This window comes from Chitinispirillales bacterium ANBcel5, from assembly GCA_029688955.1.
Taxonomy (GTDB): Bacteria; Fibrobacterota; Chitinivibrionia; order Chitinivibrionales; family Chitinispirillaceae; genus Cellulosispirillum; species Cellulosispirillum alkaliphilum.
Window position 1 is genome coordinate 1 of the sequence record JARUKZ010000012.1, and the last position, 115,343, is coordinate 115,343.

94 protein-coding genes (1 of these 94 running past the window's edge) are annotated in these 115,343 nt (G+C 41.8%); 27 read left to right on the top strand and 67 right to left on the bottom strand.

The genetic code is table 11. From position 1 onward, the window contains the following. Positions 1 to 1,001 precede the first annotated feature (1,001 nt). On the top strand, positions 1,002 to 1,808 hold the full coding sequence (locus QA601_08320; GenBank protein MDG5815079.1) for a hypothetical protein: 807 nt from the start codon (positions 1,002 to 1,004) through the stop codon (positions 1,806 to 1,808). 17 nt (positions 1,809 to 1,825) lie between these two features. Then, a complete protein-coding gene (locus tag QA601_08325) occupies positions 1,826 to 2,182 on the top strand; it encodes a flagellar protein FliS (protein MDG5815080.1) in 357 nt (118 codons plus the stop codon). Here the strand turns inward: QA601_08325 and QA601_08330 are convergent. From QA601_08330 to QA601_08350, 5 genes are all read right to left on the bottom strand, one after another. After that, positions 2,150 to 3,550, bottom strand: a complete 1,401-nt coding sequence (locus QA601_08330; protein MDG5815081.1) for a hypothetical protein — start codon at positions 3,548 to 3,550, stop codon at positions 2,150 to 2,152. The two genes, QA601_08325 and QA601_08330, sit on opposite strands and share 33 nt — an antisense overlap. A gap of 42 nt (positions 3,551 to 3,592) precedes the next feature. Next, positions 3,593 to 4,348, bottom strand: coding sequence for a DNA repair protein RadC (gene radC, locus QA601_08335; GenBank protein ID MDG5815082.1), 756 nt, complete (start codon positions 4,346 to 4,348; stop codon positions 3,593 to 3,595). Between the two features lie 47 nt (positions 4,349 to 4,395). Next, complete coding sequence (locus QA601_08340) at positions 4,396 to 5,715, bottom strand: beta-ketoacyl-ACP synthase 3 (protein ID MDG5815083.1); 1,320 nt, start codon at positions 5,713 to 5,715, stop codon at positions 4,396 to 4,398. A gap of 4 nt (positions 5,716 to 5,719) precedes the next feature. Then, complete coding sequence (locus QA601_08345) at positions 5,720 to 7,774, bottom strand: thiamine pyrophosphate-dependent enzyme (protein ID MDG5815084.1); 2,055 nt, start codon at positions 7,772 to 7,774, stop codon at positions 5,720 to 5,722. Positions 7,775 to 7,932: 158 nt separating this feature from the next. Next, positions 7,933 to 9,114 carry a carbohydrate kinase family protein gene (locus QA601_08350; GenBank protein MDG5815085.1) on the bottom strand — a complete coding sequence of 394 codons (1,182 nt, stop codon included), beginning with the start codon at positions 9,112 to 9,114 and terminating at the stop codon, positions 7,933 to 7,935. A gap of 195 nt (positions 9,115 to 9,309) precedes the next feature. Between QA601_08350 and QA601_08355 the strand changes: the two genes are divergently transcribed. Next, the gene (locus QA601_08355) at positions 9,310 to 10,359 is read left to right on the top strand and encodes a 2-hydroxyacid dehydrogenase (GenBank protein MDG5815086.1); all 1,050 of its coding nucleotides are present in this window, start codon (positions 9,310 to 9,312) and stop codon (positions 10,357 to 10,359) included. A gap of 18 nt (positions 10,360 to 10,377) precedes the next feature. Here QA601_08355 and QA601_08360 read toward each other — a convergent pair whose 3' ends face one another. From QA601_08360 to QA601_08375, 4 genes are all read right to left on the bottom strand, one after another. Continuing rightward, the gene (locus QA601_08360) at positions 10,378 to 11,511 is read right to left on the bottom strand and encodes a cysteine desulfurase family protein (protein ID MDG5815087.1); all 1,134 of its coding nucleotides are present in this window, start codon (positions 11,509 to 11,511) and stop codon (positions 10,378 to 10,380) included. Between the two features lie 87 nt (positions 11,512 to 11,598). Then, positions 11,599 to 12,483, bottom strand: coding sequence for a UV DNA damage repair endonuclease UvsE (gene uvsE, locus QA601_08365; protein MDG5815088.1), 885 nt, complete (start codon positions 12,481 to 12,483; stop codon positions 11,599 to 11,601). Then, on the bottom strand, positions 12,480 to 13,541 hold the full coding sequence (locus tag QA601_08370; protein ID MDG5815089.1) for a radical SAM protein: 1,062 nt from the start codon (positions 13,539 to 13,541) through the stop codon (positions 12,480 to 12,482). Before QA601_08370 ends, uvsE begins: the two co-directional genes overlap by 4 nt. A gap of 106 nt (positions 13,542 to 13,647) precedes the next feature. Continuing rightward, positions 13,648 to 14,607, bottom strand: coding sequence for a TraB/GumN family protein (locus QA601_08375; protein MDG5815090.1), 960 nt, complete (start codon positions 14,605 to 14,607; stop codon positions 13,648 to 13,650). A gap of 105 nt (positions 14,608 to 14,712) precedes the next feature. On the opposite strand from QA601_08375, the gene queF reads away from it, so the two are divergent. Next, positions 14,713 to 15,174, top strand: a complete 462-nt coding sequence (gene queF / locus QA601_08380; protein ID MDG5815091.1) for a preQ(1) synthase — start codon at positions 14,713 to 14,715, stop codon at positions 15,172 to 15,174. 35 nt (positions 15,175 to 15,209) lie between these two features. Here queF and QA601_08385 read toward each other — a convergent pair whose 3' ends face one another. The 3 genes from QA601_08385 to QA601_08395 are packed head-to-tail and all read right to left on the bottom strand — an operon-like array spanning position 15,210 to position 18,040. Further along, positions 15,210 to 16,391 (bottom strand): aminotransferase class I/II-fold pyridoxal phosphate-dependent enzyme, encoded by a 1,182-nt coding sequence (locus QA601_08385; protein MDG5815092.1) that lies wholly within the window; start codon positions 16,389 to 16,391, stop codon positions 15,210 to 15,212. Positions 16,392 to 16,407: 16 nt separating this feature from the next. After that, complete coding sequence (locus QA601_08390; protein MDG5815093.1) at positions 16,408 to 17,772, bottom strand: AMP-binding protein; 1,365 nt, start codon at positions 17,770 to 17,772, stop codon at positions 16,408 to 16,410. A 37-nt stretch (positions 17,773 to 17,809) separates the two neighbouring features. Beyond that, a complete protein-coding gene (locus tag QA601_08395; protein ID MDG5815094.1) occupies positions 17,810 to 18,040 on the bottom strand; it encodes a phosphopantetheine-binding protein in 231 nt (76 codons plus the stop codon). Positions 18,041 to 18,292: 252 nt separating this feature from the next. On the opposite strand from QA601_08395, the gene QA601_08400 reads away from it, so the two are divergent. Then, positions 18,293 to 18,955: a response regulator gene (locus QA601_08400; GenBank protein MDG5815095.1), complete on the top strand. Its 663-nt coding sequence runs from the start codon at positions 18,293 to 18,295 to the stop codon at positions 18,953 to 18,955. Positions 18,956 to 18,959: 4 nt separating this feature from the next. On the opposite strand, the gene QA601_08405 is transcribed toward QA601_08400, so the two are convergent. Both QA601_08405 and QA601_08410 read right to left on the bottom strand, forming a co-directional pair. Continuing rightward, positions 18,960 to 20,693: an ATP-binding protein gene (locus tag QA601_08405; protein MDG5815096.1), complete on the bottom strand. Its 1,734-nt coding sequence runs from the start codon at positions 20,691 to 20,693 to the stop codon at positions 18,960 to 18,962. Positions 20,694 to 20,711: 18 nt separating this feature from the next. Then, positions 20,712 to 22,913, bottom strand: a complete 2,202-nt coding sequence (locus QA601_08410; protein ID MDG5815097.1) for an ATP-binding protein — start codon at positions 22,911 to 22,913, stop codon at positions 20,712 to 20,714. A 169-nt stretch (positions 22,914 to 23,082) separates the two neighbouring features. Here QA601_08410 and QA601_08415 point away from each other — a divergent pair, with 169 nt between their 5' ends. Then, the gene (locus tag QA601_08415; GenBank protein MDG5815098.1) at positions 23,083 to 24,123 is read left to right on the top strand and encodes a PQQ-dependent sugar dehydrogenase; all 1,041 of its coding nucleotides are present in this window, start codon (positions 23,083 to 23,085) and stop codon (positions 24,121 to 24,123) included. A gap of 34 nt (positions 24,124 to 24,157) precedes the next feature. After that, on the top strand, positions 24,158 to 24,574 hold the full coding sequence (locus tag QA601_08420) for a plastocyanin/azurin family copper-binding protein (GenBank protein MDG5815099.1): 417 nt from the start codon (positions 24,158 to 24,160) through the stop codon (positions 24,572 to 24,574). Positions 24,575 to 24,615: 41 nt separating this feature from the next. On the opposite strand, the gene QA601_08425 is transcribed toward QA601_08420, so the two are convergent. From QA601_08425 to QA601_08435, 3 genes are all read right to left on the bottom strand, one after another. Then, entirely contained in the window at positions 24,616 to 25,500 is an 885-nt protein-coding gene (locus QA601_08425; protein MDG5815100.1) for a hypothetical protein, read from the bottom strand. A gap of 281 nt (positions 25,501 to 25,781) precedes the next feature. Continuing rightward, a complete protein-coding gene (locus QA601_08430; GenBank protein ID MDG5815101.1) occupies positions 25,782 to 28,283 on the bottom strand; it encodes a PAS domain S-box protein in 2,502 nt (833 codons plus the stop codon). After that, positions 28,276 to 29,754, bottom strand: a complete 1,479-nt coding sequence (locus tag QA601_08435; protein ID MDG5815102.1) for a DUF4070 domain-containing protein — start codon at positions 29,752 to 29,754, stop codon at positions 28,276 to 28,278. Before QA601_08435 ends, QA601_08430 begins: the two co-directional genes overlap by 8 nt. Positions 29,755 to 30,074: 320 nt before the next feature. On the opposite strand from QA601_08435, the gene QA601_08440 reads away from it, so the two are divergent. After that, complete coding sequence (locus QA601_08440) at positions 30,075 to 30,872, top strand: M48 family metallopeptidase (protein MDG5815103.1); 798 nt, start codon at positions 30,075 to 30,077, stop codon at positions 30,870 to 30,872. 99 nt (positions 30,873 to 30,971) lie between these two features. On the opposite strand, the gene QA601_08445 is transcribed toward QA601_08440, so the two are convergent. The 5 genes from QA601_08445 to QA601_08465 form a co-directional block, all read right to left on the bottom strand. Then, positions 30,972 to 32,792 carry a peptidylprolyl isomerase gene (locus QA601_08445; GenBank protein ID MDG5815104.1) on the bottom strand — a complete coding sequence of 607 codons (1,821 nt, stop codon included), beginning with the start codon at positions 32,790 to 32,792 and terminating at the stop codon, positions 30,972 to 30,974. 193 nt (positions 32,793 to 32,985) lie between these two features. Beyond that, positions 32,986 to 34,749, bottom strand: coding sequence for a S41 family peptidase (locus QA601_08450; protein ID MDG5815105.1), 1,764 nt, complete (start codon positions 34,747 to 34,749; stop codon positions 32,986 to 32,988). 149 nt (positions 34,750 to 34,898) lie between these two features. Next, positions 34,899 to 35,525, bottom strand: coding sequence for a dTMP kinase (tmk, locus tag QA601_08455; GenBank protein ID MDG5815106.1), 627 nt, complete (start codon positions 35,523 to 35,525; stop codon positions 34,899 to 34,901). Further along, the gene (gene secA, locus QA601_08460; GenBank protein ID MDG5815107.1) at positions 35,522 to 38,611 is read right to left on the bottom strand and encodes a preprotein translocase subunit SecA; all 3,090 of its coding nucleotides are present in this window, start codon (positions 38,609 to 38,611) and stop codon (positions 35,522 to 35,524) included. The genes tmk and secA overlap by 4 nt, the downstream gene beginning before the upstream one ends. Before the next feature lie 13 nt (positions 38,612 to 38,624). Continuing rightward, positions 38,625 to 39,149, bottom strand: coding sequence for a hypothetical protein (locus QA601_08465; GenBank protein MDG5815108.1), 525 nt, complete (start codon positions 39,147 to 39,149; stop codon positions 38,625 to 38,627). Positions 39,150 to 39,401: 252 nt separating this feature from the next. Here QA601_08465 and QA601_08470 point away from each other — a divergent pair, with 252 nt between their 5' ends. The 3 genes from QA601_08470 to QA601_08480 all read left to right on the top strand — a co-directional run bounded on the left by QA601_08470 (position 39,402) and on the right by QA601_08480 (position 43,613). Beyond that, the gene (locus QA601_08470) at positions 39,402 to 40,019 is read left to right on the top strand and encodes an SIS domain-containing protein (GenBank protein MDG5815109.1); all 618 of its coding nucleotides are present in this window, start codon (positions 39,402 to 39,404) and stop codon (positions 40,017 to 40,019) included. 19 nt (positions 40,020 to 40,038) lie between these two features. Continuing rightward, on the top strand, positions 40,039 to 41,649 hold the full coding sequence (gene nadB, locus QA601_08475) for an L-aspartate oxidase (GenBank protein ID MDG5815110.1): 1,611 nt from the start codon (positions 40,039 to 40,041) through the stop codon (positions 41,647 to 41,649). Between the two features lie 248 nt (positions 41,650 to 41,897). Next, on the top strand, positions 41,898 to 43,613 hold the full coding sequence (locus QA601_08480) for a hypothetical protein (protein ID MDG5815111.1): 1,716 nt from the start codon (positions 41,898 to 41,900) through the stop codon (positions 43,611 to 43,613). A 1-nt stretch (position 43,614) separates the two neighbouring features. Here QA601_08480 and QA601_08485 read toward each other — a convergent pair whose 3' ends face one another. The 11 genes from QA601_08485 to QA601_08535 form a co-directional block, all read right to left on the bottom strand. After that, complete coding sequence (locus QA601_08485; GenBank protein ID MDG5815112.1) at positions 43,615 to 44,982, bottom strand: sigma-54 dependent transcriptional regulator; 1,368 nt, start codon at positions 44,980 to 44,982, stop codon at positions 43,615 to 43,617. Between the two features lie 9 nt (positions 44,983 to 44,991). Then, positions 44,992 to 46,518: a response regulator gene (locus QA601_08490; protein ID MDG5815113.1), complete on the bottom strand. Its 1,527-nt coding sequence runs from the start codon at positions 46,516 to 46,518 to the stop codon at positions 44,992 to 44,994. Continuing rightward, positions 46,496 to 47,101: an RdgB/HAM1 family non-canonical purine NTP pyrophosphatase gene (gene rdgB / locus QA601_08495; protein ID MDG5815114.1), complete on the bottom strand. Its 606-nt coding sequence runs from the start codon at positions 47,099 to 47,101 to the stop codon at positions 46,496 to 46,498. The genes QA601_08490 and rdgB overlap by 23 nt, the downstream gene beginning before the upstream one ends. Before the next feature lie 12 nt (positions 47,102 to 47,113). Then, a complete protein-coding gene (leuS, locus tag QA601_08500) occupies positions 47,114 to 49,627 on the bottom strand; it encodes a leucine--tRNA ligase (protein ID MDG5815115.1) in 2,514 nt (837 codons plus the stop codon). A 30-nt stretch (positions 49,628 to 49,657) separates the two neighbouring features. Beyond that, positions 49,658 to 50,596, bottom strand: coding sequence for an SDR family oxidoreductase (locus QA601_08505; protein ID MDG5815116.1), 939 nt, complete (start codon positions 50,594 to 50,596; stop codon positions 49,658 to 49,660). Between the two features lie 13 nt (positions 50,597 to 50,609). Beyond that, the gene (locus QA601_08510) at positions 50,610 to 51,539 is read right to left on the bottom strand and encodes a hexose kinase (protein ID MDG5815117.1); all 930 of its coding nucleotides are present in this window, start codon (positions 51,537 to 51,539) and stop codon (positions 50,610 to 50,612) included. After that, a complete protein-coding gene (locus tag QA601_08515; protein MDG5815118.1) occupies positions 51,536 to 51,667 on the bottom strand; it encodes a hypothetical protein in 132 nt (43 codons plus the stop codon). The genes QA601_08510 and QA601_08515 overlap by 4 nt, the downstream gene beginning before the upstream one ends. Before the next feature lie 269 nt (positions 51,668 to 51,936). Beyond that, the gene (locus tag QA601_08520) at positions 51,937 to 52,497 is read right to left on the bottom strand and encodes a hypothetical protein (GenBank protein ID MDG5815119.1); all 561 of its coding nucleotides are present in this window, start codon (positions 52,495 to 52,497) and stop codon (positions 51,937 to 51,939) included. Continuing rightward, positions 52,484 to 53,050, bottom strand: a complete 567-nt coding sequence (locus QA601_08525; protein MDG5815120.1) for a sigma-70 family RNA polymerase sigma factor — start codon at positions 53,048 to 53,050, stop codon at positions 52,484 to 52,486. Before QA601_08525 ends, QA601_08520 begins: the two co-directional genes overlap by 14 nt. 213 nt (positions 53,051 to 53,263) lie before the next feature. Continuing rightward, positions 53,264 to 56,956: a tetratricopeptide repeat protein gene (locus tag QA601_08530; protein MDG5815121.1), complete on the bottom strand. Its 3,693-nt coding sequence runs from the start codon at positions 56,954 to 56,956 to the stop codon at positions 53,264 to 53,266. A gap of 231 nt (positions 56,957 to 57,187) precedes the next feature. Beyond that, entirely contained in the window at positions 57,188 to 57,781 is a 594-nt protein-coding gene (locus tag QA601_08535; protein MDG5815122.1) for an N-acetylmuramoyl-L-alanine amidase, read from the bottom strand. Positions 57,782 to 57,833: 52 nt separating this feature from the next. Between QA601_08535 and QA601_08540 the strand changes: the two genes are divergently transcribed. Continuing rightward, entirely contained in the window at positions 57,834 to 58,541 is a 708-nt protein-coding gene (locus QA601_08540; GenBank protein MDG5815123.1) for an SDR family oxidoreductase, read from the top strand. On the opposite strand, the gene QA601_08545 is transcribed toward QA601_08540, so the two are convergent. Next, on the bottom strand, positions 58,531 to 59,022 hold the full coding sequence (locus QA601_08545) for a low molecular weight protein arginine phosphatase (protein ID MDG5815124.1): 492 nt from the start codon (positions 59,020 to 59,022) through the stop codon (positions 58,531 to 58,533). The genes QA601_08540 and QA601_08545 overlap by 11 nt on opposite strands. 91 nt (positions 59,023 to 59,113) lie before the next feature. On the opposite strand from QA601_08545, the gene QA601_08550 reads away from it, so the two are divergent. Then, entirely contained in the window at positions 59,114 to 59,443 is a 330-nt protein-coding gene (locus tag QA601_08550; GenBank protein ID MDG5815125.1) for a hypothetical protein, read from the top strand. 12 nt (positions 59,444 to 59,455) lie between these two features. On the opposite strand, the gene tyrS is transcribed toward QA601_08550, so the two are convergent. Continuing rightward, positions 59,456 to 60,736: a tyrosine--tRNA ligase gene (tyrS, locus tag QA601_08555; GenBank protein ID MDG5815126.1), complete on the bottom strand. Its 1,281-nt coding sequence runs from the start codon at positions 60,734 to 60,736 to the stop codon at positions 59,456 to 59,458. A 258-nt stretch (positions 60,737 to 60,994) separates the two neighbouring features. Between tyrS and QA601_08560 the strand changes: the two genes are divergently transcribed. After that, positions 60,995 to 61,975, top strand: coding sequence for a calcium/sodium antiporter (locus QA601_08560; protein ID MDG5815127.1), 981 nt, complete (start codon positions 60,995 to 60,997; stop codon positions 61,973 to 61,975). A 2-nt stretch (positions 61,976 to 61,977) separates the two neighbouring features. Here QA601_08560 and QA601_08565 read toward each other — a convergent pair whose 3' ends face one another. Genes QA601_08565 through QA601_08585 form a run of 5 tightly spaced genes read right to left on the bottom strand, consistent with a single transcriptional unit; the run spans position 61,978 to position 66,490 of the window. Then, a complete protein-coding gene (locus QA601_08565) occupies positions 61,978 to 62,325 on the bottom strand; it encodes a YraN family protein (GenBank protein ID MDG5815128.1) in 348 nt (115 codons plus the stop codon). Positions 62,326 to 62,364: 39 nt separating this feature from the next. Then, the gene (locus QA601_08570) at positions 62,365 to 63,453 is read right to left on the bottom strand and encodes a protein kinase (GenBank protein MDG5815129.1); all 1,089 of its coding nucleotides are present in this window, start codon (positions 63,451 to 63,453) and stop codon (positions 62,365 to 62,367) included. A 26-nt stretch (positions 63,454 to 63,479) separates the two neighbouring features. Then, the gene (locus QA601_08575) at positions 63,480 to 65,660 is read right to left on the bottom strand and encodes an FHA domain-containing protein (GenBank protein ID MDG5815130.1); all 2,181 of its coding nucleotides are present in this window, start codon (positions 65,658 to 65,660) and stop codon (positions 63,480 to 63,482) included. After that, entirely contained in the window at positions 65,653 to 66,234 is a 582-nt protein-coding gene (gene gmk / locus QA601_08580) for a guanylate kinase (GenBank protein ID MDG5815131.1), read from the bottom strand. The genes QA601_08575 and gmk overlap by 8 nt, the downstream gene beginning before the upstream one ends. Positions 66,235 to 66,271: 37 nt before the next feature. Beyond that, positions 66,272 to 66,490, bottom strand: coding sequence for a hypothetical protein (locus tag QA601_08585; protein ID MDG5815132.1), 219 nt, complete (start codon positions 66,488 to 66,490; stop codon positions 66,272 to 66,274). Between the two features lie 400 nt (positions 66,491 to 66,890). Between QA601_08585 and gap the strand changes: the two genes are divergently transcribed. The 7 genes from gap (at position 66,891) to QA601_08620 (ending at position 77,106) form a co-directional block, all read left to right on the top strand. Then, complete coding sequence (gap, locus tag QA601_08590; GenBank protein MDG5815133.1) at positions 66,891 to 67,892, top strand: type I glyceraldehyde-3-phosphate dehydrogenase; 1,002 nt, start codon at positions 66,891 to 66,893, stop codon at positions 67,890 to 67,892. Positions 67,893 to 67,976: 84 nt separating this feature from the next. Further along, a complete protein-coding gene (otsB, locus tag QA601_08595; GenBank protein MDG5815134.1) occupies positions 67,977 to 69,524 on the top strand; it encodes a trehalose-phosphatase in 1,548 nt (515 codons plus the stop codon). A gap of 23 nt (positions 69,525 to 69,547) precedes the next feature. Continuing rightward, positions 69,548 to 70,939 (top strand): hypothetical protein, encoded by a 1,392-nt coding sequence (locus QA601_08600; GenBank protein ID MDG5815135.1) that lies wholly within the window; start codon positions 69,548 to 69,550, stop codon positions 70,937 to 70,939. A 112-nt stretch (positions 70,940 to 71,051) separates the two neighbouring features. Continuing rightward, the gene (gene ppsA / locus QA601_08605) at positions 71,052 to 73,433 is read left to right on the top strand and encodes a phosphoenolpyruvate synthase (GenBank protein MDG5815136.1); all 2,382 of its coding nucleotides are present in this window, start codon (positions 71,052 to 71,054) and stop codon (positions 73,431 to 73,433) included. Positions 73,434 to 73,720: 287 nt separating this feature from the next. After that, positions 73,721 to 74,080: a hypothetical protein gene (locus tag QA601_08610; GenBank protein ID MDG5815137.1), complete on the top strand. Its 360-nt coding sequence runs from the start codon at positions 73,721 to 73,723 to the stop codon at positions 74,078 to 74,080. Further along, the gene (locus QA601_08615; GenBank protein ID MDG5815138.1) at positions 74,080 to 75,576 is read left to right on the top strand and encodes a rhomboid family intramembrane serine protease; all 1,497 of its coding nucleotides are present in this window, start codon (positions 74,080 to 74,082) and stop codon (positions 75,574 to 75,576) included. Before QA601_08610 ends, QA601_08615 begins: the two co-directional genes overlap by 1 nt. A 1,383-nt stretch (positions 75,577 to 76,959) precedes the next feature. Next, positions 76,960 to 77,106 (top strand): hypothetical protein, encoded by a 147-nt coding sequence (locus tag QA601_08620; protein ID MDG5815139.1) that lies wholly within the window; start codon positions 76,960 to 76,962, stop codon positions 77,104 to 77,106. Between the two features lie 241 nt (positions 77,107 to 77,347). Here QA601_08620 and QA601_08625 read toward each other — a convergent pair whose 3' ends face one another. Then, a complete protein-coding gene (locus tag QA601_08625; protein ID MDG5815140.1) occupies positions 77,348 to 78,142 on the bottom strand; it encodes a hypothetical protein in 795 nt (264 codons plus the stop codon). A gap of 793 nt (positions 78,143 to 78,935) precedes the next feature. Between QA601_08625 and sfsA the strand changes: the two genes are divergently transcribed. Next, positions 78,936 to 79,652 (top strand): DNA/RNA nuclease SfsA, encoded by a 717-nt coding sequence (sfsA, locus tag QA601_08630; GenBank protein MDG5815141.1) that lies wholly within the window; start codon positions 78,936 to 78,938, stop codon positions 79,650 to 79,652. Between the two features lie 4 nt (positions 79,653 to 79,656). On the opposite strand, the gene QA601_08635 is transcribed toward sfsA, so the two are convergent. Further along, positions 79,657 to 80,694, bottom strand: a complete 1,038-nt coding sequence (locus tag QA601_08635; GenBank protein ID MDG5815142.1) for a hypothetical protein — start codon at positions 80,692 to 80,694, stop codon at positions 79,657 to 79,659. A gap of 261 nt (positions 80,695 to 80,955) precedes the next feature. Between QA601_08635 and QA601_08640 the strand changes: the two genes are divergently transcribed. Then, a complete protein-coding gene (locus QA601_08640; protein MDG5815143.1) occupies positions 80,956 to 81,837 on the top strand; it encodes a nucleoside hydrolase in 882 nt (293 codons plus the stop codon). 100 nt (positions 81,838 to 81,937) lie between these two features. Here the strand turns inward: QA601_08640 and QA601_08645 are convergent, their stop codons facing one another. The 7 genes from QA601_08645 to QA601_08675 form a co-directional block, all read right to left on the bottom strand. Continuing rightward, positions 81,938 to 82,396 carry a hemerythrin domain-containing protein gene (locus tag QA601_08645; protein MDG5815144.1) on the bottom strand — a complete coding sequence of 153 codons (459 nt, stop codon included), beginning with the start codon at positions 82,394 to 82,396 and terminating at the stop codon, positions 81,938 to 81,940. Between the two features lie 189 nt (positions 82,397 to 82,585). Next, a complete protein-coding gene (locus QA601_08650; GenBank protein MDG5815145.1) occupies positions 82,586 to 85,084 on the bottom strand; it encodes an ATP-binding protein in 2,499 nt (832 codons plus the stop codon). Beyond that, positions 85,084 to 85,515: an Hsp20/alpha crystallin family protein gene (locus QA601_08655; protein ID MDG5815146.1), complete on the bottom strand. Its 432-nt coding sequence runs from the start codon at positions 85,513 to 85,515 to the stop codon at positions 85,084 to 85,086. The genes QA601_08650 and QA601_08655 overlap by 1 nt, the downstream gene beginning before the upstream one ends. Positions 85,516 to 85,672: 157 nt before the next feature. Beyond that, positions 85,673 to 86,311, bottom strand: a complete 639-nt coding sequence (locus QA601_08660) for a dienelactone hydrolase family protein (protein MDG5815147.1) — start codon at positions 86,309 to 86,311, stop codon at positions 85,673 to 85,675. A gap of 34 nt (positions 86,312 to 86,345) precedes the next feature. Continuing rightward, positions 86,346 to 87,008, bottom strand: coding sequence for a BON domain-containing protein (locus tag QA601_08665; protein MDG5815148.1), 663 nt, complete (start codon positions 87,006 to 87,008; stop codon positions 86,346 to 86,348). 43 nt (positions 87,009 to 87,051) lie between these two features. Next, complete coding sequence (locus tag QA601_08670) at positions 87,052 to 88,188, bottom strand: site-2 protease family protein (GenBank protein MDG5815149.1); 1,137 nt, start codon at positions 88,186 to 88,188, stop codon at positions 87,052 to 87,054. Between the two features lie 228 nt (positions 88,189 to 88,416). After that, complete coding sequence (locus tag QA601_08675) at positions 88,417 to 90,381, bottom strand: ATP-binding protein (GenBank protein MDG5815150.1); 1,965 nt, start codon at positions 90,379 to 90,381, stop codon at positions 88,417 to 88,419. A 614-nt stretch (positions 90,382 to 90,995) separates the two neighbouring features. On the opposite strand from QA601_08675, the gene QA601_08680 reads away from it, so the two are divergent. Continuing rightward, positions 90,996 to 91,850: a hypothetical protein gene (locus tag QA601_08680; GenBank protein MDG5815151.1), complete on the top strand. Its 855-nt coding sequence runs from the start codon at positions 90,996 to 90,998 to the stop codon at positions 91,848 to 91,850. Positions 91,851 to 91,882: 32 nt separating this feature from the next. Here QA601_08680 and QA601_08685 read toward each other — a convergent pair whose 3' ends face one another. Next, a complete protein-coding gene (locus QA601_08685; protein ID MDG5815152.1) occupies positions 91,883 to 92,332 on the bottom strand; it encodes a GyrI-like domain-containing protein in 450 nt (149 codons plus the stop codon). A gap of 256 nt (positions 92,333 to 92,588) precedes the next feature. Between QA601_08685 and QA601_08690 the strand changes: the two genes are divergently transcribed. Beyond that, on the top strand, positions 92,589 to 93,029 hold the full coding sequence (locus QA601_08690) for a hypothetical protein (GenBank protein ID MDG5815153.1): 441 nt from the start codon (positions 92,589 to 92,591) through the stop codon (positions 93,027 to 93,029). 60 nt (positions 93,030 to 93,089) lie between these two features. On the opposite strand, the gene QA601_08695 is transcribed toward QA601_08690, so the two are convergent. Beyond that, entirely contained in the window at positions 93,090 to 93,905 is an 816-nt protein-coding gene (locus QA601_08695) for a CheR family methyltransferase (protein MDG5815154.1), read from the bottom strand. Positions 93,906 to 94,015: 110 nt separating this feature from the next. On the opposite strand from QA601_08695, the gene QA601_08700 reads away from it, so the two are divergent. Continuing rightward, entirely contained in the window at positions 94,016 to 94,765 is a 750-nt protein-coding gene (locus QA601_08700) for a (S)-benzoin forming benzil reductase (protein ID MDG5815155.1), read from the top strand. 117 nt (positions 94,766 to 94,882) lie between these two features. Here QA601_08700 and tsaA read toward each other — a convergent pair whose 3' ends face one another. Then, entirely contained in the window at positions 94,883 to 95,377 is a 495-nt protein-coding gene (gene tsaA, locus QA601_08705) for a tRNA (N6-threonylcarbamoyladenosine(37)-N6)-methyltransferase TrmO (protein ID MDG5815156.1), read from the bottom strand. Between the two features lie 208 nt (positions 95,378 to 95,585). Here tsaA and QA601_08710 point away from each other — a divergent pair, with 208 nt between their 5' ends. Continuing rightward, on the top strand, positions 95,586 to 95,939 hold the full coding sequence (locus QA601_08710; GenBank protein MDG5815157.1) for a hypothetical protein: 354 nt from the start codon (positions 95,586 to 95,588) through the stop codon (positions 95,937 to 95,939). A 161-nt stretch (positions 95,940 to 96,100) separates the two neighbouring features. Here QA601_08710 and QA601_08715 read toward each other — a convergent pair whose 3' ends face one another. The 15 genes from QA601_08715 to QA601_08785 form a co-directional block, all read right to left on the bottom strand. Then, on the bottom strand, positions 96,101 to 97,564 hold the full coding sequence (locus tag QA601_08715; protein MDG5815158.1) for an OmpA family protein: 1,464 nt from the start codon (positions 97,562 to 97,564) through the stop codon (positions 96,101 to 96,103). A gap of 569 nt (positions 97,565 to 98,133) precedes the next feature. Then, on the bottom strand, positions 98,134 to 99,105 hold the full coding sequence (locus QA601_08720; protein MDG5815159.1) for an AsnC family transcriptional regulator: 972 nt from the start codon (positions 99,103 to 99,105) through the stop codon (positions 98,134 to 98,136). Positions 99,106 to 99,121: 16 nt separating this feature from the next. Further along, positions 99,122 to 100,432, bottom strand: a complete 1,311-nt coding sequence (gene hemL, locus QA601_08725) for a glutamate-1-semialdehyde 2,1-aminomutase (GenBank protein MDG5815160.1) — start codon at positions 100,430 to 100,432, stop codon at positions 99,122 to 99,124. Further along, positions 100,425 to 101,528: a radical SAM protein gene (locus QA601_08730; protein MDG5815161.1), complete on the bottom strand. Its 1,104-nt coding sequence runs from the start codon at positions 101,526 to 101,528 to the stop codon at positions 100,425 to 100,427. The genes hemL and QA601_08730 overlap by 8 nt, the downstream gene beginning before the upstream one ends. Positions 101,529 to 101,742: 214 nt before the next feature. After that, positions 101,743 to 102,717, bottom strand: coding sequence for a porphobilinogen synthase (hemB, locus tag QA601_08735; GenBank protein MDG5815162.1), 975 nt, complete (start codon positions 102,715 to 102,717; stop codon positions 101,743 to 101,745). 46 nt (positions 102,718 to 102,763) lie between these two features. Beyond that, positions 102,764 to 103,954: a 12,18-didecarboxysiroheme deacetylase gene (ahbC, locus tag QA601_08740; GenBank protein ID MDG5815163.1), complete on the bottom strand. Its 1,191-nt coding sequence runs from the start codon at positions 103,952 to 103,954 to the stop codon at positions 102,764 to 102,766. After that, positions 103,951 to 105,489 (bottom strand): uroporphyrinogen-III C-methyltransferase, encoded by a 1,539-nt coding sequence (cobA, locus tag QA601_08745; GenBank protein ID MDG5815164.1) that lies wholly within the window; start codon positions 105,487 to 105,489, stop codon positions 103,951 to 103,953. Before cobA ends, ahbC begins: the two co-directional genes overlap by 4 nt. Continuing rightward, the gene (gene hemC / locus QA601_08750) at positions 105,486 to 106,400 is read right to left on the bottom strand and encodes a hydroxymethylbilane synthase (protein ID MDG5815165.1); all 915 of its coding nucleotides are present in this window, start codon (positions 106,398 to 106,400) and stop codon (positions 105,486 to 105,488) included. The genes cobA and hemC overlap by 4 nt, the downstream gene beginning before the upstream one ends. Continuing rightward, positions 106,401 to 107,057 carry a bifunctional precorrin-2 dehydrogenase/sirohydrochlorin ferrochelatase gene (locus tag QA601_08755; protein ID MDG5815166.1) on the bottom strand — a complete coding sequence of 219 codons (657 nt, stop codon included), beginning with the start codon at positions 107,055 to 107,057 and terminating at the stop codon, positions 106,401 to 106,403. Positions 107,058 to 107,084: 27 nt separating this feature from the next. After that, the gene (gene hemA / locus QA601_08760) at positions 107,085 to 108,323 is read right to left on the bottom strand and encodes a glutamyl-tRNA reductase (protein ID MDG5815167.1); all 1,239 of its coding nucleotides are present in this window, start codon (positions 108,321 to 108,323) and stop codon (positions 107,085 to 107,087) included. Between the two features lie 307 nt (positions 108,324 to 108,630). Beyond that, positions 108,631 to 110,619 carry an Ig-like domain-containing protein gene (locus QA601_08765; GenBank protein MDG5815168.1) on the bottom strand — a complete coding sequence of 663 codons (1,989 nt, stop codon included), beginning with the start codon at positions 110,617 to 110,619 and terminating at the stop codon, positions 108,631 to 108,633. 487 nt (positions 110,620 to 111,106) lie between these two features. After that, a complete protein-coding gene (locus QA601_08770) occupies positions 111,107 to 112,879 on the bottom strand; it encodes a GTP-binding protein (protein MDG5815169.1) in 1,773 nt (590 codons plus the stop codon). Positions 112,880 to 112,953: 74 nt separating this feature from the next. Then, on the bottom strand, positions 112,954 to 113,835 hold the full coding sequence (gene cysD, locus QA601_08775; protein MDG5815170.1) for a sulfate adenylyltransferase subunit 2: 882 nt from the start codon (positions 113,833 to 113,835) through the stop codon (positions 112,954 to 112,956). A gap of 41 nt (positions 113,836 to 113,876) precedes the next feature. Continuing rightward, positions 113,877 to 114,839: a cysteine synthase A gene (gene cysK / locus QA601_08780; protein ID MDG5815171.1), complete on the bottom strand. Its 963-nt coding sequence runs from the start codon at positions 114,837 to 114,839 to the stop codon at positions 113,877 to 113,879. Between the two features lie 17 nt (positions 114,840 to 114,856). Continuing rightward, a protein-coding gene (locus QA601_08785) for an inorganic phosphate transporter (protein ID MDG5815172.1) crosses the window boundary here: on the bottom strand, positions 114,857 to 115,343 show its 3' portion. It continues 479 nt past the right edge of the window; only the last 487 of its 966 coding nucleotides appear in the window; its start codon lies off the right edge, out of view — the gene reads right to left on this strand; it ends in the stop codon at positions 114,857 to 114,859.

Here is a 115,343-nt window from a genome sequence, read left to right on the forward strand (position 1 = left end):
CAGAGGTGATTAGTCCCATTTTAAATTAAAATGAAGCTAATGCAGAGGTGATTAGTCCCATTTTAAATTAAAATGAAGCTAATGCAGAGGTGATTAGTCCCATTTCAATTTAAAATGAAGCTACTCAGCAGGTGATCAGTCTCATTTCAATTTAAAATGAAGCTACTCAGTAGGTGATCAGTCTCATTTCAATTTAAAATGAAGCTACTCAGCAGGTGATCAGTCTCATTTCAATTTAAAATGAAGCTACTCAGTAGGTGATCAGTCTCATTTCAATTTAAAATGGAGCTACTCAGTAGGTGATTAGTCTCATTTCAATTTAAAATGAAGCTACTCAGTAGGTGATCAGTCTCATTTCAATTTGAAATGGAGCTACTCCATAGGTGATCTGTCTCATTTCAATTTAAAATAGAGCTACTCCATAGGTGATCTGTCTCATTTCAATTTGAAATGGAGCTACTCCACAGGTGATCTGTCTCATTTCAATTTAAAATGAAGCTACTCCACAGGTGATCAGTCTCATTTCAATTTGAAGAGTGGAACGGATAGTAAACGATTTAGAGAATTATATAAACGCAGAGGGCGCGGAGAACGCAGAGAGGAAAAAAGGAAAGGCGATCGTTCCCATCCTGAAGAGTAACTCCGGTAAAAACCAAATGCCGTGTTCACCAATAATGCTCGGGTAAAACGCGCCAGGGGGGACGGAAGGTGGCACTTTCTTAAGTGCCAGTGCCCTCAAAAAGCGGAGTCCTCGTAGCGCTATAACCGAGGCACCGAGGAGGTACGACGAGCCTGGAGGACATAGTGCCCGAATGGGTACAACCGGTGCCGTCCGCGGCAGGCGCCCGAGATACTCTAGTTCTTATTTGATCCTTATGAGCTGTGTGCGATGAGGTGAAATAAAAACTAAAGTTATACTGAAAAGTGCCGATATAATAATAGGGGAAGTTATGTAGGGTCCTATTCTTTATAGGGGACCAGTTTTGCAAGGGAGGTGCTCTATGCTTTGGAAGACAAGCCACGCCAAAAGTGCGCCATACACCGAAACCGATGCGCTTAGGAGCACCTCACGTGAATTGAGAAAAATTCTGAAACGACTCTCGGATGGAAAAAAGGGAGATCTAAAGCAGAAAGATATCGCGGATCTTGAATACCCCAAAGCCTTTGAACACAGAATAGAAGGTTTCAAAGTAGCAGAAAATAGCTCTGGGCCCCTTTTTGAGCACCACTCTGCAGCTTCAGAAATCCCTACGTTGATACAGAAGTTAAAAAAGCTGGCGACAGTCGCTCTCTCCACCTCTTTAAACGACAGCGAACGTAACGCGTTAAGTCTGGAATTCATAGCTACCAGGGAGAGACTGTATCATACTTTTTCTGCCGGAGTTTCTGAGCGCATATCTATACAGAGAGAAAGGCTTATTCATATTTCTGATTCTGAACAGAAAAGAGGCTCAGAAGAAGTTACCGAAAACAAAGATTCTGAATTAACCACACTCATAGAGCACCTCCAAACGCTGTCGATTAAAACCGGAAATGAAGCTCAGTCTGCGCGTAAAGAGATAGAAAAAATGGCAGATCAGATTACAGATACAAAAAATAGGTCTCATTCGTACAGTGACCTTAAATCTATAAACAACAGCCTAAAGGAGGGCTTAAAAGTTACCGAATCAGATCCTGCTACATTTGAACAGGAAATAGCTCTGGTAACGGTTGGTATAGTAAATAAAAAGCTACAGGATGAGGGTACAACCAAAGCATTTGGTCGCTTCAATGACATTAACCGAAACCAGATTATAGGAATAATCTGAGCAGAATAGCAAAAACAATGAAATCTCAAAACAGAGTAATCCGACAGTATGAGATCATGCAGATAACTACCCCGGGAGCGGCAAGGCTCATCTGTTTGCTTCACGAGAAGGCAGTGTACTTCATTAAAAAAGGCATGATTATAAACAGCACTCAGATGATATCAAAAGCTCAAAACCTCATTGCGGTATTGGATATGTCCCTGCGGGATGTTGATGAAGTCTCATCTCTTCTTCACAATTTGTATAGCTACAGTTATCATCTGCTGGATAAAAAAGACAGAGCTTCTCTTAAAAATGCCTGCCTAATAATGAACCACCTTAAGGTAACCTTCTGTACACTTTCAAGACATACTGCGGGAAGCGACAGACTTTAGAGCAGATTTTCTCAAATCAATAACTTTAGCGTTTTTCTTATACTGGTTCCTGAAATGCCGTATTGTGTTGGTGTTTGATATAAGCACAGGAAAATACACCCCGGAAGCAGCTTTTATGGAATGCGCGATCTTCTCCAACACAGTGGCAGGCGCAGCGACATGAATAGAAACCCTGTCATTGCGGGATGATTCAGGCTCAATGAGTATAACGTAATCATCTACCTCCTCCACACTATCAAGTGCCCCGGTAACCGAGAGGGGGTAAATACAAGAGCCTCCGACGTTAATTCTATGCGACTTACGACCAAGGATGGGTCCGATCCTAAGGGAGTTTCTTCCACAGGAGCACGCTTTTTCATCAATAAAGGTAATATCACCGGTTCTGAACCGTAAAAGAGGTACCCCCTCAACTCCAAGGGGAGTTGTTACAAGCTCTCCCGCAGTGCCATGCGGAACAGGCCTTCCCTGTTCATCCACCACTTCAGCATACACCAGCTCAGGAATACAGTGCGCACCGTTTCTGGAAGTGCATTCACAAAACGAAACCGAACTTTCGGGTGAATAGTAAAGAGAAAAAAGCTCAGCGCCCCACAATCTTTCGACTTCAAGAGCACCGGCATTGTAACTCATGTCAGGATTTCTGATACTCTCTCCGGTGCAAATTATTTTTTTTACAGTACTGAATAGATCACCACTTTTATTGATTTCTGTTCCAATCGCTTTTAACATACTCAGATCGCCTGTTATCACATCAGGAGACAGTATATTCATCAGGCGTTTCTGTTGCTGAGCCATAATCTGAGCACTTCGCGCCACATTACACCCAAGCAAAGACAACCCTCTGTATATAGCCATCCCCGCGGAATACAATGAATTGAGACTTTGGAAAATCTGTACAACATCTTTCCCGCCCACAGAACATCCATTAAAGGAGAGAGCCAGACTGTAGGCGATTCTGTCAAGATCATTTTTTGTATAATGGAAAACAGCCGGTTCTGAATAGTTATGACTCATCGTACTTTCGACAATTTCATCGGGTGACACTGCTACAAATGAGTCCATGAAACTGCTCACGGTTTCCCGGTCGGTACACGGAATGCAGGAAAAATCATCCATACTTTTAACGGAAAGCGGGTCAATGTCGACTAATTTATTTTTATACCAGGGTGAAGCATTTTTTAAGTGTGCTATGTGGTTGCGCAGTGCTCGTAATGTTTTTTGTGCTATTTGATCACTTGAAAGAAATTCCCATGAATAGTCAGGATTAAATATCAAGTACTCGCCTCCAGATGGCTGAAAATTGTGTACTGAAGCAATATTTGCTTTAACTGTTCCCCTAAAATAGTTAATTAGCTGTATGGTCTTCAAACATACAGCTTTTTTTATTCAAAAGCTAAGCATCTATAGCTCTTACCGGGGCCACCTGCTGCATTCTCTGAGACTAACCACTTTAGTTTTAGATATAATGATATGATCGAGAAGAGGAATTTCAAGAAGTTTTCCTATAGTGAAAAGTCGTTCTGTAATAACCCAATCAGCTTCTGAAGGGTTAAGTCCGCCTGCAGGATGATTGTGAGCCAGAATAAAGGATGCAGCCCCGCATCGCATGGCTTTTTCGATTACGACCCTGGGATAAACTGCACACTGATTAACTGTACCTTCAGATAGTATATCGGTTTGAAGGATATGGTTTGCACTGTCTAAAAAGAGGGCCCCGACATATTCATCGCGCTTATGACCAAAGTTAAACCGGAAATACTCCTCAACATCCCGTCTGTGCGATATGACCGGTTTTTGATCATATTTCTCTTTAAGACAAAGAGCCATGATCTCCTTAACAAAAGGAAACAGTGCGGCAGACCTGGTACCTAAGCCCTTGGTTTCGAGCAGTTCATCATAGGGAGCATTAAAGATCGCGCTCAAAGATCCGTATCGGTTCCAGAGCTCACGGGCGATAGGTTTGGTATCCTTACGCGGGATGGCAAAACTTAGAAGGAATTCGATAATTTCATAGTTGTGAAATCCTGCGGTTCCACTTTTTAAAAAACGCTCAAGCAGCCTGCCCCGATGCCCCTGAGCAGTTTTTCCCTGTTGCGAAACAGTACTTTCACTGTTATGTGCGACACCAGCAGAGCCTGGTTTGTCGCTCAAAGTGTGAATATCCATAAGTCACTCTCATTGCTAAAACCATGGCCCTACAACAGAAATTCAGACTACCACTGCAAAGATAATCCTGCAGCTGTAATACCCGCGCCCACTGTACAGAATATCACTTTGTCGTTTTTCTGTAATCCATTCTCTATTTCCTGCAGGGCGATAGGTATACTTGCACTCGAAGTGTTTCCAACCCTGTCTATGTTGAGATAGAACTTCTCAAACGGAACACCACTTTTCTTTGCGGCGGCTTTAATGATACGTCCGTTTGCCTGGTGTGGAACAACCCAACGCACATCCTGGGCTTGCCATTGGCTTTTTATAATAAGCTCACGCACCAGAGAAGAGAAACTTTCGGTGGCAAACTTAAACAACGCTCTTCCATCCAGACGTACCCATGGGTCAAAGTCGTTAGATTCATTGGGGATATCATAACCCGGCATATGACGTCGGGCCATCGTTAGCCCGCCACTATCAGCAGTTAAGATCTCCTGTTTTATCAGATGCCCCGAATCTGAAGCAGAAACAACAGTTGCCCCTGCACCATCCCCAAAGAGGAAATATGTATTACGATCGCTTTTATCCAGGACCCTTGACTGCATATCCACAGCGGTTACCAGTACATTTTTTGCTACACCGGAACAAATCAATCCCTTTGCGACAGAGATACCGTACAGCCAACCGGAACAGGCAGCATTAAGGTCAAAGGCAGGAACACCCCGAATCCCCAGCTTACCCTGCAAGATACATGCAGTTGATGGCATTACCACATCCGGAGTAGTAGTAGAAACCACTATTGCATCAATATCTTTACTATTAAGCCCAGATTGCTCTATAGCTTTAACAGAAGCCTCGTATGCCATATCAGAAGGTTTTTCATCAGCAGCCCAACGCCGCTCTTTAATTCCTGTTACCCCAAAGATATATTCTTCAGTGATATCAGGATACTCAGCGAGAAGTTCTTTTGTTTTAACTATTCGACTGGGCAAATAGGTTCCAATCCCAAGCATCGATACCGTTTTAACGGGCTCTTCACTCTTTTTCTCAAGAATTTCCATTTTGGGCAGTTCACTTACCGGTTCCGGCTCATCTTCAGATACAGCAGTTGCAGGCTGCGAAGCCATGGAAGAATCAGCTGTAGTGACAATCATTACCGGCTCTTCAAAAGGAACCGAATCACCCTCATTACAGAGAATAGTTTCAACTACACAATCACAAGGAGCTTCAAATTCGAAGGTAGATTTTGCGCTCTCCACCTCTGCAAGATACTGTCCTTTTTTGATAGATTCGCCTTTTGCCACAAGCCATTTAATGATAGTTGCTTCTGTTTCGGCAGCAGCCTGAGCGGGAAGAAATAATTCAGTCTTGAACGGGGTCATAACTTTACTTAGCCTCTCCAATCATCTTTTCTATAACAGCCTTTATTCTGTCATCATCCGGCAGATATTTACTTTCCAATTCTTTAGCAAAGGGAACCGGGGTATCAGGTGCGGAGACCGAAACCGGAGCGCATTTAAGAGAACTAAAACACTCCCGTGTCACCAAAGAGATAAAACGATCGGCAAGTCCAGCCGTTTCACCACTTTCCTGCACAACCAATAACCGTCCCGTTGCTCGTACGGATTCCAGTATAGGTTCAAACTTCAATGGGTTTAATATAAAAGGATTCCATACAGAAGCAGAATAGTTATATTTATTAATTACAGTAAGCACTCTCTCGATCATCGCTCCAAGAGCCACAACGGTTACCTTATCTCCCTGTGTGTACTGACGTGGCCTGTACACCTTACTCAGATCACCATCAAAGTCTATATCACCCGCTTTGCCCCAATAAAGAAGCTTATGCTCAAAAACCACGCTTGGGTTAGAATCATAGAAGGCAGCCATCAATGCTTCATAGGTTTCCTGAGGGGTAAAAGGGTACAATAATTTAAGCCCGGGGAAACGGGACCAGAGCCCATCATACTCTCCGGAGTGAAATGCACCCAGTGTTATTCCCCCACCACAGGGCAATCTAAACACAAGTGGCGCATTCATACCTGCGCGGTAATACCACGTTCCGGCATTTAAACCAAGCTGGGTAACTGCTTCTGTGGAAAAATCAGCAAACTGAAATTCCATGATCGGGCGGGAGCCTGTTTGTGAAGCACCTAAACAAAAGCCGGTTGTTGCCGATTCACATATTGGCATATCGATAACTCGATCGGAGCCATGTTTATCCATCAGTCCTTTACAGGTCTTAAACGGTGAACCATATTTACCGACATCCTGGCCACACAAAAACGCACCCTGGTCCTGTGAAAGCATATGGTCAAGCGCGGTGTTTATAGCCTGCAGGTTTTTGACTTTTTTTGCGCTGTAGGGCTCAATAGTTTTATGCTCTGTTTTGCAGTACACGTCACAGTTATTTGACAAAACAGCCTTAGGCCTTGGACGTGTAAGCGCGGCATCTGCTACCGTTTTCACCTCTTCAGTTATTTCCTGCTCCATTTCAAGGATTTGCTGTTCACTAAAGCCGCTTATTTCCTTTAGATCTTTTCTTGCTTTTACCAAAGGATCGTGCTTCAGCCATTCCTCTTTTTCCTCAGCACTCACATACTCAGCATTATCATAGGCAGCATGCCCCTCAAGACGCAGTGTCATACACTCAAGTAAAACGGGCTTAGGATTCTGTGCCATTGTTTTTAAATACTGAGAAATAGTACTGTATACATCCCATGCATCGGTGCCGTCTATAGTGCATCCCTCAATACCGTAGCCCACAGCACGATCAGAAAGCTTTTCACAGCAAAACTGATTTGCAACAGGAGTTGAGAACGCGTATTTATTGTTCTCGATTAAAAAGACTACAGGTACGTTTTGCACTGCAGCCAGGTTCAGCGATTCATGAAACTCACCAGTACTTGAAGCGCCATCCCCCGATATAGCTAAGCCAAAAACCTTCTCCCCATTCTTTCTTGCGGCCCATACTCCACCAACGGTTGGTGCGAGCATGTTGCCAAGATGGCTAATCATGGGAAAGCGACGCATCTTAGCGTCACCATAATGAACATTTCCCTCTCTGGCATGCGTTGGGCTATCGACATTAGCCATATGCTGGCAGAATAGTGTATAAGGAGAACAACCACATATCATATGAGCAGCATTATCCCTGTGTAGAAGCCCCAAAACATCCTGACCGGGCCGGAATGGTATGGCCATTCCCACAGAAGTAGCTTCATTACCCTTACTGATTATCACTGTCCCCTTAACCGCCCCCCGGCGAAAAAGCTCTTTAAGCTTTTCATCGATTACACGGGTATAATACATTAAAGGGTAGGCTTTAGGGTAAAACTGTTCCCGGGTTAAAGAATCCGGAAAACGGGGTAATTCTTTCACCAGGTTTTCAAATACTGCACTCTTGGCATCAATTACCGCTGCGATATTCCCTCCCATCATATAAATTCAGCATCCAGGACCTGTATTGTGCCTGAGCACCGGAGATAATATGTCAAAATAATAAAGGTAGAGGCTAATGTGAGCTAAAATATTTGTTCTAAGCACTAAGTTCTTTTTCTGCTTAGCGCTATGGCTAACAAATTATCCTAAGCTAAGCCTTAGCGTATGGTCCAGATCCTGTTTATCTTATCATAGCTCCAGCTCCCTCCGGCACAAAAGGTATCCTGAGTCGAAGTTTTTTCTGCATATGCTTCCACCTGCTCAAAGCTGCCAAGACTACTAAAACTATCTACGCTTCCAAGGCTTTTTGCTCCGGTTGAAGCTGCTATTTTCAGCGCCTTTTCAATGCTCCTTCCATTTAGTAGTGCGGCAATAAATCCTGCAATACAGCTGTCTCCGGCCCCTGTTGCACAAACAAACTCCTGAACCCTGTAACTTTCACAAAACAGCTCTCTTGAACCCCAGTTTGGAGAATGAAACAGTTCAAACGGAGTATTTTTTAAACGGGCCAAATCAGCAGTCTTTATATACAGCCCCTTTATTCCACACTTGATCAGGGCAACGGCTGAACCGTATTTGATTATTTTATTGCCCAAGTCTCTTAAAACAGAAATATCCAGGTTTTCCAAAGGATCACTTTTAAATTGGGCAGCTCTAAATTTGCTGTACGCTGTTTTATTCAACATAAAGAGAATCTCTTCAAAACTGGGGGTGAATATATCCACCAACGGAAGTGTTTTTTGAAGAAAGCCATCCCAGTCAAAAGTACCTGATTCACTCTGTGGCTCAGGGAGTGTCAGATCCATGGAGACCGGTATTTGGTATTCTCTGATCTTTTTAAACACCCTCCGCACTTCCTCTCCCTCATTGTGGCGCATTTTGCGCATAAGGGTAGGATAGCCAAAATGAAACAGTGCGCTTTTTTTAACTGTTGAATAATCGATGTCATCGCTGCCAAAGGTATCATTAGCCCCGCAATTGTGTATCAATATCCTGTCCGCTCCGGGAACGGACAGGGCTATGGTAAATGAACTTTTTGCTTCATCGGTGATTTTTATATGGTTATCTGTGCCCTGCTGTTCAAAAAAACTTTTTGTTACTGCTCCAAACTGATCATTACCCACTTTGCACTGGATATTTGTATCAATACCTAAGGCGTTTAGAGCAAGACCGGTGTTGCCAACTACACCACCGGCAGTCACTGATGCATCATCTACGGAAATAAGTTTTCCTGGTGATAAGATATCACTCACCGCGCCGTGATTAGTGATCTTGGGGGTGATATCCAGGCACACATGACCTGCGACACTAACTTTAGCTGTTTTTTCCATACTGATCATTTTTAGTCACTTTTAGAGATATAAGACACTTTTGTTTAGAAAATAAGTGAAAAAAAACACTGATCACAAATCCGTTTTCTAATATATTCAGTTTTAGAGCAATCCTCATGGGTGAATCACTGCGGCATGTTTTTTGCAGCATTCTCCTATAACGGTACCTGTAACGTAAAAAGAGAGAGAAAGGGCAAGGAGTATATGGGAACTATCAAAGTAGCCTTTTACGATGCCAAACCTTACGATCAAAAATCTTTTAACAAGGTAAATGAGCGCTACGGATTCGACATTCACTACTTCCCCACCCACCTGAATGAAGAGTCTGTTGCCCTTGCTGCCGGATTTGACACCGTGTGCGTGTTTGTGAATGATACAGTTAATGCAAAAGTTATCGATAAATTAAAAGAAAATGGCACCAAACTCATTGCACTACGTTCTGCAGGCTACAATAACATCGACCTTCATCACACGTATGGGAAAATGCATGTAGTTCGGGTTCCTGCGTATTCACCCCATGCAGTGGCTGAACATGCTGTTGCACTGATGCTATCATTAAACAGAAAAACCCACAAAGCTTATTTCAGAACAAGAGACAACAACTTTGCAATAAACGGCCTGCTGGGTTTTGATATGCATGAGAAAACAGCCGGGATAATCGGAACCGGAAAAATCGGTAAAGTTGCCGCCCAGATATTAAGAGGCTTTGGAATGAATGTTTTAGCGTTTGATGTGTACCCGGATAAACAATTTGCTTCAGAAAATCAGGTCGAATATACCGATCTTGATGATCTCTATAAACGAAGTGATATTATATCCCTGCACTGCCCCCTGACGCCCGAAAACGTCTATATGATAAATGATGACAGCATTAGAAAAATGAAAGATAATGTGATGATCATTAACACCGGGCGGGGCAAACTTATAAACACTCAGGATCTCATTAAGGGTTTGAAATCTAAAAAAATCGGCTCAGCAGGTCTCGATGTCTATGAAGAGGAAAGTGAGTACTTCTTTGAGGATTTCTCCGGAGAGGCAATAAGCGACGATGTTCTGGCAAGGCTTTTAACCTTCCCTAATGTGTTGATTACTTCACACCAGGCATTCTTTACCAAAGAAGCTCTTGAGAGTATCGCGGTCACTACACTCAATAATATAAGACGCTACCACCAGGAGCACCAATTACCCAATGAAATCTGTTACCAATGCAATGAAGGCAAGTGTACCCGTAAAGAAAGCGGCCGCTGCTTCTGATAAACGCTGAGTGAGGGGCTAATTTAAACCCCTCACCCTTTTTACAATTTTTACCACAGCTTCTACACAGTAATCAACTTCTTCTCTGGTATTTAGACTGCTCAAAGAAAAACGAACAGAACATGCCGCCTCCTGATAACGCCTTCCCATTGCCAGCAAAACTTTTGAAGGATCGATTGCTCCGGACTGGCACGCTGAACCACCAGAAATACACACCCCCTCCTGATCCAAGGCGGCAATCATAACCTGAGCATCAATGTTTTTGAAGGTTACATTCAATGTTCCCGGCAACCTCTTCTCTGCATCACCGTTGCGCAATACCCCTTCAATCTGATCGCTGAGCTTATTGAATAAGTACTCAGTGAGTTCAAAAAGATACTCTGAGTTTCGCTCCATCCTCCCACAACTCAACTCAGCAGCTCTTACAAAACCAAGGATTAGTGGCAGGTTCTCAGTTCCGGGCCGTATTTCTCTTTCCTGGTGCCCTCCAAAAAACCTGGGGACCAACCTAACACCTTTACGAACATACAACGCACCAACCCCTTTGGGGCCATTTAGTTTATGAGAGGATAAAGACATCAAATCCAATGGAATAGTATTTACATCCAGAGCAATCTTTCCAAACGCCTGTACTGCATCGCTATGAACAAGGATGTCGCTGTCAGCAAACATTTCAGCTATTTCCTTAACGGGCTGTAAGGTACCGATTTCATTATTTGCGGCCATTACCGAAACAAGTGATGGTTGAGAAGCCTTTTTGGCTAACAACTCTTCTGTAACAATCACACCCCTACTATCAACCGAAACAGAATGGCATTGCCTGCCCTGTTTCTTTAACTGAGTTGCAATGCTTATAACTGATGGATGCTCGATTTGTGAATGAACAAAACACCCCTGGCTATTGTGGTCCATACTCCCTAGCACTGCAAGATTATTGGATTCGGTACCACCCGAGGTAAAAACAATCTCCTCAGCAGAAGCATTTATTATAGCGGCCAACCGCTCCCGTGCCCTTTCAAGCTCACCAAAAGCAGCACGTCCACAGCTGTGCAGTGAAGAAGGGTTGCCCCAAAAACGCTGATTGGCTTCATTTATTACCTCTCCTACTTCCGGATCCAGAGGTGTTGTTGAATTATGGTCAAAGTAGATCATACATTTTCCAAACTCTTTTGTTTTTCAAGATTTTTAGAAAAATACCTTCCAATTACCGGGGAATATAAAACAGTGCAGGCGTGACATTTACCTTAACTCCGGCAATGATTCTCTCAAGCTGGCTACCGACTTCTCCTTATCCTTGGTTTCAAGCATGACATCAAAATCCAGATCCTTGATCTCAGAATAGAACCTTTTGAACTCGTTAACATCTATGCCTACCGAGTGCGCCCCCCTGCTTTTATCCGGGTCCTGATTTGAATAATGTATCTTTTGCCTGCCATCTCCGGTCCAGGTTTCGGCGAATTGCAAAATAATATCCCGCAGAGAGTCATCGGTTTTTTCGGGAAATATTTGGTGATGGAAAACATCAAATACTCCGCGCAATTCAACGCGATTACAGACTTCAAGAATTTCCCCTGCACTGTAGTTTCGTTCATCATTTTCAAGCACCAGGCGCGAGCGAATCTCAGCCGGAAGGTCAACAATCCTTTCAATCAAAAGGGCTTTGGACTTTTCCTTATCCCCATATACCCCTCCGCCATGAAGAACCAGGACATGGTTACAGTCAAGCCCCATACATTCCAGTACCGAAGTATGATACTGAAGATCAAGGAGGGTATTTTTATAGGTAGTCTCATTTGGGGTATTTAGAACAGTATATTGCCCCGGATGCATCGAAACACGCATACCGTTTTCTTTCACAAATGTACCAATATCCTCCAGCTCCTTTTTTAAAACAGCTTTCCAGGCACCTGAATTAACAGGGTGCGAACCCAGGGGTATAAGCCCCGAAGAGATACGAAACACCATTATCCCTCTTTTCAAATTCCACTGAAGAATGTTCATCAGGGCAGAGATATTTTTACCCGATACTTCAATCATACGCTCTTCGGTGTAATTTGCGAGCCTGAAGCTCCTGCTTGAAGTAGGAAGTGAAGTGTTAATGCATGCGTAGCCAAGTCTGATCATACAAATTTCTTTTCTTCGTGTTTAAGTATCTTATCACATTGCGGGTCATCACCATAGACTGTACCACTATGGGATAATGCCTGAGCCCTGCACCCCATACAATCCAGTAGTGCACAATCGCCACACCCGCCCTTAGTGAGCTTTGGCATAAGCCTCAAAGGTGAATATTTGCTCAAATCTTTTAACACCTTTGGAAACGAGTCAGAGGGAAGTACACCAACCGGAATGGGAAGACGCCTGCAGGGATAGACTGTGCCATCGGGCATAAGTGCCATGCTCTGAGGACCAAGGTTACATAAAGCTGCACCAATTTCACCACCAATATTTTCTGTTTCCTGTGTATCTATGAAAAAGGCTCTGTAGGGTAGCAGTTCTTCAGGAGAGATACCTAAATCGTTTTCAGATATAATGGTCTTCCTGATCTCCAACCAATGATTAGCATTCAGAATCCCATCGGCTATATGTAAGCCATTACCAAGAGGTACAAATCTTTCGAATATTACCCCTTTTACTCCCTTTTGGCGTGCCAGTTGCAATAAACCGGACACAGAATTCCAGTTCCAGGCTCCCAGGGTAACCATAAGAACTACTTGTAACCCAGCACTTTGAAGCAGTTCTATAGAATTAAGAACTGCTTCAAAGTGCCCCTTACCTCTGATTGAATCATTAATCGATGAGTCATGAGATTCAAGAGATATTTTAATTGCGGATAGTGCACCATTCTTTTTTAACTCTCTTAAAATCGCCTCATCTATCTCTAAAGCATTGGTGATCAGGTTGAGTTCTTTAAGATTATTATAAGTGGCAAGATGGCGGAGCAGGGGGAAAAGGTCTCTATGAAGCAAAGGCTCTCCCCCGGTAACATTAACCGTTACCGGAATGTTACGTAAGGACAAAAATATCCGGTCTGCGATTCTTTTTAAGTGATGGAGTTCAAAGTCACTGCTATTACTAAACTTATCCTGATAACAATGTCTGCAACGCTGATTACAACTGTTTGTAATATGCCACTGAAATCCAAACTCTTCTATATCCGGCATTACAATTTCTGAACCCATACCTACTTAAATATCCTGATCACGATTAGTTTCTGGTTCACTTAATTACGATAAGCAGAAAAAAGTATTGGTTACTGGGTTAAGAAGTTGTAATCGCAACTACTTTTTAAAGGCTTTTCACAACCCAGCCGTTTTCAGCAAGGATAGAGATGATACTATCTTCACCCAAAAAATGTCCCGCACCCACAACTACGAAATAAACCCCTTTATTCTGAGCCAGTTCAGAGATTCTCCTGGCCATGGCATGATTTCTTTTTTTAAACATCTCCTCATATATTTGTTCATACCCTGGTATATGTTCAGAGTAATCTTTAAGGACAATGCTTGCAAGTGAAACGCTGTCACCACAAGCCCAGGCAGTGGAGAGAGCCTGCATCTGCTGCTTAGCCGATTCACCTGAGAGTATGGTATAGGATAGGAAATCTTCCCCATCAAGCATACTCAAAAGTTTCATCTGATATTCTGCACTTTCCAGCTCAAGGATCTCTTTGTCATCACTTTTTCTAAAGAAGTAGCTTTCAACTCCCATTTCAGGACTATAACCAAGAGACTGTATCTGAAGAACACTTAGTGTCACAGCCATCATCCAGGGCCTGAAGTGCAGAAACGGGGCAATCGGAACTCCCATCGCGCTAAGGGTTTCTTCGAGTTGGTTATATACTTCTGGTGATAGTTTTTGTTCAAGAGTTTCTCCCTCACTCAGATAACCAGCCTTCATAAGCTCAGCCATCTCAGAGCCAATCCCCTCCTTTTGGGAGTTAATCTCTACTACAAGGTACTGCGATTTTTCAAAAGCCTGGTTGATTTCATCAGAAAAAGGATAAAAAGCAGGAATCCCAAAGTGGATAGAACCAAACATATAAACAGTGGAACTATCCCCATCTATTCTCCAGAGTTTCTGCCTGGCCCCCTCTTCACATAAACTTCCCTTAGCAGGTGAAGGTGTTATATCTTCCTGAGCAGTGCTGTCTTTAGTTTTCGTATCAATTGAAGAAGGATCTGTTTTAAGAACCGGACTACAAGAAAGCAAAAAGAGTGTTACAATTAAAATCAAAGATATATTCACTGTTTACCCCATTTGGTTGTTTTATGGATATCTATAAAAAATTACTACCTGGCTGTGTGCCTGATGGTATTTTTTTAACTCATTTTTACAGGAGAATCAGAAAAAATGTTTTTTAAAGATGTAATTCAATTAGAACAGGCGCTTGAAAAAGATCTTCTACCACCAATCGAAACATTTCCCTGCCCCTACGATTCATCAGCTACAAAAAGTGGTGTGATAAGAATCGTTTTTCCGGAATTCACCTGTGTATGTCCCAAAACCGGTTATCCTGACTTTGCTGCTATCACACTATACTATTTACCAGACAAGCTCTGTCTTGAGCTCAAAGCCTGGAAACTTTATCTTAATTCATTCAGGATGGTTGGTACATTTCACGAAACAGTTACACACCATCTGTTTGAAACGCTCAAAACAACGCTTTTACCCAAATGGTTACTGGTCACAGGTGATTTTTTGCCACGGGGCAATGTAGATACAACTGTTGTATTTGAAACATTGGGAGAAAGGCCCGCTGGTGCGGACCTTATTATCAAACCTTTAAGTCCACACTGCAGGGAGATGAACTGACCTTTCAGAGAATAAACTCTGTAAGGGAGTAAGGATCAGAAGAATTGTGTTTCTGTAACACCCATGTCTCTGAGACATTTAAGGGTTGATTCTGCAACAGTTTCAATCTCTTCTTTTGTAATTTCCGAAAATATGGAAAAGCGTGCAAGAGAAGTATCTTTTGGCGTTGCAGGGTAGAGAAATACTGAAAACAGTACCCCCATCTCCTTTAGTCTTCCGTAGAGATCTATGGCAGGGTCTTCCCCTTTAAACATCAAAGAGACTATCTGACAAGCACTTGGTCCGGTACTTATGCCGTTATTATTGAACAACTCTCTTAAGTAAGCGGCCATTCTTTGGGTATGGGCAGCTCTTTGAGGTTCTCTCATGAGAATATCGAGAGCTTTCCAGTTCCCGGCAGAAGTAGGTGGCGCAACATTAGTACTAAATATTACCGATCGGGCTCTATACATAAGGTATTCGGCTGTGTGGGGATCAGTGACTACAAATCCACCATTACCGCCCAAAGCTTTAGCAATGGAAACAGTTCGTAGATGCACTCTATCCTGTACATCTTCATCAACCGCGCATCCCCCACCATTTTCCCCAATCATTCCAAATGAGTGAGCTTCATCCACCACAAGCAAACACTTGAATTCTTCTGCGATATCTGCATAGGCGCTTACGTTTGCAACTGCGCCATGAGTACTGTAATAGCCGTCGATTACAATGACCCCCGGCCCAAAGACTTTAACCATTTTGCGCATGGACTGAGCACAATTATGCTTTACAGGAATAAGCTTACCACCAGAAAAGCGAGCACCATCCCAAAGGGAAGCATGAGCATTGACGTCAAGATACACAGGGGTTTCGGGCCTGACAATAGCCTCCATCATTCCCACATTTGCCGTCCAGCCACATGTAGTCAGCAAAACACACTCAGGCCCCTGAACTTTACTGGCTTTTGCGATTGCCTCTTTCAGTTTCAGGTGGTATCCATGCTCACCACCATATACCACCGATGCCATTACCCCATAGCCAACATCAGTTGTGGCCTTAACTCTCTCCTCAATGACTTCAGGATGTTGCGAGAGTCTCAGGTAATCGTTATGATGACAGGAGATATAGCCGGTCGTATCTGAAGGCTGATCGAAAGGATGCAACCGCCATGATTTAATTCTATCAAGCAAAGGTTTTTTATGTTCTTCAAACCAGGTAGGAGTAACTGTTTTTTGCATGCAAATTTCCTTATTTTTAATCTACGAAATTAAACTGTTTAGGAATTTTAAAAGCAGCGTAGTTTTTATTACACCAGTTTCGTATCTCTTCTTCAGGATTATCCAATTTATCGTTAAGTGAAATATCAGCAGTCACTGTATCACCCATTATTCTGGACTCACCACTGTAGACTTTCGCATTTTCAACGAAAGGACACATCTTCAAAAAACGCTCAACTTCAGCAGGATACACATTTTTCCCACCAACATTAAGCATTCTCTTTTTTAAACCAGTCAGGGTCAGAAAACCATCAGCATCCTGTATTCCCAAATCACCAGTATGGAGCCAACCGTCTCTTAAAGTAGTACGGGTCTGCTCAGGGTGTTTGTAATAGCCTTTCATTACGTTTTTCCCTTTTACACAAACCTCTCCTTCAGTCCCGACAGGAACTTTATTACCTTGCTCATCGAGAATGGCTATCTCACAGTGCAGTGATGGCCTCCCTACTCTCCCAATCTTTATTTCATCTCCCAAACGCATGGCAGAACAGACTGGTGCAGCTTCAGTTAAACCATATCCTTCATGTAGTGGTATACCGGTCTTTTTCAGAAAAGAGTTAAAGATAGCCTCAGGAAGCTTTGCCCCCCCGGAGACACAAAACTTTATACTTTTTAAATAATCAGCACTTTTGGGTACTGCGCTAAAGAGATAATAAAGAACCGGAATTGAATAAAGATGTGTTACATTACATTCCTTAATTATTTCAAGATAGCCTTTTACACGTCTAAGATCTGAGATATCCACCACCACAATAGAGGCTCCACTTACAATTGGCGCTAATAAGCCTGTTTGAAGAGCAAAGAGATGGTGATACGGTAAAAGAACGCAGCTTATACTCGAAGGGCTAAAAGATGAAGCTTCAGCTGATGCAAGTGCATTATAGTAGAGGTTTTCAGCGGTAAGCATTACCCCTTTTGCATACCCATCTTCAGCAGCGGTATAAACTACCGTACAGACGTCTTTTAATTGTTCACGCTGACTATCTTCTATGGAAAGATCCGTAAACTCAACCTCGGTATCGGTATTGAATTCAGAAGTCGATGAGTCAATTCTAATAATTATTCCAGGTGCAGTATCTTCTTTCAGTTCAGCTATTTCAATTGTTCTTAAAGCCGGATCGAGTAGAACGGCTACTCTGCCCGAACGAATAACAGCCAAATAAGCAATGAGGGTCTTTATATTATTTTCGGCAAACAAATAGACAAAAGGAGTTTTGTTTGAGGATCTGTTATCCAGAATTCGCTGAAAATCCTCTACCTGTCTACGTACCTCTTCCGGTTCGTACCAACGTTCATTGAAAAAGATACGCGGATATAGCTTATCATTGAAAATAGAGTTCAAGAAAAAAGCTCCTTGTGATCAAAATTTAGTAGCTGGTTTATTTAGGCGCTTTTTCAATCATTGAAAACATTTGATCAAGAGTATCCGCAGTGAGAATATCAGGAGGGATTTCAATCTGCAGGTCATCAACAAGAGCAGCATACAGTTCAACAAACTTCATTGAATCAATATCTACCTGTTCGCGGAAGGATTTTTCGGGATCAATACTACTTAAATCAACCCCAATTTCCTTTTTAACAATTCCAACAACCTTTTCCCTAAGGTCCATAAGTCATTATCTCCCAGAACTTTAACTTATTTAAAACAGTAAATCCATTATATATACTTTTTTTAAAATCATAAGTACAATATAATTGATTATATTTTATAAGAAATTATTTTGTTACAACAACGTTTTATTTTACAGGTTTAATTTTTTTAACCTAATGATTTTAGACTAACTTAAATTATACACTTTAAGTGAAAAAAAGTATATAATTAAATTTTTGGAAATTATCCTCAAAAAAATTTTGGAGTATTTATGCAAACAGAACAGATTCTCGAAATATTAAAATCTTCGGTCAGCCAGGTCAAAGAAAGTAATGAGGAGATAAAGGGATTTGATGAGCACACAGATTTAAATACCTCTCTTACCGATTTTGGATTTGACATAGTGTCGCTGGCTGAATTGCAAAGGGATCTTGAAATACGCCTGGACGGTCGTAAACTGCATATGGAAAGTCTTCTTGTTCCAGAAACTTTTAACACACTATCTCTTATAGACATACTTAATCACCTCAAAACACAACTGGCCACTCCTGTTAAAAATCCTATTGTGGTATACGTAGATGATGAAGAGGAAAACTTATTCATTTTTAAACGTAAATTCAACAAAGATCTAAACCTAAAGCTCTTTAATGATCCTAAGGAAGCATTGCAGTTCGTCTCCTCTAATCCAGATGTAGCCGTGGTTATTACCGATGAAGTAATGCCTGGAATGACCGGAAACCAGCTCTGCGATGCCATAAAAAAAATAAAGCCCTATATGAAATTTCTGCTTATTACAGGGAACCCTGAAAATGATAACAACCTGATGTATAAATCACTAAGAGGTAATCGCTTTTATGATTTTATTCAGAAACCCGTTGATTTTGACAAAAATCGGGATAAGTACTTAAATATTATTCGTAACCTTATGGAATAAAATTTTAAGCACCAATCTTTTCTGGTAAGAGTTCTTCTGAGAACTTTATCACAAAATGTGATCCTATACCCTTTTTTGAGGTAACGGATATGGCACCACCAAACTGACGAACAATCTCAGCAGAGATGGCAAGGCCAAGCCCTGTACTTTTTCCTGCAGGCTTGGTGGTAAAAAAGGGATCAAAGATTTTTTTCTGTATCTCTTCTGGTATGCCAGGTCCGTTATCTTTAAAATGGAGCGTAAGACCATTAGGCGAGTGTCTTTCCCCAAATATTTCTATTTTTCCTTCTCCATTCATCGCGTCAATTGCGTTGTTTATTAAATTAATAAAGACCTGGTCCATTCTGTTGGGGTTGATGTTCCACCTCAATTTGCAGGACTGGTCTAACGTAATCTCCACCCCTGCTTTGTTTTTTTGGGGAATCATGCTTATTACATTATCTAAAAGGGAATAGAAATCAGCCTCGAGTATCTCATCTGAATTTGAAGCGCTGGTAAATACCCCAAGGCTATTTGCAATCGATAAACTTTTACCAAGCGCCTTTTCTATTCGGGAGAAAATAAAAGACATATCCTCTAAGTGACTATCCAGATCCTGCTCAGTGGCAATGTCTTTTATCTCTTCTAAACCATCTTCGTTTTTTATATTTTCGAGTGAAAACTCATAAACTTTCTGCAGTCCTTTGAGATCTGTTTTTAAATCCGGAACAATGTTTACCAGAAAATTTAAAGAATCATTTATCTGATGAATAACACCGGCTGCCATTCTTCCAAGTGATGAAAGTTTTTCACTTTGAATGATCATCTCTCTTGCTTTAAGTAGCTCCTCGTGAGTTCTGATTAACTCTTTGGTTCTATTCTCTATTTTTGTTTCCATCTCAGAGAATAGTTCTATTTTCATTAATGTATCACCCGCAAAAGAGGAGATAGAGTTTACAAGCAACTCATCATTTTCATTTAAACTTTTCACATTTTCAAGAATTTTATCTTTTTCATCCAGAAGCATAATGTCCTGTTGTGCCAAGGCAGCGTAGGTGGTGTTTGATATCGAATCGACCAGTTGAATGTCAGATTCACCTATACCCTGACCCTTGTGGTACTCAGCGGTAAGTATTCCTATTGTTTTACCACCGTGAACCAATGGGCTGATGACTGCTGAGGAAAGAGTACTTTCAAGAAAAATTTCTGTTGTATCTTCCATGTTTTCACAAATTATCTGTGTTTTATTTTCGCTATCTTCATTAAAACACTTTGTCAGGTATTTACGTAATACTTTGTTATACTTATCTCTTTGGTCCAGCCTTGCTTTTTGATCACCATAAAAGCCTACACAAACAAGTTTTTTTAATTCATGATCAAACATCCAAAACTGACTTAAGTCGTACCGGAAAGATTTTACTAAAGTTTTAGTTACACTGCTGTAGATATCTTCTTTTTTAGTTTTATTGGAAAGCTCAAGAGCAAGCTCATGTATTGAATGAAGCGTCTGGTTCTGGGCTCTGGCCTTCTCAGCAGTATTCTCTATCAAAGCTGTTTTTTCTCTGGTTTTTTCTATTATAAAACTGTAATTGCTTTTTTTGTGATAAACATAGGCCACCAAAAATAAAACGAGAAACAGATAGGATGCGTAAAAATAGGTGGCACATTCAAACACGAATAAACCGACAACTAAAAAGTACACAGCAATTGCTGCCATAAAAAAACTGAACAGTTTTATATGTTTACCAACTTTTTTCAAGATCTAAACCTCTTTTTATTATAACCCTCTATCATCTGCCCCTGGCATAATAATAGTAAAAACAGTACCGGATTTGTTCCCGGATTCAAATACTATTTCCCCACCATATTTCTTAATCAGTTCTTTAGCCACAGTCAGCCCCAGGCCGGTATGCAGATGTGTATCTTTTGTAGTAAAAAACGGACGAAAAATTGATTTTTCATGTTCAAAAGAAATACCTTTACCCCAGTCCCGAACGGATACTACTATTTTTCCGGCACTCCTTTGAGCCTCAACCCTAATATTTTTATTGTTATTACAAGCCTCGATTGCATTATTTAGTAAGTTCAATAAAATTTGCTGAAATTCTACACGATTAATCCTAAGCTCAATTTCATCAGGTACTTCAACAACAACATTAACTGTCGATAAATATTTGGCTGGTATAAGCTCAATAGCATCATTAATCACACTTTTTAGATTCAGTAACGTATCGGAATCGTTGCCACTTGTTCTGGCAAAAACTTTTAAACTATTGGCAGTTTTTCTTGCTTTACTAAGTGCCTTATCTACATAGTTAAACACTTCATCAACTTCGTCCAAATGTGTATCAAGCTGATATTCTTCCATCAAATGTTCAAAATTTTGCTTTGTTGTATTATCTAAATTGTTCTGGGCTACCGTTGCGACTTTTTTAAGTGTGAGAAAATCGCCTCTAAGCTCAGGTACAATATTAAAAAGAAAATTCAAAGGGTTATTGATTTCATGAGCAATACCTGCAGCCATCTGCCCAATAGCTGAAAGCTTTTCATTCTGAATTGTCATCTCACGAGTAAAAATGACCTGCTCCTGGCGACGCTTAATTTCCCGGTCTCTTTTTCTTATCTTCTCTTCCATGCTTTCATACAACAGCGCTTTGTGAAGCGAATTTGAAACAATATGGGTCATGGTTTCAAAAAGGATCTTGTCTGTGTAGCTAACCTTTTTACCGTTTTTGTTTATCCCAACAAGCATCCCAAACACTTTCTGGTGATCTGAAAGGGGGATAATTATCGCAGAAGAGATCTTCATTGAAGAGAAGAGTTGCTTGGACTGCATGGTAAAACCGGCGGTCACTTTTTTAAGATCATTAATCAAAAGCGTTTCTTTGTTCTTTAACACCCTCACGATAAAACCATCAGGGTGTTTTAGCCCCTCGGTCACTGAATACTCTGTGGAAAGGATCTCCTCCCGAACTTTTCCCTCATACCCCGCAACCCCGGAACAAAAAAACCGATCTCCCTCTTTCAGCCAAATTTGGGAGGAATCATAGGTGAAGTTATCCACAAGTACTTTGGTAACATGACTTGAAATTGGTTCGCAATGCACTTCCCTGTTTAACTTTACCGTAAGATCATGAAGATATTTGGTGCGCTTGCTATCCTGTTTTAGCTCTTCACTCTGCGTCTCTATTGAGTGCTCTGCATTTTTTAGCCATTTGATTCCTTCAGCAAAACGCCTCCGCGTATAAATAACATAAAAAAGCATGCTGAAAACAGGTGACGAAGCCGCCAAAAGAGCCAAAACCGATGTGCCGTTTAATAAATACCCTATCCCTGAGATAATGCCGGCACCCAATGTGGCCACTGAAGCTTTAAAGAACCACTGAAACCACGTTTGGGGAATTGTGACAATGTACTCACAATTTGAATCACCTCTGAATGCACATTTTGGATGTTCAACTTTGGCATACGGGAGTTTAAAGATCGTTGGAACTGCCTCATAAGAACCCTGACGGTTTCGGCAGGCTGAGAAGGGTTCCCGATAGTTATCAGCAAATGAGATCCGGATATGAAATTTATGAGGACCAAGACGAGTGGTTTTAACCCGGGTAGTTTTCACCACCTTCTGCTCCACTCGCTCCAAATTATTAAAAATAAGGCTGGGGGACGCAAACGTGGTTGTCATTATCGCCTGAAGCGGATTCATGTACTTTAATACATTGCGGCCCATTGTATAAGGAAAATCATTGTCCCCGGTATACTTTTTTGCACTCTCAAAGAGAATGTCGGTGGTCTCAATGGGCATAAACCCGTTAGGATCATCAAAAAAGAGGCGATCAAGATCAATATCGGTGAGTATTCGGTCGGTGACCTCCGGACCATAGCGATCGTCCAGGTAACGCAATACCGGTTGAACCATACCCTTTACAACATTTTTTTTCTCTGTACGTTCTTGAATCTCGGTGTTACTGTGAGACATTACTGTATTCCATTGTGTATTACCTGATAAGTAAAAAACTAATATAGTATGTGGAGATGTTAAAATTATACTCTCTTTTACTGCTTTTTTTTCCGGGGAACAAATTTTGCTCCTATACCTTTTACTCTGAATTAAAATTAAACACAGTTTAAGTGCACGGGTGAGCCAGATGAAACAAAAAAAAATTACGCGAACACAATTGGTTTCAGGATTATTGTTACTGTTTATCGGTAACTGTTCTTTCAATAACTCTGAAAATGCAAACCAGAATACCGTTACCGTAACCGACATCGCTACAGGGCTTGAAATCCCCTGGGCTATAGACTTTTTACCAGATGGTTCGATGATTTTTACCCAAAGACCTGGTGAGGTGAAGCTCCAAAGAGATAACACAACAGAGTTAATTGGGCAAATAGATGTTATTCACCAGGGAGAAGCCGGGCTTCTGGGCGTAGCCGTAGATCCTGATTTTAATGAAAACAATTACATCTACCTTTACTACACCTACCAGCAGCAAGCTATGTTTAATCGTATATCACGTTTTACTCTAAATGGCTCTCTCAGTGATGAATTCATTGTATTAGACAGTATCGATGGCGCCAATATTCATAATGGCGGACGAATCAAGTTTGGCCCTGATGGCTTACTTTATGCAACTACCGGCGATGCAAACGATCCATCTCTTTCGGCAGATACCAATAGCCTTGCAGGAAAAATCCTTCGTATGGAAAAGGACGGTTCTGTACCCGGTGATAATCCGTTTGGCAATTACGTTTATGCTTTAGGGCTTAGAAACCCTCAGGGGCTGGCCTGGAGAGACGATACGCTGTACGCTTCAAGTCACGGCCCGGTAAGAAGAGATGAACTTCACAGAATCGAGAGGGGAATGGATTATGGGTGGCCCGAACCGTGTGATCAAACAGGTCTTGCATTCAGATGTTATACTGAGTTTACACTTGCTCCGTCAGGAATCGCTATCTATGAAAACATGTTACTGGTAACCGGTTTGCGTGGTAATCAACTACGAAGGGTAGATTTGCAGTCAGACCAGGAATTTGAACATTTAACAGAGCTGGGACGATTACGGGAGGTGGTATTGTATGAGGGGTATCTCTATATAGCTACGAGTAATCGTGATGGACGAGGTACACCACAACCAAATGATGACAGAATAGTTAAAGTTGATCCAAATGCTTTAATACACAACTAAAAAATGATCCACATTTGTATTTTGAGGTATAGTTATGAAATATTGTAATATTCTTATACTAAGTTTCTGCTTATTCACCCTAATTAGCTGCAATACAAATGATACAGAAACAGAACAACTGTCAGAAAACGACACCGTCCAATATGCGGTAACAATTGAAATGACCGATGTAACGTTTGAGCCCGATCATGTGACTATAATCGAAGGTGAAACCGTGCGATGGATAAATACTTCTCAGGTTACACATACTGTAACTGCAGATTCAGGCCTGGCAGTAGATAACAGTAATGTAATTCTCCCCCGGGGAGCAGAACCAATAAACTCAGGTTCATTGGCTCCGGGGGAAATATTTGATTATCGATTTGATGTGCCTGGCCTGTACCGTTATTTTTGCGTTCCCCATGAGGCAGCAGAAATGGTTGGTGAAGTGTTGGTTGAAACGCAAAACTAACCATTACCCCAAAGTATCAAAGTACAGGGATCAGCAGCATGTTAATTTTTGTTTACCTTGCTTACATCTAAAGAAAATGGACGACTGAGCCTACCACTTTCCAACATAAAAGATTTTCTTCTAAAGTGTGATAGAAAAAAGAGCTCAGTAGCGAATTGTTTTCTTCCGTAGTTAGCGTATACTTTTTGTTGCTTCCAAAAATCCATTGTTAAAATATTCCATCCACAGGTATCCTGAGGATAGTATGCAAATAACCCTGGTGATTTAAACAATAAGTTTTTTAAGTATAGATTGTGCAGTCCTTTGTTTTCTCGACTACAGGTTATCAGTGCATACCGGTAATTTTTTAATAAAAATTTACCGATTATAGACGCCAAAAGCAAAAAAGAAGTTTCAACGTCAGCTTTTTTTGACAGAATATATGGTGTCTTCTTTAATCTATACACTTCACATATTTTATGGTTTGTATTAGCACCAATAAGTTTTCTTTTACAGAAATCGTTTGCATCAAACTTTCCAAAATCATTTCCATCTTTATCCTTCATAACAGCATGCTCAATGGGCAATGATTTTGGTTTTGTATAAGCGATTACCATTACACTGCCAAGTACATTCTCTTGCTTATCGGTTACAAGATGCAGGTAAGAATTATTGAAATACTGGGTATCACACTCATATTCCTTTTTTAAAAAAGTGTTATTCTCGTCGTAGTAGTAAAATTTCCTGAATTTTTCCAACACACTTTCATCAATGTCATTCATATTGTATTCTTTTAACCTAAGGTCGTTTTCTGATTTAAATGCCATTCCGGAGTACACGTTTGGCCTTGACATAAAAGATAGTAGGTAGCATAACAAACTGCCGTATTTAGACATTATTCCTGAAGGTAGTTGGCTTGAAACAATTTTTGCGGTAGACATTTTCATAATCTGCTCTCCTTTTTTTGAGTATATTGGTAGGCGACTTAAAGGCAGACTGTTCTGCCTGTTTTTCTTGTCTCTTAGCACAGTTATTGTCTTTATTTACAAAGTAATTTTGAACATAGTAACTGTTTTGCTACCAGAATAAACTTATTACATTTAAGAGCAGTTTTACAAATGAATTTTTAATATTTCTCAATACTATATCTAATTTTTATTATGCCATTTTGGGATAGAAACATCAAGGCTTTTATAGCAAAAAAAAACTATTTTGAATTAAATTTTATTTACAGTGCATTAACTGCATCAATCAAAGCTCTAGATGTAAAAGGCTTAAGAAGAATATTTTCATTTTGGTGGGGATGTATTGAAGGAGGAGTAAAACCAGAGATAAAAAGTACCTTCACATTATTTATTTGTTTCATTTTACGTACAAGATCAAATCCATTGATATTATTCATGACTATATCACTTATAACTAGTTGTATACGATCATGATAGTTTGAATACCAGTTAAGCGCATCCTTTGGACAAGTAAACCCTACAATTTTATATCCATAAGAGCAAAGTATTTCCCGACAAAAACCAACCATTAAATCATCATTATCAACAACTAGTACCTCCCCGTTTTCAGGTGCTATACGCCTATGTGCAACAGGTAGAAATTGCGAAGATTCCAGATGCCTTCTAATGTTACTTAAGGGTAAATTTATAATAAAAATTGTTCCCTCTCCCGGCTTTGAGTCCACAAGTATTTCTCCGTGATGTGACTTAACTATCCCATACACCACTGAAAGCCCTAAACCGGTTCCTTTTCCTTTTTCCTTAGTTGAGAAAAAAGGATCAAATATCTTGGAAATATGCTCTGGAGAAATCCCACTACCAGTATCTTCTACTTCAATGCGTACACGAGCGTCGTTTAACTTTTTTGACCTAAGCGTAATGCTACCACCACTTTTTCCCATTGCATCACTTGCATTCAAACATAGGTTCAATAAACATTGGTGAATTTTCCCACTATCACCATATATCTTGCAATCGTAATTTGTACAGTCTATTTTCACTTTTACCGCTTTAGGTAATAGAGGTAAAACAAGCAGCCCGACTTCCTTAATAGTATTATTAACCGAAAACTCCTTGTTTTTTACTATCTCTCCCCTACTGAATGTAAGAAGATTTCGAATCAAAGAAGCGGCCTTTTCTGAAGCATCTCCTATCACCGCTGCATAATTTTTTATCTTTTCCTCTGAAGAACGGTCCTGGATCATACGTCCATACCCTACTATTGACACAAGTAAATTATTAAAATCGTGAGCAAGTCCTCCTGCCATCTTCCCCAGCAAATCCATTCTCTGGGTGCGCAGAAGTTGTTCATTGAGACGCCTTGTTTCTGTAATATCTACACCGATTCCGGCAATCCCGGCTATCGTTTCAGTATCATCAAGGATCGGGTATGTATTAAGTGTAATAGCCTTCCAATCACCGTTTTTTGCTTTAAAATGCACTTCCTGAATTTCAGACTTTACACTTTTTTTGATAACAAGTTCAGAAAAATCTATTTGAGAGTCAGGGCCAAGCAACTCCTTACAGTGCATTCCTCTTAATTCTTCTTCACTATATCCCGATTGAATCACCATGGCTCTGTTTGCATATATAAAAAATCCCTCTAAATCGATTCCTATGATTATTGCAGGGGAGTTTTCATAAAGAGAACGATACCTGTTTTCAACCATATATAACCGACGTTCAATTTTTACCTGATCATTTATATCTTTCACTGTACAAAGATAACCGGGTGAACGATGTTTACTTTTTACCCAAACTATATTCAATCTTACAAATTGTTTCTCATTTCTACTGTTTATGAGAGTAAGTTGTCTTGAGTAACTGTTTTTTTCATCACATCGGGTATGTAATAGGTAATCATAAAGCCCGCCCGCCTCCTTTTCTGGAAATAAGGAGAATATATTCTTTGTATACAGTTCTTCAGAAGAATATTCGCATATACTACAAAAAGCCTTATTAGCAAATGTAATAACACCCTGGGAATTCAGCCATACAATACCCTCACCCATATTATTCATTATATGAAAATAAAAATCTTTCAATGCAAGGTTCTCTGAATACTGCTTCTGAAGATTGCTATGATTTTTCTCAAGGTGTCTGATGATTTCATTCTTTTCTTTATAACCTGGTATTACTATTTCATTAATCTTTTGTAATAATCCTTTGCCTTTTTTCCAGGATATTTGATAGGTACAGCTTTTCGCACTACCCTTAGCAGCACATTCAAGTTCAACAAGCTCTACATTTCTGCATCCCTTTATTTCCAATGTTTTTACAGTAAAGCCCTTATTAAACTCACAAATTTCATAGGCATACTTATCTTTCTTTAAAGGTATGTAACTAACTTCCGCCATACCCTCACTTAGCAAGTTAACCCTGACTTCAATATTTTTGTTAGTGTATTTTTTAACATACTTTGGAACAACTTTTATAATAGTAGCAAGAGGAGCAATTTTTAAGAATAAATATAGAAATGAATTAACTTCTCTTTGTAATATCTCTTTGCCCAGTCTGAAGAATATATCATCACCACCACCAAAAGCCTCTGCTGCATTTTTAAAAAGCTTTACCCAGGTATCGGTAGTGATCCACTCAAACTGGTTTTCAAGTATCTCCCTCGAAACACTAACATCTTTAAGGAGCTCATGATCCACTCCCTTCTCGCGCGCGTAATTTAGCAGCTCTGAAGTACTAATACAGGATATCTCGCGTGTTTCATCCATTTACTTCTATGCCCTCTTTCTTAATACTGTGATGTGATGTAAGCGGTATCGTTTTGCGCTTTGTGTATGAAGCAATTAGTTGCCCATACATTACTTCATACATATACCCCAAAAATACTGCAAGCGAAAATCTGGCGGGCTTATAACTAAAGCGTACTAGTACTTGAATTAAATAATACCAATACGAAATAGCATACCTTCTCTTAAACCCTTGCAGCATAATTCCCCTTATTACTCGTCTGTAATCCTGATTTGCCCGTACAGTACCAGTCATCCTTTTCGCAACATATTCATCATTCCATTCACTAATCCATCTTATACAGCGTGCAAAATACTTTGAAGGCTGATATATTTCCCTTAGGAGGCGTAGTTGCATCTGCTCATTTAGCTTATGGTCATCATTTCCATGCAATGAGGTGTCAACGAATACTACCGGAATAGATGTGTTTTTAATTAATTGGGCAAAGAAATCAACATCTCTTACCTTAATATGCGATTCGATTGTTACCTTGCCGAATACACCGATCCCTTGTTTTCGAAAAAAATCCACCTTGCTACATATTTTTTGTACTTCATCTCTGCTTTGAGCACCAAATGTTGTTTGATGACATCGATTAAGGGGTAAGAGCATGATACTAATTCCAGCATCTGCCATTTTTTTAAAGACCCCTGTTAACTCATCGTGAGCACTGGATAGTGTACCGTGGAAAAAGAAGTCAAATGGAAATGAATTTTTACACTGCCAATCGTGAATATACTCTAACAGTAATATAAATTGCTCTCTTCGCTCGTTATTTTCCTTAACATCACCTATAAGATCATCATCAGTTAGATATATGCTTTTAAACCCACCACTTAAGGAATAGAGAATATCAAGCTCAGAAACAATTTGCTTTAAAGGTTTTCTACGATAATTTCTTCCTTGCCCCTTGGATAGTTTAAGTGAGAGGCTAAAGTATAATCGCGGCTCAACCAAATCATACCTGGGGACCATAAATTGGTAAGTTTCATTACAGGGAATAGTTTCATAAGTTTGTTTTAGATTACCAGAAACCATGTCTTCAGTAATTTCTTCAGCTACAGTTTTTTCCCTGCACGTTTTACTCATCTCTCCGAAATCACCTTTTACCATGGTAATGTGGTCTAATCCTTGGCAAACTAAAGCTGATAGAGCTTCCCCAAACACTATTACTTTAGCATTTGCTCTGGTGATATCGGTATTTTTTAACAATGAATCAATCTGAAGGTTATCTGCAGCTACCAGTACATAATCAGCCCAACCGATGTCCTTTTCAGAAAGCTGCTCAAATTGCATATCCAAAAGTCTTAGTTCCCAATGCTCCGGAAAATGGGCAGCAGCACTAATAAGAGGAAGCGGAAAGAACTGCCCCTTATCACCAAAGATATCCAACAGAGGTTTGTAGCTAAAAAGAGACTGATCGATTTGGGGCCAAATAAGTAGTAGTTTCATGTTAAAGAGCACCCTTAGTTAAGAATCAGAAGCAAGACAGTATCGGCTGCATTTTGAAAAGGTAGTTTTGACAAGAGCATACAAGTAAATGTACCTATAAATAATCATATATTAGGAACTACCAATTTGCAAGTCACTGTTTTTTTTATTTTTATTTATCTGACCAGCTATCAGATTACCTTCAATATAATTGATAAAAATGGCTATATTTTTGCTAGTTTATGTTTTAATCATATTTGTTTAGTGCGATCTTATTAGAAAATAATACAATACAACAAGTTTTTCTCCCCTTGTATGATTATAACTAAACAGAGGAAAAAATGAAAAATACCACCCTGTTATCAGCGCTCATTTCTTTCCTTTTTTTCTACTCATGTGCAGTAGTTTCCCTTACTGGTAGGCGTCAGCTTCAGCTCATTCCACGATCACAGATGTTAGAACTAAGTAATCAGGCCTATAATGAATACGTTGCCGAACATCAGGTTATAACTGGCACAGAAGAAGCGTTAATGGTACAAAGGGTAGGAACAAATATAAGATCAGCTGTTGAGAGTTATTTTCAAGAACAGAATAACGATGATATAATAGGAGATTTTCAGTGGGAATTTACTCTATTTCAGGACACTACAATAAACGCCTGGGCGATGCCGAGAGGAAAGGTAGGCATCAATAGTGGCATTTTGCCATTAGCTCAGGATGATGCTGGCTTAGCAGTTATTATTGGCCACGAGATCGGACACGTTGTTGCAGAGCATGGAAATGAACGGATGAGCCAGCTTCTTTTAGTTGAGCTGGGTGGTATTGCGCTAAGCGAAGCACTTTCAGAACAGCCTGAAATCACTCGTCAGCTCGCGCTTGTTGCGTTTGGTGTCGGCGCACAATTGGGAGTATTACTTCCTTACAGCAGGCTCCACGAAACCGAAGCCGACAGATTAGGACTGATTTTTATGGCTATTGCAGGATATGACCCTCGAGAGGCTATCTCTTTTTGGGAGCGAATGGTTGAATTGAGAATGGCACCAGAACCACCGGAGTTTTTAAGTACTCACCCATCCGATGAAACCAGAGTAGAAAATATCCGCCAAATGATTCCGGAAGCAATGGAATATTACCAATAAATAAGCGGGGGTGTACACGGTATCTCTTAAGAAAAAAGGTCCTGCTTATTAGTTATATAAGCAGGACCTTTTCTTTAATCTCTAGCAGAAAAAACTATGTTAATCTCGGTATATTCGGTCAACATTACTCTCAATACGAGCGTTCGATTTACGATCTATGTACCATTTCCCATAAATATTTTCTTTGTTTTGTGAGATAAGATTCCGTCTCTGAGCTGCGAACAATGGTGAGTCTGTATCCAAAGGCGCTGTTTCAGAAAGCCAGTTAGTTCTGACAATGAAATGATCGCCCTCTTGTTCTATCACATCAGAAAGACTACCGGGCTCGGTAGAAAGGGCAACATGGGCGACCTTGCTGTTAAAACCAACATTAGGAATAAAATCATTCCTTCCTACCGTATCTGATATCCCAGAGGATACCAAAGAATCATTTTCCTGATAATCGGCTATCGACTCGGCTCCACTGATGTTTTCAAGTACCGATTGAGCATACTGGGCAGTATTAGCAACGGTAAGAGAATCTCTGATTTCACTCACTATTTCTGAGCGAACAACTTCGAAAGGCTGAACCCCACTGCTTAATTTTTCCTTCAAATTTACAACAAAAATTGCGTCTTCGTTTTCTAAACGCTCAGATATGCTGCCCACTTCCTCGTCAAATGCAAATCTTTGCAAACCCGGTACATATCCAATTCTTGGAATCATGCCACCTTCAGTGAAAGTACCAGTCGAATCAACTCTGATTGAAGGGAACTGTTTAGCAGCTTCGAGAAACCCCTTTTCCAGGGCTACTTCTCTAAGACTATCAGCCTTACCCCTAATGCTCTCTATTGTTTCAAGAGTAGGTTCAATAAAGCGAAGTATATGACGCGCCCGCACCTGCTCCTCTCCATCCCTTTCTTCTCTTTCTTCCACTTTGATTAGATGAAAACCAAAATTTGTCTCAACCGGATCTGAAATTTCTCCCACTTCTAAACTAAAAGCGACCTCTTCAAATTCAGGCACCATAGCGTTTCTACCAAACCAACCAAGATCCCCCCCTTTCTCAGCAGATCCTCTGTCATCAGATTCACCCTGGGCCAGATCTTTAAATGTCCGCTCTCCTGATTCAATTAGTTGCTTAATGTCTTCGAGTTCAGCACGGTAAACACTTTTATCAAATTCAGTAACCTCGATAGGAAATTTTACAAAAAGAAGATTTGCTTTTTCTTCCCGTTCAAAAGAGCTCCTGTTTGCTCTGTAGTAGTCTTTTAGCATCTCCTCATCGATAGCGTTTTCATCTACACGAAAGTTATTTTTACCGACCTTTATGTACTCAAATACACCTTGTTCCTGTTGTGTACGATGATTGTATTTGACTTCAGATGGTGAAGCAAATACACTTGCCCTTAAAAGAGTTTCAAGTTTTTGTGCCGGTGCAACGACATCTCTTGTATGACGCTCAATTTCCCTTAAAAAAGGATACATGTTGTAGTTTTGCGGATTACTCAAAAACTGCACATATTTGGCAGTATCAAATACACCGTCAGTCTGAAACGCTGGTTCCTCTTCCATACCAGGTAACGGATTCCTTTTCACATACTCCAACAGCTCTGTTGGTGTTGCTTCTAAACGCATTTTTTCAAACACATCGGTTAGAAGAACCCGCTGTACTTCCTGCTCCCAAACCTGTTGAGGAATCATTCGGTACTGCTGGGGTGGAATATCCTGTCCGGATTCGTTCAATCTCTGACGTTCCATATTGACCATTCGATCAAAGAGATGCAGTGAAACCTCTTGACCATTTATTTTACCCGCAACAGTAGCAACAGACCTGTCACCAACATTCATTCCCCAGTCGAGAAATATTGTTCCTCCAACAAAAGCAACCAAAATAATGAGCATGATAATGGGAGCTGTCTCCCGCATTTTACTGATCATATACTCTCCCTGCAATAAAAAAATATAGTGAGCTGCATTTTTTTCATTTTTTAAATATAATAAACGGCGGATTATTACCTAAAACGAGGTTTTCACAATTGAAGTATTATGTCCGTATAGGACTGTTGCAATGTATTCTCATCAACAGCCCCATTCATCTAACCCTAAATGTGATTTGTTTCCTCTTCTACCCCTAATCTTGCTCAGGAGCTTTAAGCAAAGCTTCATACCTTTCTGTTTCAGTCAAAATTTGCATTGCTGCATCGAGTTGTTTATCCCTGGACAGTCTTGACCGATAAACGATCTCATTATCCTGTCCATATTCTCGTATAAGAATAGCTTTTCGTATGTGACGCTTGATTTCTTCTCTGTTTTCTTCCAATTCTCGTTGACTCTCAGCCTTAAAAATCTGTTTCATTTTTGCAGAAGTCTCATCAAGCTGAGCTCTGTGTTCCTCGCTCCATTTAGGTTCTCCAGACTGGCTTTCAGAGTCACTCTTAGTAGTATCAGCTATCAAACCGCTTCGCTTTTTGAATTCCTCAAATTGAATTTGGGCTGCATTTTTGTAGGAAAACTCTATAGAATCGAGGAAATCATAAAATGCTTCTATGGTTTTTTTATCAATGGTATATTCTGCCCCTATCTCAGTATCGCGTTTTTGCAGTCTTGGATACTCCATATTAGCAAACTGAAAAAAAGCATCCTCACCAAAAAGCGCCCTGACCGGCATCGACGGCAATTCCGGCTCAACCACAAAATCAGGCACTATTCCACCACCTCCATAGACAATTCTTCCATTTTTTGTCCTGTAGACATTGGTGTCTGCTTCTGAGTCGCTTTGTTCATCAGCTGTATCCCTTGCAATGTTAGGTCTATCGATACATCTGCCAGAAGGTGTGTAATACAGTGCAGTAGTAAGCTTTATATGGTGACTCTTATCCAGGGGAATAACGCTCTGCACAGAACCTTTACCAAAAGTGGTATCTCCCAAAACTATCCCTCTGTCCCAGTCCTGAATTGCACCGGCAACAATTTCTGAAGCACTTGCAGAAGCTCTGTTAACAAGTACTACCAGCGGCATATCTGTGGGAAGTACTTCTGCTCTGCTGGAATGAAAATCTTTATTTTGCCCTCGTACCCGTCCACGGGTGGATACGATTAGCTTATCGCTGGGGAGGAATTTCTCAGTAACCTCGATTGCCTGAGGCAATAAACCTCCCGGATTTAATCGTAGATCAAAAACCAACCCCTTGAGTCCTTGAGATTTAAGATCTTTAATTGCATTTTCAACCTCATTGGCCGCTTCCTGGCTAAATGCCTGAAGGTGTATATACCCGATCCCATCATCCATCATTCCATAAAAGGGTACCGATTTAATCTGAACGATCTCTCGAGTGATAGTGTACTCAATATCTTTCTGCTCACCAGTTCTTCTTATCAGAATGGTTACTTCTGAGCCAGGCTCACCCCTGAGTTTGTTTACCGCCTTATCAATAGTAATACCTTCGGTTGATTCGCCCTCTATTTGTATAATCTGATCCCCTGATTGTATCCCCGCACGTGATGCCGGAGTGCCGCCTATTGGAGTCATAACTGTAAGCACATCATCGCGTATTGAGATCTGAATGCCGAGTCCGCCAAATTTTCCCTCTGTATGAATTCGTAGCTCCTCATACTGTTTGGTTTCAAAATAGGAAGTATGTGGATCGAGGCTCTTTATCATCCCTTCAATGGCATTATCAATAAGTTCCTTGGAAGGAATATCTTCCACATAACTTTGGTGAATCTTTGTAGCGACATTATCGAGGCGAATTATATCTGCATAAAAATTATCGTTATCTGCCCGGGTAGTGTCGATGATTAGCCCGGTTATCACTACGGTTAGAATAACCATTGCTAAGAAGGAAGTTTTACAGAACATTTTCTCTGTCGGTTTATTTGGTCTTTTTTCCATCATCTCTCCCAGAGTATAATCGTGATGAACAGATTAATAATTACAAGCACTGAGCTTCTCTTCTGAGATTAGCCTGCAATAACTATGCTACATTTTAAACGTTATAAAAGGAAAATACATCAGGAAGCAATATTAATTCCATTTTTAGCCATTTATACTTCAATAAGCTGACATATCTTCCCAAAAACTTGCTCATTGAGCAGCTCTACCTCTTTGCTGCCATCAAAAAGTACAACATTGGGATCCGTTTCTGCTATTTCTAAATACCCATTTCTTATTCTCTTGAAAAATTCTTCCGATCCATTTTCAAGACGGTCCCTGGCCTTACCCATAGCAGATAGTCTTTTTCTTGAACACTGTACAGAGATGTCAAAAATAAAAGTACAATCAGGTTTTATACCACCCGTTGAGAATTCATTGAACATCTTCAGTGTATCTATTGATATCCCCCTGCCGTAGCCCTGATAGGCGAAAGTAGCAGCCTGAAAGCGATCACACAACACCACTTCACCTTCCAGTAATGCAGGCTGAATTTTTTCCCTCATGTGCTGAGCCCGGGCAGCCAAATAAAGCAACAACTCACTTTGAATACACATCTCTTCAAAACGAGGTGCGATCAAGATTTCACGTATGGCTTCCGAAACAGGTGTTCCTCCTGGTTCCCGGGTCACCACCGGAACAATGCCTCTTTCTTCAAGCCGTTTAGCCACAAGTGATAACTGTGTGCTTTTGCCACATCCGTCGATGCCCTCAAAGGCTATAAACATTCCCTTTTTCATTGAACACCACAACATTTTTTATATTTTTTGCCACTTCCACAAGGACAGGGCTCATTTCTACCAACCTGAACAGCAGCACGCACCGGTGCCGGTTTACCAGATCCGCCTCCTGCACGATTTGTTACCAACTGACGGTTAGGTTGCTGCTGAGGACGTGGCTGAGCAGCAGGTCCTTGAGGAGAAAACAAATCAACATCTCCATGAATCTCTTTTGAGTTGCTCAGCGGTGCCCTTTGCTGACGCTCAACCTTTTCGAGTCTAAAGATGTAACTGGAAACCTCATGAGCAATAGTGCTTCTAAGCTCCTCAAACATCTTAAGCCCTTCTCTTTGGTATTCAAAGAGCGGGTTTTTCTGCCCAAACGCACGGAACTGCACACCACCTTTGAGGTGATCCATCTCATAGAGATGATCTTTCCATAATGAATCTATGACCATCAAAAAGACACTTCGCTCAAACTTACGCATCAGCTCTTCGCCAAAACGAGCCTCTTTCTCCTCATACCGTTCCTTAACAAGCTTCCATACATCATCAAAGAGACTGTCCTGTGTTTTGTTTGAAAGCTCCTGTTCATCTATACGATATACTATACCAAAAGAGGTCTGAATGTCACTGTAAAGGTTTGACAGGTCCCACTCTTCAGGGAACTTCCCGGCTGCGGTATGTTTAAAGATTATCTCTTCAAGTGCCGCGGCCACCTGATCAAGAATATCATCCTTTAGGTTCTCACCTCGTAATATCCTCTGACGAAGACTGTAGATCTCGGTACGCTGCAGATTCATAACATCATCATACTCTTTAAGATGTTTTCTTATATCGAAGTTTCTGCCTTCAACTCTTTTTTGGGCATTTCCAATTGCTTTTGAAACCAAAGGATGGGAGATAACCTCTCCATCATCGGTACCCAGTTTATCCATAATAGCAGCGATACGTTCTGAGCCAAAAATCCTCATGAGATCATCATCGAGGGAGAGAAAAAACTTGGTTGAACCAGGATCACCCTGCCGTCCAGCACGTCCCCGGAGCTGATTATCAATACGGCGACTCTCATGACGCTCAGTACCTATTATATGAAGTCCCCCCAGCTCAAGTACGCTTTTGTGCTCCTCTTTAGTCTTTTGGTAGAGTTTTTCAAATTTTTTCCGTTTCTCATCCAAAGAAAGCTCATCAGGTTCTACTCCCTGTTTAATCAGCTCATTGTTGGCCATGACTTCAAAATTTCCACCCAGAACAATATCTGTACCACGTCCAGCCATATTTGTAGCAATTGTTACCGCCCCAACATGACCGGCCTGGGCAACGATTGTAGCTTCTTTAGCGTGGTATTTAGCATTAAGCACCTCATGCTTCACCCCGGCTCTGGTGAGAAGCTTACTTATAAGCTCAGACTTCTCTATCGAAGTGGTACCTACAAGGCAGGGGCGTCCTTCTTCTACTTTGCCCTCAATTTCTTTTACTATGGCATTATATTTTTCCCGGTGGGTTTTATAGATCTCGTCATTGGAGTCCACCCTTTTTAGAGGCCGGTTAGTAGGAACTGTAACAACATCGAGTTTGTAGATTTCATGAAACTCACCAGCTTCAGTAACAGCAGTTCCGGTCATACCGGAGATTTTATTGTACATCTTAAAAAAGTTCTGGAATGTAATAGTTGCAAGGGTCTGGTTTTCACCAGCAACTTTCACCCCCTCCTTAGCTTCCAGAGCCTGATGAAGCCCTTCACTGTAACGTCTTCCGTGAAGAATACGACCCGTGAACTCATCAACTATAAGAATTTGTCCCTCCTGAACGACATAGTTTACATCCCTTTCAAAGAGGGAGTAAGCCTTAAGGAGCTGACTTATACTATGAATTCTCTCTGAACGCTCGGCATACACTCTATGAGCTTCATCACGCTGCATTGATTTCTCCTCAGGTGATAAGGCCTCATCGCTATCGATTTTCCCAAGCAAAACAGAGAGGTCAGGCACCACAAAGAAGTCACTGTTTTCACCGCCAACAAGTGCTCTTCCCTTTTCTGTTAACTCAGCACTGTGACCTGATTCATCGATGGTGTAAAAAAGCTCTTCATCTATCTCATTAAGTTTTTTCTCACGAAGATAATCTGTTTCCACAGTTTTCATGTGCTTGGCTACACCCGGTTCTTTAATAAGCTTAAGGAAGCGTTTGTTTTTTGGCCCCCCTCTTTTTGCAATAAGAAGCTTAAAACCAGCCTCGTACTCTTTACCCTCCTTTTTAAGCAACTCTTCAGCTTCTGCGATGATACGCTGAACAAACTGATTTTGGGCACTAACAAGCTTTGTGACCCTGGGCTTAAGCTCCTCATATTCCTGATTTGATTTTGTTGCCGGTCCGGATATGATCAAAGGTGTACGAGCCTCATCGATAAGAATATTATCAACCTCATCAACGATAGCAAAGTTCAGTTCGCGAAGCACGCAATGGTCGGGCGATGTAGCCATGTTGTCTCTAAGGTAATCAAAACCAAATTCATTATTTGTACCGTAAGTGATATCGCAGGCATACACCGCTTTCCTTTCGGGACTATGTGGTTCGGTATCATCCAAACACCCTACAGTAAGTCCCAGAAAGTTAAAAATTTTGCCCATCCACTCACTATCACGACGTGCCAGATAATCATTAACGGTGATAACATGCACACCTTTTCCACTTAAGGCATTAAGGTATGCAGCCATCGCGGCCACCTGAGTTTTACCTTCACCGGTTTTCATCTCAGCAATTTTACCCTGGTGAAGCACAATAGCCCCCAAAACCTGAACATCAAAGTGAGCCATAAACGGAATTTCCCGCTCCAGGTAAGGATCATACACCATTCTCCCCTCACCAAGAACACGATGGGTGCTTTCTCTAACTACAGCATACGCCTCAGGTAAAAGATCATCAAGCGTTTCACCTTTGGCCAGCCTTTCCCTAAACTCTGCGGTCTTATTTTTTAGCTGCTCATCATTTAATTTTTTCACCTCGTCTTTAAAGCTGTTCACTTGTTCAAGTATCGGACGAAGCTTGCGAATATCCTTCTCCTGTTTTGATCCAAACACTTTACCGAGTATGCTCAGTAAATCCATAAAATAATCGCCTCTATTCTATACGGAAATTATTTATTTCCAGGTTTATCAATGATCCGGATTCTATAATAGAATCCAGTGCTTTCATCAACTCTTTTATCAGAAGTGAATTACGAATTGCGCCATACTGTTGATGTCTCATAGCATTCTTCACAATCACTCTCAATTCAGCTCGCTTAAAAAGCAATTCTCTGTACACCTCATCGCTATCGGTAAAAAGTTCCAACGACAGCAAATTCGATAAATCATCCCTGCCTGATACACTACATCTTATATCTGACAAAGAAACTGACTTTACTTCTCCCGGATGGTTTAGCGAATCAGCTACTTTAACCAGTGTTTCAGGTTTATCAAAAAAGATCTGCTCCTGGCGGGTTATAGCACTATTGTTATGCCCGTTTTTATCGCTACCTGCGCCAAAATCAGTGGCAAAATCCAGGTTATTGATTACTACCATTGCAGATAAAATAATACAGATCGGCAGCAGGAAAAACCACCTGTTGATTTTTCTGCCCTTATTTTGCTTTTTTAACCGCATTTTTCTCATTTTTTTTAGTGAGAAAATCTGTTTTCAATGCATTGAAGAGGATAGTTTAACTCCTTAAAGTACGTTATTACAATGGCTTTAGTGTAAAAAACCATCATTTTTTAGCGCACCATCGTTCTTAAAGCACCTAAAAAGATAAAATTTAATAAACTTTAAGAAACATTTTCAGCCAATTCATAAAATTAATGAGATTAATGTATATTTATGAATATATTGGTTAGAAATCACTGCAAGGAGTAAAAGGTGCACAGTTATCTTCAACGTGCAAAAGAAATAATAGAAGCAGAAGCAAAAGCGCTTCTGGAAATACCACTCGATGATGGTTTTGAACGTGCGATAAACATAATTTATGAATGCAAAGGCAAAGTTATTACCACAGGAATGGGGAAAGCTGGGAATATAGCATTAAAAATTGCCGGTACCCTTAGCTCAACAGGTACACCAGCAGCTTTTCTTCATCCTGGCGAAGCAGCTCATGGCGATTTAGGATTACTTGCCCCCGGTGATGTAATCATAGCGTTTTCGACCTCCGGCAAAACTCGCGAAGTAATCGAAATGTTACAGCTTGCCCACCATTTTGGGATAGATAAGATTATCGGTGTAACAAGCCACCCGGATTCGGCTATTCATGAACTTAGTAATGTGGTCATCAATATGGGTCAAATAAGTGAACCGTGCTCTCTTGGCCTTACCCCCACCTCCAGCACAACGGTGATGATGGCATTAGGGGACGCGATAGCTCTCGTTTTAATGGAGAAAAAGAAGTTCACAAAGGAACAGTACGGGCTACGTCACCACGGTGGTTACCTTGGCCAAAAAGCTAAGGAAAAAATGACCTGCACTATGAGCCAGAACAGCTGAAAGGAACAGGCCTTACAGAATGGATAATTATGAATACGATTTCCTGGTTGTAGGTAGCGGAATAGCCGGGTTGTGCTTTGCAATCCACGCTTCCCAATTCGGGTCTGTTTTGATGATTACCAAAAAGCATGACAGTGAATCAAATACCAATTATGCTCAGGGTGGGATAGCCTGTGTACTTGATAAAAACGACAGTTTCGAGAGACATATTGAAGATACACTGAATGCGGGCAAAGGTTTATGTGACCCGGACTCAGTAAGAACCGTAGTAGAAAAAGGGCCTACGCGAATTAAAGAACTGCTCCAGTGGGGTGCATCTTTCTCAAAAGCACCTGATGCCCAAAACCCCTACGACCTTCACCTTGGAAAAGAGGGTGGACATTCAGCAAAACGAATAGTACATTCAAAAGACCTTACCGGCAAAGAAATTGAAGCGACACTGCTAAATACGTTACACCTGAAGAAAAATGTAACCCTATTCCAAAACCACTGTGCGGTAGAGCTTATAACAGAGCACCATCTGAAAAACAACAGCACGCGGAGTAAATGTTACGGCGCATACATATTGGATTCTCGTAAACGATCAATTTTTTCGGTCAGAGCCAGGATAACCTGTCTTTCAACCGGTGGCGCAGGAATGGTTTATCTTCACACGACAAATCCAGAGATAGCCACCGGGGATGGTGTTGCGATGGCCTACAGGGCTGGCGCAAAAATCTCCAATATGGAATTTATCCAGTTCCACCCCACAACACTGTATCATGAAAACGCTAACTCTTTTCTCATCAGCGAAGCACTACGAGGGTACGGTGCTGTCTTACGTAATGCATCCGGTGAAGAATTTATGAACCGTTATCACACCTCAGGATCACTCGCCCCAAGAGATATAGTAGCCAGAGCGATTGACAACGAAATGAAAAAATCGGGTGAGCCCTGTGTTTATCTGGACATACGAGATGCCAAAGCAGACGAAACCATCAAACACTTTCCAAACATTTACCAAAAATGTCTGTCGTTTGGAATTGATATCACCAAGGATTTGATCCCGGTAGTCCCTGCCGCACATTACCTGTGTGGTGGTATTTTGGTAGACCATTGTGGTAAAACCACCATAGAAAACCTTTACGCCTGTGGTGAATCAGCATGCACTGGCGTACATGGTGCAAATCGCCTGGCGTCCAACTCCTTACTGGAAGCTTTGGTTTTTTCCTATAAATCAGCTTACGATGCTGCTTCAAGGATAAAAGACATTTCCATCCCTCAGGTATCTGAAATACCTGATTGGGATGACAGTGGAACTCATGACAACGAAGAATGGATTCTTCTTTCTCATAATTTAACCGAAATTCAATCTGTAATGTGGGACTATGTTGGAATAGTGCGTTCCAATCTCAGGCTTCACCGGGCACTTCGAAGGATCAATCTGCTGGAAAAAGAGATAGAGAATTTTTACAAAAAAACAAAAATCACCTCTCGTTTACTAGAGCTAAGAAACATTGTTACCACTTCAAAACTAATCATTTTATCAGCTTTAAAGAGAAAAGAAAGCAGAGGGCTACATTACACTACTGATCATCCAAATCAAAATGATCGTTACTGGAAGAGAAACACTATTTTAGAAAAAAAGTGAACTGTTAATACCACCGTCTTATAAGCAAAATTATAACTATGAATTATTCTTCGCTGATTATTTTCTCTGTTCTCTTAATATCTGCAGCTCTATTTTCTGTCTTTCGATATTCTTTATGTAAGATTTCACTACCATCTAAGCTTATTCTTATTTTTTCTCGACTACTAATGTTGATCATAATTAGTTTAGCGTTTTTTGAACCTGTGTTCGATTTTGAAAGATTTCAGACCGGCAAAAAGAATATACCTGTGCTAATTGATGTATCAGCCAGCATGAGTCTTTTCGAACCTCAAAAAACAGTACTCCCAATGCTTGCATCTTTAAAGTCATTGGAGAACGATAATCCAGATCTTGTTTCTTTTTCCCTGTACTCATTTGGTGACTCTTTAAGAGAAATTGATGATTATTATAATCTGGAATTTTCAGATAGAAAAAGCCATTACCCACTACCATTCAATCATCAGGGAAACAGAAGCGAACATACTATAATTATATCAGATGGACACTGGACAAATCACAGGCTTCCTCCGGAAACATTTTCTCATTCAACATTTCACTATTTAGAGTTACCCAAAGCAACTCCAAGTCCCTACTTGGAAATGAATATATTCGCACCACAAAGCGCATCTGCCAACACTCCTGTTCAGATTGAGGTTCAATTAATCGGTTACTCAGACGATTACACAGAAAATACAGTTACACTAAGTAAAAATAATGCGATTTTGAAACAGGAGGTTTTGGAAAGCGACAGCGGTAGATTTTCTCTAAACACCCGATTAACTGTAACTGAGTCCAAACCAGGTATGAATTTATATACTATAGAAGCTAAGAACAGCTCTGGTGACCCCAAAGCAACTCATACTATACCCCTCAAGGTATATCCGGACTACATCAGCTACTCAATTCACACTCAAACCCCCAGCCTTGATGTACGATTTTTATCACAAAATTTATTAGAAAACGACCTCTTTCGCAGAAAGAATTCTGATCCTGATGTTCTCTTCATTACTGAGTGGGATGATGAAGCCCAAACATTACTCAACAGGCTCTCAGACCGTTCTATTGCAGTATTCATTAGTTCACTTCCCTGTAAACAGAAACGACTGACATGTCCACATTTTAACCTTGTTAGCCAACCATATTTTAATGCAAAGGACTTCCTTCATAACCTTCCCAACCCGGACTATTTCATCACGTGTCCAAACGGTACATTTTCCGGTGAAGACGTTTTTCTCGCGGTTTCGCTACCAGAGTGTTCCCCAGACGAAACTGTGCCAATTCTTTCTACCGCACGCTTTCAAAACAGGCGTATTCTTCTTTGTGCTGTTTCTGGAATATGGAAATGGGATTTTTTACCTATGGCTATAGAAAGAGATGAGCAGGAGAAATTTCTTTTCAGCTCAAAACTACTGGATAGAACAAAAGAATTATTACTGACCAACCTTTCTGATTCACTTTTTATTTATCCTTCAGGAGAGTTATCAGAGAATGATTCACTTCGCCTCAAAGCTGTTCTTCCCTCCCAAATTCCAGTATTTAGCCCCCTCAGGATGAGCTTTTCTATAACATCAAAAGATTTTGGAATGGATACAACAGTTTCAGTGGTTTCAAGTGGAGCTTTGGAGGAATCTATTGTATTACCTCCTTTAGCTAAGGGAAGCTATGAGCTCACTTGTTCACTTAGTTATGAAAAGACATTTTTTACCGCCAAGACATCAGTTTCTGTTAACACTGATTTTTCGGAATTCAGGGTTACAGACCAAAACACATCGTTTTTACAACAGTTTGCTTTTCCAATGTCAAAAGATGATGATACTTTTTTGCGTTTTATCTTCGAAGGGGCTGACACAGAAAAGCTAATTACTCAAAGAATAGAAATTAACAGATCCTGGTTACTCTTTGCACTAATATTTTTCTTAATGTTCACAGAGTGGATAATTAGAAGACGCCTTAAATTAGATTAAGTTACTGATATGTCGAGACGATGTTGAGGGCTTTTATTTTTAAATATAGTGTTTTAGGACTGATCCCAAGCACTTTTGCTGCTTTAGCTCTATGCCCTTTTACATTTTTTAGCACCGAAACGATATGCCTTCTTTCTACTTCTTTAAGACTCATGTCATTTTCATACTCTACAGGAGCTTCTTCCTGTAATTTTTCTTCTGGTGCTTTTTTAGATACCTTTAAGAATAGCAGATCATCGGCGCTTACAATTCTCCCACGACTTAAAATACATGTTCTTTCTACAACATTTTTAAGCTCACGTACATTACCCTTCCAATCGTAAGCTTTAAGAATTTCAAGAGCTTTTGAATCGAACTTTTTTTGGAATCCATACAGGGCGATAAAATTATCAACCAACAGCGGAATATCTTCAACTCTTTCTTTCAAAGGCGGAACTTCAATGGAGAGTACATTTAATCTGTAGTAAAGATCAGCTCTGAACTTATTTTCCTCAACGAGCTCTTCAAGTGGTTGATTAGTTGCACATATTATTCTTACATTTAGGGGAATGTCCCTTGTCCCACCAACTCTTCTGATATCTCCGGTTTCAAGGAAACGCAATAATTTAGCTTGAAAATGTATGGGGATTTCACCAATTTCATCCAGAAACAATGTCCCACCATCTGCTATCTCAGCAAGTCCCCTTTTCTGCGCCTTAGCGTCTGTAAAAGCTCCTTTTTCATATCCGAAGAGTTCACTTTCAAGAAGCGTTTCAGATAAAGAGGCACAGTTTATAGGAATAAACGTTTTATCACTTCTGGTACTTTGATTATGAATAGATCTTGCGACAACTTCTTTTCCACTCCCACTTTCCCCAAGGATCAAAACCGTAGACTGGGCAGGCGCGATTCTTGAAATCATCGATCCAAGATCAAGCATCGCTTTGCTTTTACCTATGAGGTTAGCATTATAACCACTTTTCACCAACTCATCTTTTAGTATCCTCAAATCAATAAGTGAACGGTGATGTTCTATAGCTCTCTCAATGTGTATAAGCAACTCTTTAAGGTTATATGGCTTGCGGATATACTCAAATGCCCCAAGCTTCATGCACTCAATGGCCGTTTCCAGTGTTGCATTTCCGGTAAGAATAATTATTTCTGAAGCATTGTTTTCCTGTTTGGTTGCCCTTAGTACATCAATACCATCCATTTTGGGCATCACGATATCAAGAAGAATAACATGATAAAAATTCTCTCTTATTTTTTCGAGTGCAGCTTCTCCATCCGAAACCGTCTCCACACCATACCCGGCCCGACTAAGCTCGTTTTGAAGCAATAATCTTAAAGAGTTTTCATCATCAACTACAAGTATTCGTTCCTTACTCATTACTTAACCCTACGTACTCTTCTGTGTCACCGGTAGTTCCAGCACCACACAGGTTCCCTTAGTTGCCAAATCATTAAACACATCGATTCTTCCGTTACACTCTTCCATCATTCTGTGACAAATTGCGAGCCCCATTCCCGTTTCACGCCCAACTTCTTTTGTTGTAAAAAACGGATCGAATATTTTAGGTAAAATATCAGGATGAATACCAGGCCCCTCATCTGTAATTTTAAGTTTAACAATTCCATTTGATATAAGTTTTTCAAGAGAAATGGTTACCTCAGTGTTCTGGGTACAAAAATCAATACAATTAGAAAAGACGCTTATAAGTACCTGTTCAAATTTATTGCAATCAGTATGTAAGAGTATATCAGAAATAACAGTATTTTTAATTTTTATTCCTACCCGTGATGCCCGTGGGAGTACAAGTTTAAGCACACTTTCCAGACTTTTACAAAGCGATACCTCAGAAATGACACTTTCCCCTCCTCTTGCAAATCTGGAAAGATTATCTATGGTATTTCTACACCGAAGTGTTTCCTGATTGATTATTTCAAGATACTGCATTAACTCGCTTTGTTGAATGTAATCATTGGATTTCAACCGTTCCAGAATAGAATCAGAGAAACCAAGTATAGCAGTTAAAGGGTTATTTACTTCATGAGCAACACCAGAAGCAAGATTTCCGATGGCAGCAAGCTTTGCGGAACGGTAAAGTTGTTTTCTGGTAAGGTCCTTTTCTTTTTCAAGCTCAATTTTTTCAGTAATATTTTCCATTGAAATCACTATCACTTCATGTGCTTCTTCAGTATCAAAGCGTGCAGCTTTCAATTCAACATACAACTTTTCTTTATATGCAGTCTTAATTTCGAAAACCCGGGCTTTAGGAGTAATCTGAGTTTGATTCAAATCATCAATAAGTTCGTTGAATTTTTCTTTCTCATTTGAGGTAATTAGATCAAACATATTTTTACCTAGTATTTTTACTTTTGAAATACCTACAGTTTCAGAAAACAAATTATTACATTCGATTATTTTCAGATTACAATCAAGTGTAAGGATAAGAGTAGGCAGGTATTCATACAGACACTTATAATTTCCCTGAGAGCGTAGCAAATCTCTTTGAAGTGTTCTGATACGAAGCATGGAGCGTATGCGCGCCAGGAGCTCTTCAACGGAAAATGGTTTTGTAATATAGTCATCGGCATAATTCAAGCCCGTGACCTTAGCACTGATGTTATCTAAAGCAGTAACTAAAATTACAGGAAGAAAAAGTTTACTCTTAACGCTTTTTTTGATTTTTTTTGCGACAACGTACCCATTTACATCTGGCATAACCACATCAAGCAACACGACATCCACCGATATTTTCTTGAGCATCTCAAGAGCTTGATGACCACTTCTGCAAACAATTGTATGATAACCTTCGTCGATGAGAATATCTTCTATATAATGTCCGATTTCGTGGTTATCATCAACAATAAGTATACGTTCGACCTTCTGCTTCTCGGGTTCATTCTTCTCCAAAATATCCATAAAGCACTTTTTTTAAGATTTTTAAGGCTTTACCTCTGTGACTGATCATATGTTTTTTTTCGGAATTGTAATTTGCAAGAGATACAGAACTTCCTTCAGGTATAAAAACAGGATCATATCCAAATCCCATCTCACCGGTTCCTTCGTGTGCTATTTGGCCTTCACAGGTTGATTCTGCGGACAGATACTGATCCTGCGCTATTTTAAGCACAAGAACACATCTGAAACGCGCTGTTCTCTTTTCATCAGGGATACCTTCAAGCAAAGAAAGTAACTTTTGGTTATTTTCTTTGCTCATTGCTTTTTCTCCTGCAAACCGTGCGCTTTTTACTCCCGGTGCACCGTTAAGAGCATCTACTTCCAGCCCTGAATCATCCGCCAATGCCCAGACCCCCTGAGTTCTCTCAAACACCCAATCAGCTTTTATCTTGGCATTCTCATAAAAACACAATCCGTACTCATCAATTGCAGGTACCGGATCCCAATGATCTTTCAGAGAGGTCAAATGAACGGGGAGTTTAGAAAACATCTCCCTAAACTCCCTCACCTTGCCTTCATTTCCAGTTGCTAAAATTATTTCCATGCTATAAAAACCTCACGATACAACTATATTGACCAGTTTACCAGGCACAACAATGACTTTTTTGATAGTTTTTCCCTCAGTATGAGCCTTGACCTTTTCCTGAGAAAGTGCCATTTGCTCAAGTTCGTTGCGTGAAGTTTCCCTTGAGGCCTTAAAATTAGCCCTTAATTTCCCGTTAACCTGAACAACAACAGTCACCACAGATTCTTTTACAAGCGATTCATCATACTGAGGCCATTGTGTATTAAGGATAAACCCTTTCTCTCCAAGCTTCTCCCATGCTTCATCCCCAAGGTGAGGTGCAAAAGGAGCGATAAGACGTGCTAATGTGCTCAGGTCCTCTTTTATCACACCGTTAGACATTAGCTCATTAACGTACTCCATAATAGCGGCAATAGCAGTATTAAACTTCATCGATTCTATATCGCTTGTTACCTTTTTGATCGTTTTATGCCTTGTTCTTCTATTTGGATCACCATCTACCAGAGGTTTAAATTCATTAACAAGTCGCCAAATTCTTTTAATTAACCTGCTACACCCTTCAATAGCTCTTGGGTCCCAAGGTTTAGGCAATTCAAATTCACCCATAAACATTTCATAAAGCCTTAATACATCAGCCCCATATTTGGCAATTACGTCATCAGGATTAACCCCGTTTAATTTAGATTTTGCCATCTTTTCTACTTCGGTACTGAGCTTTTCACCCGTCTCTTTTAACCGAGCATCATTACCGTCAAATTCTATATCGTCCAGTGAATGATATTTGCCGAAGGAATCACGGTAGGTAGATGCTAACACAGTACCCTGATGACGAAGTTTTTTAAACGGCTCCTTTGTGGTGACGTATCCAAGGTCATAAAGCACCTTATGCCAGAAGCGTGAATAGAGCAAATGCAACACCGCATGCTCTGCACCACCTACATACAGATCAACATTCATCCACTTCTTCTCAATGTCTTTAGACCAGGGCTCTGAATCGTTTTGAGGATCGATATAGCGCAAATAGTACCAGCACGATCCTGCCCATTGAGGCATCGTATTGGTCTCTCTTTTTGCGCTTTCACCACAGGTTGGACATTCTGTATTAAGCCACTCTTCAATATTTGCCAATGGTGATTCACCTGTACCACTGGGCTCATACTTGTCTACCTCCGGTAGTTTTACCGGCAGATCTTTTTCGGGTACTGGAACAACACCGCATTTTTCACAGTGAATAACAGGAATCGGCTCCCCCCAGTACCTTTGACGTGAAAATATCCAGTCTCTTAACCGGTAACTGACTGCGGCTTTTCCTCTGCCGCTATTTTCAAGCTGAGAGGTTATTTTTTTCTTTGCCTCTTTAGTTGAAAGGCCATCAAGATCACCGGAATTTATGTTTACCCCTTCATCTATAAAAGCCTTGCCTTTTTCGATTTCTTTGTCCTCAAGCGGAGCTACCACCTGAATGATGGGTATATCATATTTTTGAGCAAACTCAAAGTCTCTCTCATCGTGAGCCGGAACAGCCATTATTGCTCCTGTGCCATAGCCTGCAAGTACATAATCTGCAATCCACACAGGAATTGGCTTTTTATTGACAGGATTAAGAGCGTATCCTCCGGTAAAAACTCCGCTTTTTTCTTTGGAAAGTTCGGTCCTTTCCAGATCACTCTTTTTTCTGGCACTCTGCTTGTACTCTTCAACAGCCCCCGCTTGTGCCTCAGTGGTAATTTTTTCTACCAACGGATGCTCTGGAGCCAGTACCATATATGTTGCTCCATACAGGGTATCAGGCCTGGTAGTAAAAACCTTGACTTGTTCTCCTTTGGCTTCACCTTCTGAAACAGTAAATATTACTTCAGCACCTTCGGAGCGACCGATCCAATTCCGTTGCATAGCAAGAGTTGAATCCGGCCAATCAACTTCATCGAGATCCTCAAGCAATCTATCGGCATATTCGGTAATTTTTAGAATCCACTGACGTAAATCTTTTCTCTCCACCTGTGATCCACAGCGTTCACAGTTTCCACCGGTAACTTCTTCGTTTGCAAGCCCTGTCTTACATGAAGGACACCAGTTAATGGGCATGAACCCCTCATAAGCCAGACCTTTTTTATACAGCTGCAGAAATATCCACTGAGTCCATTTATAATACGAAGGATCTGTGGTATTTATCTCTCTATCCCAGTCGTATGCAAAACCGATAGAATCAATCTGCTTTCTAAAATTTGCAATAGCTTTTTCGGTAGTAACACTAGGGTGAATACCTGTTTTGATTGCAAAGTTTTCTGCCGGCAACCCAAAAGCATCCCATCCCATGGGATGCAGCACATTACACCCACACATCCTCTTATAACGGGTTATGATATCGGTAGCGGTGTAGCCCTCGCAATGGCCCACATGAAGACCTGAACCAGAGGGGTAGGGAAACATATCAAGAGCATAATATTTAGGCTTTTCGGGATCGTAAACAGTTTTATGCAATTTTGCATCACGCCATCGTTTTTGCCATTTAGGTTCTACTTCAGAAGCATTATAAGCACTCACGGGTAATTCCTCCTGAGACTTTTATTTCAGTCAATCGAGATTATCTTTAAAATACTTTATCGTTTTCCGGAGCCCCTGCTCCAGCTTAATTTCAGGTTGCCAGTCCAGCTTTTCTTTTGCAAGAGTGATATCGGGACGCCGTTGGCGTGGATCATCGGAAGGGAGTGGTTTATAGATAACCATTGAAGAACTTCCAACCAATTCAATCACCTTTTCGGCAAGCTCTTTAATAGTAAACTCACCCGGATTCCCTACATTTACCGGCCCGTTGAAGCCATCTTTGTTCATAAGTCGAATCATCCCTTCAATAAGGTCATCGACATAGCAAAAGGAGCGTGTTTGTGAACCATCGCCATAAACGGTTATATCGTTGTTTTTAAGTGCCTGAACGATGAAATTAGATACTACCCTACCATCATCAGGATGCATTCTGGGCCCATAGGTATTGAAAATACGCATTATTCTTATATCAACATCATTCATTCTATGATAGTCAAAAAAGAGGGTTTCAGCAACTCTTTTTCCCTCATCATAACATGACCGAAACCCTATAGGGTTCACATTACCCCAGTAGGTTTCCTGTTGAGGATGTTGTGTGGGGTCACCGTAGATCTCGCTGGTTGATGCCTGTAACACTCTTGCTTTTACCCTTTTGGCAAGTCCAAGGACATTTATTGCACCCATTACAGATGTTTTGATTGTTTTTACGGCATTGTGCTGATAATGCACAGGTGAGGCGGGGCAAGCCAAATTGTACACCTGATCTACTTCGACGAAAATGGGAAACGTTATATCGTGTCGCATCAATTCAAAGTTATGGAAATCCATAAGGTGTTCGACATTTTTCTTTCTGCCGGTGAAATAATTATCAAGACAGATCACATCATGCCCACCTCTTACCAGTCTTTCACAAAGGTGGGAACCAAGAAATCCTGCTCCTCCGGTTACCAGAATTCTTTTCGATTTCATTTTGATCCTCGTTTTAAACTGCGTTTATTTCAACATCCTCCATTAATTGCCATACTTCATCTCTTGTGACAACTCCCGGCCCCTGGTGCATAGCTTTGGATGCTCCGCAGGCCACAGCCATACGGCAGGTATCAGCAAAAGAGAACTTCCGTTTTTGCGCAACAAGCATCCCCGCCACCATAGCATCACCACAGCCCACAGTATCAACCGCTTTAACCTTTGGTGGTGAACAAAGCAGGCAATCATTTTCATGAAGCGCAATCATACCATCAGAACCTAAGGAAATAAACACATACGATATTCCCATATCGATAAACCGTTTTCCTTTGAGCGCAATATGGTGCACCCCTTTTATCGGCTCTTCAAAATACTCTTCTAATTCTGAGATATTTGGTTTGATAATAAATGGTTTGGACCTCAGTCCAAATTTAAGTGCATTACTACGTGTGTCCAGTAGAGACTGAACCCCTCTTTGATTACAGACATCTATAACCCTCTTATACACATCGCATTCAAAGCCAGAAGGTATACTTCCCGAAAAAGACCACCAGTCACCCTGTTTAATTTGCCCTGTTATAAAAGAGAGAAACTCTTCCTGTATTCTTACTGGTATTTTTTGTGCAGCGCTGTTGAGATGGGTTACACATGAGTTTTTCTCTTCAAGAATCGTCACATTTACTCTGGCGTTTCCCGGGATTTCAAAAAAAAGCGGCTCTACTTCTAAGCCACAAAGGAATGATGAAAATTTTCTGCTGTCATTTTCTGGAATAAGAGCAGCTACACTCACCGCTTCTCCCAGTGTTTTTACCACTCTTGCTACATTGATCCCTTTTCCTGATGGAAAAGAGTTGGAGTGCAAATCAAGCAACGTATTGCCGGGCTCAAACTTTTCTACATTAAAGCACACATCAAGCGCGGGATTAAACAATGCACATACTATCAAATAGCACCTTCCAGGCTAAGCAGTGTATACAAGATCCTCATTGCTCTAATCATTATTGCAGTTAGAATAGCTGCGGCAATGAACTGTGCGATTCTAATTAAACGAAGCAGGAATTTAGTACGCTTCATACATCATTTTCGAGTACAACCAGATAACAGACATAGAGTCGTTACACAATCGCAGTTTAAACTAGATTACAACAGGTGGCAGGTAAGTGGAAGTTACATTTTAGTTATAAATAGGGCTATTCCACACTGCACTTACTCCAGTTCTGAACTAGTAGTATTCAGAACAAAGATGAAAATACAATGGGAAAGGAGCTTTTGCACCTAAAAAACGCAGAAACAGCCATTTAAATTCCCGTCCCGGCAGACGGGAGTAGAAAAAGAGTTTAGCTTTAGTCTTTAAGATCTACAGGCACAACTCCCTGAGTATTTAAATCGCCCCTGGTTCTTGAAAAATTCACATTTGTGTCTTTGTTAAGAGAGTCAAAAAGAGCACCACTGTCATTTTCGGAGAAAACCACAGAAGTGGCACTCTCAGCTGACTGAGTAACCGCATTAGAGTCCTTTGTTTCTTCATCCCCAACCAGTTGCGCTCTCATGGCTTGCGCCTGATCGTGATTGAGCTTGATATACCCTACCGTTGCAAACCCTATCATGAGCAGCAGCATCGAAACCGCAGCCTTTTTCATAAATACAGGGAAGAATCCTACATTGGTGTATTGTTTTTTAGCACTGCTACAAACTCTTAAGATTTCCTCTGAGACCGCTTGCGATGGAGACTCACCAAGGGTATCGAGGGTGTAGAACATTTTTTGTTCTTTTCTGTAGGTAGCCAACTCATCTCTACACTCCTGACACCCCTCTAAATGAGCTTCATACTCTTTGGTTTCTTGCTCGTTCAGTTCACCTGAACTGTACAACAAACCAGAACATTCCCATTTACTGCACACCATCAATCCCCCTTTTTTTCAACTCTTTTCTGATATTTTTCAGTGCCAGACGCATTCGTCCCAGCGCTGTATTAATTGGACAGTCCATAATTTTTGCAATCTCCTTAAATGGTACTCCACCCATTTCTCTGAGCAAAAACACCTCTCGTTGGAGAGGATCGAGTTTCTCCACCGCCTCGTTTATCAAATCCCGCAAGCTTTGATTTGATAACTGCTGGTCTGGAGCATCAAGCTTGCTTCCTACCGAACCATCAGTATCCTGCTTATGCTCTGTTTCGACCTTTGCATGCCTGAAAAAGTCGATCGTCCTCTTATGAGCTATCCCAAAAAGCCAGCTCAAAAAACTACGTGAGCGATCAAATTGTTCGGCATTTCTTAAAGCCGCAAAAAAGGTTTCCTGAAGAAGATCCTCTGCGATCTCCCGGTCTCCGGTCATACGGAGCAAAAATCCGAAAACCCTATTCTTATACTTGTCATAGAGCTGTGAGAAACCCTGTGAGTTTCCACTAAGCCAAAGGTCAAACAGGTGCTGATCGTCATTTGTTTGTTGATGCATAAGTAGTACGCGTTCCTGAATCCAAATATTGTTTGTGAGTTGAACAATTTCTATTCATAATTTTTTTACCGCATCTCAAAACTACTCTTACCTACTTAAAATAAGTCCCTATTAAATTTATATGCAATTATCAGACCGAAGAATAACAAAAAAAAGGGAGATGAACTGCTATTCACCTCCCCAACCTTTTTTACCGTCTTGCCTTTTTTTACGCTATTTCCCTGCTTTTCTTAACTCCTCAAGCACCTCAGGATCATCCGGATCAAGCTCCCGTGCTTCTTGGAGCAGTTGCAGATAAAGCTCTTCGTTTCGTCTCACCTTAGCCAATCGGGCAAGTCCCACCTTAGCAACAGCAAACTGCGGATCTGCGCGCAAAGCACGATTATAAAACGTCTCAGCCCAGGTAAACCTGCTCATCTCAATGTATGTCTCAGCTCTTTCATAGAGGGCGCGTGGATGGCTACGATCTATGAATTCTATCTCCTCATAGGTCTCAAGTGCCTGTTCGAAGTTTTCCTGCTTGCGCTGGACTCTCGCCAACAGCAGCAGAGCATCGATATTTTCAGGATCGGTGGCAAGGATATCTAACAACGCATCCTCAGCATCACTAAAGTTCTCCTGTGAGATAAGGGCCTGAGCATACATGAGAAGGAAACGATTATCATGCTGCAACTCCACCAGTTCTTCAATTTCGGCCTGTGCCTTTTCGGTCTGTCCTGTTTTTTCATAGAGCTGAAACAGCTGATAGCGAATATCCGGGTCATCACTTCGCACCACTTTTGCTTTCTCAAGAAGCTCAATAGCTTTTTCTACTCTCTCAGTAGAAATGTAGCCTCTTGCAAGCATTGCCATAACATCAGGATCATTGGGCTCTAAAGTATTTGCGATTTCCAGATTAATAAGCGCCTCGTTTACTTCACCCTTTCGCATAAGGAGAATACCAATTCTTTTGTTGGCCTCCAGATGCTGGGGATCTGCTTGAACATAATTTTGATACGCCTCAAGCTCCTGATCCTCATTACCCAAATTACCATGTACCTGGGCCATTTCAAGCCAAACCTCAGGCAACGAATCGGCAAACTCGGTACTTTGCTCCAGCAGCGCAACTGCCCTCTCCTGGTTTTCTTCATCTTCAGCATACAACAGCCCCAACCTCAACACATTGCGAAAATCCTGAGGATAGGATTTGATATTATTTTCGTAAATAGTTATGGCTTTGGAGATGTCGATTTCTTCATGAAGATTGGCTGTTTTATATGCAGCATCGGCATCTTCTGTACCCGGAACAGAGATATAATCCAGGTATGCTTTAGCAGCATTTTCCATATCTTCATCATTTTCATAGGATTGAGCCAACATCATCAACATTCGCCTCAGTGTTGGTACCCTCAGTCGTCTGTCTCTGAATTCTTTAATGGTCTGGGCAGCCTGGCTATACCTTCCTGATTTAAAACATGCCTCAGCATACATAATCAGCAACTCTATATCATTTGATACCTTTGTTACCGGTTCAAGATATTTGGCTGCATCCTCAAATTCTTCATTTTCAAAGGAAGCTTCTCCCACTGTCTTGGCCAGTTCAACGTCATCTGGATTTCTATCCAAATAGCGTCTGAACGCTCTTAATGCTTCCGCTTCTCTACCCTGTCCCTGATACAGCTCACCCAATTCTTTGTATTCTTCAACAGCTTCGGAATTCATCATTACCGTTTGTTCGTAGGTAATGATCGCTCCGTTTACATCACCACTTGCAGCCTGACTTCTTGCCAGTGCTGAAAGTGCATCAGTGTTTGTAGGGTCGAGCTGAAGAGCATCCTGATACATGTCGATTGCTTCCTCATGATTTCCCCGTCGCTGGTAAATCATCCCCAGGGTAGTATATGTGGAAAAGTCGGCATCTCCAGATTCTATTACACCAGTTAAAGCGGTTATAACCTCGCCCTCTTCTCCTTTGGCTATGACTATTTCAGCATACCTTTGATAAAACCCTTTGATATCGGGGTCGATTTCGATAGCAGCTCTGTAAGCTACAAGCGCACCGTCCAATTGATCCATTTCATACAGAGCATCCCCCAAATCACGCTGAGCCACAGCATCCTGTGGATTAAGCTCAAGATAGGTCCTCAATGCATCTACTGAAGCCTGTTTCTCTCCTTTTTGCTGATGAAGATGAAATAAACGGCGGAACACTTCCGCATCTTCAGGAGTAAGTTCTGCAAGATCTAAATACATCGACAGCGCTGTTTCGGTATCGTTGTTTTCATCGGCATAACGAGCAAGTCTCAGACGGCTTTCAGAATTACCCTGATCCAACTCAACAATTTTCTTATCTGTCTCTGCAAGCTCATCTGCAGAATCGGTGTTGTAATAACACGTTGCCAGGTTAACAAGAAATTCCATATTCCGGGGTTCTTTTTCTACCAGTGCCTCAAAATGACCTTGGGCATTTTGAAAGTCTGACTCTGTAAGCAGCACATCAGCAAGAATTTTTCTCGCTTCCCATCTATTTTCATCGAGTTCAAGTGCCCTGGTAGCTGCCGATTTTGCTTTTTGAAGATTTTCGGTATTATAAGCAGCGATTGCAATACCTTCTGAAGCGGCAGCACTGTTTTCAAGGTTATTACTTGTTTCAAAGTGCTCAAGTGCCTCTTCATACCTTTGAGCATCAAGATTATACTGGCCCAAGGAGAGGAATACGCTCGGATCGTTGGGGCTAAGGGCCATCATCGCTTCAAGTGTTTCTTTGGCCTTCTGATCCATATTGTTGTTTTCATAAAGATCAGCCAGACGAGCGTATCCTTCAACATCATTGGGATTCAGAGCGATCGCTCTTTCCAGGTGTTTAATCGCTTCTGTGCTGTTTTGCTGTCCCTCATGGGCATCAGCCAGGAGAAAATAGACATCGGAAACGATTTCACCATTTTCATCTGCGTTCCTGATGAACTCAAGATGTGGCAGCGCATCACCAAAATCCTTATTTTTTAGATGATTACGTGCAACCTTTTCCCGTGAAAAAAGTGCTTCTTTCTCTGTACTTTCACCAAAACTGCTCACAGCATTACTGAAAGCGTTAATGGCACCCTGTTGATCATTAATCTGCTCTTTGGATATCGCTTTCATGTAATAATCCATAGACTCCATCATGTCTTGCTGCACATTATCAAAGCCTCTTGCTGCCTCGCTGTAATTCTCAAGACCAAAATTGGCTCGTGCAATAAGCAAAGACGCTTCCGAAACATTGGTCTCTTTTTCTACTGCAGCATTGAGATAGGCAAGAGCGCTGTCAGCTACGCCTATTTCAACATAAGCCAAACCGATGCTATAAAGTATCTGCCCCTCTTCTTTTTCCATCAAAGCACGTTTAAGCAGAGGTATTGCCCTGTGGTATTCACCTTCATTGATGTAGATATTTCCAAGCTCACGGTTAGCAATGATGTTAGCAGAATCGGTTTCTATTACCTTCTCGAGTGCCTTTTTTGCATCAGAGGAGCGATCCAGATCGATACATGCACGAGCGTATTCCCAACTGGCTTCAGCAGTGAAATCCTGCTCAAGAGCCCTGTTTGCGAAAGTCATGGCATTTTGGGACTGGCCAAGCGAGTTATAGATTTTTGCAGCACCCAAAAGTGACTGGTAATGGTTAGCATCCATTCGGGAAGATACAAGGTAAGCAGCCAAAGCCTTTTCTATCATACCAAGTTTTTCATTAGCCTGAGCAATCTTTACCCATACCTCAGGGGTCCTCTGAGCAGGCGGAATCTGTTCATCTGCATAGTCCAGTGCTTCTCTGTAGTTTTCAGCATCCATTAAGTTCTGAAGCGTTTCATCCGCTGAGAGCCCAAATGGAACGGCAAGCAAAAGAAAAAATATCAGAGCCTTCTGTGCAATGGTCCTCTGTTTCGACATCCTAAACCTCCTCAGCGTATGCATACCCGCTGATATCAAGTTAAAGCAATAAATTATTATCGTTATTAAGCATTTAAAGAATGGACTTGTCTTACTAAAATGATTATTTGTCCCGTAATCCTGCAAGTTATCCAGGATCAATGTAGTAAATAATTCGGCATTTTAAGAAAGCTCAAAAGCCTCTTTGCTACAATTATTATATCCGCTCATGAAATTTTTAAACAGTTATCATTATTTTTTAGCGTTTAAAGCCTCTTTAAACCATTCCCATCGAAACAGTGGCCCGGGATCGGTCTTTGGTATCGCTCTTATTCCAAGCCTAACCGCCCTTTCTCCGGCTATGTCATCATGGCCAACATAATTAAAACCCCTGCAATACCTCTTTTGCATATCACCACACAAATTTATTAGAGAAATATACTGCTTTTCAGTAAAACCAGAGTGATGAGTTGCTACAAATTCTATACCTATCGAAAATTCATTGACCCCTTTGCGGCAATCGGGAGGGGGCATAATGCTTGCTCCGCTATGCCAGGCTTTCTTCTCCTCCGGGACGAGTCTTACGATCTGACCATCTCTGCATATTAGATAATGACTACTTACCCCATAATCGCAAAAGATCTTCACTATCTGCTCAAAATTATACTTACCGGACTCAGTTCTTTCAACCGCACTTATATAATGGAATACCACGGTATCGATTATGTCGCCCGTTCGATCTTCCCAAAGATGCTGCTTTTCTGAATCCTCAATCCTCTTTCCAATGGTTTTCCCATCAGCGAGAAAATCATTACGTCTATTTAACAGGCAATCGACAATTTTCACCAGCATCCTCAAAAAAGTTGAAAGAGTTAAAACAATTAGCTAATTTCATGGAATGAACACCATTAAACAAGCCGTGCTTCTAACCGGAGCCCCAAAACGAATTGGACTCTCACTTGCACGTGAGTGCCTAAAGATGGGATTTTCAGTAATCATTCACTATAGAAGCAGTCCAGAACCTGCTTTAAGCGAACTGTCCGGACACCCCGATGTGTTTTTTATAAAATGTGACCTGAGTGACTGCTATTCAAGTTTTAGTAAAAAAATAATGGAACTACCTGTTATACTAAAAGGGCTGGTAAACAATGCATCCCTCTTCACCAGCGGTGACCTTTCAAATCCTGATCATTTAAAAGAGCTGCTTGAAATAAACGTTATGGCACCTGTTCGGCTCGTTGCCTCCCTGGCCCCGCTTATAAAAAAGGGTTGGGTAATCAATATTACCGATGCATATATCGATAGTTTTAACAGAAAGTTTCAGAACTACCGCATATCTAAAAAAATATTAACCGATATAACCAAACAGATGGCCTCCTTATATGCACCAGAAATTAGAGTAAATGCAATTGCCCCAGGGGCTATACTCCCTGCTGAATCCGGCCAGGAGACCAGGAAGCAATTTGATGGGCTTAAAACAAAAATCCCCCTGAAGGAAACCGGGAACCTAAAAACAATTGGCCAGACATTTCGCTTTTTGGTAGAAAATGATTACATCTGTGGGGAAGTAATCAGAGTCGATGGTGGCTTGCATCTTAGTTGCTGACTTTATAAGGAGCAACGGATTCCAGTATTAATGGATAAACTCTGTCTATATGCTTAGCGATTGTATCAAATGATTTTTGATACGCCTTTAGAGAACCCCCGATAGGATCTTTTATGTTTCCCTTTTTACTCTCTTTTCCCGGCCAGGAACCAAGAAGGAATGTATTATCCAGCACTCTTGGGAAGAAAAGTTTAATGAACTCTTTATGAACAAACTCCATGGTAAAAATAAGATCAGCACTTAAAAGCTCCTCCGGAACCAATTGTCTTGAAGTGTGTTGGGAGATATCTATTCCCTTTTTAGAGCACACAGTGACTGCATTTTCTGAAGCGGGCTTACTATCCAGACCATGAGTACCCATAGAGCTAACAGTACAGTCAGTGACCTTGGATTCGCTTAGCTTCTTTCTCAGTATGCCCTCAGCCATGGGGCTTCTGCATATGTTACCAGTGCATATGAAAACTATCTGGTTTTTCGACATTTATATCCTTTGGTTTAAAAGTGCTGCGGCCAGAGATATTTTTATAGAGGAAAAATAGTATTTTAAACTGAAAAATACAGGAGATTCAAACATGTCTTTAACTAGTGAAGAAAAAGGAATCATAGAAGAAGCACTTTCGGTGTATGTGCAGATTGTTTCACGTCAGGTACCCCCTCAACAGGTGCAGCAGCTTGCAGCAGTGGCGCAGGGTATAGTCAAGAAACTGGATCAGGTAGGGTCAGGCGCACAGAAAGGTGCCAACAAACCAGCCGGAATCAGTGATGAATGGTTCAAAAATGTATGCTCCTCGTGTGAGAAACTGGAAGCATCCGGATGCAGTGATAAGGTAACAGAGAAGTTTCCGGGTAAATGTGACCCGATTCTTCATTACGAACGCGATAAAGTGCTGGGTAAAAGGTAAGCTGCATGAGAATCATGCAGCTTTTATGATATAGAAGCTCTTTTTTCCCTTCTGGAACAGGATATACTTATCGCTTATAAGCCTTGAAGTATCAACCTTTAAGTTAGAGTCGGTTATTTTTTCCTTATTCATTTGAACCCCACCCTGTGCGATAAGCCTTCGGGCCTCACCCTTCGAAGAGAACATTGAGCTCTTTTCTGCCAAAAGTTCCAGAAGCGCCACTCCGTTACTCAAAGCATCTCTTGAAACCTGGGCCTGAGGCACCCCTTCGAAGATCGATAAGAAATCCTGCTCTGAAAGCTTAAGAAGCGCTTCTGAGGTTCCTTTGCCAAAAAGGATCTGAGAGGCTTCAACTGCCATTCTGTAATCACTTTCTGAGTGCACTCTGATAGTCACATCCTCAGCCAACGCCTTTTGCATAATTCTTTCGTGTGGTGCCTCACTGTGTCTTTGCTCAAGGTCCTCAATCTGCTCTTTTGATAGAAGTGTGAAGATTCTCAAAAGCTTTGGCGCATCCTCATCGGTGCAATTCATCCAATACTGGAAAAATTTATAGGGTGAAGTCATCTGCGGATCAAGCCAAACACTCTCGCCACCTTCAGACTTACCAAACTTTTTACCATCGGATCTGGTGAGCAGAGGACAGGTTAAAGCAAAACTCTCCCCTCCCCCTTTTCGTCGTACAAGCTCGGTCCCGGAAGTGATATTACCCCACTGATCCGATCCTCCCATCTGAATGGAGCAGTTTTTATTCTTATAAAGCCAGTAAAAATCGTATGCCTGAAGCAATTGGTAGCTAAACTCTGTAAAAGAAATCCCCTGATCGTAACGACTTTTCACCGAGTCTTTAGACATCATGTAATTAACGCTAAGGTGTTTGCCTACATCCCGCAGAAAATCCAGAAAGGTGATGTCTTTCAACCAATCATAATTGTTGACTATCTCCGCATTGTTTGAATCCTGGGAGAAATCGAGGAATTTTTCGAGCTGTTTTTTTATTCTCCCCTGATTATCAGCAATCTCTTCGAGGGTGAGCAGGTTTCTTTCCTGACTTTTTCCCGATGGATCCCCGATCATTCCTGTTGCTCCGCCCACTAACGCAAGCGGTTTATGGCCACAGCGCTGAAAATGCATCAAAAGCATTATTGGTATCAGATGCCCAATGTGAAGCGATTTGCCGGTAGGATCAAACCCTGCATATCCCACACACATCCCCTCAAGAAGCTTTTCCTCTGCACCGGGAGTGATGTCATGAATCATCCCTCTCCACCTAAGCTCTTCTATGAAATTCATATCATACACCCTTTCCACTCTCAAATTCTAAACACAAAGAGATGGAAAATAATAAAAAGAGAACCCGATTTTTAGATTATTATTTCCATGCATAACCAAGTACACCTTTTTTTGAGCTCAAACTGATACGAATACAATAAAAGTACTGTTACCTATTTGGCACTTATAATTAATTTTATACTACTAATCGGTTTTAATTTTTTAACTTTAAAGGGGTAGTGTCTGGAATTCCTGCACCCAATCATTGAAACCAACATACTGCTAGCCTGGTTAGTTCTAATCGTCGCTTTCATTATACTTGCAAAGTGCGCCGATCTATTTGTAGAAAGTGCGGTAGTTATAGCAGATCGGTTTAAAATTCCAAAACTGGTGATTGGAATTGTACTTGTCTCTCTTGCCACTACCACCCCGGAGATGACAGTTTCTTTGATCTCTGCTTTTAGAGGCAAACCTGAAATGGCCCTTGGTAATGCTATCGGCTCGGTAATTTGTGACGATGGTATTGCGTTGGCACTTGCAGGTATCGTCTCCGTCGGAGTTATTACGATTCAACCTCGTGTGCTAAAAATATCTGCCACCTTTTTAATACTGCTTCAGCTTGTAACGTTTTTCTTCGTAATTGGGAACAATACTTTAAACCGGTGGCAGGGAGGCGTACTGGTAAGTATCCTCGCTGTATACATAGCGGTACTGTACCATCAACATAAAAGAGGTAAACTGCATTCGGAAATGGAGCTGATGGAATTAGACAGGGAGATTGAAAAAGAGAAGAAAAAGAGTTTAAAGATCCTAAGTTTTGTATTTTTGATTGGTCTTGGTGGAATTATAATTTCAAGCGAACTGATCGTTACCTCGGCTGTGCACATCGCCGGCTGGATGGCAATCCCCCAGTCTGTGGTAGCACTTACCATTATTGCACTTGGTACCTCTTTACCCGAAATTGCAACCAGTGTAATAGCAGCACGTAAAGGGGAAGGTCAAATAGCAGTGGGTAATATACTGGGAGCTGATATTCTTAATATTAGTTGGGTGGCAGGAGTGTCTGCTATAGCAAATCCGCTCGTTTTAGAGCGCCGGGAGATTTTATTTATGTTTCCCTCCATGTTTATCATCGTTGGAGCAATGCTTATCATGTTACGTATGGGCTACAGTCTCACCAGAAAAAAAGGGATAGCTCTTCTTAGCCTCTATATTCTGTATGTTATCAGTTTTCTTCTTATTTTTCCCAGAAACAATTAATTCTACATGGAGATAAAAGCATTTTTCAGATGCTCAACTTCCCCCTTTACTACCGCTATAACATCAAATCTGCAGGGTTTATTTACAATTTTATGTTCCATCATATACCTGCGAGCCACCCTGATCAGATTTTTCTGTTTTGAAGGGGTTATTGAGAAAAGAGGGTTTCTTGAACCATACCTGGCAGATTTCACCTCCACAAAAACGAACGTGCCATCCATATCCTGTGCGATACAGTCTATCTCACCAGCCTTGGTTTGAAAATTTCGGGAGACAATAGTATACCCCTTCCCCAGAAGGTATTCAACGGCGCGATTCTCACCGATTCGACCCTTTTCACGAGTGTTCATAAGCGCCCTGCCTTCACTGTTGGCTATTGGGTGTAATCACTAATGATTAAGAATGTGTAAAAGAAAAGCAACGCCTAATCCTGCAAGCATAAGCCAGGTAAGCCATTGGGTTTTGGCCATGTCAAGCCAATATCTTTTATCAAATAACCAATTTTTTTTATAAGGATTGTAACCACGTCTGTCTCCGCTGCGACGATCGGTTATACGCTGATCGGTATAAGTTTTGGCCCCCTTATCCTTTGCACCTATTGAAGGAATCCGAAACTGAACGGTTGTATGTTCTACCCTTTCGCTTATATCAACCGAGTCCAGATGGTTTAGCATCTCCTCAATTGAATCGTAGCGGTCCCGTTTATCTTTTTTCAACGCCTTAAGGATGATCAGCTCCAAACGCTTGGGGGTATCTTTTCTTTTAAGTGATGGTGGAACAGGTAATTCATGTACCTGCTTATATGCCACCGCCATGGAGTTATTTGCAGTAAAAGGAGGACGGCGGGTTAAAAGCTCATAAATCACTACACCAAGAGAGTAGATGTCGGTTTTCATGTCCAGCTTTTTTCCCTGAGCCTGTTCGGGAGACATGTACTCAGGTGTCCCTACTGCAGAGCCGGTCATGGTGATACCAGTACCGGTAAAAATTTTGGCTATACCAAAATCAGTTATTCTGACAATACCTTTTTTGTCAAGCAGGATATTCTGTGGTTTTATATCCCTGTGAATAATATTGTTATTATGCGCATAACGCAACCCCCGGCATATCTGTTTTGCAAGATCAACAATTTCCTGTATAGAAAGGGATCGCCTTTCGGCTATGTAACTTTCCAAATTTTTACCATCAACATATTGCATGGCAAAAAAACTGTAACCATCATCCTCACCATACTCAAAAATGCTGACTATATTTTGGTGCTGCAGAAGCGAGATGGCCTTTGCTTCAATCTCAAACCGTTTGGCAAATTCGGTATCCCTTGAAAATTGAGGGGGAAGAACCTTTAGCGCTACGGTTCTTTTTAGTGGCTCCTGGAGTGCTTTGTAGATATCACCCATTCCGCCACCACCAATTTTACTTAAAATTTTATAGTTTCCTATACTGTCAGGGATAATCTCGGTTGTTTTATTTCTAATCATTTAAAACACTCTTATGGTTAATTTATTCAGACAGTTCTTGCACTGCTTCTGCCGGTAAGAGCCACAATCATTAAAATAATTAATCCGGTGGTCAGGTAAAACAACGATGTCCACTCTTTTGCCATCCCCACATTTTGCTCAAAGACGAAACTGTTTAGCATCATACTATAGATAGGTTTAAAAAACGTAAGCTCACCAATCCAGCGCCCCGGGCCACTCATGGCATCCACAGGCAGAAGAATACCGGAAAAAACAATTTGGGGGATAAGTACCATTGGCATTATACTTAAAGCCCTCCCAACCGTAGTACTAAGCGCACTCACTGTAAGTCCCAGAGTACTGCCGCAAAAAGTTGCAACTGCAAGTAGGAAAAACAGCAAAAAAGAAACAGGTAAATTCCCAAACAGAATATGAAGTGAAGAAGCAAAGAGCAGTGCCTGAGCTAAAGAGAGAACAAAGCAAGAGCCAAGCCGGGCCAGAATATAAGACCCAGGCTGCATCCCAGCACTTCTCTCTCTTCTTAGAATCCACCACTCACGCGCAATTTCCCTGACCGAATTAAGCGCCCCAAGCCAAAGAGCCGAAATGGTAAGTGCACAATAAAAATTAGCAGGAAAAAGTGCTGCATCGGCTCTAAAAACAAGTGCCAGGAAAAATGCCATCAGTGGGGCCTGCAAAAAAAGCAGTAGAAGATTGAGCTTATTTCTTACAGTGACCTTTAAATATCTCGATAAGAGTATCACCAACTGAGACAGAACTCTCTTGATGAAAAATCGGTTTTGAAGCGGGAGCAAGAAAAGTGATATTTTCTCTTTTAAGGGCAAGCAACGGTGTGTTTCTTTATCAATCAACAATTCACTGGGCGGAAAGGGAAGTGAGTTTGGCCCCGAAGTTTCCTCATACACTTCCGCTAAAGAGGATACCCCAAAGTGGCTGCAAATACTTTCTGGTTGTCCGTTATAAAGAACCTTGCCCTCGTGAAGGAAAATAATTCGGTCACAAAGCTCTATTTGCTCAAGGGAGTGGGTAATAAGCAGTAACGTGTGTCCCTTATCAGAGATTCTGCGAAACAGTTTCATAAAACGTCTGACCAGACCAGGATCGAGTCCGTCAAGTGGTTCATCAAGAATGACCAGTCCCGGTGAAGCAAGCAGCTCAATTCCCAGGTGTACCCGCTTTCTCTCACCACCCGAAAGCTCCCTCACCCTACGCTCACATAATGCCCCAAGCTCAAGCAGTTCAACGATCTGCTTAACCCTGACCACACGCTCAGCTTTTGTGCTGTCTGAAGAAAGCCGTAGAACAGACTGCTCAACAAAGGTTTCCCAAACTGTCAGTTCCGGGCGAAGCAGATCACTTTGAGATACATAGCCAATATCTCTGCGCGACACATTTGCAAGCTTTTCAGCCAGCAGCCCGTTGATGCAAACAGAACCGGATTGGGGAACTATCTCCCCGGTTAAAACCCTGCTCAAAATACTTTTCCCTGATCCCGATGAACCAAGAAGCGAAACAAAAGCCCCGGGTTCCACTGAAATACTCACGTTTCTTAAAAACACCCGTTTTTTCAAGGCGACATTCACATTGGAAGCTTCAATGCACGCCCCTCTCTTCGCATCACTACTATGGAGAAAACCACCCTGCACATAAAACCTAAATGGGCCTATGTGTATAACATCTCCCTCGAAAACCTCAGCACGTCTGATCGCTTTACCGTTTACATAGGTTCCGTTGGTGCTTCCATTGTCGATTAGTTCATAGCCATCGGGACCTGATCTGAACCGCGCGTGCACTCTGGAAACCAGGGGATGAGAAAGCGAGATCTCATTTTGCTCCGAGCGACCTATGCTGATCTCTCTTTTGTCCTCAATGGTGACTGTGCGCGCGGGGGAAAGTAAAGTGAAGGCAAGCTGTTTATTTTCTATTGTGATGGCAAACTGAAGCACACCAAATGAAAGTATTGAGCCGTTTTTGAGAATCGCCTTCTGAAACGAACGGCCATCCACATAGATACCATATTTGCTGCCGGTATCAAATATTTCTGGTTTTGAGCTGTCGCAGCGGACCAGTGCATGCTTTCTGGACACCCCTACCCCGGCAAGCCGCATAGCACAGGAAGGGTCTTTGCCTATGGTGCGCTCACGACCATCCAGTGGAAAATAGTAAACACTCTCTGCATCATAGTCCAGATCAAAAGTGTCATTCATTTACTAGTTTTTTTACCAGCTCTACCAGTTCACAGCGGGTTTGTTCAAGATCATCATTAACGATCTCATACTCATAGCGTCCCTGTTCTCTGGCAAACTGCAGCTCCTTTTTCGCGTTTTGGAGGCGCAGTCGTACCGTGGCCTCATCATCAGTGTTTCTGCCCCTGAGCCTTCGCTCAAGCTCCTGTGCTGAAGGTGGTACGATAAGTATGCCAACCGCTTCGGGATACACGGCATCAAACTTTTTCTTCCCATAAACATCGATATCCATTATAATGCTGCGGGAAGAGCTGATCACCTCATCGATAAATTTTTTAGGAGTACCGTAGTAGTTGCCATGTACAAGCTCCCACTCCGCGAACTCTCCCTTTTCGACGCGCTCCTTAAACTCCTGCTGCTGCATGAAAAAGTAGTGCTCCCCGTGACGTTCACCAGGACGTGGTTTTCGGGTTGTAGCGGAGATCGAATACACAAGACCGGGTACCGTTTTTATCAGATATTTAAGCAACGTAGTCTTACCAGCACCCGATGGTGCAGAAAACACCAATATTTTTCCTCTTTTTTTATCACTCATATATCTTCTTCAACTTTAAAATGGTAAAATGTATGTCTCAGTCTCTGTCTTCTTTACTCTGAGCCGCTTCCTGCGCACGCTGCTCCATTACGGCCTTTATCTCCAATGCCTCCTCTTTAAGATCCCGCTCCATAGTAAGCAGACGTTCAAGCTTGCTAAGGGTGTTTATCATACCGTTCATGGTCTTACTTATAACCAAAAACAGAATAAAGAGGAAGAACAAAGTTGTTAGGGCAATAATTATATGAGCAACCATTCAAAAACTCCAAAATTCAGACAACGTGTCTCCAAAAATAGTAAAATACATTCTGTTCGCTACCAGGTTCCTTTCTATAGAGCTAAATTATAGTCTTTGAGTTGAAAAAAAAACAGCCGTTTTCGTCTCAATTTGAATTATCGCCAGGAGTTCTGCCTAAAATTGAGACCCAAGTTCATTTGTCTATACAGTAATATTTTGGTGGCCCAAATATTGAGTATTTAAGGAATGTGGTATGAATAGAGAGTGAACAGTAAGGAATACTGCGCTGTTGCACTCCCGCTATAGCCTTTTACCGGCCGGGCCTTTTTTTGGAACTGTTTTTGCACCCTCTTTTTAATGATCTCCCGCCCTTTGGGTGGGGTTATTGTTCTACAATGGTAAAGAAAGGGGACACTATATGGCAACGATAGCCATAAACGGTCTTGGCAGAATAGGCAGAGCATCACTGAAGATTATTATGGATAATCCTCAGCTTGAGCTTGTTGCTGTTAACGATCTCCTTCCCTCAGAAAACCTTGCCTATCTTCTTAAATACGATACGGTATACGGTCGCTACCAAAAGGAGGTTAGTGGGGAAGGTGATTCGATAAATATCGGTGGTAAGAGCATCAAATTGTTCAATATCAAAAACCCCGTTGAGCTTCCATGGAAAGACCTGGGGGTAGATATAGTGCTTGAATGCACGGGTATTTTCTCCAAAAAAGATCAGCTTCAGATGCATCTGGATGCTGGAGCAAAGTACGCGGTGCTTTCCGCTCCCGGAAAAGGCGGTGGCATAAAAACCGTTGTTCCGGGGGTAAATTCAGCAGAAAAAGAGGATACCATTTTCTCTACCGCAAGTTGTACCACCAACTGTATCGCGCCGGTAGTAGAAATCATGAAACGAAGAATAGGTATTGAAAAAGCACTCATGACTACCATTCATGCCTATACTTCATCTCAAAACATAGTAGACGGTCCCAGTAAGAAGGTACGCAGGGGACGTGCAGGGGCAATAAATTTGGTGCCGACATCAACGGGCGCGGCAAAAGCCACAGCACTGGTTATCGAAGACCTTGAAGGCATTTTCGATGGGGTCGCGATACGGGCACCCGTACCAGTGGGATCCGTTTCAGACATCGTTTTTGTTACCAACCGGACCACTTCCGTTACAGAAATCAACAGCGTCTTTCAGGAAGAGAGCACGACCAATCGCTATAAAGGTATTCTCGGTGTTTCAGAGGAGGAGATTGTCTCTTCAGATATCATCGGTGATACCAGAGGCTCAATTGTTGACCTTACCATGACCATGGTGGTTGGCTCAAATCTGGTGAAAATTATGAGCTGGTATGATAATGAGTGGGGATATGCCTCACAGATGGTCCGTGAATCCGCGCGAGTTGCTAAAATGCTTGAATAGCTTGGTTTGGGGCGGTACTTTCTGTTTCTCAGTGCAGAAAGTACCCTCGTTTTTCTTATCACTTAACCCTATAGGTTACTTTCTATGAACTACAAAGGCAAAGAGATTACAGCTGTCATTCTCGATCTTGATGGAGTGATTACCGACACCGCATCTCTTCACACAAAAGCCTGGAAAGAGATGTTTGATTCCTTTTTGCAAAAAAGATCTTCCGGTGGCGAATTTAAACCCTTTGATCCCGTTTGGGAGTATTTGCACTATGTGGATGGCAAGCCACGCTACGAAGGAGCGCGGGCATTTCTTGAATCACGGGGTATAGAGCTACCGTTTGGTTCTTCACAGGATAGCCCAGATGCAGAAACGGTGTGTGGGCTCGGCAACCGAAAAAACATCATCTACAATTCACTGCTAAAAAGCCAGGGTGCTGTTGTTTTCGAAGATACGGTGGAGATGGTAAAAAAGTGGTTGTCTCATGGTATTAAACTGGCGGTGATCTCTGCCAGTAAAAACTGCCGTGATGTGCTTCAAAGTGTCGATATGGAAAAGTATTTTAGAGTAATAATCGATGGTAACGATGCGCTCAGTCTGAATCTTAGGGGTAAACCTGAGCCGGATGTGTTTGTTGCTGCAGCTCAAAAGCTTGGGGTGAGCAAAGATACCGCAGCGATTGTGGAAGACGCAACGTCAGGAGTAGAAGCGGGCAAAAAGGGTGGCTTTCACCTGACAATTGGTGTGGCAAGACACAACAGCAGACCCGATCTTTTGTATAAAAGCGGGGCCGATATCGTAATCGCAACACTCACTGAGCTGGATACCGAGGAGATCACAGAGCGTAAATCTCCTCAGGAGCTTCCATCAGCACTCAACCATGCAAGCACAATCGCTTCACGGCTAAAGGAAAGTTGTTCAACACTTTTTATTGATTATGATGGTACACTTACACCAATAATCGATTCGCCCAGAGCCGCATTTTTGTCTCCTTCAATGAAAAACACCCTCAAAAACCTTTCATCAGTTTTCAATGTGGCAATAATCAGCGGAAGAGATCTTCAGGAAGTTAAACGTTTGGTGGGCATAAGCAGCATTTACTATGCCGGTAGCCATGGTTTTGATATCAGCGGGCCGGAGGACATGAGGTTTCAACTGCAGCAGGCTATTGAGACTTTACCCCTTTTAGATACCACCGAAAAAGCCCTTAAAGAGGAGCTTAAAGCTATTGAAGGTGTATTCATGGAACGTAAGAAATTTTCACTGGCAATACACTACCGCAGTGTGAAAAACGATGATCTTAGCATGTTCCAAAATAAAATTGACGCTCAGGCGACTCAAACAGATAAGTTAAAGCTTACTTACGGTAAAAAAGTAATTGAGTTTAAGCCGGCTTTAGACTGGCACAAGGGTAAAGCAGTCAGTTGGATTTCACAGAAACTTCATCAGAACGGGTGTTATCCGCTTTCAATATACATAGGGGATGATATAACCGATGAAGATGCCCTTAAAGAGGTGGCACACAATAATGGAATACCAATTCTGGTTGGTGATCATGGAATACCTACTGCCGCGCGTTTTTCGTTGCAATCACCAGATGAAGTTGAGCTTTTTCTAAATAAGCTTACTCATTACTATAAATAGAAAAAGTACGGGTAAACAGGTTTATGAGGTTTCAACCGGAGCGATACATCTCTCAGCTGGACTCTTCAAAAACACTATTACAGGCTTTGTGCACCTATTTTCAGGGCAATGCTTTTCCTAACGCGGGAATCACTCCGGTGCCAAACTTTTTAGCCGGAGTCGTGCAGTTTTTACCTCAATGGGTACGATCACAGATCTACACGTACGGTGGATGGTGGGAGGGGATAGATAAAAAGAAGCTTTCACAGGTGCAATCACAGGATATTACCCGCTGGGCTCTCGATCATTATCCTGGCAGCTGCTATGGTGGTTTGATGCTGGGTTCATCTAACGGTGCGGCGATTCACCTCGCGGCAGCTCTCAAAACGCCATGGCTCCCTCAAACTGTTATGATTCCGGTACGAAGAAGGTGCCACCCCGATGATGTCTGGGGTGATAAAGAGTGGGGCGAAAAAGTCAGAAAAGTCATTACAGAAAACAACCGCGATCTTGCCGTGTATCAGGCACACGACCCCATTCAGGATCGTTTGTTAATGAAAAGAGTATCACTGTTTAGATTAAAACAGCTTCAGCTCCATCCCCCCGTTTATCACTTCTTAAACACAAAGGTTCTGAGTGATTCTCCTGTCATTACAATAGAGTGCAATCATAAATGGCCTCTGTATACAAGCTCAGAGAGATCCTTTTTTCAGGTGGGCGGATTTGGCGATGTCCGGCCACGGGAATATATCAAAGGATCCAGGAGAGTAGGACATTTTCTCAGGGAGAATAACTCCGGTTTAAGCCTTTGGACAAACAGAGGTCCAGACACAACCGGTCCTGAGGCGGAATGGGGGTTCCAAAAGTCTATCCTTGAAAGTATCAGAAAGATAAAAAACCGTACGCTTATCCGTGTCATATTTCGGGATCCTGAAGATCTCAGCCCATTTGTGGCAGACCTGTACTCTTTTTGGTACGGTAAATATGGCTACCCGGAAACATCACAGATTATAGCGGAGTCCTTTTGCCTGCTTGAGCCTTTTCTTGCAGAAAGGTATCGTTTACTTCCGTTCTGGATGGCTTTTAACACTTCCGTATCTCTCCGTTCACTGAGCGGATATGTTAAAAAGCGCACTATAAACAGAATTCTTACACTGCTCTTTGCCCCCGGAGTGAAAGGTATAGGCGCAGTTTCTGTAGATCAGTGGTATGAGCAACTAATCAGTTTGGGGGCCGAAGTGTACTTTCCGGGGACAAAAAAGCAGCTATACCCCTGTGATCCCGGGTTCGTTTTGAGGTATCATGATCAGCTAAAAAAGTTGCTATCAGCCCGGCCGCATCCTCCACTGCCAAAACTCCAACCCGATGAGATGCTCAGTTTCTATAAGAAAAACCGGTGGAAGTATTCGGTGAAGATAGTTGTTGAGAAGCTGTAAGGGGCATGGGATTCAAAGCAACGGCAGGAAATTTGCATGATAATTCTTACAATTTTTAAACAGGGTATAAAGCGCTAAAGCAACCAGAAATAAAGATTGGAGAGGTATTACTATGGCTGCACAATCAAGTTACATTATGTGGTTTGAAGAGCTTGGGAATGAAAATGTCGAACTGGTTGGTGGTAAAAACGCATCTCTTGGAGAGATGATCCGCTCTTTAAAAGAGCAGAAGGTAAGAATACCCGATGGGTTCGCTACAACATCGGAGGCATATCGACGTTTTCTCTACGCAAACCAGCTTGATAACAAAATTCAATCGCTTATCGATTCCTTCCAGCGGGGTGATAAACAGTTGGCAGATGTTGGCAGATCCATAAGAGATCTGTTTCTTCAGTCGGAATTTCCCGAGGAATTTTCAAGAGAGATTAGAGAAAACTATCGCGAACTCTCCAGACGTTACGGAGTTAAGGAGGCCGATGTTGCAGTGAGAAGCAGCGCAACGGCCGAGGACCTTCCCACTGCCAGTTTTGCAGGACAGCAGGAGACCTTTTTGAATATCTCCGGTGAAGAACAGCTTCTTCTCTCCTGTAAGCGTTGTTTTGCGTCACTTTTTACCGACAGAGCGATCTCCTACAGAACAGAAAAAGGGTTCGACCATATGAAAGTCGCTCTGTCCGTTGGAATACAGAAGATGGTCAGATCCGATCTGGCAGGATCGGGAGTGATGTTCACGCTTGATACCGATACCGGTTTTCCCAATGTGGTAATGATAAACGCCGGATGGGGTCTTGGTGAAACGGTGGTGCAGGGATCGATCACCCCCGATGAATACGTGGTATTTAAACCGCTCCTCGATAAGCCTGGCAAAAAACCGGTGGTAGGACTATCCATGGGTGAAAAGGCACGAAAGATGGTTTACAGTGGTGGCGGAACATCGACCACAAGAACAGTGGATACCAGTCATCACGAACGCTCTACTTTTGTATTAACCAACGATGAAATAATCACGCTGGCCAGATGGGCCACAGTCATCGAAAAGCATTATGGTAAACCGATGGATCTTGAGTGGGCTAAGGATGGAGAGACAAACGACATATTTATTGTTCAGGCCAGACCGGAAACGGTTCAGTCTCAAAAGCAGCCTAAATCTCTTAAGGCGTACAGTTTAAAACAGGAGGGAAAAAGAATCGCCCAAGGATCCGCTATTGGGGAAAGTATCGCCACTGGTAAGGCTCAGATGATTCGTTCGCCTGAGCAGAAGGATCAGTTCAGGGATGGTTCCATACTGATCACCGGTATGACTGATCCCGACTGGGTTCCAATTATGAAACGGGCAAGTGGTATCATTACCGATCATGGCGGAAGAACTTCACATGCAGCTATAGTCAGCAGGGAGCTTGGAATACCCGCAATTGTGGGCACCGGAAGCGGCACAAAGGATATCCCAGACAAAGAGGAAATCACTCTTTCCTGTGCAGAAGGAAAACAGGGGTATGTTTATGAAGGAACACTTGAATATGAAGAGAGGGAGATAGACATCGAAAAGCTTCCCACACCTCCAGTTGATATCATGATTAATATTGCAAGTCCCGACTCCGCTTTTAGATGGTGGCAACTGCCTGTTAAGGGTATAGGTCTCGCGCGAATGGAATTTATAATCAATAATGCCATTAAGATTCACCCAATGGCTCTTGCTCACTACGACTCAATACAAAGTGAGGAGGATAAGGCGCTGATAGATGAACTGACCTATACCTATGAAGACAAAAAGCAATACTTCATCGATAATTTAGCGTATGGAATTGCCCGTATCGCCGCATCACAACACCCGGAACCGGTTATTGTAAGGATGAGTGATTTTAAAACAAATGAGTACGCGAATCTCATTGGTGGAAAGCAGTTTGAACCCGAAGAAGCAAATCCGATGCTTGGTTTCAGAGGCGCTTCCAGATACTATGATGACCGGTACAGGGATGGATTTACTCTTGAGTGCCTTGCCATGAAAAAGGTAAGAGATGAGATCGGACTCGATAATGTAAAAGTGATGATCCCGTTTTGCAGATCAATTGATGAAGCAAAGAAAGTTCTTGAGGTTATGGAAGGCAATGGGCTTAAACGGGGTGAGAGTAATCTTGAAGTCTATGTGATGTGTGAAATACCATCTAATGTAGTCATCGCGGAGAAGTTTTCGGAACTATTTGATGGGTTCTCAATTGGATCAAATGATCTAACACAACTTGTGCTTGGGGTCGACAGAGATTCTGCTGAACTCAAAGAGCTCTTTGACGAGAGAAATGACGCGGTTAAAGAGATGGTAAGAATGGTAATCAAAAAAGCACACGCGGCAGGACGGAAGGTTGGCATTTGCGGGGAAGCGCCAAGTAATTATCCCGACTTCGCGGAGTTTCTGATACGTGAGGGAATCGATTCAATCTCGTTAAACCCCGACAGTGTTATTGGGGTAATGGAGTATACATCAAAAATAGAAAAATAGCGGTACGGCTACGCACAACGAACTCTATCAAAAGCATACTGGTCCCCTAAGCTGCGTTTGCATTGAATGCGGCTTTTATTCCTCTGCACCGCAACTGTTTGGTTGCGGTGGCTTTAGTTTTCATATCCATGCTTTAGTATCACCAAGGCATTGAATATACCCTCCAAAGTTCAAATTAGCATACCCCAAAAAAGAGTGCGTGTTTAATCGTTGTACCCAAAAGGACCGTTATCTATTTTCATTTTTACAGGATATTTACCCACTCTTCACCACAAGCCGGATACAGTATGAAATTAGAGATGATAAAAGAGCATATCAACAGGACAGTTAAAAATGATCAGTTATTGATTGGGTTCTTCCATGCACAGGCAACCAATTCACGTCGGTATCTTGTTACTGTTTGCAAGGACACAATACATTTTAATCTTATCAATTTTCTGGAAAAAGTTGAAGTTTCAGACATCTTTAGCTACCGGGAAATTGCCAGCATAAACATCATCAAAATGGCCAAATACTGCAGGTTACATTTCTTTTTCCAAAATGGCCGAAAGCTCACTCTTAAAGCCCCCTACCGGTCGGTATCTAAACCCCTCTTTATTACCGATGAGATACTGGAGCGTCTGCAACCACCAAGTGAGGTATCATAATGTTATACTTTCTTTTTTACGCGGTTATTTATACTGCTGTTTTAACATTGTATAAACCTGAACCCAAAAGTTTAAAAACGCCGATTCCAGGCCTGAGGGAAAATATCGCATCCATTAAAGTTTCGCTCATTTTAGGACTGGTATTACTATTCATCTTTCTGATCACAAGTAATTTTGAGTTTATCTATTTGGATGATGGTATAGGTAGTCGCTTATCCATGAACAATATTAAATATCTTTCAGGGAGATGGTTCATTCAGGCGATTACCCATGTGTTTATCCACTTGAATCAAACGCATCTGTTGAGCAATGTCGCTGCCATCGGTTTACTTTCAGCGTACGAAAGGCGTGTTGGGGCGAAACGATATATACAGGTATTTGTGATTGCAACCATTGCTTCTGCTCTTTCTGTTATCTTTTTACCTATGCAAACAGAGACACTTGGAGTATCAGGTGCTGTATTTGGATTGGGCGCTGCATACTTTCTTGATAGGAAAAACATCTCCTTAAAAGACTGGCTTCGCACTATCGCTGTTATTTTGGGTTTATATTTGGTACTTACACTACTTGAAATGTTGGATAGCAGTTCAGTTAATGCTGATGAAGGGGCTCATATTTTAGGGTTTATCTCCGCTGCGATCTTTTGTAAAATAATTCCCCGTAAACAAACTGTAACCCCTGATGATGAGGAGGTGTTTAAGCCTCCCCTGCTTAACTTTGAACGCTTTTTGGCTATTGAATCTATCCTTGTTGTTGCCTTACTCGCAATTTTTTATATAACTTTACAGGATATTAGAATGGAGGGGTTGGTAATTGATGATTTAGAAAACAATAACCACGTCTACTATGAAAACATAGAGTTGGATGAACTATCGTTATACATCGATTCGTTACGTGGCTATGGTTTTTTCAATCACACTCCAAATATGTTTTTAAAATTCGAATATAATGATGATGGAATACTTACCGTGCTCTTCCCTGCCCATCACAGCTACTGGGAAAACTATGCGGTAAAAGGATATTTTACTGCGATAAAATCCAGATTTAACTACAGTTTCCCCGACAAAAACGTTCAGTTTCTTATGTTTGACAGATCAACAGGCCGGAAAAACACTACTCAGGTTACCTATACAGGGCAGGTAGACTATTTGCAGTGGCTAAACCCCAACAGTGACCTGTCCCCCTATGATAAAACGCTCGATCAGTTACATTTCTGGAAATCCTTTTTTCAGGAAGCTGTGGATTTAAACGCCAAGGTAGTCGATTGGATAGGAATTCCTACTCCTTTCAGAATCGCATCAAACGGTATTGCCTTAAGGCATTTTAGAGAGGTGGAATCTGAATGGATATTGCTTTTTAAAGATATCAATGATGCCCATGAAGCGTACAGTCTTATACGCACAGCCTTTGCTCAGTGTGAATGGGTAGAGAGTGATAATTTGTTTGTGTCACTGGTTGCTTTTTTTGATCAGATAATCGAGCATGCACAGAGATAATTTGTAAAAACACTTACCGCTTTTTTGAATTTTTAATTCAGATTACGTGTCGCCCGAGGCGAAGGTGGCCACCCCCCAGTAAGGTCTGATGGCAAGTGAATGGTTCATCACGGGGGCGCCAAGAGGCTTGCTTACCGCATGTAAGCGTGAAGGGCATGGGGTTGTGTGGGAGTTTGTAGTTTTCTAAAGGTATGGTACCACTTACGAATAATGCACGGTAGTTCCAAACACTCCCTTGTCGGCTATCTTACAACCCTTGAAAGAAGGAATATGAAATATATTTGCAACAGGGATGTTAGTAAAACATCACTTATGCTTCACACATGTCGGACATGTGCATTCTTTTCTGTCTTTTTACATGTTAAGATAGAAGAGGGGTCAAAAGAATATCACTCGCCTTCAGCGCTTATGAAAAAGATCAAGAGCAAACGATCGATTTTTCTCGTGTACCTTACTATTATGGATCAATGTAAAAGATATGTGTATATAGAAATGTGGAACGACAAGACCGCGAGACAAGAATTTCTCCTCCTCCCGCGATAGTAGCCCAGGGGTCCCCCCAAACGGTTCCTTTCACGCTTTCACCATTGACGCCCGGGGGTGACCCAATCTATCGCCTTTAGCCCCATAAAATTCCCTTTTTTCTTTGTCCTAATCTTTTACTCTCCAACGAATGTTACGCGCTTTCAGCGCTTGGGTTCTTCCTGGGCACCAGCACCCGGGGCTGCGCCAGAAGACTGGCTTACCCCGGGCTTTTATATCACGCGCCTTCAGCGCTTATGAAAAAGATCAAGAGCAAACGATCGATTTTTCTCGTGTACGTTACTATTATGGATCAATGTAAAAGATATGAGTATATAGCAGGAAATTTACTCCAATTCCTCCTCCTCCCGCGATAATAGCCCAGGGGTCCCCCCAAACGGATCCCTTCACGCTTTCACCATTGACGCCCGGGGGTGACCCAATCTATCGCCTTTAGCCCCATAAAATTCCCTTTTTTCTTGATCCTAATCTTTTACTCTCCAACGAATGTTACGCACTTTCAGCGCTTTGGTTAATCCTGGGCACCTGCACCCGGGGTTGCGCCAGAAGACTGGCTTACCCCGGGCTATAGTATCACGCGCTTTCAGCGCTTAAGAGGCCAAGACAAACCTTTCTGCACGCTCCACAAACCTTTCTGCACGCTCCACAAACCTTTCCACACACCCAACGAAACCTTTCCACACACCCAACGAAACCTTTCCACACACCCAACGAAACCTTTCCACACACCCAACGAAACCTTTCCACACACCCAACGAAACCTTTCCGCACACCCAACGAAACCTTCCGCATCCCAAATAACCCCTTCCACACCCATGTTTCACCCTTCCCGAGTACGGTTTGACATTTACCGGGGTCGATTTCAACGTTCCCGATAGCGATTTTAACCTTCCCGATGTGCGTTTTACTCCTCCAGACACCCGTTTCACTCTTCCATGGGACCGTTCCGGTTTTCCGGTGTATAAAGAAATGCTTCAGGGTGGGTGAGAAACAGGAAATAGAGCCAAAGAAATGGTTCAGAGAGTTAAATAATTAGTTCATAGGCACTGATAAATGGTTCGTAGAGGAAAAGAATTGGTCTAAACTGGGTGAGAATACTTTTTTGGGGTGAAATAACCCCATCACTTATAAAGATTTTGCAAAAACGGGTATAGGGGTGCTGTGATCCCTGAAAAACAGGGTGCTTAAAGAGGTGGTTTAGTAGGTACAGAGTACGTTTGTGTTGTGCTTAACTATCCGGTGGCGGGCCGGGGTTAGTGCTTTTAGTTACAACCGATGGTTGGTACATGGGTTTTACACCTTTTAGCGCGGCAGTTTGAACGTTTCCTCTTTTCTTTGGCTTTGGCGAGGCAAACCCCCGTGGTCTTCCCCGTTTGGGACGACGCCAGTAGGAGTTCGCGTACAGTTTTCTGCGTCTTGAGTGACGCATGGCAAACTTACCGCAAATACGTATCTCCTCTACTATTCTATAGAGTTTCGAATAGAGCTCATCACGCGCCTTGCGCTCTTTTGAGTGTATGGGTTTGTTACGCCTTCGTGAGAATATTTTCTCCGAAAGGTTAAAGGAGTGGTGAACAGCCTCTTCCAGAGTCGACATATCAAAATTTATCTTCTCAAGCATCCACTTTCTGTTTCTGCCCATCACCGCCAGATCATTTAAGTGCTGGCTCACCTCAAGACCACTGCGTGTTTTATAGTAGGGAACTTTCAGTTGACTACCGGCCTTCTTTACGGCAAACCGTATGGATCGGGAGAGATCGGTACGAAACTTACACATCTCAGCAATGTACTTTTTAAGCTCTTTACCTTCATAAACACTATAAATTTTTACCTTTACCCAATCGCTGTGAGCTTTGGAAAGATCTAACACAAGCTGAGGGATAGCGTCAACAAGCGACATGTCGAGCCCGACCTTCTTAACAGCTTCAAGGTCGGAGTAGCAAATTTTGTGCATATCACATGCCTGTTGCAGAAGTTCCGCAAGGGGCATTTTGATAGGTACAAGTGGTTGTGATGATTCCATATATTCACTCCTGTTAAAGTGTGTTAAAATTAAAATATTTTCGGGATTCTATTGATGGCAAAAAAAAATAAAATATATCTTTACTCTGCCATAGACATGAATATAGTTTTATTTTAACCCTGTTACAGAGAAGCTGGAACAAAGCCCTGTAGCCGGAACAAAATTTTAGGTGACCCGGGTAGAATAGAGTTTCTTCTTGTGGTAGTTGTGTGTGAGGGGGCTGGTCCTGTATAGGGCCGGCCTTTTTTTAGTGCCGTTGAGCAGCAATCTCCCCCATCGTCGGGTAAGTGTGTAAAGAAAAACAAGTTGTGTTATGAAAGAGAAGGATTTAAACGCAAAGGCGCAGAGAGCGTAAAGGGAAAACGCAGAGAAGAAGGAATATAAAAGGGAGCTTGGGAGGCAACGCTACGCGATTAGAGCTTGAGGAAATGGCATAAACATAAATGAAGGGTGCGTCAAGAAATTTGTGTAAATAGATTTTCAATGTTGTTTTCTTCGTTCATTTTTTTCGGAAACAAGATTTTCAATTGAAGCATAGCTTCCGACCATCCGTTTCCAGAATTTCGACATCCACATTACTTTATGGTCCCGAAGGGCCAGGTAGATAAGCTCCATTTTCGTAATCTCTCTTCTCCTCCTTCAAATCTCCACTCTTCCTTTTTTCCTCTCCTATCCTGGTCTTTCGTGTTCTCTTTTCCCCACCCTCTTATTCGTGCCCTTTCGTGTTTTTGTAATTTATTGTATTTTTATCACTCATTTAATTTATTAACACTATCAACAAACGTATACCAAAATGAATTTTCACCCCCCCTTAGTTCACGGCCATCTTATAAAACGCTACAAACGTTTTCTGGCCGATGTGCGGCTCGATGATGGTACAATCACCACTGCCCACTGCACCAACTCCGGTTCAATGAAAAGCTGTCTTGAAGAAGGCGCGGAAGTGTACATTTCAGACAGTATGAACCCTAAGCGTAAAACCCGTTATACCTGGGAGATGATAAAGATCGGTGAAGACTGGGTAGGAATAAACACTGCTAATCCAAATAAGCTGGCTTTTGAGATTATTTGGAACAATCTGCTTCCCCGGTTATCGGGCTATACAAAAGTTGTAAGAGAGGTTAAATTTGATGACAGCCGGTTCGACATATTTGCCCAAAACAGTGAAGAGAAATGTTATATCGAAGTGAAGAATGTCACTCTAAAGGATGGTATGTGCGCCCGCTTTCCGGACGCGGTGACAACGCGCGGACAAAAACATCTGGATACCCTCATTAAGGCCAAAGTTAGTGGTTTCAGAGCCGTAATGTTATACATTATCCAACGTTGCGATGTGAAACTTTTTACACCGGCATTTTCTATCGACCCGGTCTATGCTGAGAAGCTTAGACTTGCCATAGAACACGGAGTTGAGATTATTCCATTACAGGTAAAGGTTACACCTACAGGTATCGAACCGGTGAGAGTTTTAGAGTATCAGCTACACGAAAAAACACCGAATCCTGCCTGAAGTTTCACTCATCACTGATAACAACCTCACACCTATCCAAAGAAAAACTGATTCCTCCGGATACTACCATGTGTATAAATTCAAAATGCGCGGGATTAAGGGCTTTGGGAGCATGCCTTTCTATCATATCAAATTTCCTGATTCCTTCAGTCCCCAATGGCACTGAAGATAGAGGTGGTGTATAAGAGGCGCTTATAGTAGCACTCTCCCGCAGTTGCCCCTTCTGATCTGCAAACTCGAGCAAATAGTAGATACGAAAAAGCTTGTCGATCTTTTTGAGTTCCGGTACACGATGTATAATACGATTGATATTTTCATTGAGTTCCCTGCTATAGCGTTCTTCAATTGCCCTATCTTCTATTTCCAAAAAGAAAACGGTCTTATAAACAACACTTTCAATTATAACAGTATCTTCTGAAATTCGCTTTACAACTGTATTCGGTACAATTTTAAAGGTAGGGGTATAAAAGGGTTTGTGAGTGATGGTGTCAGCAAACACCCTGCTATACTCTTCATGCAGTATTTTTTCGGTAAAATGAAAAAACGAGGATTGTCTGTTGAAAAACCGACCGGGAAATCGTTTTTCTCCCATCAACATTTCTTTAAAAACCTTATCAGCACCAAATAGATGTCCGGCCAAATGGGTACCATATCCTATATTTCCAATAACAACATCCATATCAGCCTTGTCTTCCTGCCAATATCTTAGTTGTCTGATTCCCAAAGCACCTTCTACATGATTCTCCTCTATATCAGCAAATAACTGAGAAATACTTTCTTCCTCCTTATCACTGAGCACAATTTTGCAAAAAGGCGCACCGTTTCCTTCAAGTACGACCTCTTTAAGCTCCAGAAACTCATTAAGCCCCGGCCCTTCATCTCCTTTTGAAGTACCAAGCAGGGTAATCTGCCCATCGTTTATCGTCATACCCTTCACCGATTGCAGCGCTTCACCGGAGAAGATATCAACAACCTCAAATTCTGCTTCAACTCTAAAAATGACGAAGAGAAGGGCCAGCTTGAATGCCAGTAGCTTATACATACATTATCCTTGATTGTGTTTAATTGGTTGTCTGATTGTGAGAAGGTACTTCTTTAAGGTAATAAATAAGGTTAGTTGAGTCAAGTATTTAGGGTTGCTAGGGGAAGAATTGTTTCCCAGACCCGTAGCCTGTCTCTTCTACCCCCAAAAATTACCACCCATTTTCAATTTTTGATAACCCCAATCGAAAAATAAGTGTAATTATAACCTATTCTATTTTTCACCCGCCTTAGGTTGGGTTTATCTTTTTGTGGGAGCTTGATGAAAAAAACAAAAGTTTTACTGGATACAGATATTGGATCAGATTTAGATGACGCATTAGCCCTAAGTTACCTTCTTGCCGAACCACGCTGTGAACTGATGGGTGTAACGACAGTGACCGGGGAACCTCAGAAGCGTGCGATGCTTGCCCACCAACTCTGCTCTATCGCCAACAAAGATGTTCCCATCTATCCCGGTGCAGCTACCCCGATGTATGGAAAACAACATCAGTGCGACGCACCGCAGGCAGCAGCCCTAAAAAACCGCACAGCAAAGAACTTCCCCGATGGCAAAGCGATCCAGTTTATGAGAGACACTATCCGTGAAAACCCCGGTGAGATTGTGCTCCTCTCAATTGCCCCCCTTACCAATATCGGCCTTCTGTTTTCTATCGACCCGGAGATCCCCCGACTCCTTAAAGGCCTGGTACTGATGTGCGGGGTATTTCACTACAAACTCCCGGAACTTAAAAACTATCAGTATGAGTGGAACGCAATCGGCGACCCCTTTGCTACATCCATTGTCTATAACAGCCCCGTGACCCTTCACCGCTCTATAGGGCTGGATGTCACGTTCAAAGCTACAATGGATCTGCCCAAGGCTCAAAAACGCTTCACTTCAAAGCTCCTCGAGCCAGTACTGGAGTTTTCCAAATACTATACCGATTACCCCCACATCACCTTTCATGACCCCCTGGCAGCGATGTCGATATTTCATGATGATATCCTGGAATATGAACAGGGGAAAGTGAATCTTGTTCAGGGCCATGAAGGTTATGAAGCCATGACCAGATGGTCCAGAGATGAAGAGGACAGCCCCCATCAGGTGGCAAGTGAAGTCGATGCACCTAAATTTTTTGACAAATATTTCTCTTCTTTTTAGTAACCTCACCCAACAGCAACCCTGTTTTACCCCAAATCACTTTAGGAACCGGCATCATTGTGCGGTTCCTAAAGCATGTACCCGACCAGAGCATTGTGAATTATAACTCACCCGTGATTCTTCCTGTATACCACATCTTCTCTTCAGCAAAATTAGTAAGCATTTTACCGGCCTGCTCTTCGCTTATAAGCTCTCGTGCGACTTTAAAAATTTGACTTTCCTCTTCACTTATGTGGTGCTCTATAAGCGTCTTTAAAACTTCGCACTTGGGAAGCCATGCTTCACTCTGAGGACGAATATTTAATACTTCATTTAATATCAGCTCTGCAGCATGATGTTCCTCAATAGCCTCAAGCGCAAGATTTCTGGAATCGCGGATCTCCTTGAGTGCAGGATAAAACACCGCCTCTTCTGCTCTCATGTGGGGAAGAAACTTTGCCTCAAAAAGATTTTTTAGCTCTCCTCTTTTTGACCTGTTTGAACTGTCCAGCATCTCAGAAAGCAGTGTTTTGATTTCACCATGATCCCTTATTATCTGATCGAAGAATTGATCATGCATATGCACGCTCCCCTGCTAAGGTTAAGTATAACGGGTTATAGTACCTGGTTTAACACAAAAATACAGAAGTTCCCTAAAACAGGAACTTCTGCTTGACACCAGGACAGTAAGCGGTAGTAACGTAGTATTCAGGTTTTGTGATCCAAACCGCTTTTACCCTGATTTTGCTGAAGGCCCCCCACAATTTGTTTAGTCCTTTTTCTGATCACCGGGAAACCTCGGTCTTGGATCTTTGTTTCCGTTTGGTGAGAGATTATACTGAGCGACTTCCCGCTCTGAAAAGAGAGCTTTTTGCTCTTTTAAAATATTTAACATCTCCACCAGACGCTTATCTACACGCCAGTGAAAGGTGTTTTGTTCATCGGTATTTCCAGCCAGCAGTTTTCCAAGTAACTCCATTGCTTCATTTACATTTTTAACGGCGTATATATGGAACTTTCCATCCCGTATGGCATCAACCACATCGGGTCGCAAGACCAGATTTCTGACATTTGCCGCAGGTATACACACCCCCTGGTTACCAGTAAGCCCAACAGTGTTGCAAACATCGTAAAACCCCTCAATCTTCTCTGTTACGCCCCCAATGGCCTGAACATGTCCCCACTGATTTACCGATCCGGTGACCGCTATGTCCTGACGAATCTCAATCTCCGCAAGGGAACTAAGGAGGCAAATCAGCTCCGCGACCGACGCGCTGTCCCCCTCTATCATCCCGTAACTTTGCTCCATAGTAATACTTGCCGATAGTGAAAGCGAGTGTCTCTTTGCGTACTTATTGCGCAGATACCCCTCCAGGATAAGCATCGCCTTATCGTAGTTTTGACCACTTAGCCTGCTCTCACGCTCAATATTTATAAGCCCGGCTGTACCGACCCCCACACTAGCAGTTACTCTTGATGGCCTGCCAAAGGCATAATCCCCAAGCTGCACAACCGAAAGACCATTGACCTGACCGGTAACGGCTCCATCCACCGAAATTAAAAGTGTTTGATTTTCAATCAGCTCTTTAATCTTGTCTGCAATGAGATTTGAACGGTATATCTTTTCTTCTTCAGCTTTACGTATATGATTCATGTTAACAGTTTGTGAATTATCCTGGCGAGCCCAGTAACTTGCCTCCATCACCAAATCCGCGAGATTGCTAAGCTCAGCAGTAATTTTATCCTTATCGCCTGCAATACGTGCGGCGATTCTTACCATATCCCCCACAGCCTCAGAATCAAACGGCAGGACATGTTTATGGATAGTACTTTGCTTTTTTATAAACCGGGCTATTTGCACCCCGATGTCATCATCTTTTTTAATATCGGAAGCAAAATCAGCTTTTACTTTAAATATCTCTTTAAAGTCTTCATCATAGATCTGTAAAATATGGTAAAGCAGCGGACTTCCCAGCGCGATAATTTTTACATCCAACGGTATCTGCTGTGGTTTTAGTGAAGAGGTTGCAAAGACACCAAAGGGATCGTACATATGATACTCGAGATTACCGCTCTTTATGGTCCTTTTTAGCTCTTTCCAGACCAGCGGTTCAAGAATTGCCTCTTTAAGATTTATCACCAGATAGCCGCCATTGGCCCTCAGAATGCTTCCTGCTTTTATGTTGGTAAAATCGGTCATAAGACGCCCGGAGCGATCGAATGAACCATGAATCGTACCAAAGAGGTTTTTATAGTTAGGAGACTCTTCTATTATAATGGGAGCTCCTTTTGTCTGACTGTTATCAACCACTACATTTACTTTATATTCCTGAAAGGTATCCTCCATACCCCCCTGAGGCATCCCCATCATAGCAGCCATCTGCTGTCTTTGAGAATTTTCCTTATCCTGAAAACGATGAAGACTATCAACTATATCTTCCTTGAGACGATCAAACCATTGTAAGAGTTTAGGTTCAGAAAATTTTTCTTTGAGATTTTTAATCTCTGGTTCGATAATGCGAAGAGCGAAGTTTTTCTCTATATTTTTAACTTCTTCACGAAGCTCACGTCCCAAATCCTGGCGAAAATTCATCACCATTGAAGCCTTTTCACCTACTTTTTGCTGCCGTTCGGTGACATCCTCTTTTTGCTCTTCATTCAGTTTTTCAAATTCCTCCTGATTCATAGGCCTGTTTTCCCCGGGAGCTTTAGGTATCATCATCAATCGCCCGTCAGGCATCTCCTGAAGAAACAAATCTTTTTCATTAGCAAGCTGCTCCAACTCTTCTACCGCCTTCATACTGCGCTTTTCAAATAGCATACTGAGCCGCTGCTTTTCTTTGCTAAAATCTTCCTGCCTGAATGATCGGGGGATATCTTCTTTGAGCCGATCGACAAACTCTTCCATCTCTTTTCTAAATACAATTCCTTTACCCGGTTTAAGAGCAATGGCCAAAGGATGGTCCACATGATCAAAATTATTTACATACACCCAATCGGGGGGAATGTCCTCATCCGCAACACGCTTTGTTAATACGTCTTTAACCATTGCCATTTTACCACTGCCACTAAGACCTGACATATAGATATTGTATCCACTGTCACGTATCCCCAATCCCAGCTCAAGCGCCTTAAGCGCACGCGGTTGCCCTATTATTTCATCCAGTACATCAAGATCATCGGTAGTACCAAAATTCAGGTTGTATGATCCACGTTCAGGTTCTGCTTCTTCGGGTCTAAGTTCCAATACTTTCTCGATTCCTGTCATCACTCTCCTCCATCTCTCTTTGAAGCTTCAACTCTTTTCTTGGGAAGTACTACCTCATAGATCCCATCCTTATAGGAAACCGTTGCTTTTTCACTCTCTATGGGGCCGGGTAGAGAAACGGTTCTGCAAAAACGCCCGGTGGAGCGCTCATAAATCACCTGTTTATTGAATTTATCCGATAAACTTAACTTACGTTCTCCACAGATAGTAACAGAATACTCCTGCGCTTCAAGACCGATTGTATCGGGCTTTAAACCGGGTAAATCTGCCTGCACTACATAGGCCTCATCTGATTCATACATATCTAAAGAAGGATGCCATAGCACCTCTAAGCCCCTGCTCCAGGGGGTATGAATCAACTCGGTGAAAGCTGTTTCTATTTCCTTATCAACGAAACTTAACTTCTGAGTCGATTGCCACTTAATATCCATAATTCCCCAAGTTTAAGGTTAAGGTTGGAATAGCGCTATCTTCTTCTCCTACTACTTATACCTTAGCAAGATATGTTCCGTTTTGTTTTTAAGGCCAAAACCATACCCATTCGTGCTGCAATAACAAAACCAAATTCAGAGGCGGTTTCGGTGTTACTCATGCAAGCAGGTAAGTACTAAACCACTCTCCTGCAACCCGTGCCACCTCTTCCAACTTCCCCGGCTCCTCAAACAAATGAGTTGCCCCAGGGATAATCTTTAGATCCTTTTCCACCTGAATTCTATCAAACGCTTTTTGATTCAGGTCTATCACTATTTCATCCAGTCCCCCAACGATAAACAGTGTGGGCGAAAGTACTTCCGATAATACCGCACGGGCCATATCCGGCCGCCCTCCCCGAGACACAACCGCTTTAACTATATGCGGCAACCGGGCACTGGCCATCAAAGCTGCAGCAGCCCCTGTACTTGCACCAAAGTAGCCTACCTTCATTGCACCATTTTCTGATTGATCAAGAAGCCACCGGGTAGCATTAACCAACCGGGCAGTGATAAGTGTGGTATCAAAACGGTTTTCGTAAACCATGTCTTCCTCTTCAGTCAGAAGATCGAAAAGCAAGGTACCCAACCCCCTGTTTCGAAGTGTCCGGGCAACATATTCGTTTCGGGGACTCCTAAAGCCACTGCCCGCTCCATGAGCAAAGATCACCATACCCTGTCCCTCAACCGGCATCGAAAGCAAACCCTCGAGCGTAGCATCCTCCATCGGAATCGCTACCGGTCTGTTTTCTGTCAAAACGTCCCCCTTTTTAGTTGCTTGTTTAAAATCCCTACGGTACAACTCTTATCTCATTATTTACCTCTAATACCCCGCCGGTATGTGATGCTATTCGTAACGCCTCCTTTTTTACCGGCCAGGCAGGAACCTCCCCCCTTAGTGTGACCACTCCATGTTCTACCTTTACCGTTAGTGATTCCGGATTAATCGAAGGGTCCCTTTCAAAGGCACTTATTACACTGTCGGCCAAAGCCATATCACTGTGGTTTTCTGTTGGTACGACCACCAGTTTGTTTGACACTCCAAGTACCCCCTTAAGAACCGAAATCAGGCTCTGGGCTCTGTTTTTTCTCCATAGTGAAGATACCGAACCACGCAGCGTGACAACCCCCTCATCAACTTCAACCTCTATGTCTGAAGGATCAACAATTACATTCCATTCAAGAATATTTTTAACCCGTGTAGCCAGTTGGATATCTGAGGGCACAGGGGGAGCAGCAGTAGGGAACACGACGATTTCATTTTCCACCTCTTTTACATCTTCTGCAGTAATCGCGTCCTCATATGCGGCCTCTTTAGCATGATAGTCCGGAACGGTTCCACCCAACCTTACTTTTCCATCCCGTAATTCAACAATCACGTTTGAGGAATCAACTCTGGAATCCAGAGCGAGTTTATCCACGATGGTTTTTTTGACCCGTTCGCTGTGTTCCATACTATCCCCTGTTTTTATTGTGTTTGGTTTCAATGGTACAATTTTACTGTTTCTGTTCCAAATCCAGCTTCATGGAGAAGAAATTCATCAAATCCTTAAGCGTAATAACCCCCTGCAAATCGCCCTGGGAGTTCACCACCAGAAGACGACTCTTATCGGTTTTGTTCATGGTATTTAAGGCTTTTATAACATCATCATCGGGTGAAACAACCGAATCAGCAGAACAGGACTTGGCTATATCGGCTACTGTTTTTTGCGTCCACTGCTCCCTTGGGAGCTCTTTGATTTCCTGGGTCGAGATACAGCTAACAAGATGCCCGTTTTCTACAACAGGAAACATTTTGTAGTGATATCGATAGATATAATCATTAACCAACCGCTCTATAGTCATGTCCGGCCTCACCGTCACCGGTTCAGGTTTCATAAATCGTCGCACCTTCTCTCCCTCAAGAAGCGATTTCATCATTAACTGCTGATAGGACATTTTTGCGGCATTATACAGGAAAAAGCCTATTAAAATCCACCATAAACCACCAATAAGATTCCCCGCGAACATAAAAAAGAAACCAGCTGCGATTAACAATCCACCAAATACGGCACCAATACGTGCTGCTGTTCGCGTAGCCCACACAATGTTGCCTTTGAAATACCACAATACCGAGCGCAACACCCTTCCACCATCAAGAGGAAACGCAGGCAGAAGGTTAAATATTGCCAAAATGATGTTTATAAGCGCAAGATAGACAAAAATAACACTAACAGCGGGAGGAAGAGGCACCTGCACCCCAAGCAGGGAAATCAGGTAAAAAACCGCTCCAAGGACAATACTTGTCAGAGGACCAGCTATGGCCATGAAAAATTCAGCTTTTGCACTGGGCGGTTCTTCATCCATCTGCGCAACACCGCCAAACACAAACAGTGTTATTCCTTTTATAGGCAGCCCAAACCTCCGGGCAACAAAGGAGTGCATAAATTCATGAAGAACAATTGAAACAAATAATCCAAGCGCACCCGCTAACCCCATAAGCCAATAGGTTGAAGGGGCCAGATCAGCCACCCAAATAGGAAACAACCCCGCGGCAAGCGACCAAACAATAAGGAAAAACAGTATAAACCAGCTCAGATCAATATTTACCTGAAAACCAAGTAACTTAAAAAGAGGTATTTTCCGTCCAAACATAAGTGCACTGCCCCTTTATAATTTTTACCGCAGAAACTCTAAGCCAAAGAAACCTGCGTGGTCACATTCACCACTGATACTTACATACAGTACCAAGCGATATACATGCCGATAATTGTAAGCGTATACAGTTTTGTTATAATGAAGTGGTACAGTAGAAGTGTAAATTTAAGAAACTCTGTCGGTTTTTACTAGGCAGCTATTATTGATAGTAAGAATAGAGAGGGTTTATTTGCAAGCAGTTTCGGTGGCAGGGTACAGAGCCAAAAGTACCTTTTTAAGCTCTTTAATATTGTAGGGTTTATGAAGAACAGCAGCGAAGCCATACTTTTTATAATCATTGAATTCTGCTTCATCGCTGTAACCGCTTGAAACAATGATTTTCATTTCCGGATCCCTTTGCAGCAGCGTCCTGGCCAGTTCACATCCACCCATTGCGCCAGGAACTGTCAAGTCAGTGATCACCGCTATATAAGTGTTGCCCTGTGCGACTTTTTTATCATAGAGCATTAGAGCTTCCTCACCCTTCGCGGCCTGATCTACACTATATCCTAAACGCTTAAGAATAAGAGAGAGACTTAAACGAACCGGCGCGTAATCATCCATAATAAGCACCGAACCAGTTTTAAGCTCCTGAAGCAGCGTATCCTCTTCCGGGGGCTTCAACTCTTTTATCTGCGCAGGTATGAACACAGTACACGTTGTTCCTTTGCCCTTCTGTGACTGAACAGTCAAACAGCCGCCATGGTTATCAAGAACCGAAAAAGCAACAGCGAGCCCCAGCCCACAACCACTTTTTTTTGTTGAAAAGAATGGCTCAAAAACCCGCGCCTTCACCTCTTCACTCATACCATGCCCATGGTCGGTAATGGAAGCTTTAAAATAGGTAGTAGGTTTCAGGTTTGAAGGAAGGCAATCATTGCTGGAAACGGTTTCGGTTTTTACGATTATTTCACCACCATCTGACATTGCCTGAATAGAGTTGATGATGAGATTTTGAAACACCTGCCGTATCTGGGACTTATCCCCCTTGACAATAACAGGCACCTTGTCAGTTTCAACGGAAACCGAGACACCGGAACCACGAACAGTAAACTCCGCTATTTCGCTGATAAGATCTTTTATATAAAATTGCTCATCAATACGAGTATTTTCCTTTGAGAATGAAAGTATCTGTCTTGTCAAACCCCGAGCCGAAAGAGCGGTCGATTCAGCCTGAGCAAGTATCTGCTGAGCGTTTAAATTGTGTTCAACTTCCATTCTGGCGAGATTAATGTTTGATACAATACCGCACAGTATATTATTGAAGTCGTGGGCAATTCCGGCAGCAAGCTGACCGATCGATTCAAGGTTTCTCTCTCGGGTTAATTGTTGCTCGGCCCTCTTTTGAGTAGTTACATCATGCATTATGAGTAATTTTCCCAGTGAAGAATCATTACTCTTAATCGGTGACTGGGAGATAAGCATTTCGTGGGTACCAAATTCATCGGTAAAAGTAGCTGGTGCCACATTGAAATCATCACTAAACCTATACCCCTTTATTCGCTCCTGTAGATCTTTGTGAGTATATTTTTCGGCACAAGAACCTAACAGTTTACGGGCACTGCGATTTATCTGAATCACAGCACCATTACTCTCAAGAAGCAAAACCGCCTCATGTACATTGTCGAAAATCAGGTTAAAAGAATGCTCCAGTTTTTCTACATCAACACACAAAAAGTGATGCATACGGATCGCCAGACACAAAAATATGGTATCGAATAAAATCCCAATAGACGCAAATCGAACAAGGATATGGTAGTCGGTAACAAGGTGGGCACTAAGAGTAATTAGTGAAACTGTATTGGATAACAGAGAGCCTGTCACAACCAGTCGAATCTGTTTTTTTAGCTGCAAGTCATTAGTGCTGCGTAACTTTTTTATGCACAGATAGGTCGCATACCCCGGGGCAACGATAAACGCCAGCCAAATAGAAACAACAAAGGCTTGAGTGGGCACATAGATTACTAAATTCAACCCTTCCAACGTAACCGGCTCAAGAGGAGGATAATTTAACACTATCACAAGTGCAACCACAAACAATAGTAAACTGAGCCAGTAGACGATATTATGCTTCTTTTGAAGTAATTCAAATACAAAATTAAGATACACATACCCCAATGAGAGCACTATTGGGTACAAAATCTGTATCAAGATATCGCTCACGCCCTCAAAGCGGGGCATAAGAAGCAGATAGTCTAGTAAAGGCACCAGAGACATCAAAAAGATATAAAGCAGAAATGATCTGTTTACTGCTGATTTTCTTCTCTGACCTAACACATAAGAGAAAACAAAAAGATTAAATGCAAAAGTTATGAAGGGAAGTGCTATGAGGAAACTGGTCATATGTATTTTTGAGCACAAAGGCTGTTTAGTTAATCCATTAAACGTTGATATTTATTTCTCTACCCTGAGTAGCCTTGTTGCAATTTCAGTAGAGACAAAATAATTAATGCTATTAAAAAGCAAAGAGCTTGTAATGCTACAGGACTTCAGAACGCTTTAACTACCCGGCACATTACAGCTCTACAGTCTTTTAAATCAATTACTTGGATATTTTTAAAAAAAATGAGCATGCTAGTATGCTCTATACCTGTAAAATGAAGGTTTACCTGCCATACGCCCCGCTTCTACAGAAAACTAAGTGGTATACCATAGACCATTTTCTATATTTTAATCAGAAGAACTCAGCGCTCTACTTGCACCAAAACAGATACAAAATTTTTAGCGCTGCTTGTTCGAATGACTTCTAAAAAGAGGGTTTGAATATGGATGAAGCGATTCAACGTCAGATAGAGAGTATAATAAGTGAGCAAAACAGACGCCCTGTCACCGAATTTGAAGGGTATTCACCCCTTGAGATGCAAAGTATCTTGTATGAAACTTTTGATAAAAACTGTCCGGTTCAGCTCTTGGAGATGAGAGATTCTGAATATGATGCGGTACCACTACTGGGAACGGTAAAACACCTTGCCAATCACCTGAACAAAGAGGGAGAGGTTAGGCTTACACAACGGGGCTATCTTCCCCCAAAAATCGCTCATGAAATGTTTGAGATCATACGCGCCAAAGACGATTATATTGTAAAAGGTACAACCAAGCTCACTAAAGAATCTGACTGCGTCTCTATCTCTCTTATTCGGGCACTCAGTGAGGTCAGTGGATTGATCAAAAAGAGACAAAACCGGCTTAGTTTAACTCAAAAAGGCAAAAAAGCTCTGGGTAACAACCACCAACTGCTCTATATCCTGTTTAAATCATTGGGAGAAAAGCATAATTTGGCAAGCTTTGATGGGTATGGCGATTTCATGATCGGACAAATGGCGTATGGGTACACCCTCACTCTTCTGAGCAAATATGGTGATATAAACAGAGACAGTGCTTTTTATTCAGAGAAGTACTTTAAAGCTTTCCCGCAATTAGCGGAGCTGCCCATTGTCGATCTCTACCAAAGCCGTTTTGAGTCCCTCACCAATTTTTATCATTTAAGAAGTTTTAAAAGATTTCTGGCCTATTTCAGTATTGTGGATATAAAGGAGACTGATAAACTGAGAAGGGAAACGGTAGCAAAAACCAAACTGTTCGATAAGATGATAAGCTGCACCCCGCCTCTGTGCCTGTAAGCTACTAAAAATTTACATTCATCCTCAGGCTTTCAACTGAGCGGAAAGTAGATCTCTGTTTTCAGCTCACTTTCCGGAGTGTTTTCAGGGGAGTTTAGGTAGACCTCATACATCCACTCCTGCGTTTTAAGCCCATTTTTATCGATGAACGCCATTACCTGCTCATACGTTTTCTCAAGTGTTGCATAAGGGCCGGTGTGAAGTGCATAAACAACCCTACCTCCCGGAATCTTTGACTGCCTGATACGTGCTCCATCACCCGGATCGTCTTCTTCAGTTTGCCATCCAATATCAATATCCAGATTATCCATATCCATGTTGTGGTATAATACGTAAGGGTACCCAGACAATTTTAACCCCTTACGGCTCATATACTCCATGATTTCTCCATATACATTCCCTATTACTTTAGGTAGTTCAGAAAATGATGTTGTTAACCGTACCGCCAAACTGTTTTTAGAGTTCACCTCTTTGATTTCCATACTCTCTCACTCTTTTATGGTTACAATAATAGAAAGGATTGCCACCTGCCCCTTAGCAGTCTCTTATTTTTAGTGAGCAAATTCCGTACTACAATTACCAGATTTAGAGCAGCTGTTTTTTTCACTCCAGGCCTTCAAACACCTGATTAGATGGTATAATCAGTGAGGTAACATTTTTTATTTGCCGATAAACAGACATTATAATTATACTATCTAAAGACTAGTTTAGACGTTTTGTTAAAGGAAGAATTTCATTATGATACACAGATTATTTCTTGTTGTAGTTTGCGCACTAACTCTTCTTTCACAGAAAGCCTTCGCAACGGGGGTCGGGGTTAGTTTCGGCCAGCCCCATGAAGTAGCACTTAGTTTAAAGAGTGCTAACAGTTCTAAATCGTACGCATTTGCAGCATCATGGAAAAATAACGGACTATACCTGCATGGGGATTACCTCTTGAGCACCTTTGTTCTTTCGAGAAACGTTCCTCTTTATGCCGGAATCGGAGCAAGGGCCAACATAAGTGACAACAATTCCAATCTGGGGATAAGGATACCTTTTGGTATGGCAGTATTTTTTTCCAAGCTTGAGATATTTTTTGAAATAGTACCAACACTTATGTTAGCCCCCGAAATGGATTTCATCACCGACCCATCCCAATCCTATGGAATAGGAGCAAGATACCATTTTAACTTTTAGCTGAGCGGCCGAGTATGCATATACCTCAGGGTGAAGGGTAACGGAGATAACTACCATTATCTACCCATTTGCAACTCTTCTGTTAATATTATGACTTCGCTCGTACAACGCCAGATTTTGTACCTTTTCCGGAACTCTTTCATGAGATCCAAGTATAAGATATCCCCCCGGGGTAAGTTTAGAGACTATTTTTGAACCAATTGTTATCTGAAGGTCCTCACTAAAGTAGGTAAAAACAAGATTTCTACACAAAATAAGGTGAAAATGACCTTCCGGAAGTTCTTTGCGCACATCCTGGTTCATGAACGTTACCCGCTTCTTTATCGTTTCTGAGAGGGTATACGTTTGCGGTTTTATCTCTTTTTGAAAGTAACTTGCTTTAAGCTCAGGTGGCAGCTCCTTAATCTCGCTTTGATAAAACTGTCCCTTTTTAGCCCTCTCAAGCTGCCCGCTATCACTATCTGTAGCGATTATCGCTGTATCTGCTCCATTGTTTTTTGGGCAGCAGGTATCTAAAAGCATTGCAACGGTATACGGTTCCTGACCAGCAGCACACCCCAGAGATAATACCCGCAGCGTTTGATTTAGCCGTAATGATGGCAAGACAAAGCGAGCGATATAATCAAAAGTGCCCTTATCCCTATAGAAACGGGTGATAAAGATTCTTAATGCCTGATCAACACTTTCCCACTCCTGGTGATTTTCTTCAAGATATTTTTGATATTCATTTAAACTCTTTAACCCCAAATACTGCGCTCTGCGCCGAAGTTTTTTACAGGGTCGTTTGCGAACCTTTCTAAAACCCTCGTACCGCATCTCAAGCTTTGGCAAACACCACTGAAGAAAAGATGTGCAATCAAGAGATACAGAACCCACCCTTTTCACTCCCACTATTTTATATTTTAATTTGGTATACCCATTGCACTTTTATATATCAAACTGTGAACCATTCTACTTTAATAATTACTTAGAGATAGCTAAAAACGATGAAAACCAACTATTATATAATAACCGGTATTTCAAGCGGAATAGGTGCCGCACTGGGTAAAGAAGTATTGAAAAACAACGGTGTGCTTTTTGGTATTTCAAGGCGAAATAACCCCGAGCTTATTGCTTTTAATTCAAAACGGTACAACTTTTTTGAGTTTAATCTAAAAGAGGTAAATAAGATTGAATCACTCATCCACTCAATCAAGGAATCGATATCACCAGAAAAATGTAGTTCGATTGTACTGATAAATAATGCCGGGATTGTTGAACCAATAGGACCGGTTTGGGAAAATGAGTCCGGTATGCTAAAAGATAATCTCACTATTAACCTGGTTGCTCCTGCCATGCTCTCAACCTGTTTTTTTAAAAGTTTCAATTTATGGCAGTGCCGTAAAATGATTGTGAATATCTCCTCAGGGGCCGGGTCTCATCCCTACCAGGGGTGGGCCGGTTACTGCACCAGTAAATCTGGTATCAATATGTTTACTAAATGCGTTGCCCTTGAACAAAACGATCAGCCCTACCCTACTGTTGTATGTGCCGTTTCACCCGGAGTAGTGGATACCCCAATGCAGAAGCAGGTACGATCAACTGATGCAATCAAGTTCCCCAGAAAATCACGATTTGTAGAGTTGAAAAAACATAACCTTCTGAGTAAACCAGAGGATGTAGCAAGAAAAATAACTCAAATAATTGAAGGGGGAAAAATACAAAACGGGGCTATCATAGATTTGAGGGAGATGTGATTGGGTAACAAACAGGCCATAGGTAACCTGGTTTTTACTTGTCTAACACTTGGTTGAATTTTCTTGCGGTGAGTAACATTTTTCACATTAGCATTGTTGTTAAAATAGCAAGTGATATCATTGAGTTTTATCGTCGTATTCCCTTTTTCCCCTTATCTCTGCAGTGGTTTCTTCTATGCTCTCAATCCAACCACTGTTAGCCTCATCGATACAGTCAAATCTTTTAACGTAAGGTTTAATATCTATAAGTGGCGTTCCGTCCAAAATATCTACCCCACTTATATGGAGAACAGATTCGCTACGCTTTTCCAATCTGACGATAGAAATACCCACTGGATTTGGTCTTCGTGGAGCTCTGGTCGAGAAAATACCATGTTCTACGTCCTCAAGAAACGGTTTTACCATTAAAACCGGAGATTGGGTTCTGTGAAGCCAGTAAAGCAAAATGATATGCGAGAACTGTTCAATGTCCTGCAACCCGTCTGTATATTCAGGAAAAAGTTCAATTTTCCCCTTACACTGTGAGCTAAACACTGGTTGGATAGGAGTTTTTTTCTGAATTGTATGTTCACTTCTAATGTGACTAATAATTTTAAATTCAACAGTTTTCATTTTAACCTTTCCCGGATAAACTCAACGTACAATGGAGCTAAAGTTTAAAATAACTCCAGCATTTCCTTTTTTCAATAGGTGTCAACGCCCCTCCCCTATAACAATTTGCATGGAAGTATTGAGGAATAGAAGTTGTTTTCTTTTCTCAATACATCTTTACCTGTTTTATAGTATGTGGTTAGTACACTTTTCAAAGTATTTTTTTTCCATGACCCCAATACCACTCACAGCGTTACCAGAAAGTTCCAGTGCGCTTCTTTTTAGTGGATATGATTTAACAAGTAAAACATGTGATCGTTATAACAGCGATATTTTTAAGACCTGGCTTCTACTAAAACCTTTTTACTGTATGCGCGGTGAAGAGGCAGCCAAACTATTCTATACCAATGAGTTTTTTGAGCGTAAAGATGTTATGCCCAAACGAGTTCAAAGGACACGTCTTGGGGAAAAGGGAGTTCAGAGCCTGATAATGATCCTCAAAGATGGCGCAAAAACATGTTTTATGCTGTGCTTCTGCACAGTCCCCTTTTACTTTCTGCTAAACATGAAGGTAAATCTATAAATACCTGGTAACTGGTTAGCTACAATGTATATGTTACGACTAAATCACAGTTTCATGATTCAAGATTGATAATTGTGTGATGTATTGCAGAAATTATTTAATAGCATAATCAAATAAGGGATTACAAAGTGGGGAAGGTAGTATGCTTCCCCACAAAACAATCAATTCCTTAGGCGTACCACCTCCACTCTTCTATTGAGCGCTCTTCCTGCTATAGTTTCATTGTCAGCTATAGGGTTATCGGGGCCTAACCCTACTGGTACCAAACGCTTCTGGTCTATTCCCAATGATACAAGATGGCGGGCAACGCTTTCAGAGCGTCTTTGAGAAAGATCCATATTTAAGTTTCTACTTCCAGTGTTGTCTGTATATCCACGTATTTCCATTCGTATATCTGAATGTTCTTTAAGTATTTGGGCTATTGATTTTAATGTGGCAAACGATCCGGAGGTGATTTTATCGGATCCTGTTTCAAAATTTACTGATCGCAGGGTAAGCACCTGATACTCTGTAAGAGCCTTTTGTTGCCGTTCTATTGAAATGGTGTCACGCACTGTTAGTGTATCCCAAATCCTGACGGTATCAACCTTCACTACGTTTTCTATGACTGTTTTTACAACTGTATCACGCAGTACTGTTTCGGGTTGTTGTATTGAACTCATCTGGTGTTGTCTTCCCTTGCGAGTAAAGCCCATAGTAAATGTCGCTCCGATTGTAGGGGTAGATGAAGTGCTATATACCATTTCACCCTTTTCCCAAACCGTTGAATGTTTGCGATCAGAGATACCAATATCCAATGACCCCCCTGCAGAAATTCCTTTTGCAGTCATTCCCTGCAGGCCAAAGGATAACACAAAACGATCATTGTTTAAGGAAGAGATCGACCACCCATCTTCAAGGTTAACAAGCCTGTATTCACCATCTATTTCGGTGAAAAGGGAAAGATTATCACGTAACAGATACTCGAAATTAAGTGTACCAACCAAACTTGATCGTTCTGTGTAACGGTAGTTATCTTCAGGAATTCCAACTGCCACAACTCCACCAACATTTCCATGTAGCCGAAATGGTAGAGAAAATGGTGTCATATCTAAAGTCCAGAGCAAATTGGGACTTAAAGCCATAGCATCGTTGGTAAAAGCATTTTGATTAGTTTCTTTGCTTGAAACGTATCGGGAGTGCCTTTGGTAATGCCCTGCATCAGATTTTCCCGTAGGAAAAATCACTTTGGCAACATAAGCTACCCTCCAAATGCTTTCATCACTAAAACCCGGATGTAAAATTTTTAAGGAAGCTACAAGATCACCAACACCAGTTTCTGCATCCTGTCCACTCCACAGGTCCTGATACATGGGAAGAGACAGACCAAAATCAAAGTGTGTATGGAGCCCATAGCCAAAGTAGATAGATTGCGATAAAAGGAATGCTCCCTCTTCACTACCTAACTTGTTTATATTGTTTGATGCCCAATCAGTCTTGAGAGAAACACCAGCATTGATTCCCCCCGCCCCCAGAGAATAAGCCGATACAGCACGCCCAATACCAAGCTGACCTTCACCGTTCATAACACTACCATGAACAAACGTTCCAAACACAAAAACCAAGGATAAAAGTAATCTATCCATCGCTCTCACGAGGACCTCCTTTTGGGTAAAGATGATGATTATACGGAACAGAAATGTTAGCTTATTACCGGATATAGTAAGCTAGCAAAAAGGACTCCATCTTTTACCTATGAGTATACACGTTCTATTCTAAATGTATACCCTACATCTCCACTAACTATTTTACTTTTGTAACTTTTTCCCTAATGCATTGTAAATATAAGAAATAGGTTTTTACTTAAGCGCTATAGTGATTTTATGCACAAAGGTAGCAATCAAGACATTTTATTGTGCACAACAGAGTACCTATTTGTAATCTTTTTCTAAAACAAGATTCTAATTCTCGAAAACATTCTTATTTACAACCAACCCGGTACTTTTCATTACCTTCAGGCCAGAACAATACTGAAGAATCTATTTAGTATCCATTTAACTTTTGTTCATAATTTCAGTGTACAAACAATAGCTGCGGGAAGATAGTTAACCCTTATTTTAATGAAGCAATGTACACTATGTTCTGGGGGGTAATTACCTGGGAATAGCTAATGATTATGTTTTTTTATTGGTATGAAATTATACTCAGGCACAAGTTAAAAGTACCTAACTCTGATTTTTTTAAATTCTCTAAGAGTTACCAACTCGTTATATCTGATACTTCCAAATTTTCTGTTTATCTTTGAAATAACATCACGACATTCATCCTCACGACTTCCATGAATCATCGTGTATACAGAGTATGGCCAGAGCTTGGATTTAAGGCGTTGATAACAGTGACTTACCTGAGGCAAAGAAGCAGCGAATGTACCCAGTGCTCCTATTTTGTCCTCAGCCGGGGCCCAGGCAACCATCACATTTGAGCTGAAACCGGCCTGAACCGGACGGAGTATTGCAGCAACCCTTCGAACCACTCCCGTTTCTGTATAAGTTTTTAGTTTTTCCACAATCTGCGGTTCGCTCATTTTTAGCTTTTGAGAAGCCGCAAGGAAGGGATGAGAAACAAGAGGTAAGTCTTTCTGAAGCTCCCGGACAAAAGCTCTGTCAATTTCAACAGAGGAAGCCCTGCTATTGGAAGCAGGAAGGATTGGCTCAGTAAAACGCTTTGATTTAAAGTCATCATTCATTTGAAGTCTGAAATCGATGGTAAAAGTACGAAGGGAAGGTAAATAGAGCCATTCACAGACTCCCGACTCTGAGGCCAGAAATGCGACCTGATCTCTAAGGTTATACTTTTGAGGAAGTGTGAGAGTAAACCAGATATTGAAGCAGCCATTTCTGAGATAGTTATGACTCACTCCCGGGTTTTGATTGAGACGTGCTGCGACGTTATCAATTGAACCGGACGCCACTTTAAAAGCAGCAAGTGTGCTTTGATATCCCAACTTTGTTGAATCAAAGATGGGGCTAATCTGACGAACTATCCCATCATTTTTAAGCTGTTGGATTCTTGATATGAGCTCCTGTTCCCGCATACCCAGCTTCTTTGCTATTTCAAGAAACGGGGTAACAGAAACAGGAAATTGGTGTTGTAGTAAATCAAGAATGGATCTGTCTATGGGTTGCATGCTTCTGCTTCCATCACTACTTTAACTGGCTTGAAGTGATCTCTTCAAGTACCATCCCAGCAGTCTTCACCGTAGTTTCAATATTTTCTGATGTATGTGCATATGAAACAAATGCCGCTTCAAATTGTGATGGAGCCATATAGATACCTCTTTTAAGCATTTCATTAAAGAATCGGCCATAGAGTTGTGTGTCACACGTAGTGGCATCCGTATAATTCTGTACAGTTGAATTTGATGTAAAAAATGCGGTCATCATTGAACCAACCCTGTTAAGAACAGAATCGATACCGTGATCACTGCACGCACGCTGAAGACCTTTTTCAAGCATAACAGCGTTTTTTTCTAGAGCGGTATAGAAATCGGGAATTGTATCAATCGCTCTGAGTGTCGCAATACCTGCGGCAGTGGCAAGTGGATTACCCGCAAGTGTTCCGGCCTGATATACCGGCCCGATTGGAGCAACCATATCCATAATATCTTTTCTTCCGCCATAGGCGCCAACAGGAAGCCCCCCACCAATCACCTTCCCAAAGGTTGTCAGATCGGGCCTGACACTGTAAAGTTCCTGAGCACCACCTTTTGCCACACGGAACCCGCTCATTACTTCATCAAAGATTAGAACAGCCCCATATTTGTGTGTAAGATCGCGTAATCCCTGAAGGAAATCATCTGCTGGTGGGATAACGCCCATGTTACCGGCAACAGGTTCTACTATAATAGCGGCGATTGAATCGGGGTATTTTTGTAACAATACTTCTACAGATTCTAAGTCATTATATTTTGCAACAAGCGTATCTGCTGCTGTGCCGGCGGTTACTCCCGGGCTGTTTGGTACTCCAAGAGTTGTTGCACCGGATCCCGCAGAAATGAGAAAACTATCACCATGCCCATGATAACATCCTTCAAATTTAATGACCCGGTCACGTTTTGTGAAGCCTCGGGCAAGCCTGAGCGCACTCATAGTAGCTTCGGTGCCGGAGTTTACAAGACGTACCAGCTCTACGGAAGGAACAAATGAGCAGATAAGCTCTGCCAGTTCACATTCGGCTTCTGTTGGTGCACCAAAGGAAGCGCCTTTTTGGGTCGCATCACAAATAGCGGTAGTAACGCTTTCATAGGAATGTCCCAGAATCATAGGTCCCCACGACCCCACATAATCCAGGTAACGATTTCCATCTAAATCGGTAACGTGGGCACCCTTTGCTGTTTGAATGAAAAGAGGTACCCCCCCAACACTTTTGAACGCTCTAACGGGTGAATTAACCCCACCGGGGATCTTCTTACATGCCCGGCTAAATTCCTGAAGACTTCTTTCAATGTTACTCACAGGCCTTCTCCTCTACGACTTTTGGTTCATAAATACAAAATGGCTCTTCAGAATAGTAATTTCCGGAAATAGCGAAGGCTCGTGCCCTGCAGCCACCACAGACTGTTCTGTACTTGCAAATACCACACCGGCCTTTGTAGTTAGCGATGTTTCTAATCTCTTTAAAAAATATCGACTCGTGCCAAATAGCTTTGAAATCCATGGCGGTATCTCTGAGATTGCCGGCAGATTTTTCGAGAAAGCCACACATCTGTACACTCCCAGTGTGTGAAATGAAAGCAAATCCGTGACCTCCAAGACACCCCCTGGTTACTGCGTCAAGTCCATGACTCTGATACGAAACGGTTCTCCCGGCCTCCCTTTCCCTTTGACGAAGTACCCTGTAATAATGAGGGGCACAGGTTGGTTTTATTGAAATGCCTTCAGAACCTCTTTTTTCATAAACCCAGTTTAAAACACGCTCATACTCCTGAGCAGAGAGTACAAAATCGGCAAGCTGTTTACCTCTGCCGGTTGGAACAAGAAGAAAGGGGTGAAAGGATACTGCACCAATCTGTTTGGCAAGCTCGAAAATTTCTGAAAGTTCACCGACATTGATCCTGGTTACAGTGGTATTGATCTGAAATTCAAGCTGTGCGGCTCTTGCAGCAGCAGCTCCGGCAAGCACCGATGTAAAGGCACCCTCAACACCCCTGAACTTATCGTGGGTCCTGGCTGTTGCACCATCAAGGCTCAATGATATACGCTGTATACCTGCCATTTTTAACTGTATACAGGTTAGAGGTGTTAAGAATGTGCCACAGGGAGCCATGACCATTTTAAGCCCCAGATCTGTTCCCAATTTTGCCAGATGATAAATATCAGGTCGAAGCATTGGTTCGCCACCGGTAAGGATGACAATGGGCTTTGCAAAGGAAGCTATATTTGTTAGTACTTGCTCACACTCCTCAGTACTGAACTCATCTTTATAGGGGCCGTTACCAGCTGAAGCCCTGCAATGACGACACTTAAGATTACAGGATCGGGTCACTTCCCAGGCAACAAGGCGAATCTGGTTTGTTTGGTGAGAATGTGGTGGTTTTTGACGTATACTCATAATACTATATTTCCCTAAGGGAATGTTCTTTATTCTTTGTCTTCACTTTCTCTTTATTGTAACTCAACCCTTTTTTGCCCCTATTAGTGCAGGAAGCGTAAAGAGATAGGAACACATCCGGTTTTGCTCGGTAACCACTCAGGAAGTGGCTCACAGTTACTGAGACAGAAAGGTCGTGCTATTCAGTAACACTTCCCGCGCAGACTTCTCCTATTCATCCATTGATAATTCTGGCCGCTTTCTGTGCCCAGTATGAAATGATAATATCGGCTCCTGCTCGTCTTATGCTGGTCAGTATCTCCATCATCGAACATTCCTCATCAAGCCAGCCCTTGGCAGCAGCGGCTTTAACCATCGAGTACTCTCCGCTTACATTGTAAGCCGCAACAGGTACCTCAAAGCGCTCCTTTATTCTGCGAACTATATCAAGATAGGCAAGTGCCGGTTTTACCATTAATATATCGGCTCCTTCATCAATATCCAGTGCAGCTTCCCTAAGTGCTTCAGCGCTGTTACCCATGTCCATTTGATAACTTTTTCGATCCCCAAAGGATGGTGTGGTACCTGCGGCATCTCTGAACGGACTGTAAAATGATGATGCGTATTTTGCAGCATAGGACAGTATCGGAAGATTTGAAAACCCGTTATCATCAAGTATTTCCCTTATCTGTTGGACTCTTCCATCCATCATATCACTTGGAGCAACCATATCACACCCGGCTTTTGCATGAGACAATGCCTGTCGTGCAAGAATTTCTACGGTGGTATCATTATGTACATCACCATCTATAACCGGTCCGCAATGACCATGATCAGTATATTCACAGTTGCACACATCTGTAATAACCAAAAGGTGCGGATATTTATCTTTCAGAGCCTTTATGGTTGTCTGTACTATACCATCGTCTTCACAGGCAGCTGTACCATGGTGATCTTTTCTTTCTGGAATACCAAACAAAAGCACCGATTTGATTCCAAGATCCATAGCTTCACCACAATCCTTTAAAAGCTCATCAATGGAAAGCCTGAAATAATCGGGCATCGAAGCAATAGGCTCCCGTATGCCATTTCCGTGTCTTACGAAATAAGGGAGCACAAAACTATCAACGGTAAGCCTTGTTTCTCTTACCATGGAACGTAATACACTGTTCTGTCTTAACCTGCGCATCCGTATATACGGATATCTCATTATAACCTCCGAAACTGTACATCAAAATCGAAAAAAACACCCAGAACTATTCTACTCTGTTTGCAATCTCATCTTCTGTTAAGAAACAAGCCGGATCCTCTGCCCACATATCTCCATAAAGCGCCTGTGCACGGGCTCTGAAATTTCCATTGCAGATGTCCTGCCATACACACCTCCCACACTTACCTTTAAGCAAAGCCTTTCGATCCCTCAGAGAACGTAGGAGGGGATTTGAAAAGTCGGTCCATAGTGTACTAAAAGAACGGTTCCTTACATTTCCAAGCGATAGTTGCCGCCAGAACTGATCAGGATACACCTCTCCATCCCAGCTAATACAGCCTATGCCATTTGCAGAACTGTTCCCACCATTCATTTTAAGCAGCTTTAGCACATCTGCTGCCCCTGGAGCTCCCTCCCGTTTCATGCGAAGATAAAGATAGATTCCATCAGCATGATTATCAACGGTCAGTACCTCTTTTTTAATCCCACGCTGATGGAGATCAGCGGTTCTGTCGATGATCAAATCAACCATACGCCTTGTTTGGTCATGTCCCAGATCTTCATCCATAATGTTTTGACCTCTGCCACTGTAAACCAAGTGATAAAAACATACCCTTGGAATGTTTTCCCGCTCAATAAGATCGAATATGCCAGGTATATCAGATGCATTATGCCTGTTTATTGTAAACCGTAACCCTACCTTGACTCCGGCATCAAGACAGTTTCTGATACCCTGTAACGCTTTTTGGAAGGAACCTTTTACGCCCCTGAACCTATCATTTACAGTTTCGAGCCCATCCAGGCTCACACCTACATAGGAAACTCCAATGGTTTTACACTGTTCCGCTATTTTTTTGGTGATGAGAGTACCGTTGGTGGAAAAAACAACTCTCATCCCAAATGCCCGAGCGCACTTTGCCAAATGGAAGATATCTTTTCGCATAAGTGGTTCCCCGCCAGAAAACAGAATAACCGGACAACCAAAATCAGCCAGATCTTTAATTATAACTTCAGCCTGAGCAGTCGAGAGCTCATCAGTATATTCGATATTTTTTGAGTGGGAGTAGCAGTGAATACAACGAAGATTACATCTACGGCCAACATTCCAAACAATCACCGGTTTTTTATCCTTAGAAAACTGCAGTAGTTGAGAGGGGAGTTTACCAGATTCCCTATTGTATCTCAGGGCATCGGAAGACTCAACGGTTCCACAGTAGAGCTTTGAAATCCCAATCATATTCTGAAATACTCCTTCATAGCACTAACCAGGCCTTTTATTGTGTGCTCAGTTGCTTCCAGTACAGGACATACACCAAACTCTTTCATTGTCGTAGAGGTCACAGGACCAATACTTGCCCCCCGCAATGTTTTAAGTATTTGATGTTCTGAAGAACCAAAAAGGTCTAAAAAATTTCTGAAAGTCGATGAGCTCGAAAAAGTAACAAGATCATAGTTATCGTCTCTTATTCTATCAAGAATAGCTTTATCATGTTTTTCAGGTGGAACCGTGCGGTAAGCAGGCACAACTGTAACCTCTGCACCCCAGTTTTTGAGTGTCAGGGGTAAAACATCCCTCGCGACCTCAGCTCTCGGTATCATCACCCGTTTTCCATTCCACCCTTCACAAGCTCTTTCAAGCTCATTTATGAGCCCCTCTGCAACAGCCTCTTTTGCCACAACGGTAGCTGCTATCGAGTATTTTTTTAAAGCATCGGCTGTAGCAGGGCCTATACAGGCAATTTTTACTCCACCGATGTGCCGTATGTCTTTGTATTGCTGAATTAACAGATCAAAGAATGAACGTACACCATTAGGACTGGTAAAGATAAGCCAGTCAAATGCAGCTATCATTTCGATAGCACATTCAAGCTCACTGCCGGCTCCATAAGGAACAATTCGGATTGTAGGGAGCTCTATGACGTTTGCTCCAAGCTCTTTAAGCTTAGATGTTAAAACAGAAGCCTGTTCCCTGGAGCGGGTATTAATGATTGTTCTGCCAAAAAGTGGTTTCTTTTCAAACCATGCAATCTGAGACCTAAGCTTAACCACATCCCCAATGACTATAACTGCGGGCGGTGTGATGCCTGCAGCAACTGCCTCTGAAGCTATAGTGTCGAGAGTAGCAGTAACAGTCTGCTGTTCAGAAGTTGTTCCCCAACGTATTACAGCAACCGGAGTTGAGCCTGGCCGTCCGTTTTTAATAAGCTTTTTAGCAATTGATTCGAGATTTCCCACTCCCATAAAAAAAACGAGTGTATCAACGCCACGGGAGAGATATTGCCAGTCAAAGCTTGATTGCGCTTTAAGAGGATCTTCATGCCCGGTAATCAGAGCAACCGATGAAGCCATCGTGCGATGGGTAACAGGTATACCTGCATACGTTGCAGCTGCTATGCCTGAAGTGATCCCGGGTATAATTTCAAACTCGCATCCAGCCTGTGCGAGGGCCTGACACTCCTCTCCACCACGGCCAAAAACAAACGGATCCCCACCCTTTAGCCTTACAACCAACTTTCCTTCAAGCGTTTTTCTGACCAGAAGCTCATTAATTTCGCTCTGTTTCATTGTATGGCTTCCAGCCTTTTTTCCCACATAGATTTTTTCTGCGTATTCAGGAGCATGCATTAGTAATTCCTGGGAAGCAAGATAGTCGTAAACGATAACATCTGCCTGACTCAGGGCTTTTATGCCTTTAACAGTAATGAGTTCAGGATCTCCCGGCCCGGCTCCAAGCAGAATAGCTTTGCCATTTGCGCCCCTGTTTGAATTCATTTCAGTTTTATCCCCCTCGATTCACACGCTTTGACCATCATTTGCGCAAGCTGCTTACCTGCTTCATCAGACTGACTGCAGGATGAATCATAGCTCATTCTCAACACTTTTCCGGTATTTGGATCCCCGATCATACCATCTATACGAATTTTACTATTTTCTGTCTTAGCCAAAGCAGCCACAGGCATTGCGCACCCTCCCCCAACCGTATGAAGAAACGTTCTCTCACATAAAGCCTCGACCATAGTGTGTTTATGATTGATAAGCTCCGCGACTTGCTTCGCTTCAGAATCATCCTCACGACATTCAACGGCCAGAATTCCCTGTCCTGCAGCCGGAAGACAGACCGACGCGGGAATCAGTGAAGTATTGTTAAGCTTTTTACCCAATCGTTCGATACCTGCCGCAGCCAGCACAATCGCATCATACTTACCTTCGTATAACTTTTTTAACCGGGTGTTAACATTACCGCGCAGATCGAGAAAGTTAAGATCTTTTCTAAACGCTTTTAGTTGTAACATTCTTCGTGGACTGCTTGTGCCTACAACTGCACCGGAGTGTATTGTTTCTAAATTGCTGTTGTCTTTTGTTATAAAAAGGTCATGAGGATTAGTACGGAGTGGAGTCGCGGCAATGATCAGTTTTTCATGCTCTTGAACCGGCATATCCTTAAGACTGTGGACCGCAAGATCAGCTTCCCCCGAAAGTAAGGCATTCTGAATTTCCTTTACGAAAACCCCGGTACCCCTGAAAGAAAAAAGTGGTCGGTCGGTAACCCGATCTCCGGTTGTCTTTAGCGTTATTACCTCAAATTCAAGATCAGCGTTTCTCTGTTGCATCATGCTAATTACCAGATTAGTCTGGGCCGAAGCAAGATCACTTCCACGGGTGGCGATTCTAAACTTTCTCATCTAAAGCATACCCTTCTCGTAGTGAGCGACCTTCTGTTCTACATCATACAAGATCTGAGAAGGATTATTTTTATAACCATCAATCTCGATCCGTTTAATGTAATCCCAAAATTCAGATCTGTATTCCCTTGGTAAGCGCCTGATACGCGGCCGTAATTGTTTAAGAGCTCTTACCAATACCACCTTTTCTTCAGTAATTACTTCGGCTATTTTGTCCCTTATCTGCCCGGCAAGCGTTGGGGCTGCTCCACCGGTGCTTACAGAGACTTGTATATCACCACGATTTAAAACAGCAGGGACAATGAATGAGCACCTTTGCGGTTCATCCACTACATTAACCAGGATATTTCTATCTGCACAGTCGTCATACACTTTTTGATTAACATTGGGATCACTGGTCGCAGCAATAACTAATGTTACTCGGTCCACATATGATGTATCATACGTACCTGGAATCCACTGTATCTTTTTGCTTTGATTAAGCATTTTCAATTCTGAAGTTACCTGAGGTGCTATAATGCGTATCTCTGCACCGGCACTGAGCAGAGATTCTGTCTTACGCTGGGCAACACTGCCACCTCCTACAACAAGGCACGGTTTCTGATGCAGATCAATGTAAACCGGAAAGTATCGATTTTTTTGATCACTATTTTTCATTATTCAGCTCAACCTACTCATGTAATTTTATTGCTGCCTTTTACTGTTTTCTTTTAATATGCTGGACGGTACGTAAAGTAATTTTTCCGTAAGTGTTTCTGCAAAACGAAATATCGATTGCCGTGAAGACTCAGGTATAGCTGAAAATTGATTCTTATAACGCTCAAGCTCTTTATCGCGAATGCTTTCAAAAGACTCCCGTAAGTGTATAATTGCAGGGACCACTTTTCGTGTGTTATACCAATCACAAAAACCTGAAACTTCTTGTTCAATAATATCCAAAGCCGATGCGATTTTTCCGGAACGGGAATTAATAGTATTCTGTATCACCTGTGATATTTCATCAATACCGAATAAATCGACATTTTTCAAAGCTCCACATTTTGGCTCAATATCTCTTGGAGCTGCGATGTCTATTAAAATGACAGGATAATGGTTTCGCTTAATCATTGCGGATTTCAGATCAGCTTGCTTAATAATTTGCTCCTGTGCCCCTGTGGAAGATATAACTATATCGCAATCAGCTAACACTGTATTGATTTCTGTAAGGGGGATTGCTTTTCCACCAAAATCGTCGGCCATTTTCTGAGCGTTTTTTACTGTTCTGTTTGCAAAGTAAATAGTACTAAGCCCGGAAGCATGAAGATGGCGCGCTGTAAGCCTGGCCATTTCCCCGGCTCCAATCACCATAGCAGTAGAAGTGTTTAGATGCGAGAGTCTGTTTTTGGCAAAATCGATAGCAACTGAAGCAACAGATAAACTTCCCTCATTTATTTCGGTTTCATTTCTAACCCTTTTCCCAACTCTCATGGCAGAATGAAAGAGTTTATTTAGCACAAGGCCTGCAGTTTCCTGTCTGCATGCATGACGATAAGCCTTTTTCACCTGATGAAGTATCTGCGACTCCCCGATTACCATCGAATCAAGACTTGAAACAACTTTAAACAGATGTTCAACAGCTTTTCGGCAATGGTAAAAATAGATGTGATCTTCAAATGTTGACAGTTTTACCTTATGGTAGGAAACCAAAAATTCCGTCAGGGTATCATACATTGCGATTATATTCGCCCCTGCCACATACAACTCGACTCTGTTACATGTTGAGAGGATCAAAGCCTCTTCAATACCCTCCATTGAGCGAAGATAATGAAGAGCACTTTCCAGTTCAGGCTCATTAATTAGCAGCCGCTCTCTGAGTTCACAATCACTGGTCCGGTGATTTATTCCAAGAACAGCAACATGTCTGATATTTTGGTATTTTTCCATATCTACTTAAAAAATATATGATTGCAATTAACAGTAATTACGTATTAGTTTATAAGCTGTTTAATACTTAGTGAAATACATTATGCTGAGCTGCAGAGAATATTTTTTGCGGGTGATTTTTGAAGCATTAAAGATAGAGAAGATATACTAAAACATGGGAGCGAAAAGCCCTATTTTCTTGCCCTGAATTAATTTAGAGTGCCGTTTGAAGACCATTACTCTCCTATAGTGGTTATTTGTTTTTGTAATACTCCCCAATCATAAGTAGCTAAGAGCAGGAAAAGCTGCTCTTAGCTATTTCTGAAATTTAATGGGTTATTCTTACTTTTCTGTTCATTATCTCATGCCTGTTATTTTTTACCCGCAGTATATAGGTTCCATTAACCCCCAATTCCTTTAAAGGAATCTGACTGGAACTGGAATAGGCCTGGGAAAACACCTGCGCTCCCCTTAAGTTGAATACCTTTACGTTAATCGTTTCTCCTTCGGGGACGGTTAGAGCTAGTGAATTTCTATTTAACTTCGCCCCGGGCTGTAGAAACGCAGAGGGAGTTCTTGCCGATGTTGCTGCACCGATCGTAACTTCAACCTCCTCAGAGAGCGAAAGATTTCCTACATTATCAGTAGCTACAGCAGAGAGCTTATACTCTCCCTCTTCTACATCATCCCAACGAAATGAGAAGGGCGCTTGCTCCAGTACTGCAATCACCTCATGATTGCTAAGTATTTCCACTGCAGATATATAAGCCTTTGGATCAGCTACAGCATCAACATCAATTTCCAAAGCTATTGGTGCACCACCATTATTTATCTCTTTATATGAGAAGCCAACCTCAGGCCGTGTGATTTCCTGATTTTTTACCGCTACAGTGATCTCCTCTGAAACCCCTTTTACCCCCGTGTTATCAGTGGCAACTGCGGTTATGGTATAAACACCTTCATCCATTTCTGTCCAGGTAAAGTTGTATGGAGGAGCTGTAAACTCACTGATCTTTTTGTCATTGGCATAGATCTCGACTGCACTGATCTCATTTTCCGAACCCATATCATCTATGTCCAACTGAACAGATGTGGTATGGGTATGCTCTGCTTCATAGTCAGACGGTGTGATGGCAATTAGTGGTGAACTAAACCATCGATTGTTTTCTAAGACGGTTATAGTGATAGGATCAGAAAAAGCTGTTGCCCCCTGATCATCGGTTGCACGTGCCACAACCCGATATACTCCAGCACTAATATCACTCCATACGACCCGAAAATAGCCAAATGTGCCACCTTCTCTTTCTCCGATTTTTCTAAATCCAGCAAAGAATTCTACCTTTTCGACCGTTCCATCCGGATCTGTTGCATGAGCCAGAAGCGCAACAGAAGATCCTTCAAGCACCTCTCTGTTTTCCTCTGAAGGAAGAACTATCGATACCACTGGTGGTTCATTTGTAATTGGTTCAAAATCTCCAAGGTTTTGGTGCTCAAGCCTTGACCACTCCGTGGGCCTGTTGTGCAAAGCACCATTTCTGGAGTCAAAAATCATCTCAATTGCATCGGAATTGTAAAACAAGGTGGCGTCAAACCAGGCAGTTACATACTTTTTGAACTTTCCACCACTACCAGTCTGCTCAAAATGACCGGCACCTGCAAGTTCTCCGTACAACCCGATCTCATTATCGCCAAAGGTATTCCAGCTTCTTGACCTGACAGATCTTGGATTTGCGAGGTTATCGTTGGCACCAACCATTAAAAACATAGGAACCGTTATGTCAGCTGTGGAGTAGAAATAGGGAAAGGTAAATGTAGCAGGCGCTAAAGGGGCAATGCTTGTTATGCGCTCTTCCAATTTAGCTGCATTAATAGTACCAGCTCCCCCCTGAGAGTGACCTGTAGCACCGATGGCCTCAGGGTTTAATCGCTGATAGTAATCACTGCCTGTACTCTGATTTTCCCGCAGCAACCATCTCACACCATCTGCCATCTCCTGCCCCGATCCTGTTGAGCTGCTTCTGGATGCAACGACGACAAACCCATGGGTTGCCAGGTGTTCCAGAAACCTGGCATAGGTTGCAACAGATGCTCCTGTTCCATTTCCCCAGGTGATAATCGGGTGCACCATCCCATTTGCCCCAAGATTTCTTGGCCGAAAAACATCATACGCTCCGCGAGGACCTACATTTCGGACCCTTTGAGCTCTATGGGGACCACTTTGATCATATCTCGAAAACGCACTTGTCTGTGCATGTAGGGTAACAGAACCAACAAATAACAAAACAATAGCAACAAAACGAAAAAAGCGATTATTCATTACTCCTCCAGAGTCAAAGATAGGGTTAACAACCATTTTTTTTTGCAAGTATACCTGTGCTTTGCAAAAGACTATAAAAGGTTAAAGATCCTGTCGACAGATCACATCAAAGGCGCAATGGTAAATATAAGCCAAAAGTCCCCAACCCGATCATAAATCTTTGCTCATGATTACACCAAATCAACCCCTTGCCCTTTTTTTTCAACCACTTACAAGGCTTTTAACAACACTTTTCTTTTTATCACTCATCGTTTTTGATTACACCTTTACCGCTAACGCATGGCACCCCTTCAGTCTTACCCTATTTTGATGTGAAAGAAAAATCGCCCCAAGATAAAACAAAACAGCGGGCTATAGTGATAACCCGCTGTCACAATCTCCAGCTAATCTAGTACTGACCGGAAAAAGCAGTTTAGGGTGAAGTGGATTTGCTATGCTATAGAAACAATCCACTTAGGCGCACCCTGAACTCTTCACCCTTGTTTTCCTAAATCACATAATCCTCAATTATCTCCTGCTTTATGAGTTTATTAAGTATCGAATCTGTCACCTGGGATTCCCGGGTAGATTTTTCTGCAACAGTGTCCTCCTCTTTAAGAGGAACGTGTAAAAACTCATGAGGAGCGGTTAACTTAGCCATTACCTCCAAGTCGTAGAAGTCGGCATCGGGCAGGGCAGTTATAAAAATCGTACCCACATCGGTCAGAATGCGGGCCAGCTCACCAAGGCGTCTAATCTGCTCCTCCCTCTGTTCATGCTCCTCATTAACATCTGAATCCAGGCCATCGACAAGGCTTGATGGCCCAAGGTAATAAGCAGCTCTGCGGGAATCGACAAGCCTGCGTTCAAGAAGCTTGGCCACTGGCCCAGCCATTTCAGAGCCGGTAATAACGACAAATTTGGATTTGTGGCCAAAAAGTTTAGTTCTGTCCTGCTCTGTTACCAGTCCTTTGTCCCAATGAATTTCACGCCTTCTTACATGATCCTTAAGTGCAGATTCGTTGTCCTCCAATGCTGAAGTTATAATCCCTCCGCCAGCTATATCATAATTATCGACAATTACAAAGCGCCCCAGAGACTCAATATCATTTATCAGATCAAACGCTATAGGTCGCGTGGTTTCAAATACGCACTCTGCAACATCATGACGGTCAATCTGCTGTTTGCCTTTTATAGAGCTCAGGTCGGTAGCGTCGATTCCTGACAACACCTCCACAAGCCTCACATTTACCCTGGCTGAGGCGACTTTGAGCTTATATTTTCTGTTCAAAACCATGGGATTTCTGCCCATCCAGAATATGTTTGCTTTGAATCTGGTGCCAACAAAGGGCTGCTTTTCGTTATCCCGGCACATTACCTCTCCGCGAGGCAAATACAGTTCGTCGCTCAATGTAAAGCCAGCAGCATACCCGTAGGATATTTCTGTCTTTTTTGGCACATTGAATTCTTCAATAGAAACGACAGATGACTTCTTTCCGGAGGGCCTGAAAACCACCGAATCTCCCACGGAAACTTTTCCGGTTTCGATTGCCCCGGCAACAATTCTTCTGTCATCACCCGATTCGGTAAATTTATAGACATCCTGTACAGGCATCCTGAAAGGCTTCTCTATCGTCTCCTCCTGTTTCCTGAAAGAGTCGATATGCTCAAGAACAGTTAACTCATTATACCAGGGAGCTTTTGATGAAACAGATGCAATGTTGTCTCCATCGCGAGCACTAACCGGAACAAACGCAATTGGCTTAACCCCCAATTGTTCTAAGAACCTACTATACTCTTTAACTATTTTCCAGTAAACATCTTCACTATGGTCCACGAGATCCATTTTATTTACAAGTACAACCAACTGTTTTATCCCAAGCATGGAGATAAGATACCCGTGTCTTTTTGAGTTTTCTTTTATCCCCTCATGTGCATCAATTACAAGCAGAGCAGCTTCAGCTCTTGCTGCCCCACTGACCATATTTTTGAGAAACTCCACGTGCCCCGGAGCATCAATAATTATATAGTCTCGTTTTTTCGTTTTAAAGAAGCAACGTGCAGTATCGATAGTAATGCCCTGTGCCTGCTCATCTTTAAGTGCATCAAGCAAGAATGCATACTCAAACGGGCGTGCATTTCTCTCACATGTTGCCTTGACCTGGTCAAGTTTCCCTTTTGGGAGTGAGTTGGTATCTGCAAGCAATCTTCCTATTACGGTGCTTTTTCCATGATCGACATGTCCTACTACCACAATGTTCATCTGTTCGCGTGTATTCATCAGGCTTATATCCCTTTAATTATTCATTTTAATGCAACCACTACTAGTTTTCAGGTAATTGTTAGTAGCATTTTTTACATGTACCCATCTCTACGAAGTGTTTCAAGCCCTCCGCCATCTTCCTTATCCTGTTCGCGTCCGGAACGCTCTGCTATGTTGGAAAACTTTCCGGATCTAAGCTCTTCAATGATTTCCTTAACAGTACGGGCTTCACTTTTTACCGGTGCGGTACAGGGACCACAACCAAGTGAACGATAACGAGTTCCATTACCCTGGTTAAAGTAAAGCGAAACTGTAGGAATATTTTCCCTCTCAATGTACTCCCAAATATTTAATTCTGTCCAATCAAGAAGAGGGTGGATACGCAGATGAGTCCCGGGTGCGAAGTCAGTTTTAAACTGATTCCAAAGCTCAGGTGGTTGGTCAGCGACATCCCACTCATTTTCTCTGTCCCGTGGAGAAAAATACCTTTCTTTGGAGCGACTCCCCTCTTCATCTGCCCGAACCCCGGCAATAACACCAGTGTAAGGCTCCTTATTGGTGTCCTCTTCGTATTCACCTGTTGAATGATTCATTCTGTATCGGGTCCAGTCACCGGCAAGAGTGTGTTTTAATGCTTCTGTTTTAAGCGCCTTGCAGCAAGCGATTCTGCTTGTTGTTCCCAGGGGATAGGTTTGCTTGTTCTTTAACGCCTCTGTATTTTGTCCATAAACCATGTTCAATTTAAATTTTCTCGCCAAATTATCCCTGTACTCTATCATTTCAGGAATTTTGTAGCTTGTATCTATATGTACAAGGGGAAAAGGAACGTGGCCAAAGAAAGCCTTTCTGGCAAGCCATAGTAAAACTGTGCTGTCTTTTCCAACAGACCACAGCATACAAAGATTTTTGAATTCTTTATAGGCTTCCCGAAAGATATAAACGCTTTTAGCTTCAAGTTTTTCAAGGTGATCCATACATCTTCTCCTCCTTAGTAGTTATATCAATCCTATTTTTTTCAAACCGTATAGTACTGCGCTGTACTAAGATATCTCTCACCGGTGTCGGGAAAAAGAGTTACCACATTTTTTCCTTTTCCAATCCTTTTAGCGACTTCTAAAGCAGCTAAAAGATTTGCGCCTGAAGACATCCCAACAAATAGTGCTTCTTTTTGTGCAATTTCTCTTGTCATTCTAAAAGTCTCATCATCCTTTACCGTTATTACCTCATCGATAACACTCAGATCAAGTATTTGGGGTATAAACCCTGATCCAATCCCCTGAATTTTATGGGGACCAGGTTTTTTACCACTTATAACAGCACAGCTTTCGGGCTCAACTGCAACGATTTTAATCTCTGGATTGATTTTTTTTAGCACTCTGCCAACACCAGTGATTGTACCGCCTGTTCCAACCCCACTCACAAACGCATCAATTTTGCCATCAAGGGCACTTACAATTTCCTGTGAAGTATATTTTTCGTGCACTGCAGGATTTGCAGGGTTCTGGAACTGATGCATAATTACTGAATTTTTTATCTTTTTTGAAAGCTCCTTTGCTTTCTCTATTGCCCCAACCATTCCTTTATGCGCTGGTGTTAATACTACCTCAGCACCATACGATTTGAGAATATTAATTCTCTCTAAACTCATCGATTCTGGCATAGTGATAATGCAACGATATTCTTTTGATGCACAAATGAATGAAAGTGCTATACCTGTATTCCCAGAACTTGCTTCAATGACAGTAGAACCTTTTTGAAGCTTTCCCTGCTGCTCTGCGCTTTCAACCATGGATAATGCAATACGATCTTTAATACTGCCACCAGGGTTAAAAAATTCAAGTTTTACATGAATATCAGCAATAGAAGACCCGGTGATTTTTTTTAGTTTGTAAAAAGGGGTGTCACCAATTAAATGAAAAACCTCATCCTTTTTACCATCACGTGTTTCACTCGCTGCTTTCTCTATCGGTTTAACCATCTGTTACCATTTCCTTTTCATCGTATTAAAAGGTGGTGAAGAGACCAGCTGATTACAACAGCAACAACAGGTACAATAAGCCACACTGAAAAGATTCTTAAAACTATTTTTTTTCCCGATGTTTGCCTGAATCCGTCTTTTACCATACATATTGCAAGTACAGAAAAGGTAGTAAATTGCACATAGGGCGCGGGAAGACCAAGCATAGATGCTATAATAACAAAATTTGATGTTACTAAGGATATGATACTAGCAGAGATCTCACCCAAGGGTATAATGTTTTTAGAAAGAGTATCAATATTTCCCTTACCCATGGTTAGGGCTCCAATACCAAACATTAATGAAAATAACACAAAAAGAAATGGTACATTTAAAGCCGTTCCAATGATAAATATCGGTGCGATCACATTTGCCACATTGTTTGTTCCAATTGCAAAACCTGAATAACAATCGGTAAAAAGTATTAATTTTTTTATAAGTTTGTTATTTGAACAAACCTTTTCA

Coding starts and splice junctions, on each gene's coding strand:
- QA601_08320 (MDG5815079.1), top strand. CDS start 1,002: ATGCTTTGGAAGACAAGCCACGCCAAAAGTGCGCCATACACCGAAACC.
- hemA (MDG5815167.1), bottom strand. CDS start 108,323: ATGGAAAAATACCAAAATATCAGACATGTTGCTGTTCTTGGAATAAAT.
- QA601_08415 (MDG5815098.1), top strand. CDS start 23,083: ATGAAACAAAAAAAAATTACGCGAACACAATTGGTTTCAGGATTATTG.
- QA601_08400 (MDG5815095.1), top strand. CDS start 18,293: ATGCAAACAGAACAGATTCTCGAAATATTAAAATCTTCGGTCAGCCAG.
- QA601_08645 (MDG5815144.1), bottom strand. CDS start 82,396: ATGCATGATCAATTCTTCGATCAGATAATAAGGGATCATGGTGAAATC.
- tsaA (MDG5815156.1), bottom strand. CDS start 95,377: ATGAAAACTGTTGAATTTAAAATTATTAGTCACATTAGAAGTGAACAT.
- QA601_08355 (MDG5815086.1), top strand. CDS start 9,310: ATGGGAACTATCAAAGTAGCCTTTTACGATGCCAAACCTTACGATCAA.
- QA601_08550 (MDG5815125.1), top strand. CDS start 59,114: ATGTCTTTAACTAGTGAAGAAAAAGGAATCATAGAAGAAGCACTTTCG.
- queF (MDG5815091.1), top strand. CDS start 14,713: ATGTTTTTTAAAGATGTAATTCAATTAGAACAGGCGCTTGAAAAAGAT.
- QA601_08770 (MDG5815169.1), bottom strand. CDS start 112,879: ATGAATACACGCGAACAGATGAACATTGTGGTAGTAGGACATGTCGAT.
- QA601_08540 (MDG5815123.1), top strand. CDS start 57,834: ATGAACACCATTAAACAAGCCGTGCTTCTAACCGGAGCCCCAAAACGA.
- QA601_08395 (MDG5815094.1), bottom strand. CDS start 18,040: ATGGACCTTAGGGAAAAGGTTGTTGGAATTGTTAAAAAGGAAATTGGG.
- QA601_08435 (MDG5815102.1), bottom strand. CDS start 29,754: ATGAAACTACTACTTATTTGGCCCCAAATCGATCAGTCTCTTTTTAGC.
- cobA (MDG5815164.1), bottom strand. CDS start 105,489: ATGAATTCAAACAGGGGCGCAAATGGCAAAGCTATTCTGCTTGGAGCC.
- QA601_08490 (MDG5815113.1), bottom strand. CDS start 46,518: ATGGATATTTTGGAGAAGAATGAACCCGAGAAGCAGAAGGTCGAACGT.
- sfsA (MDG5815141.1), top strand. CDS start 78,936: ATGAATTTTCACCCCCCCTTAGTTCACGGCCATCTTATAAAACGCTAC.
- QA601_08670 (MDG5815149.1), bottom strand. CDS start 88,188: ATGTTTGGACGGAAAATACCTCTTTTTAAGTTACTTGGTTTTCAGGTA.
- QA601_08635 (MDG5815142.1), bottom strand. CDS start 80,694: ATGTATAAGCTACTGGCATTCAAGCTGGCCCTTCTCTTCGTCATTTTT.
- QA601_08575 (MDG5815130.1), bottom strand. CDS start 65,660: ATGAATGACACTTTTGATCTGGACTATGATGCAGAGAGTGTTTACTAT.
- QA601_08625 (MDG5815140.1), bottom strand. CDS start 78,142: ATGGAATCATCACAACCACTTGTACCTATCAAAATGCCCCTTGCGGAA.
- QA601_08640 (MDG5815143.1), top strand. CDS start 80,956: ATGAAAAAAACAAAAGTTTTACTGGATACAGATATTGGATCAGATTTA.
- QA601_08690 (MDG5815153.1), top strand. CDS start 92,589: ATGATACACAGATTATTTCTTGTTGTAGTTTGCGCACTAACTCTTCTT.
- secA (MDG5815107.1), bottom strand. CDS start 38,611: ATGGATTTACTGAGCATACTCGGTAAAGTGTTTGGATCAAAACAGGAG.
- ppsA (MDG5815136.1), top strand. CDS start 71,052: ATGGCTGCACAATCAAGTTACATTATGTGGTTTGAAGAGCTTGGGAAT.
- QA601_08410 (MDG5815097.1), bottom strand. CDS start 22,913: ATGTCTCACAGTAACACCGAGATTCAAGAACGTACAGAGAAAAAAAAT.
- QA601_08545 (MDG5815124.1), bottom strand. CDS start 59,022: ATGTCGAAAAACCAGATAGTTTTCATATGCACTGGTAACATATGCAGA.
- QA601_08440 (MDG5815103.1), top strand. CDS start 30,075: ATGAAAAATACCACCCTGTTATCAGCGCTCATTTCTTTCCTTTTTTTC.
- QA601_08565 (MDG5815128.1), bottom strand. CDS start 62,325: ATGAACACTCGTGAAAAGGGTCGAATCGGTGAGAATCGCGCCGTTGAA.
- gap (MDG5815133.1), top strand. CDS start 66,891: ATGGCAACGATAGCCATAAACGGTCTTGGCAGAATAGGCAGAGCATCA.
- QA601_08600 (MDG5815135.1), top strand. CDS start 69,548: ATGAGGTTTCAACCGGAGCGATACATCTCTCAGCTGGACTCTTCAAAA.
- QA601_08345 (MDG5815084.1), bottom strand. CDS start 7,774: ATGATGGGAGGGAATATCGCAGCGGTAATTGATGCCAAGAGTGCAGTA.
- QA601_08685 (MDG5815152.1), bottom strand. CDS start 92,332: ATGGAAATCAAAGAGGTGAACTCTAAAAACAGTTTGGCGGTACGGTTA.
- QA601_08615 (MDG5815138.1), top strand. CDS start 74,080: ATGTTATACTTTCTTTTTTACGCGGTTATTTATACTGCTGTTTTAACA.
- QA601_08445 (MDG5815104.1), bottom strand. CDS start 32,792: ATGATCAGTAAAATGCGGGAGACAGCTCCCATTATCATGCTCATTATT.
- QA601_08515 (MDG5815118.1), bottom strand. CDS start 51,667: ATGAAGCGTACTAAATTCCTGCTTCGTTTAATTAGAATCGCACAGTTC.
- hemC (MDG5815165.1), bottom strand. CDS start 106,400: ATGAGAAAGTTTAGAATCGCCACCCGTGGAAGTGATCTTGCTTCGGCC.
- nadB (MDG5815110.1), top strand. CDS start 40,039: ATGGATAATTATGAATACGATTTCCTGGTTGTAGGTAGCGGAATAGCC.
- QA601_08570 (MDG5815129.1), bottom strand. CDS start 63,453: ATGATTAGAAATAAAACAACCGAGATTATCCCTGACAGTATAGGAAAC.
- radC (MDG5815082.1), bottom strand. CDS start 4,348: ATGGATATTCACACTTTGAGCGACAAACCAGGCTCTGCTGGTGTCGCA.
- QA601_08525 (MDG5815120.1), bottom strand. CDS start 53,050: ATGCATCAACAAACAAATGACGATCAGCACCTGTTTGACCTTTGGCTT.
- gmk (MDG5815131.1), bottom strand. CDS start 66,234: ATGAGTGATAAAAAAAGAGGAAAAATATTGGTGTTTTCTGCACCATCG.
- QA601_08505 (MDG5815116.1), bottom strand. CDS start 50,596: ATGAAATCGAAAAGAATTCTGGTAACCGGAGGAGCAGGATTTCTTGGT.
- QA601_08665 (MDG5815148.1), bottom strand. CDS start 87,008: ATGGAACACAGCGAACGGGTCAAAAAAACCATCGTGGATAAACTCGCT.
- QA601_08650 (MDG5815145.1), bottom strand. CDS start 85,084: ATGACAGGAATCGAGAAAGTATTGGAACTTAGACCCGAAGAAGCAGAA.
- QA601_08530 (MDG5815121.1), bottom strand. CDS start 56,956: ATGTCGAAACAGAGGACCATTGCACAGAAGGCTCTGATATTTTTTCTT.
- cysD (MDG5815170.1), bottom strand. CDS start 113,835: ATGGATCACCTTGAAAAACTTGAAGCTAAAAGCGTTTATATCTTTCGG.
- QA601_08385 (MDG5815092.1), bottom strand. CDS start 16,391: ATGCAAAAAACAGTTACTCCTACCTGGTTTGAAGAACATAAAAAACCT.
- QA601_08465 (MDG5815108.1), bottom strand. CDS start 39,149: ATGCGGTTAAAAAAGCAAAATAAGGGCAGAAAAATCAACAGGTGGTTT.
- QA601_08680 (MDG5815151.1), top strand. CDS start 90,996: ATGGATGAAGCGATTCAACGTCAGATAGAGAGTATAATAAGTGAGCAA.
- QA601_08715 (MDG5815158.1), bottom strand. CDS start 97,564: ATGGATAGATTACTTTTATCCTTGGTTTTTGTGTTTGGAACGTTTGTT.
- QA601_08730 (MDG5815161.1), bottom strand. CDS start 101,528: ATGAGTATACGTCAAAAACCACCACATTCTCACCAAACAAACCAGATT.
- QA601_08370 (MDG5815089.1), bottom strand. CDS start 13,541: ATGGGTTCAGAAATTGTAATGCCGGATATAGAAGAGTTTGGATTTCAG.
- QA601_08360 (MDG5815087.1), bottom strand. CDS start 11,511: ATGATCTACTTTGACCATAATTCAACAACACCTCTGGATCCGGAAGTA.
- QA601_08420 (MDG5815099.1), top strand. CDS start 24,158: ATGAAATATTGTAATATTCTTATACTAAGTTTCTGCTTATTCACCCTA.
- QA601_08585 (MDG5815132.1), bottom strand. CDS start 66,490: ATGGTTGCTCATATAATTATTGCCCTAACAACTTTGTTCTTCCTCTTT.
- QA601_08450 (MDG5815105.1), bottom strand. CDS start 34,749: ATGATGGAAAAAAGACCAAATAAACCGACAGAGAAAATGTTCTGTAAA.
- QA601_08755 (MDG5815166.1), bottom strand. CDS start 107,057: ATGAAAAATAGTGATCAAAAAAATCGATACTTTCCGGTTTACATTGAT.
- uvsE (MDG5815088.1), bottom strand. CDS start 12,483: ATGATCAGACTTGGCTACGCATGCATTAACACTTCACTTCCTACTTCA.
- QA601_08700 (MDG5815155.1), top strand. CDS start 94,016: ATGAAAACCAACTATTATATAATAACCGGTATTTCAAGCGGAATAGGT.
- QA601_08710 (MDG5815157.1), top strand. CDS start 95,586: ATGACCCCAATACCACTCACAGCGTTACCAGAAAGTTCCAGTGCGCTT.
- hemB (MDG5815162.1), bottom strand. CDS start 102,717: ATGAGATATCCGTATATACGGATGCGCAGGTTAAGACAGAACAGTGTA.
- rdgB (MDG5815114.1), bottom strand. CDS start 47,101: ATGGAAATAATTTTAGCAACTGGAAATGAAGGCAAGGTGAGGGAGTTT.
- tmk (MDG5815106.1), bottom strand. CDS start 35,525: ATGAAAAAGGGAATGTTTATAGCCTTTGAGGGCATCGACGGATGTGGC.
- QA601_08430 (MDG5815101.1), bottom strand. CDS start 28,283: ATGGATGAAACACGCGAGATATCCTGTATTAGTACTTCAGAGCTGCTA.
- cysK (MDG5815171.1), bottom strand. CDS start 114,839: ATGGTTAAACCGATAGAGAAAGCAGCGAGTGAAACACGTGATGGTAAA.
- QA601_08610 (MDG5815137.1), top strand. CDS start 73,721: ATGAAATTAGAGATGATAAAAGAGCATATCAACAGGACAGTTAAAAAT.
- QA601_08425 (MDG5815100.1), bottom strand. CDS start 25,500: ATGAAAATGTCTACCGCAAAAATTGTTTCAAGCCAACTACCTTCAGGA.
- QA601_08325 (MDG5815080.1), top strand. CDS start 1,826: ATGAAATCTCAAAACAGAGTAATCCGACAGTATGAGATCATGCAGATA.
- ahbC (MDG5815163.1), bottom strand. CDS start 103,954: ATGATTGGGATTTCAAAGCTCTACTGTGGAACCGTTGAGTCTTCCGAT.
- QA601_08765 (MDG5815168.1), bottom strand. CDS start 110,619: ATGAATAATCGCTTTTTTCGTTTTGTTGCTATTGTTTTGTTATTTGTT.
- QA601_08655 (MDG5815146.1), bottom strand. CDS start 85,515: ATGGATATTAAGTGGCAATCGACTCAGAAGTTAAGTTTCGTTGATAAG.
- QA601_08485 (MDG5815112.1), bottom strand. CDS start 44,982: ATGAGTAAGGAACGAATACTTGTAGTTGATGATGAAAACTCTTTAAGA.
- otsB (MDG5815134.1), top strand. CDS start 67,977: ATGAACTACAAAGGCAAAGAGATTACAGCTGTCATTCTCGATCTTGAT.
- tyrS (MDG5815126.1), bottom strand. CDS start 60,736: ATGAATTTCATAGAAGAGCTTAGGTGGAGAGGGATGATTCATGACATC.
- QA601_08520 (MDG5815119.1), bottom strand. CDS start 52,497: ATGGTGTGCAGTAAATGGGAATGTTCTGGTTTGTTGTACAGTTCAGGT.
- QA601_08350 (MDG5815085.1), bottom strand. CDS start 9,114: ATGATCAGTATGGAAAAAACAGCTAAAGTTAGTGTCGCAGGTCATGTG.
- QA601_08720 (MDG5815159.1), bottom strand. CDS start 99,105: ATGCAACCCATAGACAGATCCATTCTTGATTTACTACAACACCAATTT.
- QA601_08340 (MDG5815083.1), bottom strand. CDS start 5,715: ATGACCCCGTTCAAGACTGAATTATTTCTTCCCGCTCAGGCTGCTGCC.